We start from the raw sequence: 115343 nt of genomic DNA on the forward strand, positions 1-115343 counted from the left end.
AACCTTTGGAAATACTAAAAAATAATGCAAGAAGAGAATATAGTCGGATCGGGGTAGGTGCCCTCTGCCCACCTATATTTTCTTTTCGAATGTGAAACAGGGATAAGGAGATTCTTAGTCTCAAACTCAGAGATTCGAGCTGCTTCTAATGCCTGCTGATACGCTACGCAACAGCGATCTTAGTACTCAAGCATTCGAGGCAGTGCCTTTGCCTGACTGATCCAGTCCTCTACCATTTTGAGTACGGGCAGGCGACGCACCAGTTTTTTGCTTTCGTTCACCTCTGCCATCTTCTGTGTCAGATTTTCTGCTTTCCGGGTGGCAAGCTCCTTCACAGTGTCTACTCCGGCTGCTTCAAGGAGTTCAGCGTATTCACTTCCTACTCCTTTGATGCGAAAAAGGTCTACCATATTGGCAAACTTGAGGATTTTGGCTTCATCGATACCGCTTTTCTCGGCCAGAGCTTTCCGGTTTGCTTTTGTTTTGCACGCTTGCAGGAGTTGGTCTGTCATGTTGATTCCTGCATCATTCAGTTTACCGGCCATAACGGGACCGATACCTTCTACTTCGATTACTTTGTAGTTTGCCATAGATAAAAGCTTTTTATTAATACTGCATTATACTAACACTCTCTGATTGATCGATTGATTCAATCTTGTTTTGTAAAGATAACAAAGACATTAGAATATTAGTTTTCAAAACAATCTTTTGTTATATTTGATCGATTAACAAATTATAGTCATGAAGCGGGATTTGGACGATTTTATTTTGACCGGGAAAAACGAAAAGGCTGTATTTTCCTTGAAAGTCTATAGAGGAGACGGCATGGTTCTTTTGGCTATGAATTGGAAAAAGGGGCGTCCTCCTCGGGATTTTGTCGGTTTTTCCATAGAGTACAAGGAGCCGGATGGCGATCGCTACTATGCTTTGAAGAACAGGCTTTCTTTCCTCAATCAGGATGGAACCGTGTGTAAAGCGGCTAAGTCTTCCCTTTTGTCTCCTTTCCAAATGTTTCGCTGGGTACACTTCCCTCGCAATGCAGATAAAAACGGAGCTTTCGTCTATGTGGTAAAACCCGTTTTTATGAACTATTATGATGAATTGAGTTATGGAGAGGAGCAGCGAGTGGAGGTAGTATTGCATCGTGAGACCTATCCGGACTGCCTCGATGTGGCATTCACTCGCGGATTCATTTCATCTCAGGCTTTTGTAGATCGGTTTTCGGATGGAGGTGGTGTGGCTGCATTGCTGCCGAAAGATTCCAAGTCGGGTATCGACTTTGTGCCTACTCATCCGAAGGCTTCTGCTGCACTCTCTTGGATGGGTTTCGAGGCTGTAGAGGCTCTGCTCCGTCTCTTGGACGACGCGATAGCTGATCAAACGGCCGAAGTAAGGGTGGTAGCATTCGATCTCAATCTTCCCGCGATTGTGGAGCGGTTTGTACAATTAGGCGAAAGGCTGTCCATTATCATTGACGATAGTGCAGAACACAAAGAACATGATTCGGCTGAAAGCATCGCCTTTGAAAAGCTGCTTTCCTCGACCATGGGTAAGGCAAAGCGACAGCACATGGGGCAATTGCAGCACAATAAAACAATCGTAGTGAACGGCTCTAAGGTAAAAGCTGCAGTCTGTGGATCTACTAATTTCACTTGGCGAGGCCTGTACGTGCAGTCCAATAATGTCGTTGTCGTTCGAGGAGAGGAGGCTATAAAGCCGTTTTGGGATGCTTTTGATCATTATTGGAATTGTTCGGTACCCAAATTCGGCAAGACAAGCTCTGCTCTCTGGAATAATCTCAATCTTCCGAAGATAGATGCTCAGGTATCTTTTTCTCCACACTCCAAAGACAATGCTTTGTTGGATACTATTGCTGCTGATGTAGCCGGTACGGAGTCGAGCCTCTTTTATTCACTCGCTTTCCTGTCGCAAACCACCGGTTCGCTGAAAGAAGAAATAGTACGTGTGCTGGAGAAGGACGATGTGTTCGTCTATGGTATCTCGGATAAAAGAATGGGAGGGCTCAATTTGCAAAAGCCCAACGGCAATCTTATGCCTGTGTATCCGCAGGCCATCAATAAAAACATGCCGGAGCCATTCAAGTCAGAGCCGACCGGAGGAGGTGGCACGCGTATGCATCATAAGTTTATAGTGATTGACTTTGATAAGCCTACTGCCCGTGTTTATCTGGGGTCATACAATTTTTCTACGACTGCAGATCGCAAGAACGGTGAGAATCTCCTGTTTGTCAAGGATCGAAAAGTAGCTATATCCTATATGATCGAGGCTTTGCGAATCTTTGATCATTATCACTTCAGGGTCAATCTGGCACAGGCCGAAGAGTGTAATATACGATTGTTCCTGACGAAACCTCCCCGCAAGCAAGATGAGAAAGCATGGTGGGAAAAGTTCTACACCGATCCCAAGAAAATCAAGGATCGTGAAATGTTTGGCAAAGAGTGAAGCCCGTATAGCTTCATAAGTTGTCCGCTTTTTGAACATCCATAATAGAGAAAGGCATCGCAACCGAGTTGCGATGCCTTTCTTTCTAAGCGAATAGATTAGGGGATATTAGTCGAGGATTGTTACCCAACCATGAGTGTCGGGCTTGTCACCGTACTGGATGGCACGAAGTTCGTGATAGAGCTTTTCGCACCACGGACCCGGTTTGCCGTCCTTGCTGATGACGTACTGTTTGTTGTTCTCCAAGTCGTCGATCTCGGAGATAGGACTGATCACGGCTGCCGTACCACAAGCACCTGCTTCTTCGAAAGTAGCAAGCTCTTCTTCTGCTACCGGACGACGCTCTACCTTCAGACCCAGATCCTGAGCCACCTGCATCAGACTCTTATTTGTGATAGAGGGCAGGATAGAGCTGGATTCGGGAGTGATATAAGTATTGTTCTTGATGGCGAAGAAGTTGGCCGGACCGGCTTCGTCTATGTACCTCTTTTCTTTGGCATCCAAGAAGATAGCTGCAGAGTAGCCCATTTCGTGAGCTTTCACCGTGGGGATCATACCTGCTGCATAGTTACCGCCTACTTTGATCGTACCCGTACCCAGAGGAGCTGCACGGTCATACTCGCGGAAGATGGCCATCTTGGTCGGTTTGAATCCTTCTTTGAAATACGGCCCTACGGGCGTTACAAAGACGATGAAGAGATACTCGGGAGCCGGCTTCACACCCACTTGTGCACCCAGTCCGATAACAAGCGGACGGATGTAAAGAGAAGCTCCGCTTTCGTAGGGAGGAACGAAACGCTCGTTCATCTTTACGGCCTTGATTACAGCTGCTTCGAAGATTTCCTGCGGCAACTCGGCCATTACCACACCTTGGCATGATCTGTTCATGCGCTTGGCATTCTCGTCCATGCGGAAGAGGCGGATCTTGCCGTCTTTGCCACGGAAAGCCTTCATCCCTTCGAATGCTTCCTGCCCATAGTGGAGGCATGTGGCAGCCATGTGCATCGTAATCGTTTCCTCTGAGGATACTTCAAGCTCTCCCCATTTGCCATTGCGATAGTAACAACGCACGTTGTAGTCGGTCTTCATATAACCGAATGAGAGCGATGACCAATCGATATTTTCCATAATCCTAATTAGAATAAGATTGTTTATGATTAAGATGATAATTGCAAATGTCTTTCATTCAGCAACTCTGCAAAGGTAGCAAATAATCAGTCTGTTATTTGGTTTTGGTTCGATAAATGAAAGCAGGTATGCGAATGTCTACTTCGGACGATACCAATCCACTAACATTCGCACTCCTGTGGTTATGTCGATTCGGTGCTTCCAGCCTAAGGCATGGAGTTTGCTTACATCCGTTAGTTTGCGCATCGTGCCGTCCGGTTTGGAGGAGTCGAACTCGATAAGGCCTTCGTAACCGATGGTCTTTGCTATCAGCGAAGCCAAATCGCGAATGGAGATTTCCTCCCCAGTGCCGATGTTGATATGGCAGTTGCGGATCTCTTGGGTCCCGTGGGAGTACATATCGGAGAAGTCGCGGTGCTCCATGAGGAATACGCAGGCATCGGCCATCTCCTCGCTCCATAGAAATTCGCGCATCGGACGACCTGTTCCCCATAGGCTTACCCTTTCAGCTGTGATGCCGTACCGCTTGAGCAAGGAGAGAATATCATCGAAAGAAGAAGACCCGTCGATGCCTTCGACGCGACGTGCAGATAAATCTGCTCTAACTGCTTCCTCATCGTGGCGAAGCAGGCAATCGGCCAAATAAATCTTCCTGATCATGGCCGGAAGCACATGGCTTCGCTCCAAATCGAAATTGTCGTTGGGTCCGTACAGGTTGGTCGGCATCACAGCTATATAATTGGTACCGTATTGGAGGTTGAAGCTCTCGCACATCTTCAGTCCTGCGATTTTGGCTATGGCATACGGCTCGTTGGTGTATTCCAGCGGAGCTGTCAGCAGTTCTTCCTCACGCATCGGCTGATGGGCATCGCGCGGATAGATACAGGTACTGCCGAGAAACATCAGCTTGCTGACACGGTGCCTGTAGCTTTCTCCGATGATATTCTGCTGGATACCCAGATTGCGATAGATGAAGTCGGCACGGAAACGATTGTTCGCCATGATGCCTCCCACATAGGCAGCTGCGAGAAATACGTATTGAGGCTCTTCCTTGTCGAAAAACTCTCTGACGGCTACGGCATCGAGCAAGTCCAGCTCCTGATGAGTTCGCCCGACAAGGTTGGTATAACCCTTCCGGCGGAGATCGTTCCAAATGGCTGATCCGACCAAACCGCGATGACCGGCCACATAGATTTTGGCATCTTTATTCATCGTAGGAATTGTCTATTTCGGCTCTTATATGCAGCTTTTGGACAAATCTCATGTCTGCTTCGACCATGATTCGTACCAGCTCTTCGAAAGAGGTCTTTGTCGGATTCCATCCCAGTAGCGTCTTGGCTTTGGTAGGGTCGCCCAATAGCTGATCCACTTCGCAGGGACGGAAGTATTTCCGATCCACCTCTACCAAAACCCGTCCCGTGGCGGTGTCTATGCCTTGCTCTTCCACTCCGCAGCCTTTCCACTCCAGTGCTATGCCGACTTCACGAAATGCCAGAGTAGCGAACTCGCGTACACTGTGCATCTCCCCTGTGGCGATGACGAAGTCTTCCGGCATATCGTGCTGTAGCATCAGCCACATACACTCCACGTAGTCGCGAGCATAGCCCCAGTCGCGACGGGCATCCAGATTGCCGAGGTAGAGCTTGTCCTGAAATCCTTGCTTGATGCGAGCAGCGGCCAGCGTGATCTTTCTGGTGACGAAGGTTTCGCCGCGGCGTTCGCTCTCATGGTTGAAGAGAATGCCATTGACAGCAAACATGCCGTAGCTCTCGCGATAGTTCTTCGTGATCCAGAAAGCATACTGCTTGGCCACTCCGTACGGCGATCGGGGATAAAACGGAGTGCTCTCTCGTTGGGGCACTTCCTGCACCTTGCCGAACAGCTCGGATGTAGAGGCCTGGTAGATCCGTGTTTCTTTTTCCAATCCGAGTATTCGCACCGCTTCCAAGAGGCGAAGCGTGCCCACGGCATCGGCCTCTGCCGTGTACTCCGGAACGTCGAACGAGACCTTGACGTGGCTTTGAGCGGCCAGATTGTATATTTCCGAGGGGCGAGTGGTCTGAATGATGCGTACCAAAGAGGAGCTGTCCGTCATGTCCCCATAGTGCAGATTGATCAGCCGCTCGCGCTTCATATCCCGTACCCATTCGTCCAGATAGAGATGTTCGATTCGTCCCGTATTGAACGAAGACGAACGGCGCAGGATACCATGCACTTCGTACCCCTTTTCTATCAGAAACTCGGCGAGGAAAGAGCCGTCCTGCCCTGTGATTCCCGTGATTAATGCGACTTTCTTTTTCATAATCGGAAAGGCCGGATTCCTAATCTTGACCGGCTCAAGCAAATAACATGATTTCCTGCAAAAGTACTCATTCCTCCCACGATAATGTAGGATAGTTTGTTTTTCCTCTGAATATTTGACAATGGAGGATTTGCCCTTGCTGCGAACTAAGTATCAGGTAGGGCATCCTCCAGAAGCGATCAACCCATTGGAATAGGGAGATATATTGACGTGAAATTTGAAATTCGGGAGTGAGAGACGATAAGGCTTGTAGACTGATACTACTGAATTGATCCCGAGGCTTGACGTTTATAACTTACTGCCTTCATATTTTACGAGCGAGAAATGTTCGGATTGTCGTTCGTGTTTCCTGAAAAAATGGCGTGAGATCTTTTTCGTTTTGGCGCGTAAATTTTTTACTTCTCGCGCCAAAACAAAAAACTTCTCGCGCCACATTTTATCGGATAGCAAACTCGAAAATTCCGGCACGTAAATCGACCGAACGATAATATGGCTCTGCTCTTCTAAGGTGGTTGGTGGTTGGATGGAGCAGATCGTAATAGCCGTCCGGTTATTGATCCTTCGTGGCATAGATAAGTTCTCGTCTTATGTCAGACTCATGCTCCAAATTAAGGTGTGGCAAGACTGCTTTGGCGGTGAACAAAAGGAGGTGTTATTCGGTTAATGGATATAGAAGTAAATAATCATCGGGTTTCGCTGTGTAGGCCCGAATAATAAATTTACAGAACAATGAAAATAAGCGAAAACGTAACAAAAGCGATCAATGACCAAATCAAGGCCGAAATGTGGTCTTCAAACCTCTATCTGTCCATGTCCGTGCATTTTGCGCAGATAGGGTACAACGGCTTTGCCCATTGGCTCAAAAAGCAGAGCCTCGAGGAAATGGAGCACGCCTACGATATGATGGACTACCTCCTGAAGCGTGGCGGTGAGGTGAAGATAGAAGCTATCGATGCCGTGCCCCAGAAGTTCGGCTCTGTATTGGAGGTATTCCAACAGGTGTACGAACACGAATGCAAAGTGACCGAAATGATCGAAGGTGTCGTAAGGGCTGCCTCCGAAGCCAGAGATATGGCATCGCAGGACTTCTTCTGGAAGTATATCCGCGAGCAGGTAGAAGAGGAAGCCACTGCTGCCGAAATCGTCGATACGATCCGTCTCTCTCAGGAGCAGAATCTGATCTTCATCGATCATCAGCTCGCTCAGAGATAAACCCCACCTGCCGTTGGCAAAGGTCGGTACCAAAACAGAGAGGCTTCCTTCTCCGTCCCGAATGGACAAATGAAGGAAGCCTCTCTTATTGTATTTATACCGCTTCTCTATTCGACAGGCTTATACTGTACGAATGCCTCTATGGCTTCATAGGAGGCCAAGCCGAGCTTTTCGTACAGGGTGGCCGTTTGTCTGTTCCGATCCTCTGCCCTCTGCCAGAAGAGCCTTTCGTCATCGCCAAGGAAGGGTGCGGACTCCATTTGGGACTGATGCTTGAGGATGCTGTTTCGTTTGAAGCGGAGTTCGTCCGGACTCATCGGGACAGCCATCTCTATGTAGTCCATTTCCCACTCTGCCCAAGCTCCGCGATACATCCATACGCGACAATCTTCCTTGAACCAAGGCTCCTCTTTCAGCTCGTCTATAGCTGCTAAAACGGCGTTCAGACAAACGCGATGCGTGCCGTGCGGATCGGCCAAATCCCCTGCTACGAATATCTGGTGTGGCTGTATCTCTTCCAGTAGAGCCATGATGATACGCACGTCTTCCTCTCCCAAAGGATTTTTCCTGATCAATCCCGTCTCATAGAAAGGCAGATCGAGGAAATGAACATGATCTTCCCGCAATCCCAAGTATCTGCATGCCGTTCGGGCTTCTTCGCGTCGGATGGTTCCTTTCATAAACCTGATATCCTCCTGCTCGGGATCCCCTTCTATCTTTTTGTGCATGAGATAGTGCCGCACTTCTTCTGCTTTGGCCAGAATGGGGCTGCTCTCTTGCCCGTACCGGCGGCATACATTTCTGAGGTACGACACGTATCGAATCACTTCTTCATCCCCTACGGCTATGTTGCCGGAGGTCTGGTAGGCTACATGTACATCGTGTCCCTGATTGACCAGTTTGTGGAATGTTCCACCCATCGAAATGACGTCATCATCGGGGTGTGGACTGAAGATAACCACCCTCTTGGGATAGGGTAGTGCTCTCTCCGGCCTGCTGCTGTCATCGGCATTGGGCTTTCCGCCCGGCCAGCCGGTGATGGTGTGCTGGATGTCGTTGAAGAGCTTGATGTTTACCTCGTAGGCCGAGCCGTATTTGGCCAGCAATTCACCCAGTCCGTTCTCCGTATAGTCCTTGTTCGTCAGCTTCAGGATGGGCTTGCCGGTCAGTCCGCACAGCCATACTACTGCCCTGCGTATGAGCTGTTTGTTCCAGATACAGCTCGTCACCAGCCAAGGACGATTGATCCTCGTGAGACAAGACGATGCCGACAGATCCAGCACGATGGAAGCATTGCGATGTAGTTGCAAGGACGAAGCCGGAGAGGCCTCGCAAATCTTTCCTTCGATAGCTTGGGCTATTACTTCCGCTTTGCTCTCTCCCCATGCCAGCAGGGTCACCTTGTGAGCTTTCTGGATGGTAGCCAGTCCCATACTGATAGCCGATGGGGGGATGGTGTCGTGGGAGCTGAATATGGTCAGAGCATCGTTGTGCTCCGTATGGCCGAGTACGACAAGGCGCGTGTATGTGTTGGGATGCGTCCCCGGGCTGTTGAAGGCGATACTGCCGGCCGATCCGATGCCGAGGAGCATGTGTCTGATGCCACCCAAGCTGTCTATTTTGGATTCGTAATCCTGACAGGCTTGCAGTAGGTTTTCTTCCGAAGCATATACATCGGGTGCCATAATGTTCTCCGGCAGGATGTCGATATGGTCGAGAAAGTCCTTGCGCAACTTGGCCAGACAGCCCAAGTTCTCGCTCACCGGCGGATAGTATTCGAATACGGTGAAGGCAATCACGTTGCGGAAGCTGAGTCCTTCGTCGCGGTGTTTTTGTATCAGTTTGTCATACACGATGACCGGCGAATTGCCTCCGGACAGAGCCAGTGTGTAGTATTTGTGTTGTGCCTGCGACTCCCGTATATCTTTGGCTATTTCGTTGGCAATGACTTCTGCTGCTTCGTCGTTGGTGCGGTATATATTGGTCGGTATATTCTCGAACCGACGTAGCAGGGTCTCTTCGTAAGTATTCTGCGGACGGTAGTATCGCTCCGGTATTTCGGATAGAGAAATCATGGAGCTTAGGTTCAATCTCATGTTCTTATCGTTTTGTTGTCAATGTTTTGTTTCGATTATCTCTTTTGGGGTAGGACCTCCGTCAAATGGTCTGTCCAAGTATGATTTATAATGGATAAGAGGTGTGCCAGACGTCCGACACACCTCTTACGGCTTTAGGGAACGATATTCATTTCATCCAACAAGCGTTGGCAACCGCCTACTTTGTCTATCACAAGCAGGACATACCGAATATCGACAATGATACTGCGCTGGTAGTCAGCCAAATATTGGATGTCGCCACCGACTCCCTCCCAATTACGGTCGAAGTTGAGACCGATTAGATCGCCATTGGCGTTCATGACCGGACTACCCGAATTGCCACCGGTTGTATGTGTGGTGGCACAGAAGGCTACAGGCATGCGGCCGTTGCGATCGGCATAACGTCCGAAGTCTTTACGCTCGTACACGGCTTTCAACTTGGGATCGACTACGAATTCCCAATTATCGGGATCTTCTTTTTCCATCACGCCATCCAATGTGGTTTGATGTCCGTAGTAAACATTGTCACGGGGTGAATAGCCCTTCACTTGACCATAGGTGAAACGGAGTGTGAGGTTAGCATCAGGGAATTGATCCTGATCGCCATCCATTGCCAAGAGACCTGCAATGTAGGTGCGTTGTGCCCTTAGAATGGGATCGTCATAGGGACGAAGTTCGTTGTAGAGTTTGCGGTATTCGTCGAAAACCGAAGAGGCGAAGAGTACCATGGGATCTTCGGCAAGTTTTTCTGCAGAAGGTGCTGCTGCAAAGGCATTGAACTGCGCTTCGCTACCGAAAACGGAACGAGCGAATATGTCGTCCACATAGGCCTGAACATCTCCGGCAAAGCGATCTTTCACGAGGCGCAAATGGAGAGGCAGATTCTCATAGGGTATTTCTTTGAGGTACTCCGTTAGCATGGCTACGGCCACTTTCTTGTCCACCTCTGCACTGTAGTCCTTGTTGGCAAACTTGCTGTAGCGTGTACGAATCTTTTCGATCGCCTCCTTGCGAGCCGAAGCATCATTGCCTTGCAGAGCTTTCATTTCATCTTCTGTAGGGATAGGAGAACGGGCAAACTCGATCCCACGGATGATGCCCTCTTCTATCATCCAATAACGACGGCGCAGATCCGCACGCTTGGCTACCGTAGCATCGATTTCATGTACGGCTTCTTCATATTGAGGAGTGCCCTGCTTCGCTCCCCATGCGATCAGCCTGTCCTGCATCGCCTGTTTGTTTTGGCGCAGACCGCGTGTCTTGATCGCCCAATTGGCACCTATGGCACGTTTGTAAGCATTCTGTGAGGCGGCATATTTAGCTGAATACATGATTTTGATCTGAGGATCGGCCAGCATTTCCCTAAGCATGACACCCTGACGAATATCACGCATACGGATGCGAATATCGTTGTCGATGCTCTTCCATTCGTCTACTTCCGAAGCCGTGAAATAGCGGTGCGTAGTACCGGGGAAACCCATTATCATGGCGTAGTCGTTCTCTTGTACTCCACCAAGAGAGATGTTGAAGAAACGCTTTGGCTTGAGTGGAACATTGTCTTTGGAGTATGGTGCGGGATTGCCATTCTTGTCCGCATAGATACGGAAGATGGAGAAGTCGCCTGTATGACGAGGCCAGATCCAGTTGTCCGTGTCGGCACCGAATTTGCCTATGCTGCTGGGAGGTGCTCCCACCAGTCGAACATCCGTATAAGTCTTTTTGGTAAACATCAGGTAGAGATTGCCCCCATAGAAGGCTTTGATCTCTACGGAAAGTCCCGGATTCTTGGCAGAGAAGTTCTTGCCGGCCTTTTTGTCAGCCAACTTTTGCAGGTACTTCGGAGAGAGGTAGTCCATGCTGTTGGGATCTTTGATGGCTTTGAGTTCTTTCTTGACGTAGTCCGTAACATCTTCGATCTTGTCGATGAATACCACGGAAATATCCTTGTTCGGTAATTCATCTGCTTCGCTCATCGCCCAAAATCCGTCTTCGAGGTAGTTGTGTTCGAGCGTGCTGTGAGCCTGGATCATATCGTATCCGCAGTGGTGATTGGTCAGTACGAGTCCGCGATCGGAAACGACTTCGCCCGTACATCCTCCATCGAATAGTACTACGGCATCTTTCAGCGATGTGCCGTTGGGGTTGTAAAGGTCGTATTCCTTCATCTTGAGGCCGCGTTCTTTCATCTGCGCATACTTCCGTCCGAGCTGTTGCATCAGCCACATACCCTCGTCAGCATGAGCTATCTGGCTCAGGCAGATAGCTGCAAAGAGGGGGAGCAATAGTCTTTTTTTCATTATTACTTCGTTTTATTTTGTGTGTCGATTGTTCTTTCTTGTGTGTCCTTGTGGATGGCATTCCTCACTTCTGAATGCCGGCAATGAATGAGTTGTAGTACCGCCTGTCTCCCGTTATCTCACTTCCGATCCAATCGGGCAGCTCTATGCTTTCGTCCTCAGTGGCAAGCTCTACTTCGGCTATTACAAGCCCTCTGTGCCGGCCTTCGAATACATCCACTTCCCATACATGGCCTTTGTGAGGGACGCAGTATCGCTGCTTCATGATATAGCCGGGAAGGCATAGGGTAAGCATCTCTTTAGCCTCTTCGAATGGCACGGAATACTCATACTCCGATCTGCTCAATCCCCCTTCATTTGTTTTCCCTTTGATGGTGAGATAGGCTTCATCATTACACAATCGGATGCGGACGGTGCACCGTTCGTCAGCCACGAGATAAGCTTGTGTAATGCTGTGTACGGCCGTAGCCTTGGCTTTGAAATCGTCGTTTAAGACCAGGAATTTTCTTTCTATTTCCATTCGGCAGGAACTGGTACTGTCCATCAATGAATAATCACCATCGTAGCACCGAAACCATATTCTCGGAAGGAGGCATCCTGAAAGCGATGTTGTTTGTAGCGTGTGCGCAGTTCTTTTTCTATTGCCTGACGCAATACGCCTTCACCTTTGCCATGAATGAAAACAATCTTTTGTCCCTTACAGGAGGCATATTGTTTCATGACTTCGTGAAATTTGTCCAGCTGGTACTGCAATATGTCCCCATTCTTCATCCCTGCCGTGGTTTCGAGTAGTTCGCCGGCATGAAGATCGATTTCGATAATCTCCGGTTTTTTCTCCGTAGAAGCCTTTCGGGCCGGTGTGGGCGCAGCCCTGTCGATCTGCTCCTTGGTCTTCATGGCCTGTTCGATAGCTTCCGGATCGAAGACCTTTTCCACAACAGGACGATCATCCTCCATTATGGGATAGACCAGGGCTTTGTCTTCGAAGAAATCATTTTCTCTGAAGCAATGCAGTTTGACGAATTTGATCGTATCGAGTCTCAATTCCACTGACATGGCCGGTTTCAGAAGGAAAGTTTTCCTTTCCTTGTATGCGGTTATTTGCAGACATATCCTTTCCATGTCTTGCAAATCTGCAGCGGTAAACTCCTCGATGAACAGTTTGGTATTCGGGTCTATGCTACCGGCAGCTCGCATCTTCCAACCGGTGGACATTAAGGAGAGGTAGTTGTATTGGAGGCAGTAATTGCTATCGTTGATCAGAAAACATTCATAAGGCTCTGTCCCCAAGCGTTGTTCGTTTATGGGCAGATAGGCCAGATATACATTCAGCTTGTCGTGTCCTGCCAGTTCGGTATGCAGCAAGCGCGGTTTTTCCTCGGACTGTGTTGGCTTTCTGTCGGAAGCAACGGCTGCTTCTTTGTGTCGTTTGTTCCGCTCTTCTTTTTTCGATTCCTCTTCTCGGCGTTTTTCCATGGGCGACTTATAGGCGGGAATAAAGGTGTCATTATCTCCGACTGTCACACATTCCTGGATCGGAGTAGGTATTTCGAATCCGTCTTCTCCTTCCACCCAAGCGATCCTCCCACTGATGCGGCGGACGATCCCTCCTCCCTGTGAATTGAGAAATCGCACACGGCTGCCGATGGTGATATTATTTGTACTCATTGTTCTAAGCAGGTCGTATTCATAGTTTATACTCCACAAAAATACAAAAGAACGAGCGGTGTATCAAAAGGATAAAAAGAGGGTGTGCAAAAATCGCCTGATTGCGATCTCGACACACCCTCTTTGCTTGGATTAAATGTCTTGTCTACCTTGTCGATCGTCCGATCAGCTCAGTTTGTGGATGATCAGACCGGAACGAAGTTTCGGCTCGAACCAAGTAGTCTTGGGAGGCATGATATTGCCCGAATCTGCAATGTCCATCAGCTGCTTCATCGATACCGGATAAAGAGCAAGAGCAACACGCATTTCGCCGCTGTCTACACGCTTTTTCAGTTCTCCCAGTCCGCGAATACCACCCACGAAGTCGATACGCTTGTCGGAGCGGAGGTCCTTGATGCCTAAGATCTCATCCAGAATCAGATTGGAAGAGATCGTAACGTCCAGTACGCCGATAGGATCGTTGTCGTCATAGGTGCCGGCTTTTGCTGTCAGCGAGTACCATTTGCCACCGAGATAGAGAGAGAAGTTGTGCAGCTTGGTAGGACGATATTCTTCCGTCCCTTTGCATTCTACGTCGAAGTGCTGAGACAGTCTCTGCAAGAATTCTTCGTCACTCAAGCCATTCAGATCCTTCACCACGCGGTTATAGTCGATGATCGTGAGTTGATCGGCAGGGAAGCATACAGCCATGAAGTAGTTGTACTCTTCATCGCCGCGATGGTTGGGATTATTCTTGGCTTTTTCGGCACCCACCAGGGCAGCAGCAGCCGAACGATGGTGACCGTCAGCGATATAGAGTGCCGGCATAGCAGCGAATAGCTCCGTGATACGTTTGATGTCGGCTTCTTCGTCGATCACCCAGAAGTGGTGGCCGAAACCATCGAATTCTGCCACAAAATCATATTCGGCCGGACGAGCGGCATATTTCTTGACGATAGCGTCCAGCTCTTTATTTTCGGGATAAGCAAAGAAAACGGGTTCGATGTTGGCATCGTTCACACGAACGTGCTTCATACGATCTTCTTCCTTGTCGCGGCGTGTCAGCTCATGCTTCTTGATCACGCCGTTCATATAATCCTCTACGTATGCACCTACGACAAGGCCGTACTGCGTTTTGCCATTCATGGTCTGGGCATAAACGTAGTAGCTTTCTTTTGCGTCTTGTACGAGCCAGCCTTTTTCTTGGAACATTCTGAAGTTCTCGGCAGCTTTTTCATACACATCCGCATCGTGCTCATCTTTTCCTACAGGGAAATCGATCTCCGGACGGATAATATGATAGAGCGACTTCTCGTTGCCCTTCGCTTCTTCACGAGCTTCTTCTGAGTTGAGAACGTCATAGGGGCGAGATGCCACCTGTTCTACGAGTTCTTTCGGAGGACGTACTCCTTTGAATGGTTTTATGATAGCCATATTGTCTGTCGAAGCAAATTATTTGTTTACACGGAATTTTTCGTTGCCGTTTTTGATGAAGTCAACGATTTGACGAGCTGCAGCCAGACCGGCATTGATGTTGGCTTCTGCTGTCTGAGCACCCATCTTTTTAGGAGTGGTGAAGTAACGACCTTCGAATTTTGCCATTTCGGCATCGTTTGCAGGCTTGATGTCCGTAGCGTATTTGAAGTCGGTGCGCTCAGCCATAAAATTGCAGATACCTTCTTCATCGATTACTTCTTGGCGAGCCGTATTGATCAGGCAGGCACCCTTAGGCATCTTCGACAGGAGTTCGGCATTGATTGATTTTACAGTCTCGGGAGTCTTCGGGATGTGAAGCGAAACTATATCGCAGGTTTCGAACAGAGCATCGCGAGAAGCAACGGCCTTTACTCCGTCTTTCTCAATGTCTGCTGCAGAGATGAATTGGTCGTATGCATAGATTTCCATGCCGAAACCTTTTGCGATACGTGCCACGTTGCGACCTACATTGCCGTATGCGAGGATACCCAGCTTCTTGCCCATGAGCTCAGAACCGGATGCTCCGTTGAAGAGATTGCGATACATGAATACGAGCATACCCATTACCAATTCGGCAACGGCATTTGAGTTTTGTCCCGGTGTATTCATCACGCACACATTGTGGGCAGTAGCAGCAGCCAAGTCTACGTTGTCGTAGCCGGCACCTGCACGTACTACGATTTTGAGTTCTTTCGCTGCATCAAGCACCTCTGCATCGATTTGATCGCTACGGATGATGATAGCGTTAGCATCTTTCACGGCATCGAGGAGCTGTTTTTTGTCGGTATACTTTTCAAGCAGGGCAAATTCAAGACCGGCCTCTTCGATAATTCTTTTGATTCCGTCTACGGCTACCTTGGCAAAAGGCTTTTCAGTAGCCACCAATACTTTTGTCATGACTGATATGTTCGATTAATATGTTTGTTATGAAAAAAGAGATAAGAGATTGCCACAGTGAAGTCGGGCAATCATCTTATCTCTTTTGATTGATTCACGATTAGTGCTTAGCTTCGAATTCCTTCATTACGCTAACCAAAGATTGTACGCTTTCGATAGGCAATGCATTGTAGAGAGAAGCACGGAAACCACCTACAGAGCGGTGTCCCTTGATGCCTACCATGCCGCGTGAAGCTGCAAACGTAGCGAATTCTTTCTCCAGCTCTTTGTACTCATCCTTCATCACGAAGCAAACGTTCATGATAGAGCGATCCTCGGGATTAACTGTACCACGGAAGATCTTGCTGCTGTCGATGGCATCGTAGATAAGGGCTGCCTTGTCCAGATTCATCTTTTCCAACACCTTCACACCACCGAGTTCTTTGTACCACTTCATCGTCTGGAGTGCTACATAAACGGGGAATACAGGAGGCGTGTTGAACATAGAGTCCTTCTTGATATGGATCTGATAGTTCAGCATATCAGGCAGAGGACGATCTACCTGTCCGAGTACGTCCGTTTTTACCAATACGAAAGTAGCTCCGGCCGGTCCGATGTTCTTCTGAGCACCACCGTAGATGAGGTCGTACTTGGAAACGTCTACCGGACGAGAGAAAATGTCGGAAGACATATCTGCTACAAGGCGAGCCTTCGTGTCGAAGTCCTTACGAATTTCAGTACCGTAGATCGTGTTGTTTGTCGTGAAGTGGAAGTAGTCTACGTCCTCAGGAATAATGAAATCTTTGGGGATGTATGAGAAGTTCTTGTCTTCAGATGAAGCCAAAACCTCTACTTCTCCGCCATATACCTGCGTCATGATCTTCGCTTGTTTGATGGCGTTTGTTGCCCATGTACCTGTATTGATAAAGGCTGCTTTCTTCTTTAGCAGGTTCAGGGGTACTTGGTAGAATTGGAGGCTGGCGCCGCCACCGAGGAAAAGTACTTCATAGCCTTCAGGTACATCGAGAAGTTCTTTGAAGAGATTACGAGCTTCGAGCATTACAGCGTCGAACTCTTTGTCGCGGTGAGAAACTTCAAGAACAGAAAGACCCGTTCCTGCAAAATTGAGACATGCTGATGCAGCATCTTTCAAAACTAAGTCATTGAGGATACAGGGTCCTGCGGTGAAATTGTGCTTCTTCATCTGAGAAAAACAATGTTTAAGTGGTTAGTTATTAGTAGTTTTTTCTTGTTCTACAGTCATTAGATGCATAGGTGCATCTTTTACCAGCACAAAGGTACCAAATAAAACATATCGGCAAACTAATTCCTTAGAAAACAGTCGTATTGCCGAATATAGTCACGAGACAATGAGTGACCTGAAATGGTTTTCGGCAATAGAGCCTATCTTCTTAGGTGTAGTTACTTCTTTTTTCTTCTCAGTTTTCTGATCACTTCACACACCCGTACTAAGTCTCTTTCCTGTAGTAGAGTACCGCTTGGCAGACAGAGCCCGTTCTCGAACAGTCTTTCGCTTGTACCGTTGCCATAGAATGGGCAGTCGGCGAATACCGGTTGCATGTGCATTGGTTTCCAAAGGGGGCGGCTCTCTATATTGTCAGCTTCCAAGGCGAGACGTACATCCTCTCTGCTAAAACTTGCCTCTTCCGGATTGATTTCTATACAGGTGAGCCAAAAGTTAGAGTCAAAGTCCTTCGAAGGATTATCCATGACCGTTACACCTTCGATGTCGGCCAATAATTCCATGTATCGCCTATGGTTATTCCTGCGTTTGGCAATATGATGCTCCAATACGTGCATTTGTCCTCGGCCAATTCCTGCACATATATTGCTCATTCGATAGTTGTATCCGACGTGAGTATGTTGGTAGTGAGGAGCGTTGTCCCTGGCCTGTGTAGCATAGAACATCACCCTCTTAGCTGAGTCTTCGTCGGGGCAGATCAAGGCTCCGCCACCTGAGGTCGTTATCATTTTATTGCCATTGAATGAGAGGGCTGAGTATTCAGCAAATGTGCCGCAATATTCTCCCTTGTATTGAGATCCTATAGCCTCGGCTGCATCTTCCAATAATGGAATCTGATACTCTTTAGCGATGGCTGTGATTTCATCCATTTTAGCCGGCATGCCATACAAATGCACGGGGATAATGGCTTTGGGCTTTTTGCCGGTCTTCGCTATTCTGTCCTCGATGGTTTTCCGAAGGGCTTGGGGATCCATATTCCAAGTCTCCGGCTCACTGTCGACAAACACCGGATTTGCACCCTGATAGATGATCGGGTTTGCTGAAGCGGAGAAGGTAAAGCTTTGACAAATGACCTCGTCCCCTCGCTCTACACCCAGCATAACGAGTCCCAAATGTAAAGCAGCCGTGCCGGAACTGAGTGCTACCACTTTTTTCTTCTCTGTTTTTAGATAGGCTTCCAGGTCAGCCTCGAATCCATTAACATTAGGCCCTAAAGGTACCACCCAGTTTGTTTCGAAAGCTTCTTTGATATACTGCAGCTCTTCACCTCCCATCTCAGCCAGCGAGAGCCAAATACGTCCCTTATTCATGTGTTTTCTTAATTTCAATGAGTCTATCACATTTTGAAAATATAAGGCCATTTTGATATTGTAGATATTTGCTAATATCTTTTTCGCCTCGTAGCCAAGCCATATAGCAACTGGTGCCTTTTGCCCCTCCCTCGTGAGAGAATGGATATCCTCCCCCAAACCGGGCGTTTAGCTCTAATACATAGTATTTCCCATCCTTAACTAATACATCACAATCCAAGTTGCCTATATGTTTTAGATTTTCGGCGATTGTGCGACCAATATGTTCAAGCTGTTCGTTTATAACTGTTTCTGCCTTGTCTGTTTCTCCCGCACGCATGCTTAATTTCTTGCGAGCAAAAGTACCTACATAGTTGCCTTCAAAGTCATTAAGGATATCCATTCCGTATTCCTCCCCTTGTATCATTTCTTGATATAGGATCGCTTCGTCTAAAGCATTAGCACTTGCAGTGGAAAGAATCGTGCGATGTAGTTTGATTCGTGAAAGAGTATCTACAAGTTCAAACTCTTTTTCTTCCTGTGGAAATTCTATGCCGATCGAAGCACTTCCCCAACGAGGTTTTATAACAATCGGGAAAGAGATGTTACCATGTTTGTATGCCTCCATGAAAAACTCTTTTTTTGTGAATGTAAGCGGGGTTTCTAAGCCGATAGATTTCAGAAAGCAAGCTGTTTTATTCTTGTCGAAAGTCAAGTCAATTACACGATCATCCGAAATCAACAGTTTACATCCTAATTTTTCAAAATTATTTTTATTGGCAGATAAAATAGGTAATTCCAGATCATTCAAAGAAATGATGGCTTGTATATTATAGGATTTAACGATCTCTATCAGAGTAGGAACATAAGCCTGATCATATACAGATGGAACTATAATTGGAATATCTGCTTCTGCCATACCTGGAGCTGTATAGCTCATGTCTGTTGCAATGATGTTATCATCCCCACAAAAAGACTCTCTAAAATAATGTAGCAAATAATTGCGACGCCCAATACAGGTAAAAAGTATATTCATTTTTTGAAATGATAAATGTATTAATCAAACATTATGATCTTTTTTCATTCGTTCTTCTTTCAAATTTGTTTCCACTTGATTCGTTTCTACAGAAACATTTTTACTTGCCATAACACAATAAAACGACATAAAAAAAATCTTTATATCCAAGCAAAATGAAATGTGTTCAGCATAATAAACATCAAGTTGTAAACGATCGTCCCAGGCTATAGTATTACGTCCCTTAACTTGTGCTAAACCTGTAATGCCAGGTCGTATACTATGGCGTAGTCTTTCTTTTTCATTGTAATAAGGTAAATAAGAAACAAGTAAAGGTCTGGGGCCAATAATTGACATATCTCCTTTTAATACATTCAAAAGCTGAGGTAGCTCATCAATAGATGTTTTTCGAATGAATCTTCCTATTTTAGTCAGCCTTACACTATCTGGCAAAAGATTCCCTTCTGCATCTTTTTCATCAGTCATACTCTTAAACTTGTATAACTTAAAAATTCTCTCTCCCTTACCGGGTCTTTCCTGGATAAAGAAAACGTCTGCTCCATTATTAGCAATGTATAGCCATACAGATACCACCAATATGACGGGAGATAATACTAAGATCGCAACCAAGGCGAGGCAAAAATCGAATATTCGTTTAATTCCGTTCTTGTACATTTTGCTTATAATTGCTATGTAATTAGTCTTTGATATTCTGATAAGATTGCTTCCCAAATGTTTTTTTGCTCATAACGATTTAAGATTAGAGGGCGAGCTTCCTGAGCCATCTTGACCGTAGTAGAAGTATTTTCGATTAATTTTCTCATTGCTTCATACAAAGCTTGGGTATTGTGTGTTGGGACAATATACCCATTTTCTCCTTCTATAATAATTTCATTACATCCATTTATATCTGTTACAACAGATGGAAGAGACATAGCACAAGCCTGAATCACCACATTAGGGAAGCCTTCTCGGTAACTAGGAAAAACTAGGGCATCGGATGCTGCTAACCATGGACGAACGTCAGCCTGCCATCCTATTTCAGATATCGCTTGATTATCTTTGATAATTAAGATCGTTTCTTTCGAAATGGGATCTAGATCTGGTTCTTGTCTGCCAACCAATAGTAGTTTACATTCGGGATGCTCTGATTGAAGATGTTGAAATGCTTCTAAAAGTTCTTTGATGCCTTTGTCTCGGACAATTCTTCCAACAAAAATGAAAATGAATTTCCCTCCAATTTCTTGTCTTATCTGTATCGCCTCTTTTTTTATGGAATCAGTTAATGAAAAATACTCTATATCTATACCATTGATACTTCCATTCAAAATTTTTTTTAAAGGTTTACTTGTTATTCGCTCTCTTTGTAGAGTAGCAGCGACGCCATCTCCTTCTGGAATAACTTTAGTAGCACAAGCACAGGTAATTCGCTCCATCGTGATAAGTAGCCATCGAAAGAAGCCTGTTGCAGTTTCGAACCTCAAACCGGTTACCGTGTAAATGCGATGAGGAACTCGACAAAATTTGGCAGCAAGCATTCCTAAAAATGAGCCTTTAGGTGTATTTGCATGAACGATAAACGGCTTCTCTTCCTTGATAACTCGTATTAGCTCTAATAAAGCTTTGATGTCTTTAGTAGGGTTTATAGGACGCACTAAGTGTTTTATCAGGATAGTTCTAATACCTTCTTTTTCGCCCGTATTCTTTGCTTTATCTTCAGGTTCTCCGGAAACTCCAATTATTTCAAACCCATTTTCTGAAAGGAATCGGAGTTGTCCTATGAGAAGATCGAAAGATACCGAAGATGTGACGATTCTTAAAACCTTTTTCATTGAAGTCTTTTTAGCTGCCTTGAAAGTGAATTTTTTTTTCTATTTTTTTATAACCGTAGTATAAGGACGCTAAGTAAAAATAAAACACAGGCGTCCTTAATCCAAATGTAGAGAAGCCATATAATAATGGACCTGCAGCAATAAGGATTAAATGTAGTGGGAGTCTTTTTAGCATGATTAATAAATGCGAAACAAAAAATACAAATCCTATTAGCCCATAGTAGAAGAGCAATCCCATCCAATTTGAATGTATCTCCTCTGTTCTACTAAATCGGCTAAATCCCCCATGACCGGATCCGAAAAGTAAGTACTCAGGATATTGGAAAAAGAGATTATAGCCTCTTTCATCCAATTGTTGACTTGTATCTGTGCTTTCTGTTCGCTCTAATATAAAAGAAATGGAATCTGATTTCTCCCAAAACCTAGATTCTATAAGTAAATAGGATAAAATTGCGATAAAAGATATAAATGTAATGAAAATAAATAGGTTGAACTTAGAATTGTTTTTTGTCTTAATATTCTTTCTTATATATATAAGGTAGCCAATGAACATTGGAAATAGCCCCAATAAAGCAGATCGAGAAGAAGAACTGATGCAAATCACAAACAGTGAAAAACCTCCTATTATTAACCATTTATTGTTTATCCCCAATAAGCATAGAATAGAAAAGCAACAAAGAGCCCAGTGTGCCATTTGGTTAGGATCATTGAAAAAAGCATTATATCTGGGGAAAAAATCGTATCGACCTATTCCAATAACATAGAAAAAAACAGTGAGGATTAAAGAAATCAGAATAGGCTTCTTGACATATTTCGTAAGTGCTTTCTCTTTTTGTGTGAAAAAAGTAGCTGCCGACAAAAAGATCAAAAAATTGAAAATATTATACAGGATATTGGGTAAGAATGTTTCGTCGGAATATATGAAGATGTATATTGTGTTAATAACAATAGTATATAGAGTGTAAACCGCAAATAAAGTAATTGGTTTTTCGTTTAATGTCTTAAATGTAGGTGTTTTGAGAAACACTGTTAAAATAAATAATAAGGCCAAGACGTGAGCCGGTTGAGGTTGTCCACTTGGGAATATATAAAACTGTAGCGTTAGCAAACATAAGGAAAGCAAAAAGAATATTCTATTTTTCTTTTTGTCTCTTTCCCTTATCGAAGTGTATAAGAAAGCACTATTCATTATTTGATCATTGAGTTATGGTTTCTTGGTTTTCTCACATGAGGCTTATACTTAATGGCTCTTTTAATGAGGAAATATACATATCTCTTTGCAGACAATCCTATGTCATAGATATTCCAAGAAACTCCTTTCATAGCCTCTTGGGCTGCATCTTTTTTATAATTGACAGGTTGCCTACAACTGTTATTGGGAGTACCGATCTCATATATAGATGTGATAGCAGGTGTATAGGCTACACTATATTTTCGTGCCAGTCTGTACCAAAGATCCAGATCCTCGCCCATCGAATAGTTTACATTAAACCCTTGTATCGACAATAAAACCTTTTTTTCAATGCAGACACATGATGTATGTATCACATTTGCTTTGATAGTCGCTTTGAAGTAGTTCCGTACAATCCCCTTTTTTATATCTCTTCTATTGACATAGACTTCTCCATCAGGAAATCTACGCACGAAGTTTGTTACGAAAACGCTGGCTTGTCCAGAGTATTCAGTAATTAAGATATATAATTCCTCAAGATGATTATTTTTCCATTTATCATCTCCATCGAGGAATGCAATGTATTTTCCAAGAGCTCTTTCTACTCCTTTATTACGGGCTGCAGATACTCCTGCGTTTTCTTGATGAACCATTATTATACGTGGATCTTGGATCTTCCCTACAACTGAAGGGCCGTTATCTCTTGACCCATCATTTACTACTATAACTTCAAAGTTATCAAACGTTTGAGATAATACCGAGTGTATGGTTTCAGAAATAGTTTCTTCTTTGTTGTATAGAGGTATCACTACAGAAAAAAAGGGAGACTTCATATTTTGAATTTTATTTTAATAGGAATTCGTATAAGAGAGCGAAAAGCTTCTCTTTGTATCCTGCTTTATGTGAGAGTAGGATCGTTTTTCTATTCAATGGATATGATTTAATTCGGGTTATATACTCTTCGTATTCGCCTGTAGGTATCGTCGATTTTATTGTCCTGAGTGTATGCGTGAATCCTAACAGCCGATGATTGTATATGTAGGTGTTTGGAAATTGCTTGAGGTAATCGAGATTCCGAAAAGCAACACTCATCATATCTCTCGATTTTTTCGCGCTTTTCGCTGCAGTTATAGAACCCTCCCTTTTCAAATAATAATGAACTCCTATCGAAGAAATACCTATTCGGTTTACTGTTTCCGCTAAATCCGGTAGAATGTAGGAGTCTTCGTGTAGCATGCCCAATGGAAATCTTATTTCTTCCCATATAGATGCCTTGTAGATAGCCGATTGCAACAGCAGAAAATGTCTCGACCACAGAAAATCGACAATAGATTCTTTCCCCTCTTTTATACAAGGTTTTAGGTGAGCTTTGAACGGCCTCTGTTTGCCTGTATTATCTTCTTCCAAAGATATCGGAATTACTACCATATCAACCTCCGGGTGATTCTGCAAATACTTGATATTTGCTTCATAAAAGTCAGATGATACGTAATCATCACTATCGATAAAGGACAAAAAAGAGCCTTTAGCAACTTCAATACCAGTGTTACGGGCAGAGCTTAACCCTCCGTTTTCTTTATGTATCACTTTTATACGGTTATCCTTAAGGGCATAGTCATCACAAACAGCGCCGCATCTGTCCGGTGAACCATCATCGACCAAAATTAGCTCGAAGTCTTCAAAATCTTGCCCTATAATGCTTTTTATGCATTTTTCTAAGTAAGGCTCTACCTTATATACAGGGACAATAATGGATAAAATAGGATTTTTATTCATGTATGTAGCTCAGTTTGTTTTTGATTATATGAAATATACGCTGTGAAAAGTCTTTCATGCCTTTGTCTAACAGAAAAGTGATAGCGTACACGAAGAGAAAGAACAAGAGGAAATGTTTCAGCAAAAATATCGCCCATTTGGTGAATGAAAGTCCTGCATGTATATCAGCGGGGCCAAGCAGCCAATGAGTTGTAAAGCCTGATAATAGAATAACTGCACAGTAAAATAGATACTTGAGATAATACTTCCTCACGGGAATCGACAAGCCATTTCTACATAAGAAGTAGGGTTTCCAAATATGGACAATGAGTATTAGGCTGATAAGCACTCCGGATAGGATGCCTGATAGAGAAAAAAAGAGTCCTAATAAAATAGACAATCCCAGATTGAGGGCAGCCTCTGTAATAGGAGCCCATATATCTCTGAAAAGACCATAAGCGGACAAAAAATCATCGCTGATACGCGTAATGCTGGCGAATGTAATGCCAACGATCAGGAAAAATGGGATTTCTTCCAAAAGATATTCAGCACCTACCCACAAAACAATAAAACTATTTCCTCCAATCCATAAACAATAGGTGACGACTCCTGCTATAAGCATACGGCAGGCAAAATATTCTCCGAAAACCTTTAGGATGGATTCTCGTTTCCCTTCCGCGATAAGGTTTCCTAAAGTTGGTATTATGCCACTGAAAATGGCCACCAGAAGAGAGATTAACCCTGATACTATCAGCATATAATTGCCATAGATGGCAACAAGTGTTAGGGTCGTATAAGCATAGATGATCAGAGGTGAGGTCTGATTGAGTACATACCCTGCAACCTTGTGGAAAAACAGTTGTTTGCTCTTCGTAAGTATTACTTCATGCTCCTTATATACGCTTTTTCCGATCCGGAAAGAAGTTTTCAGCCAAGGATAGGTCTTTCGAACGGAATATTCGAGCATGATTGCAATTAGGAAAGCAAATACAAATTCGACAACTAACCAGCCCTGATAGCTCCATGGCGAATAGTATAGCACCAGGATTTGGATAATAAGCTTGAGGAAGGTTAGACCTTTGGTAATATAGGTTATTTTGTATTGCTTTTGATCCGCGGATAGGATAATCTGTCTGTAATTGACGAAGTAACCCGAAAGAGAAGAGGTTAGAAAGACTATATAGGTGGCATAGGCATACCATAACGGCAGATCTGTTTTTTGAAATATCCAGGGAAAAAAAAGCATAAGAATCATTCCCACGATGATGATCAAAATAGCGATATTCCTGTATAGCCATCCCTGAACTGATACGATCTCGGTGATACCCTTTCGATTATTGTCCAGCAGAGGTTTGAACAATGCAAAAGATACGGCAGTACCAATCCCTAATTCTGATAGGTTCAAAAGGCCGAGCAAATTTGTGATTGTTGTATTCAAGCCCAATACCTCGGTTCCAAGGGAATCGATAAAAACTTTACGGGAAAAGAAAGTAGTCACTAGTATAAGAAGAAAATAGCACAGAGAAACTTTTGTGTTCTGTATGCTATTATCTGTGCGACTTTGCTTTTGTGTCTTCATGAAAGTTTATAAACGTACTACAACTTATAGCATTTTTCTCCTTTGGGATGAATGCCTTTCACGTCGTAGATAACAGTATTGGCTGTGCATGATTTTTCGAGATCGATAGCAAAGAACTCTCTATGACCTACAGCAATAACAATAGCATCGAATTTCCCCTCAGGATATTCATTACAAACCTTTATCCCATATACTTGCTCTGCTATAAAAGGATTTGCCCAAGGGTCGTGTACTACAATATTTTTCGTGTATTCTTGGAGGGTACTGTATATGTCTGTTACTTTAGTGTTACGGATATCCGGACAGTTTTCTTTGAATGTGAATCCTAATATAAGAATGTGTGCATCTTTGACCATGATGCCGGCCTTATTCATTTGTTTGATAGTCTGCATGGCCACGTAGGAACCCATGCTGTCATTCAGCCTTCTTGCCGACATTAATATTTGGGGGTAAACACCAAATACTTGTGCTCGCTGGATAAGGTAATATGGATCTACTCCAATACAATGACCACCGACCAAGCCCGGCTGAAAAGGTAGAAAGTTCCATTTTGTGCCTGCAGCCTCTAATACTTCGTGAGTATCAATTCCCATTGCATTGAAAATCTTCGCGATTTCGTTCATAAATGCAATATTTACATCTCGTTGCGCATTTTCTATGATTTTTGAAGCCTCTGCAACTTTTATCGAAGGCGCTTTGTGTGTGCCATTGACTAACACGGTATTATATACTCTATCCACATAGTCCGCTATTTCCGGAGTAGAACCGGAGGTTACTTTTTTTATGTTCTCTACTGTGTGAACTTTATCCCCCGGATTAATTCGTTCGGGGCTGTATCCGGCAAAGAAGTCCACATTGTATTTGAAACCCGAAACTTTCTCGATAATCGGAATACATTCGTCTTCGGTTACACCCGGGTATACTGTGCTTTCGTACACCACCACATCTCCTCGGTCGATTACCTTTCCGATTGTTTCGCTGGCTGCCAAAAGCGGCCTTAGGTCGGGGGTGTGATTGTGATCTATAGGGGTAGGAACTGTTACAATATAGAGGTTACAGTCTCTAATATCCTCAATTTTTGCTGTGCAAAGCAATCCTTTTAGTAGGGCCTCTTGTAATAACCCATCTCCAATTTCCCCTGTGCTGTCATGTCCTGACAATAATTCTTCCACACGGCTTGGATTGATGTCGAAGCCGATTGTGGAAAATTTTGTAGAAAATAGACGAGCTAGTGGGAGACCTACGTATCCCAAACCGATGATAGCAATCCTAATGTTATTCATCTCTTTTGATGGATATTATCAACGTCTCACAGAGTTTCATTATTCCGCGATGAGGATCGTTTTTCTTGTGTATATGGTGCGGTTCCTCATACTTGAAATGTATCAAAATGTTTAATTTCGACATCTAATCTGAGGTGCTGTGCAAAGGTAGAATTTTTAGGAGGAAGGAAAAAGGAAAGGCCTATTAAAAAACATGAAAGGAAGAATAGTGAGAAGGGTGCGCCGGATCTTTCGGATCGACGCACCCTCTTCGTTGGTTGTTAGTCTTGTGGACTATCTATTGGTATCTTGGTGGAAGTAGTTGGGTTAGAGTCCTCCTCCGCCTGATCCCTGCTCGCCACCACCGGTTTGAGGGCTATCACCACCCGTATCGGTGCCGCCTGCATTGGATGAGGCTCCTGTCGGAACCGGCTTGCCGTACTCGGCAAACTTCAGATCCGGAGCGATCAGCGTACAATCCCGTTCGCGAGTGACTGTATTGTACCGACACTCAGCCCTGAAATTGACCCGAACGGAGTTGAACTGGGAGGCTTTCACGTCCTCTTTCTTCTCCACACCCGATCCTTTGGCCTGTGCAATGAGACGGAAACAGCCGATGCCGTCGAGCTTGATCTTCTTGCCCGAAGCCAATTCCCTACGCATGACGATGCCCAAATCGCGCAGGATACCGAATACATCGCCTCGGCTGGCTCCCGAAAGTTCTGAGATTTGTTCTGCGATGTGCAGGGTGGAGGCAGTGCTGCCGTTGATGACTGTCTGCGGATACCAGAGCTTCTTGCCTGTTGCCTTGTGGGCAATACAGGATTGTCTTCTTTTGAAGAATAACATAATAATTGAAAGAATTAAAATTTAATAATGCGTACTTTTTCTGTCCATTGATTTAATAATAGCAATCGAGAGATCGATTCGGCGCCATCCTCTTCTCTCTGTTTGCACTGCAAAGATAAGGGTAAAGAATCCGATCGTCCAAATGTTTTGCGGGAAAAAGTTTTCAACAACGAAGGGTGCTTTACGCTTTATATATAAAACGACTTTTTTCTTTGTTGGCAAAAGGCTTTGAAGCAGTCCCTCGGCTTTCGGAAAGGAGCCTGAAATCCGATTGTTCGGACTTGTCCGAATGATTTATATATAAAGCATTTTCGATTTGTATATAAATTGATTTCTACTTATATATAAATCGTTTTCATTTTATATATAAATCGAAAACGTTTTATATATAGATCGTCAGCCGTTCGATGGGGAAAAGAAAGCGAGGAAACTTTTCTTGAAAGCATAAAAAAGCAAAGCACCCGCTCGGAGTTCGACAGGAACTTTGGCGGGTGCTTTGCTTTTTGTCGTGTGGGAGAGGTTCCCTTTTGTCTTTTATTCTTTTACTCTACCGATGTAGGAACCGTCGCGGGTATCGACTTCGATGATTTCTCCCTCCTGAATGAAGAGGGGTACGCGTACTTCTGCTCCCGTCTCCACGGTAGCGGGCTTCAGCGTGTTGGTGGCGGTGTCGCCTTTGAGTCCGGGCTCAGTGTAGGTCACACGCAGCTTAACGTGCGGAGGCAGTTCGCAGGTGAGTACCGTTTCGCTGGCGGCATGTACCATGGCTTCGACCATATCGCCGTCTTTGAGGAACTGAACGCCGTCGATGCTCGCACCGGGTATGGTGATCTGCTCGAAGGTTTCGGGGTGCATGAAGTTGTATCCCATCTCATCCTGATAGAGGTACTGATAGGGACGTCGTTCTATTCTGACTTCTTCGACCTTGACGCCGCTGTTCCAGGTCTTATCGAGGATACGTCCTGTAGCGACGTTCTTGAGTTTGGTACGGACAAAAGCCGGGCCTTTGCCGGGCTTGACGTGAAGGAATTCGACGATGAAGTAGTACTGTCCCTCTATTTCGAGACACATGCCGTTGCGAAAGTCTGCAGTNTTTTTATTGATGACGAAAGGGGTAGGGGGCGGTTATCGAAATGCTGCCGATCCTTCGGAATGCAGGCTAAGCCCCCCGTTGCAGGTGCAAAAATAAGAAAAATTGTCAGCGTGGCAGGAAATCTATCGGTCTGAAACAGGGCGATTGCATTTGAAAATTTTTAGTCTCTTCCCTATAGAATTTGAATCTCTGACATATGAATTCATGGTTGTTCTGATAATTGAACGTAGCAATCATGTACATTAGTGGTTCAAATGCGATTGCTCTGCGGCCTAAATATAGTGGTAAATTGAAAATAACAAACTGAAAAAATCCTACGAATAAAAGGATAGAAGAATATCTGTGCAGAATACATCTTGAAAGACCACTTTTTCAGCCACCTTTTCGGGCAATTCCAAAGTCTATATCCCCAATTGTAAAGAGTAATAAGTAAATAATTCTTGGCAAATTTGGTATTCTCTGTTATTATGCAATCAACAAGAAGACTAAGCCTTGTCTAGCCGAAAGAGACAGAAAGTCTATAAAGTTTTTCTTGTTAGAGTATTCCCTGATATCTAGGTAATATGTTCGTCTTGATGGAAAAATATTGGAGATGTGTACAACCTATTGTGCAATTTCTACAAGGAATTGGGTAGAGACGATATCAATGTGTGCTCACTTAACTTCAAATGAAACTATAAGGCATTTCTGAGACCTTGGTCGAAGAATCAATTTGAACTAATGAAAACTAACTCTCTGGGAAATCTGGCTTTTAAGGATCTATATATGAAAGAAACTAATCCTTTTCAATCGGATTGTATGGTGTTTCCGATTGAAGAATTTTTCCATCAATCTCAAAATGTAGATTTTGATAACTTTTCTTGATTTCATGCCAAGATTTATCTCTTTCATAAAGGAATTCATAAGGTGTATTCACTCGATATATGGGGTCATAATTTTTTACCAACAAGACTGCCATTATAACAAAAACATACTCATTATTAGAATCTCGAATCTCCATGATTAAGCCAGGTAAGCCTCCAAAGACATATGGCCCCACAGGAATAGGAATATCTTCTGAATACCAAGCCTGATAAATCCGTCCTCTATAAGAGCATGTAGCTTTTTTACATCGATATCCTTTGATATTCTTTTCTTCATTCAGTGAAATTTCCCAGTTAAACTGTGGGGATATTTCTTCATAAGTGAAATATTCACCGAATTCAGTTCCTAATCTTATTGTATTGATGTCCTTTTGGGGATAATTTCTAAATACTTGGTTTCGGAATATAATTTTGGAATATAGAGAGTACTGGAAATTTGTCACCTCACTTTTGGCAAGAGAATGATTCTTTCTTCTTGCTGTTTCATCTCTAAGGGAATCTGTATAATGCTGATAGAAATCAATAAATTTACTCGTTTTTGATCCTATCTGTAGCAGTGTTAATCCTCTATTAGGGATATTTTGTAAGCTGTCCTGCTTAATTTCAATTTGGTAGTATACTCTATAAATGCATTTATCAAGGAAAACTTTATCAAGAGTATCTGTTTTGAAAGCTTCCAAAGTTATTTCCTGAGCAGAAGAGGAATAGATACCAACTGTAGCAAGTAAAATGTAAAATAAAATGCGAAATAGCGTCATTGGATTTTCATATTATGGGGGTTGGGGAGCCTCTAGAGAATAGAGAATATATAGAGGCTCCCTTACAATGATCACTTAATTTTTCTGCTAGGAATGGGATTTGAAGATGCTTTGGACTCTAATGTCTGAGGAGCTTCTGCATTCAAATTTTGACCCACTTTAAAACATGGAAAATTAGAAGCGCAGAATCTCTTTGCTGCTTGCATAACTTGATTCATTACATTGTTGTAATCTGTCTCATCTCCCTGTATTTTCAAGATGAAATCGCAACTCCTGCCGTCCGTGCAAAAAACCATTACATGAGTTTCTCCTCCGTTAGGCGTTGAACAAGTGACTGCAGTAACATCGGCTGCGTTTGCGATAGAAAACGCTCCTGCCAATAAGACTGTCAAAAAGAATTTTCTCATTTTCTTGTTTTTTTGAGATTATACATGTTAAAAAGCTTTCATATGCTAATGTCGTGAATTCTTTTGATATATACAAACATTTTTGGAGTTTAGTTTTTTCTTGATATGTTATTGAGGTCAACTTCAACCCAGATTTGTCGTTAGGCCTTACTTTTCTAATGACGGCCATTAGAGATTTTTCTTAGTAATCTGCTTAATATCTGCTACTTATCTTCTTATAAAAGTCACATTAGCATCCTAATTTCATCTCACCAATCGGATGATGTGAAGTACATGCTTATTCCAGATATAACTCTTTTTCCTTCAAAGGAATAAGTAGAGCCTCGATTCCATACGCTATTCTCTAATGACCAATCTGAGTTCAATTTTCTTGATTGTTTGGATGTAAATTGATCAAAAAAGTAACCCCTTGGCATATATTGTCTAATGAGAACATTCTGATGTGTAGCACACTCGATGGAAAAAACTAGTATTTGAAGTAAGAAAGAGCAATGTAATTCGTTGAATTTGTACGAGTTGTATATTGACTGGATCACCGCTTGGGTAAAGTTATTATTTGTTTGCTGTGATCAGAAGATAGGCAAGGAACCGGCTGGACCGGTCGGTAATGGTGAGGGGAAGGTAGCCGGCACGAAGTCTGCCATCCACGATAAGGGGGGGATAGCTGCGCTGCATCGTTGAATCCCATTCGTGTGCTTCGCCTTCGGTCCGAAAACTCTTAACTTCGAATACACCTCTTCGACCTTTCTCTATCCAGAGGCCGTAAAGCAGGATAGCTGCCACCCCCATTGTGTATCGTACATTGATCTCGATACAGGGGTGCAGAAACAGGCTGTCTCTCTCGGCATATACGGCCATGTCTACTCCGATATAGCCGGTGTACAATGAGGCGAAGCGTTCCCGTAGATAATCTTTCACAGATGCAACAGCCTCTTCATGTGCTTGTGCTCCGACCGCTTCGGTCAGTTCGGTAGTCAAATCGGTTTGCGTGGCGAGCCGATTGCCCTGATAGGCTCCTCGCTTGTTGGTGTCGAAACGAGACCATCCAACGAAGTAAAGCTCGCCTTTTCCATCCGAATAAAACTCGGCTGCCCAGTCCTGACGGACATCCAATACCGGCTCCACGCTGAATGAGCCAGCGCGGAGGAGGGCCTTGGCCAGCAGGTCGATTTCATTGTCGGTAGGGGAGGGACTCAGCCAGATCAGTCCCCGTCCGGATGAGCTGGAAGGTAATTTGGCCAATAGAGCTGAGTCAGGAGGAAAGTAACGATACCTTTCCTTCAGAAAATCATCGATGGATGTAAACCAATGGGCAGCTATTTCGCTGTGTCCGATCGCTTCGAGGCAGCGTGCAGCTTCACGACGGTGACTGCGTTCATACAGCTCATGTGGATAGGGTGGGGATGAGATGGTGGTGAGCCAAGGATAGCGATGCTGAAGAGCGGCCAACCAGACGGGTGACTGTCCCCACATATCCAAGGTATAATCATTCGAGAGGTGGGCCGTGTCGGTGATTTGCAGTAGCCGGGCTTCGGGTTTGAGCGGATGCGTCTGGGGGACAGGGAGGGTTTCCTCAGGACAGAATACAAGGTCCTGCCTGCTCTTCGTCAGCCAAGCCGGCAGGAGTCCCAAATCGCGCATCATCGTTCGTACTACGGGAGGCGGTACGTAGGGTTTCTTCCCTATAACCTCCGGCACCATTTCATGGCCGGGGTTGAAGAGCAAGAGGCGCGGATGCTTTATTTCCGTCCGAAGTCGGCCGGTATCTCCATCCAGTCGACGGTATTCCATTTATATATAGGGTTGGTAATCCGGTGGGTAGAGAGCCAATGCTCTGCACGCTCTATGAGGTCGAAGACCGCTGCATTCTTATCTGTGCGAGCAAGAAGAGTTTTACATTTTTTCTTTCGAACCCAGCCGATAGCCGTCATGCTATCCGAATAGATAGGGTAGTGAGGTCTCTTCATTTTCTCCAAAAGAGCCAAGGCGTGAACAATGGCCAGAAATTCTCCGATATTATTCGTGCCTCCTTCCAGTGGGCCTACGCGAAATACTTCGGCTTTGGATGCTGTCAGTACTCCTCGATACTCCATCGGGCCGGGATTGCCACTACAGGCTGCATCCACGGAAAGGCTCTCCCAGATAGGCCCCGATTGTGCTACAGTATCTGTATCGGGATACTTATCGGCACCGTGCGTCCCGGTGGATCCATAGGCTTTGCGGTAGAACTCTTCTGCCCCGTCTTCATAGGCCCTTAAAGCATCACTTTCGGTAGTGAAGCTCTTGTAGCGAGCTTTATTGAATCCTTCCGTTTGTGCTCGGCATTCATCCCAGTTATCATAGACACCGGGTGTATGCCCTGCCCATACCACATACCACTTCTTTGCCATCAAGGTTAGGTGTTTATCCGCCGGCTACTAATAGAGGTTGCCCTTGTACAGGTCATTGAAATTAACCGCTTCGCTTTCTGCCTCGACTTCCGGCAGCTTGGCACGCCATTCGTCCGCTTCTTTTGTCTGTCCCTGATTCTCCAGTATCTCAACGAGCATCAGTGTCAGATTGCGCTGCTCCGGCATTTCTTCGATGGCTTCGCGCAGGAACTTCTCGGCTTCGGCTGATCGGCCATCTTTGATCATGAGCGAAGCAATACCACGGTGACCCTCTTCGTTGAAGGGATCCAAACTCAGCAATTCCTCATATGCCTGCATGGCATTTTGTGGCTTCCCTTCGAGCATAAAAATACGGGCACGAAGCATGGGCACTTGTTCTTCTTCGGCATCTAATGCTGCTACCAGATCCAGATCTTGTGAAGCTTCGTCGTAACGCTCCAAATCTATGAGCATACGTGCCCGAAGCAATCTGGCCTGAAGAAAGGATTCGTTTTTTTCGATAGCTTGTTTGAGCAGGCAAAGGGCATCTTGAGGGTTCTGCATGTCTTTCATGGCACAGGCTCCATAGTAGAGGAAGAGAGCCTGCTCTTCGACCTCGGATGTGGATTCAATGCCGGCGCGACAGTCTTCGAGAGCACCCGATGGATTGTTTTGTTCGAGTCTCAGCTTCGCACGGTTCAGCAAGGTCGCCGTATGTGAGGGTACCTCCTCAAGGAGTGAGTCCATCTGAGCCAATGCTTCGTTCAGCAGATGACGCCGAACTAATACTTCCGTCAGGTAATAACGGGTCTCAAACTCGGGGCGTAGCTCCAAAGCCTTACGCAAGGCTTCCGTAGCAAAGACCAGTTCTCCCATATTCATGGCTCTGATGGCATCGAACTTGAGCGTGTCGGCTTGGCGTACGGCATGCTCCGGCTCCTCGGCGTGGTGGCTATTTTCGATATTTACCACAGTCGGTTCATTCACATCCGTATCGGAAGATACAGTTGCTTTTTCCTTTTTAGAGTCAGTGCCAAAGAGGCTTTTCAAAAATTTCATTATAGACAATCAAAAACTAAGGAGTATCTTTTTCAGGTGATTCGTCTTTGAACCATGAGGCATACATGCGGTAGTTGTGAGCAATGCGGAAATTCATTTCACGGCTCTGCTCGGGGTCGACTTTCTTGACAAAACGTGCAGGAGCACCGGCATAAATGCTGTTCGGCTCAATCTGCGTTCCCGTAAGCACTACCGAACCGGCAGCAATGATGGCTCCTTCTCCTACGACCACATGATCCAGCACTACGGCACCCATGCCGATAAGGGCATAGTCGCATATCTTGGCTCCGTGGATGACTACATTGTGCCCGACAGATACGTTGTTACCGATTTCGATAGTGGATTTTTGATAGAGCGTATGCAGGACGGAGCCATCCTGGATATTGACATTGTCACCGATCCGAATGGAATTGACATCGCCTCGCAATACGGCATTGAACCATACACTACAGCCTTTGCCCATGACCACATCGCCTACAATAGTGGCATTATCGGCGAGGAATGTATCCTCGCCGATAATAGGGGTAAAGCCCCTAACACTCTGTATTAATGCCATTTTTTGTGGTTAGATAGTACGGGTTTTTTCTTTGAGCCATGCACTTTCCTCGGCTGTCAGTTCGGGAGCGAGTGTGTTGTACACCCACTGCTGGTAGTCATTGTACCACTTCAATTCATCTGCCGTGAGTAAGCTCTTTTCGATGAGTTCGTTGTCGAAGTAGAAAGCCGTCAGCGTTTCGAATCCGAAGAATCGGCCGAATTCTGTCTCTACGTTCAACTTGGTCACTACGAGGTTTTCGATTCGGATACCGTATTTACCTGAACGATAAAGCCCCGGTTCATTGCTCGTAATCATTCCGATTTTCATTTCGGTAGGATTCTCATCCATGCGAATGTTCTGCGGCCCTTCATGGACGTTGAGGAAACAACCCACACCATGTCCCGTGCCATGAGCATAGTTCATTCCATTGTCCCAAAGGGCTTTGCGTGCCAGTACATCGATCTGACTACCGCGCGTACCCTCCAGATACTGTGCCGTGGCAATAGCGATATGCCCTTTCATTACAAGGGTATAATCCCGTTTGAGTTCGGACGATGGTGTGCTCAGAGCGACTGTACGTGTGATGTCTGTAGTGCCGTCTTGATACTGTGCTCCGCTATCGAGGAGGAGTACTCCTTCTCGTTTGACCACGTGGGCAGATTCGGGTGTGGCGCGGTAATGAATGATAGCACCATGATCCTGATAGCCGCATATCGTATCGAAACTATCTCCGAAATAGAGGGGCTGAGCAGCACGGAATGCTGTGAGCTTTTCGCCCAATACCACTTCGTCATGGTTGCGACCGGCTTCCCACTCCTGCTCCAACCACATAAAGAATCGGGTAAGGGCAACGCCATCACGTACCATAGCGGCACGAACTCCGGAAAGCTCTTGCTCGTTCTTGATGGCTTTCAATGCAGTAATTGTGCTGACGCCGTCTATTTTGCGACAAGCAGCAGGAATAAGGTCGTAAAGTGCGCGAGTAATGCGTTTCTTGTCGATAAGCAGCCTTTCTCCGGCAGGCAGTGCAGGGATATATTCATATATGGCTTCGTAGGGCATAATCTTGACTCCGCCTTCTTCCATGGCTGAGCGAACTTCCTTCGTAATCTTCTCCGAGAAAGCAAAGAGGACAGATTCTCGAGCCGATACATAACCGAAAGCAACTCCTACGGGGTTGCACTCCACATCTCTACCACGAAGATTGAATATCCAAGCCAATTCGTCCAACATGGTGATAATCGTGGCATTGGCACCTTGTGCAGCCAGTTCTTTATTGACACGTGCGATCTTGTCTTTCACGCTTTCTCCTGCATACTTCACGGGCTGCACGAAAAGCTCTCCTCGAGGGATTTCGGGACGATCTTGCCATGCTTCATCGAAAAGATCCTTATCGGTCCTTAATTTGATGCCGTATATATCCAAAGCTGATTCGGTTGCAAAGGCAGCACCTGCCGGAAAGCAACGTCCATCTATACCCACTGTTTGGCCGGCTTTCAGCTCGGCGGCAAGAAACTGTTCGATGGAGGGAGTTCCGGGGATACCTTCCTTGTAGAGGTCGATAGAGGTACCTTCGAGCTGTTGGCCTGCTTGTAGGAAGTAGCGTCCGTCCGTCCATAGGCCGGCCTTATCTGCTGTGACCACTACAGTACCGGCCGATCCGGTGAAACCGGAAATCCAACGGCGACCTTTCCAGTGCTCGGGAGTATATTCACTTAGGTGGGCATCCGAACTCGGGATGATATAAGCATCGATATGCTCATGACTCATGACTTTGCGCAAAGACGCGAGACGCTGCAAAATATCGTTTGTCATTGTTGTTTAAAAGGTTTTTGGGGAATTGTTTATTATGGGTTGATTATTTTAGTTCTGACAGGGTTGGTGCTCAGGCCGCAAGAGGTCATTGACCGTCTTGACCGGAGCAAATGTACTGATAGGTACTTCTATGAATATCGTATTCCAGTCGTCCATGGCCCCGTTCCACAGCCCCGGTCGTTCAAGGGCGAGCAGCTTACGCCCGTCTTTGCTCTTTTCGGATATGAAGGCCGTTTTGGGATTAACGAACGATTCGAGGTTGAACGGTTCCCCTTTGTAGTTGCGCAAAGAGCAAACCAAATCCACAGGATTGAAGTAGGAGCCTTGTTCGAACATAGCTCTCTTTTGGGGATCGGACATGTCGATCTGAGTACTTTCCAGTATCTGCAAAGAAGAACTGCCGTCTGCTTCGCGAATGATAAAAGGCCCCCCACCGGGTTCACCCTGATTGCGCACCATACCGCAGACACGTATCGGACGGTCTAATTTGCGACGAAGCAGTTCCAAGAGGTCTTTGTCCTCCATCAGGTCTATATTCGAGATTTCGATGCAGAAATTGTCCCGAAGGAAATCGACGATCTCCATCAGTTGGGCATGAACGACCTTGGGCCTTTCCAGTAGTTGGAGATAGTTGAATATATGCTCTCTGGCCTTTACCAACACGCCGGCGATGAGCTTCTTATATATAATGGTGTCGCACTTGAGAAAGTCGGGGACTACATTGTCGATATTCTTGATGAAAACGATGTCAGCATTTGTCTCCTGAAGATTACGAATGAGTGCTCCGTGGCCACCCGGGCGGAAAAGAAGCTCTCCGTTTTCGAGGCGGAATAGCTCGCCCTCCGGAGTTAGTGCCAATGTATCGGTAGATGAATCTTGTACACTGAACGAAACTTCGTAGCGGATACAGTATTCGTCCTCCAAAAAACGCTGGCGTTTATCTATGTTGTTTTTGAATTCTTCGATGTGCTCGGGCGAAACGGTAAAATGTACCTTGACCTGTCTTGTGCCGCTGCGCTCATAGAGTGCTCCTTCGGCCAAATGCTCTTCGGTGGGAGTTCTGGCTTCTTTTCCATAGTGGTGAAAGAGGAGCAAACCTTTCGGGAGATTGCCATAGTTAAGCCCTTTGGGATAGAGCAGATTCTCCACCACAGTCTTGTATTCTTTGGAAGCTATGAGCTTGGGTACAGTGCGCCAAGCATTGCGCAGGCATGTCTCGTTAAGGGAGTCATAGAACGCAAATCGAGTAAGGTGTGCAAAGAATGCTTTCTCTGCATCCGTAGTCGGCTCATTGTAATCGGCATCGAGGAAGTTGTACAAATCCTTGAACATGCGCGAAGCGGCACCGGATGCCGGTACAAACTTGACAACGTTGCAGTTCGGACTATTCAAATATCTGTCCCATTCCAGTAGATAGGCGGATTTGTCATCCTCATCCAAACGCATGATTCCATTCTCTAATGAAGCAGGTCCAATGATATTAGGATACGGGAATCCATATCTGAGGGCTTCCACCTGACGCATTGCTTCTTCCGGTGTGATGCCTTTAGATTCCAGTTGGTTCAGATCATCGTTGTTGAAGAGGGAAGTAGTCATCAAAATTTGCTTTCTATTTTCTTTACGTGTAAAGGTAGGGATATTCTCGCAAATCTTGAACGTAAAAAAACAGCTCGTATATTTTCGGATAACCGTTCTCAACGTGAGTTCGATCCGAGCGCAGCAGGTCAAAGAGAGCTTATGGACAATTTCGGGATCCGATCCGGACACCTCGCGAGGAGCGATGATTCAGGATACCGGATTCTTGATATGGCAGGGTCAAAACGGAGTGGAATCCTAATGACCGATCGGTTTACGCGCGAAAATTTTCCCGTTTGCTACTCCCCAAAACGTGGCGCGCAAACTTTTTGATTTTGGTGCGGCAAGCAAAAAATTTACGCGCCACAACGAAAAAATTCTCGCGCCACCTGTTTCAGGAAATACAGACCGCAGTTACGGCATTTTTGGAGCGTATTGCTGAGGCTGCGATAGATCGAAGTCGCACGTTCTCGAGCCTCCGGTGTAGCGAAATCATTCGTTTTTATGATTTGCATTGCTGTTTATTGCCCGAATGGATACGACTCAATGTTGCCAATGAAGTCCATGTCAGTCAAATCCCAATATCAGTATTTTCACAAGTAGAAGAAGCAAATCGGGGAATCGGCAAGGCTCTCTAAATCGGATAAGATGGTTTTCTGTACCGAAAGATTGGGATAAGTACCTAACTGGCTTTAGACCTCTAAATCGGATAAGATGGTTTTCTGTACTGACAAATCGCGATTATTCATGACTTGCGAATATGCTTTTCAGTACTTTTGTTCCGTTAATCAAAATAATCTCAAAATATTATGATCAAATTAGCGTCTGCAGCCTTGAAGGCAGATCTCCGAATACGCCAAGAGCGCGTACGTATAGCAATGGAAGAAGAAGGATATGATGCTTTGCTGGTGACAAGTAATGTCAATTTGCTTTATCTCTCCGGATCCATATATGGAGGAGCAGCCTATTTGCCGGCAGAGGGAGAACCGATCTTTTTCGTTCGTCGTCCACAAGTAATTGAGGAGGGAAATATTTGTCCCATACGTAAACTCGAAGACATTCCCGCGTTAATTCAGCATAGAGGAGGCGTTTTGCCTCGACGTATCATGCTTGAAAACGATGAATCTTCCTATAGCGATATCAAGCGCCAACGCAGTATCTTTCCGGATGCCGAATACGGTAATGCTACGGCTTTGTTGCGCCGTTTACGAATGATCAAGACACCGGGTGAAATAGAACTGTTTCGTCGGACTGCAGCCGTGCATGGTGAAGTTTATACACGTATTCCCTCTCTTTATAAGCCGGGTATGACCGATAAAGAGTTTCAGATCGCAATCGAACATTTGATGCGTTGTTATGGTTCCGAAGGTATATTCAGAACATATGGTTCTGCAATGGAAATCTATATGGGCAATGTGATCGTAGGAGATAATGCCGAGTCGCCGTCTCCTTATGATTTCGCGATGGGTGGAGGTGGCACAGATGCTTTGCCGTTGGGCGCAAACGGATCGCCCATGGAGGAAGGTATGTGCGTTATGGTGGATATGGCCGGTAACTATTCCGCATATATATCCGATATGACTCGCAGCTACGCTATCGGAAAAGTATCGGACGAAGCCCTGCGATTGCATGACCTTAGTCGGGAAATTCAGGCGAAGGTAATGGAGAGTGCCGAACCCGGGATGTCGTGTGCCGATCTATACAATCGCTCTGTGGAGATGGTGGAAGCGGCGGGAGCTTCCGATAAATTCATGGGGACGAAGCAACAAGCTAAATTTGTGGGACATGGCATAGGTCTACAGATCAATGAAATGCCTGTGCTAATGGCTCGTAGCAAAGAGGTGCTAACGCCGGGGATGGTAATAGCGTTCGAACCCAAATTCGTTCTTCCCGGTATTGGGGCCGTAGGTAATGAGAATAGTTTTCTGGTTACGGAATCCGGCGTAGAGAAACTAACGATTTGTTCTGAAGAGCTGATAGATCTATCAGCTGTCGTGAAATAATAGAACATTAGATCAATCATTTAACAGATTAACAAACAATGAAACGAATCAAACAAACTCTTAGTACGATTCTTCTTTTTATTATCGTACTCTCTCCGGCTCTATATGCCGGTCAGCCACGAGAAGTCAAGACTGTTCGGAACGTCATTCTGATGATTCCCGATGGTACTTCTCTCTCAGCAGTTTCTCTGGCTCGTTGGTATCAGCGATACCTGAATCCCGAACGCCAGCACTTGGCTATTGATCCGTATATATGCGGCACTGTGCTGACCTATTCGTCCGATGCTCCTATTGGAGACTCTGCTCCTACTACTTCGTGCTATATGACGGGTATGCCATCTAATACGGGTTTTGTATCGACTTATCCTGTCAGTTCGGGTGATGCTGATCTGATTCCGGTGGATAAGGCTCGTGCTTATTCGCCCTTGGCTACTTTTCTGGAGGCAGCTAAAATTATGAAGGGAAAGAAAACGGGTCTTGTGGTAACTTGTCACTTCCCTCATGCTACTCCTGCCGATTGCTCTGCGCATTCTTATTCTCGTAAGAAATACGATTGGATTGCAGCGCAGATGGTACACCAAAACCTGGATGTCGTGCTCGGAGGTGGAACGCGTTTCCTCCATCCGGAGCTACAATCCGTGCTCAATAGCCGTGGCTATGGACTCTTCTTGGATGATATAAAAGGCATGCGAAGTTTCCAAGGTGATAGGATGTGGGCTTTATTCGGAGAGCGTGAGATGCCCTACGATTTGGATCGGGATACGGCCAAAATCCCTTCATTGGAAGAAATGACTCGTTTGGCTATCGACAAGCTGAACAAATCTGAAGAAGGCTTTTTCCTTATGGTGGAGGGTAGTAAAGTGGATTGGGCTGCACATGCCAACGATCCTGTGGGGATCGCTACCGAATACCTTGCTTTCGATCGCGCTTGTGCTGCAGCATTCGACTTTGCACGTCGAGATGGTGAAACAGCCGTTATCATCGTGTCGGATCATGGCAATAGTGGCGTAAGTATAGGCAAACAAAGTGTCAAAGACTATGATAAGCGTACGGCAAAAGATCTTTTCGATCAGCTCTGTCGTTTCCGTATGACAGCCGACGGACTTGCAGACCGCTTGATGAATACTCCTGTGGACAAGGTCCAGAGTCTGGTGAAGGAGGTTTGTGGTTTCGAGCTGAATGCCCAAGAGCTGGAAGCTCTTTACAACTGTCCTGACTACATCCATAGCCCTATACCCGAAGAACAGCGAAAACTGACTACGGAGTCGCTCTACAGCGGTTCGCTCAGTACTTTTATCGCATCGCTTTACACTGAACATACTTCTATCGGTTTCACCACTCGTGGACATACCGGCGAAGAAGTGCTACTGGCAGCATATCATCCCCAGGATACACGTCCGATGGGAATGGTCATAAACTATGAACTGAATGACTACCTATGCCGTCTGTTTGATTTAGGAGGCCAATTGCCCGTCCTTACTGATAAGATATTTGCTCCCCATACGGAGGTGTTCCAAGGTATGAGCTACAGTATCAAAGGCGGAGAGAAGGAAGGGGAACTACCTGTTCTTGAAGTGAAAAAAGGCAGCCGTCGCTTACTGGTAGCACCTTTCTCCAATACAGTTATTTTCAATAAGAAAGCTGTTGATCTGTCTTCCGTAGTAGTCTATGTAGACAAGACCAATACTTTCTATTTGCCTCGTGAATTGCGTTCTTTATTCGGAGAGTAAGCCCGCTTGATGTGTGTCGGAAACGCATCGAAAGATCAGATCCGATTGTACACATCCCATGAGATGTTGTAGATGGATCCGAATGTTTTTCTCTGATAGAGATAACAAGAATAACTAAAGCGTAGATAGCCCCGAAAGTTTTTGTACAACTTTCGGGGTTTTATTTTCTTATTCGTGTCCGAGGGAAAGTGTATTCTCGCTCATGTCTATTGTCTTTTTGATCTGCAATAATGATAAGACAAGGATTCAGTCCTTATTGTAAACGCTCTTGTCTGTTACTAATACGTCAAACTGACGTTACATATTGTTATCAACGACAAGGGTGAAGTCATCAACTATCAAATCACACCGGGCAATTGTGATGACAGAGAACCTCTGAAAGACGGAACATTCACCAAGAATCTTTTTGGCAAACTCATTGCCGATAGAGGCTACATTTCCCAAAACCTTTGACGAAGCGAGAGCGGTCAAGGAGTGTTGCCCCATCGGGCAGAAGCGTCTTCTCTTCATTTAGCTCTTCATAGCCACCAAGGGTAGAGATGCCGAGGTAGGTAAAGATATTCTTCCCTCTGTCTGAGAGGATAGGTTGCATATAACCCACTTGTAAGAGCATATCACGCATCGGCACTTGATACGAGCGATAAGGCAAGCTCTGCTCTTCGTAGTCTGCCGAAAGGAAGGCATAGTTCTCTCGCTTGAGATACTTGGTGAGCGAAACGCTCACCCCAAATTGACCATTTGTAAAGAGCCTTTCGCCCTTGATAAGTGGTACGGATGCCGTGACCTCAATGCCTTTTTGTTTCGGGATGAATCGTTGTACCTCTGCGGAGATGAGTCCACAGAGGGCACAAGCGATGAGTAAACAAAACTTCTTCATAGGATTTACCATTTGAGTTTGAGGTTGTCAATCTTCTTAGTCATTAAGAGGTCTTCCTGCTCGAGGTAGAAAGAGAGCATACGTCCTCCGTTTCTTTCGTAGAGGGTAACTTCGAGTTGCTTATCCTCTGAGAGAGCGAGTTGCTCAAGAGCAAAGACGGTACGTTCACTATCTTCGGCACGCACCTGCATCACTTGATGGTATGCTCGCAAGGGTTGCAGAACTCGCTCCTGAATAGCAGTACACTTGGCAACCTTCTTATCCATCACCTTGAAAGAGAGGTCTATAGGTCAAATTGCAGGCTGTTATTTTAGGTGTAGGTTGGGCTATCATCGTCTGGCGGTCTTCCGATTGTGATAACTTTCCTTCCGATTAGACTCGGTGGCGGCAGAAGTTTTTCCTTCCGTTTGTAACAAATGAGTGCTTTTTGCATCTTCATATATACAAGGGCATTCCTGCGGATGCCTGCCTTTACACAAGAGAACGGACTGAGTACGACGTGAATACTATCGCTTTCAAGGAGATTTTTCTTCCGATTCGCCCCTCCATTCGGGCTGTTTGCCACGCGTTTTTGCGCGACGAGGAGGAGGCTGAGGATGCCACCCAAGAGGTCTATCTGCGTTTGTGGGAAGCACGAATGCGGCTGGACGGACTGGACAATCCGAGGGCGTATGCCATCCGAATAGCTCGGAACTACTGCCTGAGCCTGATCCGAAAGGCAAGCAACAGCCCTTATCCGACTTCCTTGGAGGCTGCCGAGGTGCAGGAAGTGTCCGAGGCTCACGGTGGTGAGGCCGATCTACTGCTCTCGGAGCAAATCGGGAGGCTACGGCAGTGGTTGAGAAGTGTGTCCGAATTGCATCGGACGGTCTTTGCCATGAGCCACTTCCGGCGGCTTTCGAATGGCGAGATTGCCGAGCGATTGGGACAGACGGAGGGCAATGTGAGGGTGATACTGTGCAGACTGCGTAGAGAAGCCAAGGAGGTGATGAAAGATGACGCGTGAAGAGAGAAATAAAATCGACCGGCTACTGGAAAGTTTTTATGCCGGTACCACTTCTCCGGAAGAGGAATTAGAGCTGTATTGCTTGCTGGAAGGATTGCCCGATCCGGCTCCCTACGATTCGGACTTGCAGCTTTTGCGAGCTTTGATCGGTCTTCCTGAGCGTGAGACGGCCATGGAGGATGATTCGGATAAGGCTCTCTTGGAAAAGATAGCGAGTTGGGAGGATCGTGTCCGGCATCCTTCAAGGCGGTTATCGCTTCGGTGGGTACGCTACGGGGCTGTAGCCTGTGTGGCTTTGGCACTGGCCATAGGTGTGGCAGTGGAGCTGAATACGGTGTGGCAGCTTTCGTCCAACAGGAACGGGATCGCTCTCGATCGGGACGAAGCCGTTCGCGAAACGGCCTACGCCATGGAGCTATTGGAGTATTGTCTCGATCGCGGAGCTGATGCGGAAGGGGAGTTTGTGGAGATGCTCGGATGGGAAGAGGAAGCCTTGTACACGGAGACAGCTATGTCCGAAGAGGAATATGATAGAAACACAATAGAATAAAAAAGGAGAATAGAGATGAAAGCAAAAATGATCGTAGCCCTGATCGTGGCTGTATGCATGCTGTCCCCGATAGCCAATGCCCAGCGTATAAAAGTGGAAGAACTCAGGAAAGATAACGGCATCGAATCCGTCTATCTCTCCAAGTCGATGCTCAAAATGGCTTCGAAGTACCTGAAACGGAAGACGGATATTAGCATCAATATGTCGTTGCTGGATGGGATGTACATTTTTTCGACCGATATGAATCGCTCTTCGTCCGCGGCTCTGATTCGCAGGACCTTTTCACCGATTATGAGTGGAAGCCGTAAGGACTATGAGGAGCTGATGTCTGTACAGGATGGCAGCGAGCGAATCGGTCTCTATGCCGAGAAGAGCAAGAAGAATACGTTCCGGACACTTGTCCTGTACACGGAGGACACGGAGGAAATACGTGCGCTCGTCATGGAAGGGACATTCACGCGAGAGCAGCTCAATCAAATGATTTATCCCAATGGCCGTTCGCGTTATTTCCGCAAGGAGTGGAACGTTTTGAAGCCTGACAACTCGGAGGCTATGCGAAAATATCGCAAGCAAAAGGAGAAATACTACCAAGAGTATCTCAAGGCTCAGAAAAAGCAAAATCAAGAATGGCGCAAGGAGCGGGAAAAGTTCCGCCAAGAGATGGAGAAAGCTCGCAAACAATACCGCGAAGAAATGAAAAAGGCCCGGGAAGAACTCCGAAAGGCAGGAGCAGAATCCTATCTGATTTTTCCCGATTCTACCTGGAAGATAGATATGGCCGATCTGAATTGAGCTTTTTCGTTTCAGGAGAACAAGCATCGGTGTCGGATAAATGCGTACTTTTGCCTACGGTTACAGCAGCCTGCTGAGAGCTGCAATGCCGCTTGTATCAAACTATATTAGTAAACGACCTATGAGAATAATCCTGCACTCCGACTCCCAACCTGTCCTCCATCCAAGGACTATGACTAACTATGGCCATATCTTTTGTTTATACCTGTGTCATATACCGGATTGAATGAGATATGCAGCTATGGAATGAGGCGGAATAAAGAATAGATACCGTCCAAAATATAAGGCACCCACACGGTTCGGCTACGAATCATGTGGGTGCCTCTGTTTTATAGCCCAGTGAAAAGGCCTTTTTCGGCCTTCGATTTATATAGAAATGAGTTTCGATCTATATATAAATTGAAAACGATTTATATACAAATCGAAAATGATCTATATATTTATCGAAAACGGTTTGTATATAGATCGTTATCCTATCTCTCAAAAGCCCTGTTTCGATCCGAAAAAGTCCACCTCCACACCTTTTGGCCTTCAAAATCCGCTTCTTATTAACCTCTTATTTGGAATCATTCCAAACTCATCTTGGTTGTTGAAAACTTTTTTGGCGCGTGTTTTTAGTGCAAGTGTTACGCTAAGGAGAAGGTAGTTTCTTTATTTATCATCAGAGTCGAGAACAGGCTATTCGGCTACTTGGATTTCTCTTTTTTATCATCGGTGCCATATTTTGCCCTTTTTAGGCCGAATATCCCCTTCAAGGCTATTGAGGTAGTGAGAGGTCATCGAAAATTTTTAGAAGCCTTCTGAGCCATGTTTTTTAAGCCACTTAATTTGTTGATACCGCCATTTTGTCAGTTTAGAGGATCCATCTTTATTGCGTTACATTTGTGCAGTCACAAATGGGGATAAATTACACTTCGAAACTCGTTTTCAGTTTACAATCTTGACTCGGTCAGGATGTAATCAAATTGAACCGATCTTAATATACATGTGTATTGCAGCGATTTACACTTGAAAACAAACCGAGCAATACAGCTTTATACACCTTTATATTAAATGTATAATACAATAGTTATCAGGTTATTATATTATATTATATGAAGTATTTGTATCGAAATAGAGTGGGGGAGTGGCGTTGTTGATTCGTAATGGCCTTATAAGTTCTAATGTGATATATTATATTACTTATAACCAATATATTATAGGATAAATCTAAACTGATGGTAGATGTTGATAACTCCAAGCTTATTGACAATCCAAGTGTAATCGCACAAATGTGTGATACATTTGTAATTAGTTTGGGTTGTACATTGCTGTTGTCCCGTTTGTGGATGTAAATTCGAATTTGTAAATTTGCTTCTGTGGATATGATTTGCTCAAAAAGGTGACAAAAAGACAGTATTATGATCGATGCAGATGCAATTAAGATGCGTATTCTTTCCATGATGGAGCAGTTGGGAATGACTCCTTCTGCTTTCGCTGATCAAGCCGGAATTTCCCGTTCCGCTCTGACGCACATTACCTCCGGCAGAAATAAAGTGACCTTGGACATGATCAACAAGATCGTGCAGGGATTCGATGAATGGAGTGCGGAGTGGATTATCTTTGGCAAAGGGCCTCAACAATCGGATAAAATGCCTTTTGAGAATGATCTTTTCTCTTATTCTTCCATGCCGGAGCAGGAGTTGCATACAAGGACTAAAGATAATTCCGGCATACAGAGCTCATCGGGCAGACCGGAGCCGGAAATCAAGATCGTTCAAATGCCTGCGAAGCAAATCGAGAGAATTACGGTTTTCTATTCGGATGGCAGCTATCAAGAGTTTCGCTCAAACAAAGAGTAAGCCTCTCTTTTTTCGTAATTTTGCACTCGAATACTGCAACTCGGTTTCTCGATGAAATACAACCATAAACTGCGTGTAGCAGCCAATACGAAGCTAAACGACAGCTATTTCCTTCTTACACTTGTACCGGAGCATAATGAAGCCCGATTATCTCTGCCGGAAATAAAGCCCGGACAGTTTGTTCAGGTACTGACTGATGCCCAAGGGGCTTTTTTGCGTCGGCCTATCTCTGTTTGTGATGTCGATTACGAACGGCAGGAACTATTGCTTCTGGTTCAAAAAGCAGGCAAGGGCACACATGCTTTAGCTTTATTGCAAGTATCCGATTCGTTGGATCTTTTATATCCGCTTGGACAGGGCTTTACGCTTAACGATCAGCCGGATGGAGAGTACCGTCCTCTTCTCGTGGGTGGCGGTGTAGGCACGGCTCCTATGCTCTATTTGGCCCGTTGTATCAGAGAGATGGGGATCGTGCCGGATGTTCTGCTTGGTGCGCGTTCTGCCGATCTGATCGTTATGCAGGACAGATTTTCCCGCTTTGCCAACCTGCATTGCACCACAGAGGACGGTTCGTTGGGGGTGAAGGGCTTTGTCACGAGCCACCCGACCCTTCGGGATGCTGATTTTTCTCATATATATGTGTGTGGCCCGAAAGCCATGATGGTGGCGGTGGCATCCCTGGCACGCCAACGAAATATCCCTTGCGAAGTCTCTCTGGAAAATACGATGGCTTGTGGTATCGGGGCATGTTTGTGTTGTGTGGAAAATACAAAAGAAGGCAATCTTTGCGTCTGTACGGAAGGACCGGTCTTCAATACAGATAGATTACAATGGTTCGAACAGAAGTAGAAATCGGTAGGGGATTAACTATTAAAAATCCCGTAATGACTGCCAGTGGCACCTATGGCTATGGTACCGAATACAAAGATTTTATCGATATAGACCGGTTAGGTGCCATAGTTGTCAAAGGAACCACGCTCCATCATCGGGAAGGGAATGCGTATCCACGCATGGCCGAGACTCCATCGGGGATGCTGAATGCCGTGGGCTTGCAAAATAAGGGTGTTCACTACTTTGTAGAGCATATATATCCGGTTATCAAGGATTATCGGACGGAGATGATCGTCAATGTAAGTGGCTCCACCTTGGACGATTATGCAGAGACTTCCCGAATAATAAATGAGCTGGAGCATATCCGGGCTATAGAATTGAATATATCTTGTCCCAATGTCAAGCAGGGAGGTATGGCTTATGGCGTTACCTGCGAGGGGGCGGCGTCCGTCGTTAAAGCTGTGCGCCGGGCTTATGACAAGACATTGATCGTAAAACTTTCTCCCAATGTGACTGACATCACAGAGATAGCTCGTGCGGTAGAGGCTGAGGGTGCCGATGCCATTTCGATGGTCAATACGTTTCTTGGTATGGCTATTGATGCGGAAAAACGCCGTCCCATCCTTTCGACCATTACAGGAGGCCTTTCCGGGCCATGTATCAAGCCCATTGCTCTACGTATGGTATGGCAAACCGCCAAGGTGGTACAAGTGCCTATAATCGGTATGGGAGGGATCGCATCTGCGGCTGATGCCATCGAGTTTTTATTGGCCGGAGCCACGGCTGTGCAGGTGGGCTGCTACAACTTCGTAGATCCTGCTGCAGCTTCTCATATAGTCGATGGCATAGAGGATTATCTCCGAAGGCATGGAATCAGTGATGTAAAAGAGCTGATCGGCTCACTCGTAATTGAACATAATTAGAAGGCGTGCAAGGCAATCAATAAAAAACGATAATCTGTATTATGTTTACTTGTATGTATGCTTATCCTTTGAATGAACTCTTTATGAAACAGCTAATCCCCGACTAATGCTTAGCCATAAGCCTCGGCTCTACTGTTATTTTTGCAACTCCCAAATTGGCACTATCTTTGGTGCGCAATTATATCAACCGAAATAAGTTGATACATACAGATTTGTCACGAAAAGAGAAGGAAATAGAATTCTCAACAAAATAAAAAACAGAAAAAACCATGAATAAAGCGATTTCGGCTGAAAAGTTGTCCGTCTTGTTTAAGGACGGTATGACTATCATGGTGGGTGGCTTTTTAGCGAATGGTACCCCCGAAAGGATTATCGACGAACTAGTAAAGAGCGGTGTCAAGGATCTCACCCTTATTGCCAACGACACGTCCTATCCGGATCGTGGTTGTGGTCGGCTCATTGCAAACCATCAGGTGAAGAAGTTGATAGCTTCTCACATCGGTACGAACCCCATGACCGGTGATCAAATGAATACAGGCGAGTTGATAATCGAATTTAGTCCTCAGGGCACTCTTGCAGAGAGAGTACGAGCAGGAGGAGCCGGCTTGGGAGGAGTATTGACTCCTACAGGGCTTGGGACTGTAATCGAAGAAGGCAAACAGAAGATCGAGATTGATGGCGAGGTTTTTTTGCTCGAAAAACCTATCCGTGCTGACTTTGCCTTTATTAAAGGAAGCGTTGGCGATGAATTCGGGAATCTCATCTATAAAGGTACAACACAGAACTTCCAGCCGCTGATGGCTATGGCAGCAGACTGTGTAGTAGCAGAAATCGAAGAAATCCGCCCTACCGGACAGATCCCCATGGAACAAATCCACACCAGTGGCATATTCGTGGATTATATCCTTCAATAAGCAGTAATCTCTGCTCACAGACCAATCAACTACTCACAATAACTCCAATACGACTATGACAAAGACATCAATGATCCGTCTTCGGATGAGTGCACATGATGCTCATTACGGAGGTAACTTAGTAGATGGGGCTCGCATGCTCCAACTCTTCGGAGACGTTGCCACAGAACTCCTTATCATGCAAGACGGTGATGAAGGCCTCTTCTGTGCTTATGACAATGTGGAATTTTTGGCTCCGGTATTTGCCGGAGACTATATAGAGGCTGTAGGCGAAATCACTCATGTGGGAAATACCAGTCGAAAGATGAAATTCGAAGCTCGTAAGGTGATTCGTCCTCGTACGGATATTTCGGAGTCGGCAGCCGATGTGCTTGACGAACCTATTGTTGTTTGCCGTGCTACCGGCACTTGTGTGGTACCGGCTAATTGCCAGCGCAACAAATAAGTAAAACCATTATACCGACTGTAGTTATGGAAAAATTGATCATTACGGCAGCCATCTGCGGTGCAGAGGTTCTGAAAGAGCATAATCCGGCCGTTCCCTATACGGTAGAAGAGTGTGTACGTGAAGCCAAATCGGCCTATGATGCAGGTGCCAGCATCATTCATCTCCATGTGAGATACGATGATGGTACCCCTACTCAAGATAAAAATCGCTTCAAAGAAGTCATGGATGCCATCAAGGCAGTATGTCCCGATGTAATCATCCAGCCTTCGACGGGAGGTGCTGTGGGCATGACGAATGATGAACGTCTGCAACCGACAGAGCTTTCTCCCGAAATGGCCACTTTGGATTGTGGCACCCTTAACTTCGGTGGTGATGAAGTGTTCACCAATACGGAAAACACGATCAAATATTTCGGGGAGAAAATGATCGAGCGTGGTATCAAACCCGAACTCGAAGTCTTCGACAAGAGTATGATCGACATGGCTCTTCGTCTTCACCGCAAAGGTTATATCCAATCCCCTATGCACTTCGACTTCGTAATGGGTGTAAATGGCGGTATCAGCGGAGAAATGCGTGATTTCGTTTTCCTTCGCGAAAGTATCCCCGCAGATGCCACATATACTGTAGCAGGTGTGGGACGCTATGAATTTCCCCTCGCAGCACTGGCTATCATTGATGGAGGACATGTGCGTGTAGGTTTCGAAGACAATGTATATATATCCAAAGGAGTTTTAGCTCGCTCTAATGGAGAATTGGTAGAAAAAGTGGTACGTATGGCCAAGGAAATGGGTCGTGAGATAGCCACTCCGGCAGAAGCCCGTCGGATATTGGGGCTTAGCAAATAAAGGCTCTAAAACTCACAAAATTCACTCAATACGTTTCGACAATGCAAAAGAAAGGAAACAAATACGGCACACACCGTGTATTAGCCCCTCAGGGCGTTCTACCTCAGCCCGCTGAAAAAGTGGACAACAACATGGATGAAATCTACGACAATGAGATTCTCATCGATGTTAAGACTTTGAATATAGACTCTGCAAGTTTCACGCAGATCCATGAACAGGCCGGTGGAGATAAGGCCAAAATCGCCGAAATCATGCTTGGCATTGTAGCCAAACAAGGTAAACATCGCAACCCTGTAACAGGCTCAGGCGGGATGCTTCTCGGTGTAGTTGAAAAGATCGGTGATGCTCTCAAAGACAAAATCGACTTGAAGGTAGGCGATAAGATTGCCACGCTCGTGTCGCTTTCTCTAACGCCGCTCCGCATCGACAAAATCAAGGAAATTCGTCCGGATGTAGATCAAGTGGACATCGAAGGAAAGGCTATTCTCTTCGAAAGCGGTATCTATGCGAAGATTCCTAACGATTTGCCTGAAAAGTTGGCTCTGTCGGCTCTTGATGTGGCAGGTGCTCCTGCTCAGACAGCCAAATTGGTGAAGCCGGGAGATACGGTACTTATTATCGGCGCAGGTGGCAAGAGCGGTATGCTCTGCTGCTACGAAGCCAAGAAACGTGCCGGTGTAACCGGTAAGGTAATCGGTCTTTGCCACTCACAGAAGAGTACGGATCGCTTGAAAGCTCTCGGTTTCTGTGATCATGTATTCTCTGCCGATGCAACGAAGCCGGTACCCGTAATGGAAGAGATCGAAAAGCTTACGAACGGAGAGATGTGTGATGTTACGATCAACAACGTAAACATCACCGATACGGAAATGACGAGCATCCTCTGTACGAAGAATGATGGTATCGTCTATTTCTTCTCTATGGCTACAAGCTTCACCAAAGCCGCTTTGGGGGCTGAGGGCGTAGGCAGTGACGTGACTATGATCGTTGGTAATGGCTATACTAAGGGTCATGCCGAAATCACACTGCAGGAGCTTCGGGAATGTGAGGCTTTGCGTAAAGTTTTCACAGAATTGTACGCTTAATTCGTAAGAAATAAGCTGCTACGGAGAGATGATAAGCCGGTTCGGAATCATTGTCTCCGTAGTATTCTTTTTTAGATAATCAGCCAAAGCTCACAATAACCATGGCAGAAAGTCGTAGAAAGTATTATTTCCCTGATGTCACCGATGAGCAATGGAACGACTGGCATTGGCAGGTCCTCAATCGAATTGAGACGCTCGACCAGCTGAAAAAGTACGTTACACTCACCGCTGAAGAAGAAGAGGGAGTAAAAGAATCGCTCAAAGTGCTCCGAATGGCTATCACACCTTATTATTTGAGTTTGATAGACCCCGAGAATCCTAATTGTCCGATTCGTAAACAAGCTATTCCTACTCATCAGGAATTGGTACGTGCTCCTGAAGATCAGGTAGACCCACTTAGTGAAGATGAAGATTCGCCCGTACCCGGACTGACTCATCGTTATCCGGATCGTGTATTGTTCCTTATCACGGACAAATGCTCGATGTACTGTCGTCATTGTACTCGCCGTCGCTTCGCAGGACAGAAAGATGCTTCTTCTCCTTCTGAGCGTATCGATCGATGCATTGACTATATAGCCAATACACCGACAGTCCGCGATGTTTTGCTCTCGGGAGGCGATGCCCTCCTTGTCAGTGACGATCGCTTGGAATACATATTGAAGCGTCTGCGCGAAATACCTCATGTGGAGATCGTTCGTATAGGAAGCCGTACGCCGGTAGTCCTTCCTCAGCGCATAACGCCTCAATTGGTGGATATGCTCAAAAAGTATCATCCCGTGTGGCTGAACACCCACTTCAACCACCCGAATGAGATTACGGAAGAAGCTGTAGAGGCCTGTGAAAGAATGGCCAATGCAGGTATTCCGTTGGGTAACCAAACGGTTTTATTGCGTGGAATCAATGATTGTACGCATGTGATGAAGAGATTGGTGCATTTGCTTGTAAAGATGCGTGTGCGTCCTTACTATATCTATGTATGCGATCTCTCGCTTGGTATAGGTCATTTCCGCACACCGGTATCCAAAGGCATCGAGATTATCGAGAACCTGCGTGGACACACCTCGGGCTATGCTGTCCCCACCTTTGTGGTAGACGCTCCGGGGGGTGGTGGTAAGATACCTGTAATGCCGAACTATGTTGTATCTCAGTCCCCACGACATGTGGTTCTTCGCAACTATGAAGGTGTTATCACGACCTATACGGAACCGGAGAATTATCATGAGGAGTGTGATTGTGAGGACTGTCGAGCCGGTAAGCATAAAGAGGGTGTAGCCGCACTTTCCGGAGGCCAGCAGTTGGCTATCGAGCCTTCCGACTTAGCTCGCAAAAAACGCAAGTTCGATAAGAACTAATTGATTGAAAATAAGCTCCCTCCCCTTTGCAAAGCCATTGGGGAGAGAGCTTGCTTAAAGAGAGAAAGAGAGAAAAAAATTGCCTTTTGTAGAAAAGATCATGCAGAGCCGGAGCATATCCATTTTCGGAATGGAGAAGAACACCGGCAAAACGGAAACGCTCAACTATATCATCAGGCGACTCGATGCCTATCGGCATAGGGTTGCCCTTACTTCTATAGGCATAGATGGAGAAAAGAGTGACCAGGTAACTCAGACGGCCAAGCCGGAAATAGTGGTGCCTAAAGGGATGATATTCGTTACCTCCGAGTTGCATTATCTACAGAAAGAAGTGATTGCAGAGATTATTGATGTCAGCGAAGATCGGACTGCATTGGGACGGCTCATCACGGCCTGCTCTTTGGAACCCGGTAAGATATTGCTCTCAGGGCCTTCCACGACGGGTGGGTTAAGAAAAATGATAACTACCCTATCGAATTCCGGAGTGCAAACGACTATTGTAGATGGAGCTCTTTCTCGCAAGTGTCTGGCATCTCCTGTCGTTACCGATGCTATGATTTTAGCTACCGGAGCTGCTTTGTCCATCAATATACCTCAGTTGGTCCGTAAAACGGCTGCCGTGTATCGATTGATCTCTTTACCTACAGTGGAAGCCGAATTGGCAGAGAGATTAGACCCCATCGAACAAGGCATATGGGGGATAGATGAATCGGGCAACGTTCACGACTTGGGGATTCGTTCGGCACTGATGCTGAATGCATCTAACAGAAATGACCTGACTCGCTTCGGCAACAGAATTTATGTATCCGGAGCCGTTAGTGATAACTTATTGGAACAGCTTCGCCTCTCTGATGATAAAATCTGTCTCATTATCAGAGATTTTACACGTATGTTTGCTTTGCCGGAAGCAGTAGATCGTTTTCTACAGAGCAAACATGAGATCGAATCTCTGTATGGAGGTAAGCTATTGGCCGTGACAATCAATCCGGTAGCACCCAGCGGGTACAAGCTGAAATCCGAAGTGCTGCGCAGAGAAATGGAAAAAGCCCTCGGCATTCCGGTCTACGATGTAAGAGGGCTAAACTCGTTTGAATGTTGATGAAACTACGGGAACAGATCAATAGCATTAGCGGCCTTCGCTATGTAATAGATGAGTTGTGCATACATTCATCTGTGGGGCGGCGTTGTCTGTTGGAGCAAGAGTTTCTGACCGAGGCTTCCGATATTGAAGAGCTTCTTTCTCGTGTAGAAATAGCCATCTCATACCAAGCAGACCAACGAAAAGAAAGAGGTCTGGATGAGATCGCACACAAATTAATGCAGCTGCGTGACATCCAAGGAACGATATATTCTCTTTCACACCACGTAGTTTGCACGGATATTGATTTTTTCGAGATCAAATTCTTGGCAATTTTAAGTGAAGATATTCGGGATTTGATCCGTTTTTACAAGTTAGATGATCTCACCTCTCCCCTACCCGATTTGTCGCATATTGTTTCCGTTTTGGATCCGGAGGAAAAGAAAATTCCTCATTTCTATATATATGATGCATATTCGGAGACATTGAGAGAGTTGAGAGACAAGCTCAAAAAGGAAACAAACGAAGACGCCAAGATCGAAATTCGCAATGAAAGTTTGCAAGAAGAAGACATCGTCCGAAAGCAACTTTCTCGCCAGCTGTCTCCTTATGCTGCTGGATTGGCTACAGCTCTGGAATTGTTGGGAGCGATAGACCTGTTATTAGCAAAGGTCAAGCTATTCCTTCAGCTTGGATGGAGCAAACCGGTTTCCGGTCATAGTGTTACGAACTATACGGGACTGGTACATCCACATGTTCTTAGCCTCCTGGAAGAAAAAGGAGAAAAATTCCAGCCGGTAGATATAGCCCTACCCTCTCTGCCAACCTTAATTACCGGTGCTAACATGGCAGGAAAAAGTGTGCTGCTGCAAGGAGTCGCATTAGCTCAGATCCTCTATCAATATGGCTTTTATGTGCCGGCACAAAAGGCAGAGATATGCCCTGTGGAAAAAGTGATGCTTTCGCTTGGAGATGCGCAAGATATTAGACAGGGGCTTTCCTCTTTCGGGGCGGAAATGATGTGTCTTTCGTCCATTGCCGATGAGGCCGGACAGGGAAAGCAACTACTCGTTTTAGTCGATGAACCTGCAAGGACAACGAATCCTGTAGAAGGACAAGCCATTGTCAGTGGGTTATTGGCTATATTGAGCAGGTATAAGATCCGATCTCTCGTCACTACACATTATGGCAGTATAGACATTCCATGTCGCCGCTTGAAAGTGCGTGGTTTTAGAGAAGACAAAGTGAACCTGCCTCTACAAGTAAACTCCCTCACCAAATGTGTGGACTATACGCTCGAAGAAGTGAGCGGAAACGATGTCCCACACGAAGCAATACGCATAGCAGAGATCCTTGGGGTTAATGAGGCTCTCATGACAGAATGTAAACAGTTTTTGAACAACACGAAATAGCATAAAGCAAGAATACATATCATAAGTATGCAAAAAAGTAAAGTCGGAATTGATTTCTCCAAGGTAGAATATGCCAGAAGCATTGCCGGAGAAATAGCCGGTAACGTACAGACATTCGTCGAACAATACACGACTGTAGCCGTGGAACGCACCCTCTGTCGCCTAATCGGGGTTGATGGAGTGGATGGCAATGCTGTTCCACTACCCAATGTATTGGTCGACCATCTGAAAGACCGGAATGTTTTGGGGCATGGTGCTCTGTTCTTTTTAGCAAATGGAATAGTTGCTACAGGGAAATCTCCTCAGGAAATTGCCGAAGGTGTGGCTGTCGGCGAAATAGATCTTACCTCTTATCCCTTCTGTCCTGCCAACGTCATTGCAGACACATTGGCACCGCTCATAACAGCAGGGATGCAAAAAATAGCTGCCAACAGAAAGAGAAGAGAGGACTATATCGAGACTCTCGGAGAAGGGCCAAGACCTTATCTATACGTTATTGTTGCTACCGGCAATATATATGAAGACGTCGTTCAAGCACAAGCAGCTGCTCGCCAAGGAGCCGATATTATTGCCGTAATACGTACTACGGGACAGAGTTTGCTCGACTATGTCCCTTACGGAGCTACGACAGAAGGATTCGGGGGAACTTTTGCTACACAGGAAAACTTCCGTATCATGCGAAAAGCCTTGGATGAGGTTGGAGAAGAGGTCGGTCGGTACATCAGGCTCTGCAACTATTGTTCGGGTCTTTGCATGCCGGAAATAGCCGTAATGGGAGCACTCGAAGGCTTGGACGTAATGCTCAATGATGCTCTCTATGGAATTCTTTTCCGAGACATCAATATGCAACGTACTCTGGTGGATCAGTACATGAGTCGTGTCATCAACGGATTTGCCGGTGTTATCATCAATACTGGCGAGGATAACTATCTGACCACAGCTGATGCCGTAGAAGAAGCACATACCGTACTTGCCTCGGATTTGATCAATGAGCAGCTGGCTCTTACAGCCGGATTGCCTTCAGAACAGATGGGGCTTGGACATGCATTTGAAATGGATCCCATGCTCGAAAATGGATTCCTTTTCGAGTTGGCCCAAGCACAAATGACCAGAGAAATTTTCCCCAAAGCTCCGCTTAAATACATGCCTCCTACGAAGTTCATGACCGGCAACATTTTCCGTGGTCATTTGCAGGATGCCCTTTTCAATATAATCGGTGTGTGGACCTCTCAGGGTATCCAGCTGCTCGGTATGCCTACCGAAGCCATCCATACTCCTTTTATGAGCGACCGCTATCTTTCGATCGAAAATGCCAAATATATTTTCTCCAATATGAAGAATATCGGATCGGAGGTTGAGTTCAAGGAGGGTGGTATCGTACAGAGCCGAGCACGTGAAGTGCTTGACAAGACCGTCAATTTGCTTGAAAGATTGAAGGAAGAAGGTCTCTTCTCTGCTTTGGAAAAAGGTATTTTTGGTGATGTAAAACGCCCGATGAACGGAGGAAAGGGTTTAAGCGGTGTTGCCAAGAAAGAAGCACACTACTACAACCCGACAATCGAGCTGATGAAAAACTTTAATATGAGTGGTAAGTTATGAGCGGTGGACTATATTCGACAGAAGGAAGAGATTTCGATCAGACATTAGATCTATCGCGCATCAAGCCCTATGGCGATACGATGAATGACGGTAAAGTGCAGCTTAGTTTTACCTTACCTGTTCCGGCCGGAGATGAAGCCATCGAAGCAGCCAAGCAGCTCATCAAGAAAATGGGGATGCAGAATCCTCAAGTAGTATTCTTCCGCGAACTGACAGAAGGTTTTACTTTTTTCAACTGTTATGGAAGCTGCGAACATACAGTAGACTATAGCTCTATCTATGTTCCGAAAGTAGAATCTACGAAATGGGATATGGCTGAAACAGACGACTTTATCCGTGAGAATATCGGCCGAAAGATAGTAGTGGTTGGAGCCAGTACAGGCACTGATGCCCATACGGTAGGCATTGATGCCATCATGAATATGAAAGGCTTTGCCGGTCATTATGGTTTGGAACGCTACGAAATGATCGAAGCATACAATCTTGGCAGTCAGGTTCCGAATGAAGAGTTTATTGCCAAGGGAATCGAGCTCAATGCTGATGCTCTTTTGGTATCTCAAACAGTAACACAGAAAGATGTGCATATCAAGAATCTGATAGAGCTGGTCGAACTCATGGAGGCAGAAGGTCTGAGAGATAAGATGATCTTGGCCTGTGGAGGGCCTCGTATCACTTATGAATTGGCCAAAGAGCTTGGCTATGATGCAGGATTCGGTGCCAATACATATGCGGATGATGTTGCTTCATTCATCGCTCAGGAGTTTCATAAGAGAATGAATAACAAATAGAAATCGATAAAATATTTTTCATCATGGAAAAAGATCAAATCAGAGAAGTGATCGCCAAGCGCGTTGCCCTCGAATTGAAAGATGGTGATGTGGTCAACCTCGGTATAGGTCTGCCGACGATGGTGCCCAATTACCTAAAACCCGGAGTACAAGTATATTTGCAGTCTGAAAATGGCATGATTGGGATGGGCCCTGCTCCGGAAACAGGCAAAGAAGATCCTTATCTGATCAATGCCGGGGGAGGTTCCATTACGGCTATTCCGGGTGCTGCCTCATTTGACAGTGCTACCTCATTTGCCATCATTCGTGGTGGACATGTGGATGTCAGTGTACTCGGAGCATTGCAAGTAGACGAAAATGGGGACTTGGCCAACTGGCTTATTCCCGGCAAGAAAGCACCCGGTATGGGAGGAGCCATGGATTTGCTGGTAGGAACTCGCAAGGTAATTTTGGCCATGGAGCATACAGCCAAGGGTAGCCCCAAAATCATGAAGAAATGCTCTTTGCCGCTTACGGCAAAAGGACAAGTAAACCTGATTATCACAGAAATGTGTGTGATCGAAGTGTGCCCCGAAAAAGGCCTTGTCGTAACAGAAATACATCCAGATTTTACAGCAGAACAAGTACAAGCTGCGACTGAAGCTTCATTGACTTTTGCTTCTGAGATCATCCCGATGCAACAATAAAAAGAGTTTTTAGTATCACTACAAACCAAATAAACTTCAAGAATTATGAACTTTTCTCAGACACCCCAAGAACAATTGTTTCTTGAGATGATCCGCAGTTTCGCCGAGAAAGAAGTAAAACCTCTGGCGGCAGAAATTGACGAGCAGGAACGTTTCCCCATCGAAACAGTAAAGAAGATGGGCGAAATCGGACTGATGGGCATCCCTTTCCCCGTTGAGTACGGTGGTGCCGGCGGTACAAACGTAATGTATTCGATGGCAGTGGAGGAACTAAGCCGTGTATGTGCTACCACTGGCGTGGTTCTTTCTGCACACACATCTTTGTGCGCAGCTCCCATCTACGAAAATGGAACAGAAGAACAAAAGATGAAGTATTTGCCGAAACTCTGTTCCGGCGAATGGATCGGTGCATTTGGACTTACCGAACCCAATGCAGGTACGGATGCTGCTGCTCAGCAAACTTTTGCTGAAGAGAAGGAAGATCATTTCATACTTAACGGTAACAAGATTTTTATCACCAATGCCGAATATGCTCACGTATATGTGGTATTTGCCATGACAGACAAGAGCCAGGGCACACGTGGTATCACAGCATTCATTGTTGAAAAAGGAACTCCCGGCTTCTCTATAGGAAAGAAAGAGCTGAAGATGGGTATCCGTGGTTCGGCTACATGCGAACTTATTTTTGAAAACTGCATCGTCCCCAAAGAGAATCTTCTCGGTCGCGTAGGCGGTGGCTTCAAAATCGCCATGAAAACCCTTGATGGCGGACGTATCGGTATCGCATCTCAGGCCCTCGGTATTGCACAGGGAGCCATGGACGAGACGGTGAAGTACACCAAAGAGCGTAAGCAATTCGGTCGCAGCATCGCTCAATTCCAGAACACACAATTCCAACTTGCCGACCTGCAATGCCGCATTCAGGCATCTCGTTTGTTGGTTCGTTTGGCAAGCTGGAAGAAGGATATGAAGATGCCTTATACGATGGAATCGGCTCAGGCCAAACTCTACTGCGCAGAAACGGCTATGGATATGACTACGAAAGCGGTTCAGTTCCACGGAGGATATGGCTATACTCGTGAGTATCCGGTAGAGCGTATGATGCGCGATGCTAAGATCACTGAGATTTACGAAGGTACCAGCGAAGTTCAACGCTTGGTAATCGCATCCAACTTATTAAAATAATCAAGCATTAGACTATGAATATCGTTGTTTGTATCAAACAGGTACCCGATACTACCGAAATCAAATTGGATCCTGTAAAAGGCACGCTCATTCGTGACGGTGTGCCCAGTATCATGAACCCCGATGACAAGGGAGCTTTGGAACAAGCTCTTCGCTTCAAGGACACCCACAATGCACACGTAACTGTGATCACGATGGGACCGCCACAGGCAGAAGCTATCCTGCGCGAAGCATATGCCATGGGTGCAGATCATGCCATCCTTGTCAGCGATCGTAAGTTCGGTGGAGCCGACACATTGGCCACGAGCTACACCCTCTCTCAAGCGTTGCGAAAGATAGATCATGACCTGATTATCGCTGGCCGTCAAGCTATCGACGGTGATACGGCTCAGGTAGGACCTCAGATTGCCGAGCAGCTTGATCTCCCACAGATCACATACGTGGAAGAAGCCACATTCGATGGCAAGCAAACTCTGACTGTTCGCAAGAGCACGGAAGAAGGACATGAGATTTTGGAAGTAGAGCTTCCTTGTATGCTTACCTTGTTGGCTACGGCTAATAAGCCTCGCTACATGCGCGTTCGTGGCATTATGGAAACCTTCGACAGACCCATTGAATGCTGGGGAGCAAGCGACATTGATGTCGATCCGGAAAGAATCGGTTTGGCCGGTTCTCCCACGAGCGTGAAGAAGTCATTCACCAAGGGAGCCAAGGCCATGGGAGCACTGCATGAAGATATCACTCCCGAAGAAGCTGCTGACATTATCTTCAACAAACTGAAAGAGAAATTCATCATCTGAACAACAAGCAACTATGGATAAGGAATTATATAAAGGTGTTTTCGTCTTCGCAGAGCAACGCGAAGGAGTGATTCAGAACGTAGCCTTCGAACTCATCGGAAAGGCTCGTGAACTGGCAGACACCATCGGAGAAAAAGTAACGGCAATTCTTTGCGGCTACAAGGTTGCTGACTTGCCTAAGGAACTTATCGCTGCCGGTGCCGATACGGTGCTTGTCGTAGACGATGAGAAGCTCGAGAACTACCTTACCGAGCCTTACGCTCAGGCCATTACCCAGATTCTTCAGGACAAGAAGCCTGAGATCGTACTCCTCGGTGCTACGACTATCGGTCGCGACCTCGGCCCCCGTCTTTCTTCTCGCTTGCGTACAGGTCTTACAGCAGACTGCACATCGCTTGAGATCGGTGACGAGCGCAATCTGCTGATGACACGTCCGGCTTTCGGTGGTAACCTTATGGCTACGATTATCAGTAAGGTACATCGTCCTCAGATGTCTACGGTTCGTCCCGGCGTTATGCGTCGTAAGGCTATGGACTACAATCGTCAAGGTACGGTTGAAAACGTAACTATCACGTTTGACACAGCCAAGTTCCGTGTTCGCCTGATCAAGAAAGAGCGTGAAGACAAGAATATGGTGGACATCACGGAAGCTCACATCCTTGTCAGTGGTGGTCGTGGCGTTGGTTCACAAGATGGCTTCAGCAAGCTGGCCGAACTGGCCCAGCAGATCCATGCAGAAGTTTCTTCTTCTCGTGCTATGGTCGATGCCGGTCTTATCGGTCACGAACGTCAGGTAGGACAAACGGGTAAGACCGTTCGCCCCGATATCTATATGGCCATTGGTATCTCAGGTGCTATCCAGCACTTGGCCGGTATGGAGGAGAGCGATTATATCATTGCCATCAACAAGGACAAATTCGCTCCCATCTTCCAGGTAGCCGATCTCGGTGTAGTCGGCGACTTGCACAAGATTGTACCCATTCTGACGGCCAAGCTACGTTCTGCCATGCAGGACAAGTAAGAGTCTGAGAGAATCTTAGTATAACAAACCTTGCAAAGGAGCCGATGAGGCGAAGGGCTTTTGTAGCTCGTCGCATTCATTCGGCTCCTTTTTCATTCATCGAAGAGAGTTATGGAATTTCACAATCTGATTATCCAGTCGCAAGATGGCATCACGACGCTGACCATCAACAAACCGGAGACACTGAACGCCCTCTCCTCTGAAGTCCTTTCCGAATTGAAATCGGCCATTGCCGTTATCGCTACAGAAAAGCCTCGAGTGCTGATCATTACCGGAAGTGGCAAAGCATTTGTCGCAGGAGCAGACATAGCCGAGATGCAACATCTGAGTGCAGCCGAGGGAAAAGCCTTTGGAGGGCTTGGAGCAGAAGTATTCCGAAGTATAGAAGAATTGCCTTTCCCCGTTATTGCAGCCATCAATGGCTTTGCATTGGGAGGTGGATGCGAATTGGCCATGGCTTGTGACATCCGCATAGCTTCGGCTAAAGCCAAGTTTGGTCAGCCCGAAGTCGGATTGGGCATCACCCCCGGATTCTCCGGCACACAGCGATTGCCACGCCTTGTCGCTCCGGGTATAGCCAAAGAACTCATCTACACGGGTCGTATCATCGATGCAGAAGAAGCACTTCGTATCGGTCTTGTCAATCGAGTAATAACTCCGGAGGAATTATTACCTGCCACGATGGAAACGGCTCAACTCATTGCATCGCGTTCGGCTTCTGCCGTATCAGCGTCCAAGGAGGCTATCAATCGTGGTACGCAGATGCATATTGCCGAAGGTATTGCCTTGGAACAGAACCTCTTCGGTCTGTGCTTTGCCACAGCCGACCAGAAGGAAGGCATGGCAGCTTTCCTCGAAAAACGTAAACCGGCTTTCAGCTGAGAGCCAAAAAGAACAGTTATTCACATACACTTTTAATCTCCAACAAAATGAAAATAGCAGTAGTAGGTACCGGAGCCATGGGCAGTGGTATCGTTCAATGTATCGCCCAAAACGGTCTGGATGTCCTGATGAAAGGGCGAAGCGAGACTTCTATCAACAAATCGCTCAAAGGAATCGAAAAAAATCTCAACCGTCTGGTTGAAAAGGGCAAGATGTCTGCCGATGAGCAGCAAGCCATTGTGGCTCGCATCCGTACGACGATGGACTTCAATGACCTGAAAGATGCCGATGTCGTGATCGAAGCGATTGCCGAAGAGATGGAAATAAAGAAACAGGCCCTCAGTGCTGTGGCGGAAGTGGTAAGCGAGCAATGTATCATCGCGACCAATACATCTTCATTGAGCATCACAGCTTTGGCAACCGAACTCCCTACCCCATCTCGTGTGATCGGAATGCACTTCTTCAACCCCGTTCCCGTGATGAAACTGGTAGAAGTTATCAGTGCCCAGCAAACTTCGGACGAAGTGATGAAGCAGGTACTGGACTTGTGTGAAAAGCTCAAGAAAACAGCTGTACGCGTGAACGAAGCTCCGGGTTTCGTCGTAAACCGTCTTCTCATACCGATGATCAACGAAGGTATCGGAGCCTATGCCGACGGTGTGGCCAGCATAGAGGAAATAGATCAGGCCATGATGCTCGGTGCCAATCACCCGATGGGGCCTTTGGCTTTGGGCGATTTTATCGGTTTGGATGTCTGTCTGGCTATCATGGAGGTGCTGTTCACCGAATTCGGTGATGCCAAATATCGTCCTCATCCTTTGCTTCGCAAGATGGTACGTGCAGGACAACTCGGCCGCAAGACCGGCAAAGGCTTCTACGACTACAGCAAATAAGTCGTTTTTCTCGCCTATCGGATTTGTCCGAAAATAATCGAGGGTGTGCTGAATTTGCTTTTTCAGCACACCTTCATTGTTTTTTTGTCCTTCTCTTCGAGGGCCTTTTCCTTGACTCTTTCATCAAAAAGTTTGGAGAAATCATCCACGATACAAAAAACATCAACTATTATGGCAACTACCGACTCAAAAATCATGCGCCAAAAAAGTTTTCAACAACGAAGACGAGTTTGGAATGATTCCAAATAAGCAGGTGAAAGGAAGTGGATCTTGAAGTCGAAAAGTTGAGGAAGCGGACTTTCTCAAGTCGAAATATGATTTTTGGAAGAGAAGATAACGATCTATATATAAATTGTTTACAATAAATATATAGATCGTTTTCGTTTTATATATAAATCGTTTTCAATTTATATACAGATCGAAAGTCATTTCTATATAAATCGCAGGCTGAAAAAGGCCTTTTCAAGAGGCTATAAAACAGAGGCACCCGCACGATTCGTAGCAGAACCATGCGGGTGCCTTGTATTTTGGTGAAACGGTAGTAAAGTGCTATTCCACTCCTGTCCTCATTGCTGCATGCTTTCCTTTAGTCCGATAGGGGTATAAACAGGATACGGGCGTAGGAGTCATACACCCCGTAGTACAGCATATAGGTCGGGAATCGTAGTACAGGATTATTCTCATCAGATAGTTTAATAACGCGGTTTTATACAAGCAGTAATATCTCTAATACACAGTGGTTTATCCCTATTTGGGATTCTTTGTGAGCAGGCAAATATAGCAAAAAGGAGCAATTCGGATGAATCGTAATCCACACAACCCAAAGCATCGAGCAAACACCTGCCCACAGGAAAGAAAAAGATTTGCCCACTATTCTTTTTGCTAATTACTCGGTATATTTTCTCAATAAATCAAGTATATTTACGCTCTTAACCCAAGGAAGAAACTCTATCATTTCAGGGGTAGTAAACAACAATAGACCACCGTATGAAAATTAAAACTCACAATATCGACAATACAAAAGTAGCTGAAATTATAACAGACAAAATAATCTTAAGATCTACAGAAGACGGATTAGAATTGTTGGGGAATTTGTATTATCAAGGATTTGATAAAATCATTATTCATGAAAAGAATATCACACCTGATTTTTTTGACTTAAAAACTAAAATAGCAGGGGATATACTTCAAAAATTCTCACAATACCAAATGTCGTTGATAATTATTGGCGATTTTTCCAAATATAAGAGCAAGAGCCTGAACGACCTTATTTTTGAATGCAACAAAGGTAAACAAATCAATTTTTTCAAAGATTTAAGCGATGTATTGTAAAGCATGTAAACATAGAATTTTATGCTAACAATGAACTCAGAACAGAGAAACTTCCCGATTATCTGATAAAGGTATGGGAGGGGCTGTTCGAGCAACTCATCATTTTCTGACGGAGCAAAATATTCGACATCTTATTCCTCATGGTCGTAGAGCACTGAAATTGGTTGATTTATTCATTGTAAATGACGACAAACGCCCTATCGCATTTAGGGATATTGCGGAAGACAAGACAGATTACCCCTTCTATGCAAACCATAGAGATATGGTGCAAATCTCCCTCATTTCCATTTACTTACCTTCAATCCTCTTCCTAATACCCTTTCCTCTAATAGTTGCAAGTATCCTTTTCGTAATCCGCACTTCGTTTCACGGGGTTTTCTGCTATGATATTACTACCTTTGCGACACTGAAAAATATCTGAATATACTATCATTGAAAAAATGGCAAAAGAACTGAAAGAGCTGACATCGCGGAGCGAAAGCTATTCGCAGTGGTATCAAGACTTGGTTATCAAAGCCGATCTGGCAGAAAATTCGGCCGTACGTGGCTGTATGGTTATCAAGCCTTATGGCTATGCTATATGGGAGAAAATGCAAAGGCAGTTGGACGATATGTTCAAGGAAACGGGACACGTCAATGCCTACTTCCCACTTTTCATCCCGAAGAGCTTCCTGAGCCGTGAAGCAGAACATGTGGAAGGCTTTGCCAAGGAATGCGCCGTGGTAACTCACTATCGACTCAAAGCCAATCCCGATGGAGACGGCGTAGTAGTGGATCCGCAGGCCAAGTTGGAAGAGGAGCTGATCGTTCGTCCGACATCGGAGACCATCATTTGGAATACATATAAGAACTGGATACAAAGCCACCGCGATCTGCCCATCCTCTGCAATCAGTGGGCCAATGTGGTTCGATGGGAAATGCGTACACGCCTTTTCCTCCGGACTGCCGAATTCCTTTGGCAGGAAGGTCATACGGCTCATGCTACAAAAGAGGAAGCCGAAGAAGAAGCCAGACGGATGCTGGAAGTTTATGCCACTTTTGCCGAAGAATACATGGCCATGCCCGTAGTCAAGGGTGTGAAATCCGCCAACGAACGCTTTGCCGGTGCTGTGGACACCTATACGATAGAGGCGTTGATGCAGGATGGCAAGGCATTGCAGAGTGGTACATCCCACTTCCTCGGGCAGAATTTTGCCAAGGCTTTCAATGTGACTTTTGCCGATAAGGATGGCAATCGCGATTTCGTCTGGGCTACGTCATGGGGCGTATCTACCCGTCTGATGGGTGCTCTTATCATGTCCCATTCGGACGACAACGGTTTGGTACTTCCTCCGAAATTGGCACCTTATCAGGTGGTTATCGTACCGATATACCGCAATGAGGAGCAGTTGGCTCAGATCGATGAGAAAGCCAATCAGATTATTCAGGCTCTGCGAGCCAAAGGCATATCGGTGAAATACGACAACAGCGACAATAAGAAGCCGGGGTGGAAGTTTGCCGAATACGAGCTGAAAGGCGTACCCGTTCGCTTGGCTATGGGGGCACGCGACTTGGAAAACAACACGATCGAAATAGCCCGTCGCGATACTCTGACGAAGGAGACAGTCGGACTGGATGGTATAGAAGAAACAGTCGCTACCCTACTCGATGATATTCAGAAAAATATCTTCCAAAAGGCTCTGAACTATCGCAAAGAAAATACAATCACGGTGGACAGCTACGAAGAGTTCAAAGAAAAGATCGAAGATGGCGGATTTATCCTTGCTCACTGGGATGGGACCTCCGAAACGGAAGAACGAATCAAAGCCGAAACGAAAGCTACCATTCGCTGCATCCCGATGGATGGGGACATGACTCCGGGCAAATGTATGGTGACGGGTAAGCCCTCGCCCCAACGTGTGCTCTTCGCCCGTGCCTATTGATCCGTCAGGGGCCGGACATCAGTAAACAAAGAATCCACTAAAATACAGAAATACCTATGGCAGAAGAAATCCAAATGTACGACGATGCGGCATCCGTGGCTTTTATTCGCAATTTCATTCCACAGGAATTGAAAGAGAAACTGACCGATGACGACATTGTTTACATCGTCGATCTGATTTACGATTTCTACGAGAGTCGCGGTTTCATGGATATGACCGAGGACAGCGAGGAAACAGTGGAGGTGGACGAAGACGAACTCGTGGAGTACGTTGTCAAGAATGCCGCACGGGATGAGGTAGGCCACTTCTCTGCCGATGAGATACGCTTTGTCGTACAGGGCGAACTCGAATACTGCGAGAGTATCAATCTCTTCGAAGAGGACTGATACTCTACATTGGGCATGAGTAAGAACAAGCTGGCCAAATTTGCCGACATGGAGACGTTCCCTCACGTCTTCCAGTATCCTTTTGCCGTCTTGCAGCAACAGGAGGGTGGTTTTCCGCTAAAAGGGCGTTGGCACACGGATTTTTTCCACAACGATCACCCTATTGTCTTGGAGCTGGGCTGCGGTAGAGGAGAATATACGGTAGGTCTGGGCAAACGGTATGCGGAGAAAAACTTTATCGGCATCGACATCAAAGGTGCCCGCATGTGGGCCGGTGCCAAAGAGTCTCTTCAAGAAGGGATGCCCAACGTAGCTTTCCTTCGGACGGATATAGAGCTTTTGGATCGCTTCTTTGCCGAGGAAGAGGTGGCCGAAATATGGATCACCTTCCCTGATCCGCAGATGAAGAAAGTAGGCAAGCGACTGACCGGAACGCGGTTCCTCTCGCTCTATGACAAGGTACTCGAAAAGGGGGGGCGTATCCATCTGAAAACGGATAGTCCTTTCCTCTATACCTATACGAAGGCGTTGGTAGAGCTCAACGACCTGCCCGTACACGAGATAACGGATGATCTGTACGGCAAAGGATGCGTAGAGAATGAAATCCTCGGTATCCGAACTTATTACGAACAACAGTGGCTGGAACGAGGTCTGACGATCAAGTACATCAGCTTTGGCTTGGGAGAGCCTCTCTGCGAGTATCGGGAACCCGATATTGAAATCGAACCTGACAGCTACCGCAGCTACAATCGCTCCAGAAGAAGTCAGGCAGTTCCTTCCGAATAAATAAACCTATTCAGAATATGGCATATGTAACATTATATCCCAATCTTATCCTCGAAGCCCTTGGCAAAGTTCGCTATCCGGGGACAGGAAAAGATTTGGTTTCGGCCGGAATGGTGGAGGACGATATAAGGATCGATGGCAATAAGGTATCGTTTTCGCTCATATTCGACAAAGCGAATGATCCATTCATCAAATCCGTGGTCAAAGCAGCTGAGTCAGCCATCCTGACGTATATCAGCGAAGACATCGACATCAAAGGCAATATCTCTGTCAAGAGCAAACAGGCAATACCTGCACCTCCTGCCAAACTTTTGCCGGGCGTGAAGAATATCATTGCCGTATTTTCGGGCAAAGGCGGTGTCGGAAAGAGTACCGTTACGGCTAATCTGGCCGTCTCTCTGGCCAAAGCCGGCTATCGGGTAGGACTTTTGGATGCCGACATATTCGGCCCGTCTATGCCTAAGATGTTCCATTGCGAAGAGGCACGTCCCGTACTCGAAGAAGTGGATGGGCGCGAATTGATCGTTCCCGAAGAGGTGATGGGCGTGAAGATCCTCTCTATCGGATTCTTCGTGGATCCGAACGATGCTGTTCTCTGGCGCGGAAGTATGGCAGGCAATGCCCTGACGCAGCTTATCCGCGACGCTAATTGGGGTGAATTGGACTACTTCCTCATTGACATGCCCCCGGGGACGAGCGACATACACCTGACACTGGTGCAGACACTGGCTATTACCGGAGCCGTTGTCGTGACGACACCGCAGGACGTAGCCTTGGCAGATGCTCGGAAAGGAATCAGTATGTTTGTGGGAGAGAAGATCAATGTGCCGGTACTCGGTTTGGTGGAAAACATGTCGTGGTTCACACCGGCCGAACTGCCACAGAACAGATACTACATCTTCGGGCGTGATGGCGGTAAGAATTTGGCTGAGGAGCTGAACATTCCTTTGCTCGGACAGATTCCGCTGGTGCAGGGTATATGCCAAAGTGGAGACGAAGGTATACCCGTTGCTGTTCGGGACGATTCGATGACGGGAATCGCTTTCCGCGAATTGGCTGCCCGAGTGGTGGAGCAAGTGCACTATCGCAATGAACATCTCGATCCGACTAAGGTCGTAGAGGTGGCACACAGATAAGATATAGAAGACGAAAGAAAAGATAAGCAGCAGATCGGTCTGTCGCTCACTCTTTCGAGAGTGGGAGGAACGTCCGGGCAACGCAGAGCACCGTCCTTCCTAACAGGAAGCTACTCGTGAGGGTAGAGGTACGTAGAAGAGAATGACCGCCATCTTTCTGCTATCGGTTTGTGCTTCGGCACCGACTGGGCAGAGAGGGTAAGGGTGAGAAGGTTGGGGTAAGAGCCCACCGGGTGCAGCGGTGACGCTGCATGCCGTACGTCTGACGGGTTGTAAGATCATGTATACCGGCGCATGTAGGGTAGCTCGCCCGATGCCGGGGGGTAGATCGCTGGAGCCGTGCGGTGACGCACGGCCAAGATAAATGACAGACGCTCCGGCTACGTGTGGCCGTGAGTACAGAACCCGGCTTACAGATCTGCTGCTTTTTCTCTCTCTTCCAAGCCGGCACCGAATCGGAAGATTCGGCCTACCAGTATGGATTTACCAAGAATGGATTCAACCCGTTATTTATTATGAAAGAGAGCATTGACGAAAAAGAGAAAAAGAACGATAAGGGATTTTTCAAGCGGTGGTCTATCCGGATAAACCGAATGATTCTTTTTGTCACCAGAGATATGTGGCGCATTACGGACGAAGAGGTATCGGGGCCAAGTCGCTTGATGATCAATTCTTTCAAATCCGTTTTCCTCACAGTTCGTTACTTTATCCAGAATGATCTGGCTACACAGGCGTCTGCTCTCACCTATCGTACGATTCTTTCTATCGTCCCGATGCTTGCTGTCCTGATCGGTATTGCCAAGGGTTTTGGCATTCAGCAGGTAGTACATGATTGGCTCAAAGAATATCTGCCCGGTCATGGACAGGAATTGGATCAGGCTTTGGGTTATGTGGACAACTATCTGGCGCAAGTGCAAGGTGGCGTCTTCGTCGGTATAGGTCTTATCGTGCTGCTCTACACCGTCTTTTCATTGATAGCCACAGTGGAAGATACCTTTACCGATATTTGGCAAACCAATAAAAGACGTACATGGAAGCGAAGGGTAATCGATTATATGGGAGCTTTTTTCCTGTTGCCAATCCTGATCACGGCATCCAGTGGTCTTACTCTAATGATGACTACAATCAAGGGAACATACTTCAGCGAATACATCCTATTCGGCCCTATGCTGGAGTTGATCCTGAATTTGATACCTTACGTGATTATCGTTCTACTTTTTACCGGTACGTATATCGTATTACCCACAGTGAACGTCCGGTTTTGGCCGGCATTTATTTCGGGAGTGCTGGCCGGTATCGTTTTCCAGATATTCCAAGCTCTTTATATCAGCGGTATCCTTTGGATCTCGAAGTATAATGCCATATACGGTAGCTTCGCAGCAGTACCTCTTTTGCTTCTTTGGATACAGCTCTCTTGGACCATTGTTTTGTTTGGTGCACAGCTCAGCTTCTCTATTCAGAATGTTCGGAAATTTGCTTTTGAGCGGGATACGACCAATGTTTCACGCCGCTACATCGACTTCCTGACTATCGTCGTAGCTACACTGATCGTGAAGCGATTCTTGTCGGACGAGCGCCGCCCGCATACTGCGGACTCGCTTGCAGATGAGAGCAAGGCCCCGATTCGGCTTGTATCCGAAGCCATACACCGCTTGCTCTCCATCGGAGCTATAATGGAGGTGAATTATATGCACGACCCCAAGGCGGAGTTCTTTAGTCCGGCGGTGGATCCGGAAAAGATAACTGTGGGCTTCATCCTCGATCGTATAGATCGCCATGGGAGCGAACACTTCAAGGTAGACAATAAGGTTCGGTTCGCGCCCGAATGGCAAGCGGTAGAAGATTCCCGTCAGAGCCTGCACATCCCCCCTGCGGACACGCTACTAAAGAATTTGTAGGAGCTTATTCTCTGAGTACTCAGAGTATTCTGATTACTCAGAGTACTCGGATTGCTCGGACTCGAAGAGAGCTGAGATCCGGCCGTAGTCGGCTTGTATTTGTTGGCGAAGAGCTTCCAGGCTATCGAGCTTCATATCTCCTCTGATGAAGGTCACGAACTCCACTCGAATCTGGGAGCCGTAGATGGTTTTATCAAAGTCGAAGAGATTGACTTCGATCGTTCGCTGGTCGCCGTTGTTTAGCGTAGGCCTGCGGCCTATATACAGCATACCATTGTATCGCTCACCGCTTACAATGGCTCTGACGGCATAGACCCCATCGCAGGGGATCAGCTTGTGGCTGTCGCTTACGGTCAGATTAGCCGTCGGAAAGCCCAGTTCGCGCCCGATCCTAAAGCCATGCTCCACTTTCCCTGTCAGTATGTAGTCATATCCCAATAGCTGATTGGCCAAAGCAAGATTATTGTCCATCAGGGATTGGCGCACGGCACTCGAACTGGCCGGCACTCCACCTATCTGGGCCTGTGAAGCCTTCTTTACCGTAATGCCCAATGGTGTAGCTATCCGCTTGTATTCTTCCAGACCGGATATGCGTCCATGTCCGAATCGGTGGTCATAGCCGACGAGCAGGGCTTTTACATGGAGTCGTTTGTGCAGGACAGTTGTAATGAAAGTGTCGGCTGTCATCGCCACTAATTCGGGTGTAAAAGGCAGTACCACCGTATAGTCTACTCCTTCCGCTTCGAGTCTGAGGAGTTTTTCGCCTATTGTCGTCAGCTTCTGGTAGGGAGTTCCCGGGCGAACCACTGATATGGGGGGGACATCGAAGGTTATTACCATAGTAGGCAGATGCTTCTCTGTCGCCATCTTTTTGAGCTGATCGAGAAGAAAGCGATGCCCGAAGTGTACACCATCGAATGTGCCGATCGTAGCAGCTACTTTCGGGATCCAAGGAAGATCTCGGAATGGGGCATTATAGTCGTTGGGAATAGCTATCGTAACCATAGTCTTGGGTTTTGTTTGCTGCGTTCTTTCCAGATTTCGAAGTGGATAATAGTCTGGTTGTTGGAGGGATCTGTATAGGCACGTCCGAGAGCCTGACCCGTTTTTACGCGAGTGCCGGCACTTACGTATACCTTACTCAGATTGGCATAAACCGTGATATAGTTACCATGACGTACCATTACTGCCGAATTATAACCGGGTATCACGAATACGCTGGATACCACACCATCGAATACGCTGGTGGCATCGGATCCTGTTGCTACAGCGATGTCAATACCGCCGTTATTAACCTGAACTTTTTTCAGTTCGCTGTGCTGATGCACTCCGAAGTCGCTTACGATTCGGTATTTACCGCGAACGGGGCCGGGCAGGCGACCTTTGTTCTGAGCAAAGCTGCCTGAGAGCGCGCGTTCGGAGGCATCCATGGCATAGCCGCCTTTGGTTTCAGCCTTTCGTTCCGGTTCGGCTGGAACTGGCTTACCCTTGGCTTTGGCTTCGCGAGCCAATCGCTCACGCTCCTCACGTGCACGGCGTTCGGCAGCTTCTATCTCCTTAGCAATCTGTTTCTCGATCTTCCTGTTCAGAGCTTCAGCCTGCTTCTTTTGCTTTCTTAGCCGGGATTCCAAATCTTTTTGTTTGGCACCCAAGGCCTGCACCTGCCGGCGTTGCTCTGCTTGCTGTCCTTCGAGCTTCTTTTTTTCCTCTTCTCTGATCACCAAGAGACGTCCTTTTTCCTTCTTGGCCTCTTCTACGGTCGCACGTTCGGACTCCAGCTTGCTGCGTGTATCGCGAAGACGGACAGAGGCTTGCTTGTATGCGGAAGCGTATTGCTCCAGAAAACGCATTCGTCGCATTCCCTCATCGAAGCTTTTGGCAGATGAGATGAAAAGAATACGATCCAACGAGCGTTTCCGCTTTTGCATAGACTGTAGAGCATGGGCATATTCATCGGATCGGGCCTTCTCCTCCACGGAAAGCCGATGGCATACACCTGTCATAGAGTCTATATCCGACTGTAGCCCTTTTACCTCGCTATCCAAGAGTTGCACTACCTGCTTGCGCTGCGCAACCTGTTTGTTCAGGAGGTTAAGGTGTTTTTGTTTGTCTTGCTTGTCTTTCTTGGTCGTTTGCAGTTCGCGATCGGTTTTTTCGATGGCTTTCAGTGTTTCTTTTCGTTGTTTTTCAAGTTGCTGTACCTGCTTGGATTTCTGTCCGAAAACAGGCAAGAGAAATGCACTGAAGAGAAAGGTGCTACAGAGAAAAAAGCGGATTGAAGACTTCATGTGTAAATGGATTAGAAAAGCTCGGACAGATCTTCCAGCGTCATCCTGCCATAAGTGGATGTGTTGACGCGAGGGATTACATCTGTTTCATCGATATCTGTGAATCTCATTTTAGGCAGGTCGAGAGCAAGAGAGCCTTTGACCTGTCCCAAATGAAGCACTTGCAAAAGGAGTTTTGCAGGCAGGTTCTTCTCGGCACCATACTCTCGGAAAGATGAATAGGTAGTAATAAGTCGGTAGAGGGTGGACGGGTCGTATATACTCATGGAGAGGGGGCGTCCGTTGCTGCCGATCTCGGATATGTATTCCATCCGTCGATGGTCTTGATAGGAGAGCAATTGCCCTTTTTGAGCACCGGTCGAAAGCAAAAGATCGGATGCCACTACGGATGTGCCATCAGCCTTGAAGAGCTGTGCGAGGAAAAGCGATTCGAAGGCACGATAAGAAAGCTCTATACCGGTAAGTTCGCTAAGCTGCGAATAGGAGGCCGTCACGTAACGTTTGTTAATGGCATCCGTTACGGTCAGTCCTTCGGGCGTGATCCACGCTCGTCCGGCTACAACCAACGGAAAAGGCATAGCGACAAGGCGGATACCGCGATTGCGAACGAGAGTAAACTCGATACGTGTATTCACCTCCTTTTGATCGAATCGGAGAACAGCTTTACCCGTCGCACTGAATCTGTCCTGTCGAGGATAGTGCTCTTGTATGTTAGCAAAAAGAGCGGCAGGACTACTGACTTCCATATCGCTGCCGGCACCGGATATAGAGCCGAATGTGTGGGCGGAACTGCACCCTGCGACAAGCAACGACACAAAAAAGACAACAACGATAAATGCAAGCCCAACGGGGCCAAACTTCTTCCTGAGCATCATTTCTTCTTTTCAGGGATATATATTCCTTGTTCTATTTTCTTGTCCAGCATAGGACTGCCTCCTCCACCGATCTCTTTAGCCCGCTTCCATTCCTGCAAAGCTTCCTCCTTCTCTCCGAGCATATAGAGGACATCGCCATGGTGCTCTACGACATCGGCATCGGGGTTGTCTGCGGTCAGTCCTAAGGCTTTTTCTATGTAGAGTTTGGCCAACGTATAATTTTCTCTTAGAAAGAATACCCAACCGTAAGTGTCGAGTGAGACCGCATTGTCCGGCACCAGCTTGACGCATTGGGCTGCCATTCTTTCGGCTTTAGCCAGATCACCGCCTTCTTTGGCCAAGAAATACGCATAGTTATTGAGTACTCCCACATTGCGTGGGTTCAACTCCAACGCTTTTTCGTAGTTTGCAAAGGCTTCTTCGGGCTTTTTTTCTTCATAGGCCAGATCGCCTAATTGGCTATAAATATCCGATAGACCGTTGGGATCCTTCTCTGCATCGATATGCTCCAGTGCTTCTTGCAGTATGCGCTTGGCTTCCGAACTTTTTTTCTCTATATAGTAGGAAATGGCATCGTAGAGGTAAAATAGCGACACACCCGGCAAATACTGTCGCGCTTGTTCGGATATGCTGTGGACTTCGGTATGGTTCTGGCCGGTAACAGCTCTGCCCAGCATGAATTTCCATGTCCGTTCTTCTTTAGGAGCAAATTCCGTGATAGGTCGGCAAACCTCCATGGCATGGATAGAATCGCCCTGCATTTCCAAGAGTTCGGCATAGAAAAGGCGTGCATCCACTTCTGTGGGATGGCTGGCAAGTATCTTTTCGAGCAGGATATTGTACTCTTTTTTCGGTGCATCCTCTTCGTCTGTGTCAGTGCCGATAAAACGCAGGATGATCGGTAGCTTCTGCTCCGGTGCCACATCCTTGTCTGCGGCTACTTTGATCATTTCGTTGATGGCTGCTTCTTTTTCGTTTGTTCCCAAGTAATAGCTGGCCATAGCAAAATGATACAAGCCACTTGTCGAATCCGTCCGAGCTATCAGTTGCAGTTGCTCGTAGGCTTCGTCGTACTTCTCACTGTCGAGCAGAGTACCGGCATACTTCAGTCTAAACTCATTTACTTCCGGAAAGCGATTGCATAGACGGCGAAGTTCGTTCAGAGCCTTGTTGGTCTGACCGGTCATCAGGTAGAGACGTGCCCGAATCTCAGCATAGTTGGAGGCATCTGCTGCACTGACAGCATTTTGCTCCTCCATACGGTTGTATATGGATATGGCCTTGTCTATCTCTCCGGCTTGTACATACATATTGGCCAGTTTGAACCGAAGTTCATCTTCGGAAGGGAATTGTTCGGACATCTCCTCGTAAAGCCTGACGGCATCATCGGCACGTCCTTGGCGTTCGTATACGGCACCCAATATATTGCCGTAGTTCTTGTTGTCGGGATAGAGTTGATAGGCTTGCTCCAAATAACGCGTTCCTTCCTCCTGACGCCCGATGGCAAAATAGAGTTTTCCCAACTCCGATAACAGAGCTGCATCGTTGGGATTCAACCGATGACAATAACGAAAGATGTCGAAGGCTGCAGCATAATTCTCCTGTTCTCGTAGCCGGATACCCTCATAGAAATATCGGTCTAATTTAGATGCCGTACTGTCTGCAGTGGATGTGCTTCCGGCTACAGGAGAAATAGCCAAAAGAAACAGTAGGAGGATGATAGAATGGATCCGCATCTGTGGTAGTTGAAGGGGGAGATTGATAATTATTCTTTACCTGTATGACCAAAGCCACCTGCGCCTCGTTCCGTATCGGCCAATTCGTCTGTAAGTACCCATTCGGCCTGTTCATGTCTGGCGATAACAAGCTGGCAAATCCGTTCGCCATCTGCTATGGTAAAAGGAGTATTCGAGAGATTGATCATAATGATCCCTATCTCGCCACGATAATCGGCATCGATGGTACCGGGGCTATTGACCAGCGTAATACCGTGTCGGAGAGCCAGTCCGCTTCGAGGGCGGATCTGTGCTTCATAGCCTATCGGGAGTTCGATGAAGAGACCCGTTGGGATGAGACGGCGTTCCAGTGGCAACAGCGTAATAGGTTCTTCGATGGATGCACGCAGATCCATACCGGCAGATGCCGAAGTCGCGTATGCCGGCAGGGGATGATGCGAGCGATTGATGATTTTGATTTTCATTGCTTGGGTCTCTTGAGAGGAAAGTGATCGACTGAGAAAAATAGTCCTTCCCAAAAACTAACGCTCTTTCCAGTCTCCGTTTTCTTTGATGAGTTCGATAAGCTGTTGTACGGCCTGCTCCTGAGGAATACCACGACGAACGCACATCTTCTGCTTGTACAGATCGATTCGTCCCGGGCCTGCCCCTACATAGCCATAGTCGGCATCCGCCATTTCACCCGGCCCATTGACGATACAGCCCATAATGCCGATCTTCAATTCTTTCAAATGAGCTGTTGCAGCTTTTATTCGGGCTACGGTTTCTTGCAAATTGTACAATGTACGGCCACAGCCCGGGCAGCTGATGTATTCCGTCCGACTCATGCGTAGCCTTGTAGCCTGCAAAATCCCGAAAGCCAGGCGATCCACAGCGGCCGAAGGCAGCTTGTCGGCAGTAATCATAATCCCATTGCCTCGCCCTTCGAGGAGTATGGTCCCCATATCGGCCGATGCTTGAATCTGGAGATCTTCCAAGTCGGTGCAGTCATACCTGCGGTGCAGGATAACGGGGCATCGACATCCTGCCAGCTCCAAACGATGAAGCATTGCACGCCATTCGGCTACGGGATTGATACCTACGGATTCAAGCAAGATAACTGTATCAGGATTTGCGTCAATGGTTTGTACACATTCGTCCGTCATATCATCCGGCCGGATGGAACGAAAAACGATATTTTCCGGCAACATATCCCCACGATAATACCGGCCATCGGCTCGGAGTACGATGTCAGGCAAGAGTTCGGTATCGAAATGATCATCTCCATGCCTGCGGTCCGATATGACAATCGGAATATGCTTACTCCCGATAAAGCCCCCGACTGCATGTGTTTCTTGGCGTCGAAGTTTGTCCCGATCGTAACGATCCGGTTGAGAAACGGCTATCGACGGGTGGCCGTTACGCTTCTCTATATAGGCAACCAGTTTGCGAGCTACCGGAATCTCACACTCCGGATCTTCACTCAGTGACACACGAATGGTATCGCCTATGCCATCAGCCAAAAGCGAACCTATGCCGACGGCACTCTTGATCCGCCCATCCTCACCATCACCTGCCTCGGTGACACCGATGTGAAGCGGATAGTGCATACCTGCGGTATCCATTCGTTCCACAAGAAGGCGTACAGCCGCTGTCATAACCAAAGTATTCGATGCTTTCATCGAGATCACCACATCGTCGAACTCATGTTCGCGGCATACATCGAGGTACTCCATGCAGCTTTGTACCATGCCTTCGGCTGTATCGCCATAGCGCGTAAGCATACGTTCGGACAGAGAGCCGTGATTGACTCCGATGCGGATAGCTCGCCCTAATCGTTTGGCATCTTCCACGAAAGAACCGAAACGTTCTCTCACAGCCTTATGTCCCAGATCGAAAGCTTCCTCTTCGGTCAGATTGCTCCCGGACTTCATCTCCACGAAATTGCCCGGATTGATGCGCACCTTCTCCACATGCAGCAGAGCTTCTTCCGCGGCTTTAGGATTAAAGTGAATATCTGCCACCAATGGTGTGTGATAGCCCAAACGGCATAGCCCGGCATGGATATGCCGAAGATTGGCCGCTTCGCGTACACCCTGAGCCGTAAAGCGGACATAATCAGCCCCTGCATCTATGATTCGGGCAGCCTGATCGACAGATGCCTGCGTGTCCATGGTGGACACATTGGCCATGGACTGTATGCGAATGGGAAAATCTCCACCGAGAGGCGTATCACCTATTCGGGCTACGGAGGTCTTGCGTCTTTTATATCCGAACAGATCGGGCATAGTCTTGCTATATTCTTGGGGTTGTCGATTCGATCGGGAACGACACCCCTACTTCGAAAAGATGATAGAGAAAAAAGAAAGGCAGACTACAGCCGATAGCGGCTCATAAATAAGCCACGGCTATAGACTGCCGATCTCTTTTTTGTGTCGAAGACCGACGGGGCAGGACAGGGCTTTAATTCGTTTTGAAGTTGTACTTCACCTCTGCCAGCTCGCGATTGGCCTTTACGACTTTTTCTTTGAGCGACTCCTTATAGGCCTCCAGTCGGGCATAGAGAGCTTCATCGCCGGTAGCCATCATCTGGACGGCCAGAAGAGCTGCATTCTGGGCGGCATTGATCCCCACTGTAGCAACGGGGATGCCCGGAGGCATCTGAACGATAGCCAACAGAGCATCCATTCCATCGAGAGTGGCATTGATGGGCACACCTATTACCGGAATAGACGTCATGGAAGCAATCACGCCACACAAATGAGCAGCCATGCCGGCAGCAGCGATAATTACCTTGATACCGCGAGCCTTGGCTCCGTGAGCGAAAGCCTCTACTTCAGCCGGAGTGCGATGGGCCGAAAGTGCCAACATCTCGAATGGAATCTGCATTTCATTGAGCATTTTGGCGGCTTTCTCCATAATGGGCAGATCGGAAGTACTGCCCATGATGATGCTTACCAAAGGCTGCATTTATTGAGCTATCAGCTTTTCGTATTCGGCAGCACTCAGAAGGTTGTCGAAGTCGGCAGCATTGGCAGCCTTGACCTTGATAATCCAACCGGCACCGTAGGGATCGCTGTTTACGAGTTCGGGTTGCTCTTCCAGATCAGGGTTCACTTCCAATACCTCGCCGGCGATAGGCATCATCAGGTCGGAAACAGTCTTCACAGCTTCGATCGATCCGAAAACCTCATCAGCCTCGAGCGTTTCGCCTTCGGTAGTAACGTCCACATAGACGATTTCGCCCAATTCGCCCTGAGCATAGTCGGTGATACCGATGAAGACAACGTCGCCTTCTTGGCGAGCCCACTCATGATCCTTAGAATACTTCAGTTCTGCAGGAGTTTTCATTTCTAATTTTCTTGTTGATTATGTTTTGAAAAAATGCTTTTGCAAAGTTAGTCAAAGTTTACGTTCGTACAGCGAACTGCGGTTCGTAGTTTTTGCAACTTTTGGTTCGAGAAAAATTCTTCGGTTTTATCGGTTCGATGTTATCGAATTACTACGGGAAAAAGCGAAGCTCTCAAAGCCTCAGTCGGATGTAGAGAAGTTTTCGCATCGGAAGCCTCGGCTTCTTCCACAACCTTGATTTTGTAACCGATCTTTTCGAGTTTGGCAGCCAATTTTTCGAGGGAGGTTTTGTCCTGATCGAATACCAACAGGATGACATTCTTCTCGATGTCGAATCGGATGTCTTTCATTCCCTTTTCGAATTGTAGGGCTTTGCGGATTTTCTTTTCGCACGATTCGCAGTGCATGCGAGGTGTGGGAGATACGTAAACGCTGACTACGTCTTTGGCCAATGCCGCTCCTGCATATGCAAGGAAAAGCAGGAGAGTGAAAACAAAGTGTCTCATACTGATTGAATTTTTATGTGTGAATACTGATAGTCCGAGATTAGTCATCAAAGAGATCGAACCGAATACCCATATATACCATGACCCCCTCGGTCGGCCCCCATATCATGGTAGAGTCAAACTCTTTGCTCCATGGATTGTGGGCACTGATAATAGGGTTGGGTTGGCGGTAGTCGGTCAGATTCTCACCACCGAGATATATCGACCATCGGGGAAAGAATCGTGTGATCTGTGCGCTGAGCATCGGGTAGGATGGGAAAGTTTTGTCCCAAGAAAGCGTCCCATCGGCAAGAGTGTACGGATCGGGCATGCGTCCGTCTCCGTTGAGGGAAAGAGTGACATCGCCCTGCCAAAGTCGCAGAGGAGTCTTGTAGGATGCAGTAAGCAGTCCTTTGTAACGTGAGGTAAGCGGCTCCGTAACCAATTTGTCCCCGATGGTATTCCGCACATCCGTGTATCTGAAAGCAGCCATCAGATCCAATCCACGCAACAGCGTGTATGAAGCGTCGAACTGAAATGTATGGGAGAAAGAGCGTCCGGAGAGCGGATAAAAATGGAGTTCGTGGGGATGCCTGTCCATATCTATGACTACACGCTTGTCGAAATCCGTATAGTAGTATTCGGCATTCAGCTCCAATTTCTTGCCATCGGAGATCGGAATATCGAATCCGGCACTGAGACCGTAGTTCCACGACTCCTCCTGCAGATTGTCGGTTTCGGGGTGAATGAGCATCTTCCTTCCTGAAGCGAGGAGGTGGTTGTTCTCCGTGAGGATGCCATGAGTGCGATAGCCTTTGCCTGCGGACAAACGTATGGAAACAGCCGACACGAGACTGTAACGGATATGGAAGCGCGGTGTCACAAAAAAACCATGCATACTGCTGTAATCGGCTCTGACACCACCCATCAGCACCAGTTTATCGACGGGTGTATAGGTGTACTGCACATAAGTACCGGGGACGGATTCGAAATGCCTGTCTTGGGTCGGTATCATGTTCGGAAGCTGCTCCGTTTGGGAAGAAAGGCGATAACGATCGTATTGCCAGCTCAGCCCCGATGAAAAGGTGTGTCGAGGATCGAATTGCGTTTCGAACAGGAGCGAGGCATACAGATTGTCCTGCCTTACATCGAGTATCTTCAGACCATAGTTTGCGTCCAACTGTTGCCCTGAGGCATTCATGATCAGAGCAACGTTGGTACCATGCTCCCGCTCCAATATATAAGCCACCTTGCCGAATGCTTCTCCTCGGTGCGTCTTGATCCCTATCCGATAGGGATAGGAGAGGGCATCGGCATGGTGTCCGTACTGGCCTGAGCGTCGATTCTCGTACAAATAGAGGAGTCCGCTTTGGATGATAAGCCGATCGGACTTGTAAGTCCATCGGTTCATGAAGTTGTACTGCCGCTGCTTCGGCATGTCGATGAACGAATCACCATTGCCATCGTGAGCCAGGGAGCGGTCTTCCACATGGGCAAGAAGAGCCGTACTCCAACGATCTCCTATATGAGAGTTCGCCAAGAGGTTCAGCTCACCTCGCAATCCCTGATCCAGATAGGCATTACCCTCGAAGTAGCGATCCGTGTTCGGTTTCTTGTACTCCACGTTGATCTGGCCGGTCATGGACTCAAACCCGTTCTTCACCGAGGCTGCACCTTTGGACACCTGTATGCTTTCTATCCATGTACCCGGTATATAACCCAAAGAGAAAGGTGCGGATATACCTCGAAAGTTGGGATAGTTCTCCGTCTGCATCTGTACGTATTTGCCACTCAGTCCGAGAAGTCTGATTTGTTTCGTGCCGGTGGCTGCATCCGTTGTGGAGACATCCACGGACGGATTGGTGGTAAAACTTTCCCCCAAATTGCAGCAGGCCGCACGGATCAGTTCGCCGGCATTGATCTGTTCTTTGTTCTCTATGCTGAGTCGGGGTCTGGATCGTCCTTTCCGATAGCCCAATACTTTGACGTCATCCATGACTATGGATCGGAGCATCACTGCCACCTCTTTTGCTTCGGGAGCAATGTCCAAAGTATCCGGCACGAAGCCGACACAGCTCACGACCAGACGGTTGGAGAGCTTGGAGCGATGAATGGAAAATCCGCCATCGTCCCCCGTGGCAGTATGTGTATCCGTTCCTAACCAAAAGACAGAGGCAAATGTGACGGGTTCGTTCATATCGTCCACTACTCGTCCGGTGAGTTTGGAATTCTCCTGTGCTCCTACTCCGATAGCAAAGAGGAGCAAAAGAGGAAGGAAGAAAAAGAATCTTCTGATATACTTTTTGTTCATTGAGATTGATTTCGTTTGGGAGACCACTTACATAATTGCAATGATAATATGGTAGTCTCGGTGTTAGAAAAACTGTATGTCGCGTTTGACCTGTTTTAGACGTTTTTTCGAAAGGGCTGAAATTTGATTCAACAGCTACGGTGTTCGGCAGCAATCGGATATGGTAGTGCGGGCGCAACCGTATAGCAGCGTGCGATCGATCTGCCTGTCGTGACCTTGGCAATACGTCCCAAAAATTCTGTGATTGCGGTCTGAGTTTCCTGAAACAAGTGGAGCCGGAATTTTTTCGTTGTGGCGCGTAAATTTTTTGCTTCTCGCGCCAAAACAAAAAAGTTCTCACGCCACGTTTTTGGGAGTAGCAAACAGGAAAATTCCGGCGCACAAACAGAGCGGTCATTAGGATTCTATCCCATTTGCCTCCTTGTCACATATAAGAGTCCGGCGTCAGGAACTAATGGCTGTCCATTCCGGATACACTCTTTGTGTGAAAGCAAAGGGGTATGACAAGATCTGTCCGGCAGCCGAAAGAGCCGGATGGAAATCAAATAATAAGAATGCAGGAGTTCCCTAACGTAGCACGCCCGTCTTTGGCCGGAAGCGGTGGCGAACAGCCTGATAGCAACGGAGCAGAGGTTGCTTCGATCGGAACAGGGAGAAAGGAGCACAAGGCTGAAATAGAATATGTGGCCACGAATACCGGTGGGAGACTATGCCGCACAGCCGGTGTGTATCGGTCTAAACAGTGGTGGACGATCGTGGGAGTGCAGCCGCCCTCGGACTCGGACTTATCAGCATGGGAATCGCAGCATTCACATGCCGTCCGGCAGCAATCCGATGCGGATTCGGACTCCGTATGCTCCATGCATCCCTGATCGGACAAATATATGGTCGGCACTTGACAAAAAGACCTGCAGCAGGCTTCTATCGTTTCGAAGCCCGCCCCGAAAAGAACTATAAGCATGGATAAGAAAGATGCTACAATTCTTCGGCCTGATCTCATGTGCAGCATACGCATAACTGCCGGAAAATCATTTAATCCCTACAAATATATAAAACTAATGTGCAATACGTCTGTTACGGTTTTCCGGATTCGTATCGGTAGGATATTGGCAAAAGGAAAAAGGTCTTAATCCCCGACCGCAGGATCAATGGAAGATGAAATGGAGTAGCTCCCGAAGCAAATCGCCGCTACCGGCAAACGTGGCGGTCGTATCCACCCCCTTGCTGCGAGCATCTGTCATCCGAATCTCGTGTATAATGTCGAAAACCTTCCTCGTCGAATACATCTTCAGCCCTGTCATATAGTCGCGCACTTGGAAATTGCGTATCGACAATGCTTTCATGACGGCATCGGGATTTTTCTGTGGCAGGTAGCAAGCGATCATCAGGTTGCTGAAATAGTTGAAGAGTACGGGCAGAGTGGCCTGTATGGGGTGTTCCTTTTCATTCCGGGCAAAGTAGTGGGCGATACGAAAGGCTTTGCTCGTTTCGCGATTGACTATGGCACGAAGCAGTTCGAAGTTGTTGAAGGATTTGCTCACTCCGATATGCTGCTCCACGATCTCGGGCGTGACCACTCCCCTACTGTCTTGTGTTATGAGAACGAGCTTGTCCAACTCATTCATCAGCTTCTCCAGATCATTGCCGAGGTAATCGGCCAGCATATGTGCCACTTCGGGCGATACGGTCAGCTTCTTGCCGGCAGCAGCCGACAGGATGAAGTCCGGCATCTTATAGTCCGGTATGGTCTCGGAGACGAATACTTGGCCGGACTTCTCGGCTTTGGAGTAGAAAGCCTTTCGCTTATCCGGTTTCTTCTTATAGGCGATGACCAGAACCGTAGTATCGGGGAAGGTGCCATAATGCGCTTCGAGCGAGTCGATATTGTCCACTAACTGCGCCTCCCGGACGACGATCAACTGCCTCTGTCCCATCATCGGGAAACGGCGCGCTTCGTTGGCTATATCGGCTACGGAAGTTTTGTCGCCGTAGAGGATAACCCTGTTGAAGTCCCACTCATCGGCCGGCACCACATACGTCTCCAGCAGAGTGGTCAGCTCGTCTATATAGAAGGGTTCTTCGCCGGCCAGCAGATAGAGGGGCGAGAAGTGACGCTTGCGTACGGAATCGACAATATCGGAATAGGAGGCCATGGAGAGGAAGGGGGAAGTGTTACCAGTTGAAGCGAATATGCTTGATGGAAGATTTGTTCTCCCGAATGATTTCGAGAGCATCGATACCGAGCATCAGATGCTCTTCGGCGAAGTTGTCCGTCACGAGCCGATCGCTCTCTTCCGTCTTGACACCTTCGGGAAACATAGGTCTGTCGGAAATCAGAAGCAAGGCTCCCATCGGAATCTTGTTGGCAAATCCTACGGTCATGAGCGTAGCCGTCTCCATATCCACGCCGCTTGCATGCGTACTGCGCAGATAGTCCTTGAACTTCTCATCGTGCTCCCACACCCGCCGGTTCGTGGTATAGACCGTACCTGTCCAGTAGTCCTTGCCTTTGTTCTGAATGGCTGACGAAATGGCTCGCAGTACGGAAAAGGATGGCAGAGAGGGCACCTCCTCGGGCAAATAGTCGTTGGACGTACCCTCGCCGCGTATGGCGGCTATGGGCAGGAGGTAATCGCCCAAAGCATTTTCCAGTTTCAGGCCTCCGCATTTGCCGAGAAAAATCACAGCCTTGGGGTGTATAGCCCAGAGCAAGTCCATGATGGTAGCCGCATTGGCACTGCCCATGCCGAAGTTGATGAGGGTGACACCTTCGGCCGAAGCATTCGGCATGGAGGTATGTTCTCCGACGATAGGTACCCCGTAGTGCTCGGCGAAGACATGCAGATAGTGCGAAAAGTTCGTCAGCAGGATGTACGGTTCGAAATCGGCGAGCTGCCTCTGCGTATATCGCGGCAACCAGTTCTCAACTATCTCTTGCTTCGTTTTCATAAAAACAGACCTATATTTGTAACGCTCGTTCCGAAAATTCTAAGATTCCCGAGCGAAACAAAGATAGGATGATTCAGCTAAACCTCCCCCCTTACGAACATCGTATTCGCCAAGAAGATGAGTCCATGCTCATTTTCGACAGTATTCGGCGTCGCTATGTGGCTCTGACGCCGGAGGAGTGGGTGCGCCAGCACTTCGTCCACTATCTGACCGATGTGCTGGGATACCCGGCCGATCTGATCCGCAACGAAGCACAGCTACGAATAGACCGGCGGAGGAAACGCTGCGATACGGTCATCTACGATACGAATCTGCGGCCGATCGTTCTCTGCGAATACAAGGCTCCGATGGTGTCGCTGACTCAGAAGACGATGGATCAAATCCTCTGTTACAACTTCATCTTCCGCGTACCGCTCTTGCTGCTGAGCAACGGATTGCAGCATGCAGCCTGTCTGGTGGATTACGAACAGAGCGGCTACGTATTCCTGCCCGAAATTCCCTCATATGAAGAACTGACAACTATCATTCAATCAAACCAATAATTATGCCATTTTTAGAAGCCAATCATATTCGCAAGCGGTATGCAGCCCATACTGCGCTGGACGATGTGAGCATAAGCGTCCGGAAGGGGCGCGTCTTCGGTCTGCTCGGCCCTAACGGTGCCGGCAAGACCAGTCTGATACGTATCATCAACCGCATCACCGCTCCCGACGAGGGCGAAGTGATCTTCGACGGCCGTCCCATGCAGGCGGAGGATGTTCGCCGCATCGGCTATCTGCCCGAAGAGCGAGGGCTGTACCCCAAGATGAAAGTGGGCGAGCAGGCCATCTATCTGGCGCAACTCAAAGGAGTGAACAAGCACGAAGCGCGCAAGCGACTCACCGACTGGTTCGAGAAGTTCGACATCATGCCCTGGTGGAACAAAAAAGTGGAAGAGCTGTCCAAGGGGATGCAGCAAAAGGTGCAGTTCGTGTGCACCGTCATTCACGAACCGGAACTGCTCATATTCGACGAACCGTTCAGCGGATTCGACCCGGTCAATGCCGACCTGCTGAAGCGTGAGATACTGGAGCTGGCCAGCAAGGAGCGCACGGTCATCTTCTCGACGCACAACATGCAGTCGGTGGAAGAAGTATGCGACGACTTCGCACTGATCAACAAATCGCGCGTAGTGCTCCACGGAGCCGTGCGCGAGGTGCGCAGGGAGAACAGCCTCGGCATCATCCGCATGGTAGTCGAAGGCGAACTGCCGGCAGACTACCTCGGCCGGATCCAAATACTGGAGAAAACGGAGCTGCCGGGTTCCATGACGGAGCTGAGAGTGCGCAAGGAAACCTCGGCGCACAACCGCGATCTCGTGCGCGACCTGCCCGAGTCGGTACGGCTCGTGTCCTTCTACGAAGAGATCCCGAGCATGCACGACATATTCATTAAGACCGTAGGCCACGGCATAGAGGAAGAGAATCCGATCCAAGCACAACAAGAAACCGATACACACTGACATTATGAACAACATTAGCACTATCATACAACGCGAATACATGATTCGCGTCCGGAAGAAATCCTTCCTCGTGATGACGATCCTGATGCCCATCCTGTTCGTGGGTATGGTGTCTCTGCCGATCGTATTGGCACAGCTCGGAGGCGACATGAAGACCATCGCCATCGCCGACCGCACGGGGGAATACGAGCAGCTATTCAAGGACAACGACGAATTCCGATTCATCCGTGCCGAGAAGACTGCCGAGGAATACAGGAAAATGGGAGCCGACGAATCGGGCATCGACGCCGTCCTCGAAATCCGTCAGGATTTGCTCGAGGATCCCAAGGCCGTGGCCATATACGGCTACAAGCAACTGCCGGCATCCGTAAGTAATCATATCTCAGGGATCCTGTCCGACTATCTCTCCGACAAAAAGATAGCATCCTACAACATCCCCAACATCAAACAGATCCTCGCCGACAGCAAGATAGAGCTATCGGTGCATACCTATAAATGGGGCGAAGACGGCACCAACGAACGCACATCGGGCGAATTGGCTTCGGGCATCAGCATGATGATGATGTTCGTCATCTTCTTCCTGATCATGACTTTGGCGGCTATGGTGCAGGCCGGCGTGTTGGAAGAGAAGAAGAACCGGATCATGGAAGTGATGGTGTCCTCTACACGGCCGTTCGACCTGATGATGGGCAAAATCATCGGCATCGGTCTCGTAGGCCTCACGCAGCTCATCTGCTGGGGAGTGCTCACGGCACTGCTGCTGACCGTAGCACAGTTTGCCTTCCTCGGCAATCTGTACAGCCCCGAGGCACTGAGTCAGATGCAGGCTTCCGACATAACGGGTATGGCTTCGTCCATGAACGCAGAGGACTTCGCCGAGATGAAGGAAGTGATGAACATCATCGGCGGCATCAACTTCGGAGAGCTGTTCGTCATGTTCCTCATCTTCTTCATCGGCGGCTACCTGCTCTACTCCTCCATTTTCGCCGTTATCGGCTCGATGGTATCGAATGACGAAGACACCAGCCAGTTCATGATGCCCGTGATGATCCTCCTGATGTTCGGCTTCTATGCCGCCTACGGCAGTATGAACAATCCCGAAGGATCGCTCGCATTCTGGTGTTCGCTGATCCCCTTCACCTCCCCCCTCGTGATGATGGTGCGGTTGCCCTACGACGTTCCGCTGTGGCAGGAGTTGCTAAGCATCGGCCTGCTGTACGGATGCTTCGTATTGATGACGTGGATCGGGGCAAAGATCTACCGCGTGGGCGTGCTCATGTACGGCAAGAAACCATCGATCAAAGAGATCATCCGCTGGATAAACTACAAATAAGGCTCTGCCAATAGGAAGGGGGAAAGGGATTCCTCCTGTAACAGAGAACCGAGTATAAACATCGAACCCCAAACGGCCGCCCGAAAGGTCGTTTGGGGTTTGTTCTTGTATGAATCCGGCCAAAGGCGCAAAAAGGAGAGATACGAACGATGGTTTCGGCCGCGGAAATGCCATTGTTCGGTGGGGAATCTGCATCTCGGCCATGGAAATGCAGATTCCCCATCGGACAAACTGCATCTCGGACACGAAATTTGCCCCCGCAAGTTGCGGGATGACAAATTCGCACCGAAATAGCTTGCCGCAACTTGCGGGGCGACATCGTTGCACCAAAAAAGCTTGCCGCAACTTGCGGGACGACATTGTCGTGCCAAAAAGGCTTCCCGCAAGTTGCGGCGGGGTTTTCCGGTGACGAGATGCAGATTTCCCGCCGAACAGCCCTTTCCCCACTCGACAAACAACCATTTTCATTTGCGATCGGGAGTGAAAATCCGAATGAAAGCTCCCGGAGGTCGGTTCCTGATCCTACGGTTCCGCTCGGCCATCGTCCGCAAACGCAAGCAATCGTGCTAAAGAAAAAGTACATTTGTCTCCGATTATCGCATACTGCTTTTCGCGTCATACGAGTCAAGAAAAACTTTTTACACAACACCTATGAATATGCCCACCGAGGAAACCCACAAGGCTACCCTCTCCTCCTCCTCGCATCGGGGACTGTCCGATGCCGAAGTCTTACACAGCCGAGCCACCCACGGCACGAACGAACTGACTCCCCCCGAGCGCGAATCGCTCTGGAGCAAGTTTTTCGAGAAGTTCAAAGATCCCATCATCATCATCCTGCTCGTGGCCATGGTGCTTTCGTTTGCCGTGGCTTGTTACCACTACTTCACGGGCGGAGAGGGCGTCTCCGTCTTTTTGGAGCCGGCAGGGGTGTTGCTCGCCGTCGTATTGGCCACGGGAGTTGCCTTTTTCTTCGAGATGAAATCCGAAAAAGAGTTCGAGATCCTGAATCAGGTCAATGAAGACATATTATATAAGGTATATCGCAACGGCATGATCTGTCAGGTGCTCAAAAAAGAAATCGTCGTAGGCGATCTGGTCGTTCTGGAAACGGGAGAGCAAATCCCGGCCGATGGGCAACTCATCGAAGCCATCTCCCTACAGATCGACGAATCCAGCCTGACGGGCGAACCCGTCGTAAATAAAACCACCGACCGGCAGGACTTCGACACGGAAGCCACCTACCCCTCCGATTACATCTGCCGAGGCACGACCATTCTGGACGGCCACTGCACTTTCAGGGTGGAAAAGGTGGGCGACTCCACGGAATACGGACGGGTATTCGAGGGTGCCCAACTGGACGACAGCGTACAGACGCCTCTGAACAGACAGCTCGACCATTTGGCCGGCCTGATCACGAAGGTCAGCTACAGCATAGCAGCCTTGGTGCTCATCGGCAGCATCGTCATGTACGCTGCCAACGGCGGATTCAGCCCCTTCGACTGGGCGTATGCCCTCTCCTTCTTCCTCAATAAGATCATGATAGCCGTCACGGTCATCGTCGTAGCCGTTCCCGAAGGACTGCCCATGAGCGTGACGCTGAGTCTGGCCTACAGCATGCGCAGTATGATGAAGACCAACAATCTGGTACGAAAGATGCATGCCTGCGAGACCATGGGGGCTGCTACCGTCATCTGCACGGACAAGACGGGAACCCTGACGCAAAACCGCATGACCGTGGCAGACACATACTTCGATCCGGAGCATGAGGCCGACTCTTCGCTCTTGGCCGAAGCCATGGCCGCCAACTCCACAGCCTATCTGGACTGCTCGGACGAAAAGGCGATACGTCCCCTCGGCAACCCCACCGAAGGAGCCTTGCTACTATGGCTCCGAGAGAAGGGAATAAACTATCTGACCGTTCGCGAGGCCTGCCCCGTGCTCCTGCAACTGACCTTCTCTACCGAACGCAAATACATGGCCACGGTAGTCCGATCGGCTTCCCTCGGCAAGCCCGTGCTCTGGGTCAAAGGTGCGCCGGAGATCGTGCTCGGCTTCTGCTCCTTGCCCGATAGAGAAAAAGCCGACTCTTATGCCCGAAAGCTCGCCGAATATCAGAGCAAGGCGATGCGTACCATCGGATTTGCATACAAGGAGCTGTCTTCCGACGAGGAGCAGGTATTTGCCAATGGGCGTCTCCACGTGCATGACCTCCGCTTCATGGGTATAGTCGGCATAGCCGATCCCATTCGCTCCGACGTTCCCGAAGCGATCAGCGACTGTATGAAGGCCGGCATTCAGGTGAAAATAGTAACGGGCGACACACCGGGTACCGCCTGGGAGATCGGTCGCCAAATAGGACTGTGGGACGAAAGCTGTACGGAGCGGAATATGATCATCGGTTCGGATTTCGCAGCCCTCACCGACGAGGAACTACGCCCCCAGATAGGCGAACTGCGCGTCATGTCCCGCGCCCGTCCGATGGATAAGGAGAGGCTCGTACGCCTGCTACAGGAAGCCGGCGAAGTGGTGGCCGTGACGGGCGACGGTACGAACGATGCTCCTGCACTCAACCGCGCACAGGTGGGTCTCTCGATGGGCGATGGCACTGCCGTGGCCAAAGAGGCGAGCGACATCACCATTCTGGACAATTCCTTCAGCAGCATCGCCAAGGCCGTTATGTGGGGACGATCGCTCTACCGGAATATCCGCCGTTTCATCCTCTTTCAGATGACCATCAACGTAGTGGCCTGTATCATCGTTCTGATCGGTGCATTTCTGGGTACGGAGTCGCCCCTGACCGTAACGCAAATGCTGTGGGTCAATCTCATCATGGATACTTTCGCCGCCTTGGCCTTGGCTTCGCTCCCTCCCGATAAGGGGGTGATGAAGGAGCAACCTCGCCGGCAGGATGATGCCATTATCAACCCGCCGATGGCTCGACGAATATTCGGACTCGGCGGAGGATTCGTCCTGCTGCTATTCAGCCTGATCCAATACTTCAAACATGCCGAACTCAATAGCATGACGGACTTCCATCTCGGTGCGTGGGCTGCTGCCCTCTTCGACTTCCGGTCTGTGGAGAATGCCCTTTCCGACTTCGAGCTGAGTGCATTCTTCTCCATATTCGTTTTCCTCCAGTTCTGGAATATGTTCAACGCCAAAGCATTTATGACAGGACGGAGTGCCCTGCACCGACTGTGGAAATGTCGCAACTTCGTTCTCATCGCCCTGCTGATTCTTATAGGACAAATCATCATCACGACTTTTGGCGGAGGCATGTTCCGCGTAGTGCCCCTTGCTCCGATGGACTGGATTCTCATCATCCTCGCGACGAGTCTGATCCTCTGGTTTCGCGAATTGGAACGATTCTTATTCCGCCGATGATCCGACACCATCTTCTTCTCTCCGGGAAGTCTTTTCCCGGAGTGGCTCAACCCGTCTTTTCGTTTGGGCATATTGCCTACTTTTGCAAATCATCTCATTCATAATCCACTAATAATGAAAAAAGCTATTCTTTCCGGAGCTGCCTTGCTCCTCGGCCTGTGTGCCAACGCGCAAAACGTACAGTTGCACTACGATTTCGGTCATTCCATCTACGACGAACTGGATGGACGTCCTAAACTGACTACCACAGTGGAAAACTTCACACCCGACAAATGGGGAAGCACCTTCTTCTTCATTGACATGGATTACACGGGCAAGGGTATCCAGTCGGCCTATTGGGAGATTTCGCGCGAACTGAAGTTTTGGCAAGCTCCCGTCTCCATTCATTTGGAGTATAACGGAGGCCTCTCCTCAAGCTTTACTTTCGGACACGATGCACTGATCGGTGCCACCTACACTTACAACAATCCCTCCTTTACACGTGGATTTACGATCACACCCATGTACAAGCATCTGGGTGCGCACGACTTCCATACCTATCAGATCACCGGCACTTGGTATATGCACTTTCTGGATGGTCTGCTTACCTTCAACGGCTTCCTCGATCTCTGGGGCTTCCCCCAAAGGGAACTGATCGGAGGCCCTGTCCTCAAAGAAGGAGATAAGTTCGTATTCCTGTCCGAACCGCAGTTCTGGCTCAACCTCAATCGCATCAAAGGCATTGACAAGGATTTCAACCTCAGCATAGGAACAGAGATGGAAATCAGCAGGAATTTCGCTCGCATGGACAAATTCGCCTGCATCCCTACCCTTGCCGTGAAATGGACTTTCAACTGAACGGAACACTTCAGTAAAAGATGAAAACATGGCAATCCATTCTCGGGTTCAATCCCGAGAAAAACTCCGTCCGAACGGAGTTTATTGCAGGGGTGACCACTTTCCTGACCATGAGCTACATCTTGGCAGTGAACCCCGATATTCTTGCCGCAGCCGGGATGGACAAAGGTGCCGTATTCACAGCCACGGCACTTTCTTCGGCTGTGGCTACGCTGCTGATTGCGTTCTTGGCCAAGCTGCCCTTCGCTCAAGCTCCGAGCATGGGGATCAACGCGTTCTTCGCTTTCACTTTGGTTCAAGGCATGGGCTATTCTTGGCAGACTGCACTGGCCGCCGTCTTTGTGGAGGGGATCGTCTTCATCCTGCTGACGGCATTCAATATACGCGAGAAGATCGTCAATTGTATTCCCTATAATCTGCGCTATGCCATCTCGGCAGGTATCGGCATGTTTATCGCTTTCATCGGACTGAAGAACGCCGGTATTATCGTAGCCCATTCGGCTACACTGGTCGCTCTCGGACCTTTCACTCCGATATTCCTGCTGGCCGTCCTCGGTATCATCCTCAGCGCAGCTCTGGTCGTTCGTAAGGTGCGAGGAGCTTTGTTCTACAGTATCGCCATTTGTACGATCGTCGGTATTCCGTTGGGAGTGACGGCCATTCCCGAAGGATTTGCCCCTATCTCCTCTCCGCAGAGCCTGAGCCCCACTTTCCTGCAAATGGATTTCGCCCCTCTCCTTTCGTTCGATATGGCTATGACGATATTCGCTCTCGTATTCATGGATATTTTCAATACGATCGGCACACTGATCGGAGCAGCTGCCAAGACCGAAATGATGGACGAAAAAGGCAATGTCAAGAATATCAAGCAGGCCATGATGGCCGATGCCATCGGTACAAGCCTCGGTGCCATATTAGGCACCTCCACGGTAACTACCTATGTGGAGAGCGGATCGGGCATTGCCGAAGGAGGGCGGACGGGTTTGACGGCATTAGTTACGGGTAGCCTTTTCCTGTTGGCACTTTTTCTGTCGCCCCTGTTTCTCCTTGTCCCGGGGGCAGCCACGACCGGTGCTCTTGTGATGGTAGGAGTATTTATGCTCGGATCCATTTCGATGATCGACTTGTCCGACTTGTCCGAGACTTTCCCTGTCTTCATCACACTGCTGACAATGGTACTCACCTACTCTATCGCTGAAGGAATGGCCTTGGGAATGCTGGCATTCGTCTTTGTCAAACTCTTGTCCGGACAATACCGTAGCATATCCCTGCCTCTTTACATTCTGGCTGTTCTTTTCATCCTGCGTTATGCCTTTGCATGACGAATAATCGATTTCAAATAGTCGAGCCATGATCGTTTTTCCCAATGCCAAAATCAACCTCGGCTTGCAGGTTGTAGCCAAGCGAGCGGACGGGTACCACAATATCGAGACAGTCTTCTATCCGATCCCGCTGACCGATGCCTTGGAAATCGAAGCACGAGAGGATACATGCGACTGCCTTTCCGTCCATGGCGTTCCTATCGACGCCGTAGCGGAGGACAATTTGGTCATGAAAGCGGTCATGGCTCTTCGCCAAAAATTCGATTTTCCCCCACTGACTATCGAGCTTATCAAGCACATTCCATCAGGAGCGGGCTTGGGGGGAGGCTCTTCGGATGCGTCTTTCATGCTCAAGCTCGTAAGGGACTATTTCTCTCTGCCGATCGATAATGAAGAGTTGGCGGCAATAGCACTGACGATCGGTGCCGATTGTCCTTTTTTCATAGGAAATCGGCCGGTATTGGCCACTGACCTCGGCCAAGTCTTTACGCCACTGCCCGGTTTCTCTCTGTCCGGTCTCCATATCGCTATAGTAAAACCACCCATCCATATCAGCACAGCAGCCGCATACAAAGGGCTCAAGCATGTAGGAAAACGAGAGACAATGCCGGATGAGATTGTTCACATGCCCGTAGAAGAATGGAGGGGGAAATTGGTGAATGATTTCGAAGAAAGCCTTTTCCCTGCACAACCTCGACTTGCCGAACTAAAAGAAATGCTCTATCGGTCGGGGGCTGTGTACGCTGCAATGTCCGGTTCCGGATCAGCACTGTTCGGTCTTTTCCGGGAAAAGCCTCAGCTCGATAAGGCTGCTATCACCGACTGCTTCCAATGGCAAAGCATCATACCCTGACAGATTGGTTACCCACCTCCAAAAAAGAAATGGAGGCCAGAGGATGGGATGAAGCAGATGTCATTCTCTTTAGCGGAGATGCCTATGTGGATCACCCGTCCTTCGGTGCTGCCGTAGTCGGAAGGATTTTAGAAGCCGAAGGGCTTCGTGTGGCTATCGTTCCCCAACCGAACTGGCGCGACGATCTTCGAGACTTCCGCAAACTGGGGCGTCCTCGCTTGTTTTTCGGAGTTTCGGCCGGAGCGATGGATTCGATGGTGAATAAATACACAGCCAATCGCCGTCTTCGCAGCGAAGACGCTTACACACCGGACAGACGTTCGGATATGCGTCCCGACTACCCGACCATCGTTTACACTCGCATCCTGAAAGAGCTATTTCCGGATGTACCGGTCATTGTCGGAGGGATCGAGGCTTCCCTCCGCCGGCTGACGCATTACGACTATTGGCAGGACAAATTGCTCCCCGGTATACTCTACCAATCAGGAGCCGACCTCCTGATCTACGGCATGGGAGAACTTCCTTTGCACGAGATAGCACAGCGATTGATAGCCGGCGAACCGTTCGATAGTTTGAAGAACATTCGGCAGATAGCCTATCTTGTCCCGAAAGGAAAGACACCTGCGCCCTGCGAAAACGATCGGCACCTCTTTTCCCATGAAGAATGTTTGTCGGACAAGCGCAAGCAGGCACAAAACTTCCGGGAGATAGAGATACAGAGCAATCGCTACGAAGCAGACCGCATACTTCAGGCCGTCGGAGGTTCTACCATCGTGGTCAATCCCCCTTTCCCTCCCATGAGTACGGCACAAATAGATCAGTCATTCGACCTACCCTACACGCGCCTGCCTCATCCCCGTTATAAGGGGAAGATTATTTCGGCCTATGAGATGATCAAGCACTCGGTCAATGTTCATCGTGGCTGTTTCGGTGGTTGTGCCTTCTGTACCATTTCGGCCCATCAAGGAAAATTTATAGCCTCGCGCAGCGAAGCATCCGTACTCCGCGAAGTGAAAGAGATCACTGAAATGGAGGATTTCAAGGGGTATCTGAGCGATGTCGGAGGCCCTTCGGCCAATATGTACAAGATGCAGGGCTATGACCTCTCGATCTGCAAACGCTGCAAAAAGCCGAGCTGCATTCATCCGGATGTGTGTCCCAATCTGAATGCGGATCACCGTCCCCTGCTGGATTTATTGAGAAGGATCGATAAGAATCCCAAGATCAAGAAGAGCTTTATCGGCAGTGGTGTAAGAATGGATCTCCTCCTTCATGATTATAAAGACAAGGCTCTGAAGAAAGCTGCGGACGAATATACGGAAGACCTCATCGTAAAGCATGTATCGGGACGCCTGAAAGTAGCTCCCGAACACAGTTCGGATCGCGTCCTCAACCTGATGCGCAAGCCCCCTTTCCGGCAGTTTGCCGAATTCACCAAACGTTTCCAACATATCAACGAAGCGCACGGGCTGCGTCAGCAGCTCATCCCCTATTTTATATCCAGCCACCCGGGTTGCACCGAAGAGGATATGGCCGAACTGGCTATACTGACAAAAAAGCTCGACTTCAAGCTGGAGCAGATACAGGACTTCACTCCCACACCTATGACATTAGCGACGGAAATGTACTACACCGGCTACCATCCCTATACGCTCCAACCCGTATATACAGCCATCAAGAAAGAAGAAAAGATGCGCCAGCACATGTTTTTCTTTTGGTACAAACGGGAAGAAGCCGACAAGATCCGTCGCGAGCTACACCGAATCGGACGACCGGATCTCATTGCCAAGCTATTCGACCGCCCTACTCCCTCTCGCAACGATCGCCATACATCTCCATCCGCGCAGTCTCGCAAAGGCAAAAGCAAAAAACGCCATTCTTAACGAAAAAGATTGCTCCTAAAGCCGGAAAATCTTGACGAAAGGCGAAGAGCTTTTGCGTGGTAAAGGTAGAGACGAAACGAAAGCAATCCTCGAATTTCCCAATCGGAGAAAAACTGCTTTTCCCAAGCCTTACAACATGAGAAAGAAAGAGGCTGTGCCAATGGTCGGCGCAGCCTCTTTGATTTGGTTGGTAATAGATCGAAGTGCAGAGACTATGCTTCGTCCTTGGTCTGCTCTTCGTATTCTTTCAGCAGACGCTCCTGTACATCGGCAGGAACCAATTCATAGGAGGCAAACTTCATCGTGAAGGATGCACGTCCGCCGGTGATGGAGCTGAGCGAAGTGGAATAGTTGGAAAGCTCTTTCAGAGGCACTTTCGCCAAAAGCTGCTCATACCCCTTGCGGCTGTTCATACCCATGATGATGGCACGACGTCCCTGCATATCGCTCATGACATCGCCCAGATAATCGGCAGGAACCGATACTTCCACATCATAGACAGGCTCCAGAATCTTCGGGCCGGCTTCTTTGAAAGCCGTGCTGAAAGCATTCCGACCGGCCAGCATAAACGATACTTCGTTGCTGTCCACCGGGTGCATCTTACCATCGTAGACCACTACGCGAACGTCGCGGGCATACGAACCGGTCAGCGGGCCCTGCTCCATGCGCGACATGATACCTTTCAGGATGGCAGGCATGAAGCGCGTATCGATGGCACCACCCACTACGCTATTGACGAAGACGAGCTTACCGCCCCATTCCAATTCCACTACCTGCGTATCGCGCGGAGTGATGCGGAATTCCTGTCCACCGAATTTGAACGATTCAGGCAGCGGTTTGTCGTCGCTGTACGGCTCCACGATCAGGTGTACCTCGCCGAACTGGCCGGCACCGCCCGACTGCTTTTTGTGACGATAGTCCGCACGAGCAGCCTTCGTAATGGTCTCGCGATAGGGGATACGAGGCTCTATATATTCTATCTCGATCTTTTCGTTGTGTTCCAATCGCCATTTGAGTGTACGCAGGTGGAATTCCCCCTGTCCGCTGACGATGGTCTGACGCAGCTCTTTGCTCTGCTCCACGATCCATGTCGGATCCTCTTCGCGCATCTCATTCAGAGCTGCATTCATCTTTTCCGTATCGGATTCGTTGGCAGCCTTGATGGCACGACGGTACTTGGGTTCGGGGAATTTGACCAGATCGAAACGATGCTCCACGCCCTTTTCGTTCAGCGTATTGCCACGGCGTACCTCTTTGAGCTTCACGGTAGCTCCTATATCGCCGGCACACATCTGATCCACCTTGATGCGTTGCTGTCCGGCCGGCACGAATATCTGACTGATGCGCTCCTTGGAGCCTCGGTCAGCATTGAGCAGGTCTACACCCTCGGTGAGGGTACCGCTCATTACTTTGAAATATGATACTTCACCAATATGCGGTTCTATCGTAGTCTTGAAGAAATGGACGCAAAGGGGAGCCGAAGCATCGGGCTTCACTTCCTCTCCGCTCACTGCCACAGGAGCCGGCAACTTGTTTACACCGGGAACCACGTTGCCGAGGAACTCCAGCGTACGGCGCACGCACATATCCTTCTCCGCACTGACGCAGAACACAGGGTACATACCCTGCAAGATCAGACCGGCACGGATACCATCGCGCATCTCCTCTTCAGAGAGACTTCCCTGATCGAAGAATTTTTCCATCAGGCTCTCATCGTTTTCGGCCGCAGCCTCTACCAAAGCCTGGTGCATTTCTTTCGCTTTGTCTTGCTCCTCGGCCGGAATCTCCAGCACCTCGGGCGCACCTCCTTCAGGTTTCCAGCGATACATTTTCATCTTCAGCACATCGACCACGGCATTGAACCCTGCTCCCGCATTTACGGGATACTGTACGGGCACGATCTTGGAGCCATATCGCTCCCGAAGCTGTGATACAGCAGAGTCGAAGTCGGCCTTGTCCTGATCCAACTGGTTGATGATGAAGATGGCGGGCTTGTGCAACTGCTCCACATAACGGAATTGATTGATAAGCCCTACTTCCACGCCATACTGCGCATTCACGACTACGAGGGCACAGTCCGTGACGTTCAGAGCCGAGACGGTACCGCCGATAAAGTCGTCCGCTCCCGGGCAGTCGATGAAATTCAGCTTTTTATCCTGCCACTCTACAGAGAAAACCGTAGAGAATACAGAATATCCATACTCCTTCTCTACGGGGAAATAGTCGCAGACCGTATTGCCTGCATCTATGCTTCCTCTACGTTTTATCACTCCACCCTCGAAGAGCATCGCTTCTGCAAGGGTGGTTTTTCCGGCGCCGGAGCTACCCAAAATGGAGATGTTTTTCACCTCATTTGTCTTGTACACTTTCATGGTGAAGTCGTTGTTATTAGTGTTTTTAACAATCCGGATTAGAATCGCCGCTTCGAGAGGCTGTACAGACCTCAGGAAGCGGTGCCAATCATCTTTGCCCGCAATGTAGAAATAATATCCGAAAAAAGCAATAAGAGCCTCGAGCGGATGTGAAAAAGCGACAAAAAATACACTGAAAAGGTGATACGATCAGGGCGTACCCCGCCTGTGCACAGGTCGTATGATGAAGGGAAGGCAGGGTTGCTTATTTGAGGCCTTTGGCACGAAGGGCAGGAGTGAGAGCGGCTGTAAGGCGGAGGAGGAGGTCGAAAAAAATCATCCGACCGCTTCCGTTCTGACGAATATGGCGGATAGCCAGCTCCACCTCCTCCATCACCGGACGGATATTCTGTCCCGTAATGCCTCCGCTGAGCATATTGGCGAAGGACTCCTCCTCGGGAGAGATATAGTTCAGCTTTGCAACGCCTACTCTGCTTATATACAGCTCACGAAAGAGTCGCAAACAATAAGTAAGGAACCCGATCTGACTGACGCGTCCGAGAGCGGCCAACTCATCTGCCACGGGACGCATCTTGGAGGGATCCCCCTTGATGATACTACCCATCATTCGCCCCATAAGCACAAAGTTGTCGCGATCCGCCCATTCGCCCCGATAGAGATCCATGGCTTGCCGATAGTTGCCCTCTGCCAAATGCGCTATGCGGATGATGTCGGCCGTATTTCCCTTATTGTTACGAGACAGGGCCTCCACTATTTCGATTTCGTGCAGCAGGCGCACATTGATCAGCTGCGTACGGCTCCTGATCGTACCCAACACCTTGTCCGCCTCGCTGCTGATCATAAAGAAAAGCGTATGCTCGGGTGGCTCCTCTATCAGCTTCAGCAGTTTGTTTGCCATGGCTTCGTTCATCCGCTCCGGTTGCCAAATCATCACTACACGATACGCAGCTTCATAGATGCGGAAGCTGAGTTTCTGCTCCACGGCTTCGGCTTCCTTGCTGTAGATGATAGGTTGGCTGTTGCCGGCCTTGATGTATTCGAGCCAGTCGGCAGGGGTAAAATACGTTTCCGATCCGAGCATCTCGCGCCACTGACGGATGTAGTCATCGCTCGGTGTAGGCGAAGAGGAGGCATTTACAACAGGATAGACGAAAAACAGGTCGGGGTGTGCCAGTGCATCGTATTTCAGACACGATGGGCAATGGCCACAAGCATCCGTATCGGTCGGCGTCTGACAGTTGAGATAGCGTGCGTAGGCCAGAGCCAGAGGGAAAGCCCCTCCGCCTTCTTCTCCGGCGAAGAGCTGGGCATGGGCTATCTGCCCCGTCTGAGCTGTTCGCCTCAGATAGGTTTTCAGGTCTTCAAGTCCGGCAACGTCGCGAAAATACATGGGTCGATGACTGTGTGCTGATTGCCCTGCAAATATACGCAGAAGGGGAGACAAGGGAGTTTCCCTACGCAGTTTTTTCGATCCATAAAGGCTGACTCGGTGCGCAGTCCGTCCGTTCTCGCCGAATACTTGTGGCTATCCGGGCTGTCGCCAAGCATAAAAGCAGTTCGAATCAATCTTTTCTTCACGAAGCAATATGGTATTACCTGCCTGCTTTTTGTAGGAATAAGAAAAGAGAGTTACAAGAAACACATTTGTGATTCTATAAAACTTCCCGTGAGATTCTAAAGAATTGCCATATAGATTCCGGCAATAAGTATTATCTTTGTATCTTAATCAACAGGACTCAAAGCTCTGTTTTTCTTATGTTTCGCCCTTAGGTCAGTGCAAAAATCGGCACTGCTCCGGGGTGCTGAGGACAGACAGATGCTGACAAGCCTGTATCGAAAACGGAACCACCCTACCCTATCTCGCTTATGTCGATCCTGTATAATTTCCGCAAGATGCCACGACGTCCCGACCAAAATGAATCCGAAGAGGCGGAGGAACGGCTATTTGCCCAAGCTATCATCCGACAGCAGTGCACCACTGAGGACCTTTGCCGGGACATCTCGGACAGGTCGTCCTTCAGTGCCGGCGACATCATGGGACTGATGACAGCCATGGAGGAATTGATATTCAAATATCTGGCTTCGGGCTATAGCTTCCGGCTGGGCAATATCGGCACGTTTTCGGCCAAAGTGAAGTCCCGTGCCGTAAGTGACAAAAAGGAAATCCGATCCGGTTCCGTCCAAGCCGTGGACATCAATTTCCGCTCCACACCGCAAGCCAAACGACGAATGCGCAGCATGAGTGTGAAGCGCGGTCCGAGCTTCGGCCAATCCCGCCCCAAAGCGGAGGAGGAAGAACGCTATCGCTTGGCTGTAGGACATATCCGCCATAGAGGATACATCCGGATAGCCGAGTACAGCGTACTCTCCGGTCTGCTCAAACATAGTGCCACAAGGGAACTGAACCGCTGGGTACAAGAAGGCAAATTGGCGACGCGCGGACTCCGCTCGCACAAAGTCTACGTCCTGCCGGAAGCCACATCACAGAACGGCGAATCAATAGATTAGGAAGATAATGGCCCAAGGAAAGCAGCAAAGGCGGAGACAGCCGGAGGGGGAAAAGAGGCCGAACCGTAAGCGAATGATCTGGGGGGCAATCGTTTTCCTTTTCAACTGCTTCCTCCTCTTTCGTCTGTGTAGTGGCAGCAAAGAAGCGGACAGCGGAACGAAAACGGCCAAAGAGCAGTATTGGCTCAACTACGATCCCAATCGTCCTGTAACGGACATCCTCAACTACGACTACGACAATCGTATGATCATCTATCGCGACACAGGCCGATTTCCCGACACCCCCTCCCCCATACCGTATAAAGGCGAGAAAAAAGCGGATCAGGACGATGAGCGCGAACCGCTCAATGACTACGAGGACTACTACGAAGAGCTGTACGACTACTTTCACGATTGAAGCCTTGCAAAACTGTACGTTTATTTTTAGCTTCGCGAAAACAAGAAAACGATGATCCCACGAACGATAACCGATAAGCTTTCGGACATGAGCCGGAAGTATCCGATCGTAACCCTTACCGGTCCCCGACAGTCGGGCAAATCCACGCTTCTCAGGACAGTATTCTCAGACTATCGCTACGTTTCGCTCGAAGAGCTAGACATGCGTCTGTTCGCTACAGAAGATCCCCGTGGATTCCTATCCACCTACCCCGATCGTACGATCATCGACGAAGTGCAGCGCGTGCCCACGCTATTCTCCTATCTGCAGTCTCATGTGGACAAGGAAAACCGGGAAGGCATGTATCTCCTGGCCGGCTCGCACAACTTCCTGTTGATGGAAAACATCACACAGACACTGGCCGGACGCACAGCTGTCCTCCGACTGCTACCCTTTGCACAAGACGAGATGCGTGCTGGCAATATCCTGCCCCATTCGACAGACGAAGCTATCTTCCGTGGCGCATATCCGAGGTTGTACGACAAGGGCATCTCACCCGTGGATTATTACCCGTATTATATCCAGACCTATGTCGAACGCGATGTCAGACAACTTCGGAATATAGGCGAACTGAGCAAATTCGTTCTCTTCCTAAAGCTTTGTGCCGGTCGGATAAGTCAGTTGCTCAGCCTCCAATCATTGGCCAACGAATGTGGCATATCGCAGACAACTGCCTCGGCATGGCTATCGCTCCTGGAAGCAAGTTATATAGCCTATCGCATCCAACCCGATCACAATAATTACACCAAACGTTTGGTCAAGACCCCGAAACTATACTTTTACGATACGGGGCTGGCTTGTTCCCTCTTGGGTATACAAACCGTGGAGCAGCTTCCCACTCATTTCCTGCGAGGTGGTTTGTTCGAGAATCTTGTGATCAATGAGTTTGTAAAACATTCCTACAACAAGGGCGAGCAGCCCAATCTGACTTTCTGGAGAGATACAGCCGGAAATGAAATCGATCTGATACAGACCCTCGGATCGGACCAATACGCCTATGAGATCAAATCGGGAGCCACCTACTCGTCCGATTATTTCAAAGGCTTGATCAAATGGGCGGAGCTGTCCGGCGTCCCGACCGATCGGTGCTTTGCTATTTACAATGGCGAAGAACTCCTGAAGACCTCACACGGCACCGTTGTTCCCTGGAGGAAAAACGAACATCTCTTCGGCCGATAAGACACAACAGCGGGAAAGTCATCATTCGCCTGCAACATTAAACCTGCCACTTCCGTTATACCCTATACTAACATAGAGAAGAACATAATTATGGAGAAAAACATGAGACCGTATACCGTACTATGGGCCGATGATGAGATCGACCTGCTCAAACCGCACATTCTATTTCTCGAACAGAAAGGATATCAGGTAACACCCGTACTTAGTGGCAACGATGCCATAGAAGCCTTGCAAAATAACGACTTCGACATCGTATTTCTCGATGAGAATATGCCCGGCATCGGCGGACTGGATGCTTTGCAGAAGATCAAAGAACTAAAACCCTACACACCCGTCGTCATGATAACGAAAAGCGAAGAGGAGCATATCATGACACAAGCCATCGGGGGCAAGATAGCGGACTACCTCATCAAACCGGTGAATCCGAATCAGCTCCTCCTGTCGCTGAAGAAAAACCTGCAGCAGCACAGTATCATCAGCGAAACCACGAACATGAACTACCGGCAAGAGTTCGTTCAGCTTGGCGCGCAGATGAGCGGCAAGCTCTCCTTCGAAGAATGGAAAGAACTGTACCGCCGGATCGTATTCTGGGAGATAGAGCTGGAACAAGCCGACAGGCAGATGGGCGAACTCCTCGAAATGCAGAAACAGGAAGCCAACCGTCTCTTTGCCCGATTCGTCACACAGAACTATCGGGAATGGATCGCCAAGCCGGATACACGTCCAACGATGAGTCCGGATCTTTTCAAACAGAAGGTATTCCCCCTACTCGACAATGGCGAAAAGGTATTCTTCATCCTCATAGACAACTTTCGGCAGGATCAGTGGGAAAGCGTGAAATCCATGCTCAGCGAGTTTTACACCTTCGAAGAAGATATGTACCTGTCCATCCTGCCGACAGCGACCCAATATGCACGCAATGCCATCTTCTCCGGCCTGATGCCGTTGCAGATAGAAAAGATGTTTCCCGACCTCTGGGTGGACGAAGAGAGCGAAGAGGGTAAGAACCTGAACGAAGAACCTATGATCCGGACGCTGATCGAACGCTACCGCAAGCACTACAGCTTCTCCTACAATAAGGTATATGAGACCAAATTCGGCGAACGGCTGCTGGGACAAATCCGGTCACTGTCGCAGAATCAGCTCAATGTGATAGTCCTGAACTTCGTGGACATGATGTCCCATGCCCGTACGGACAGCAAGATGATCCGAGAGCTGGCATCCAACGAAGCGGCCTATCGCTCGCTGACGAAGAGCTGGTTCAAGCATTCGACCACCTACAACCTCTTCCGCAGTATTGCCGAAATGGGTTATAAAGTGGTATTGACCACCGACCATGGAACTATTCAGGTGAAGACTCCCGTCAAAGTAGTCGGAGACAGAAGTACCAATACCAACCTCAGATACAAAATAGGCAAGAACCTCGACTACAACCCGAAAGAAGTATTCGAGATCAAAGATCCTGCAAGTGTAGGGCTGCCCCATAACAACCTCTCGGACAAATTCATCTTCACGAAAGAGGATGATTTCTTCGCCTACCCGAATAACTACAACTACTACGTACAATACTATCGCAATACGTTCCAGCACGGAGGCATATCGCTCGAAGAGATGCTTGTACCCGTAATCACGATGCAACCCAAGTAAATGCTTTATACATGAATACGATCACTATCGACAGTACGTCCGACCTCGGCCGCGCAGCACGCGACTTCATTGCCCTGATGGGCGACAATACCGTTTTTGCCTTTTACGCCCCGATGGGTACGGGCAAGACCACTTTCATCAAAGCCGTATGCGAGGAGCTGGGCGTATCGGACGTTATCAATAGCCCCACCTTTTCGATTATCAACGAGTACCGCTCGGATCAGACGGGCGAACTGATCTATCACTTCGACTGCTACCGGCTCAACAAGATAGAAGACGCCCTGAATCTGGGTGTAGAAGACTATTTCGATAGCGGTAGTCTCTGCTTCATCGAATGGCCGGAGCTTCTGGAGCCGATACTGCCGAACGATACGGTTCATGTCCGAATCGAAGAGCTGGAAGACGGCAAGCGCAGGCTTACATTCTAATGCCTGCTCCGATGTCGTTCGTCATTCGGGACTTCTATCTCATCCTCTTTGCCTTAGTCGGCCTGGTTTCGCTGCTGACTGCACTGCTTTGTCCGGATTGGCTACTGAGCAGCCGAGGAGCACGCATATGGATCAATGCCTTCGGCAAGCGAGGCGCACGTATCTTCTATATTATAATAGGAGTGGCTCTGCTGAGTGCCGCGGCTTTCGGACTGATCAAGCTCTGAAAAGTATCTTGCAGTAGAATCGTCATCATAAAAAAGCACCCCCCTGCTCAGTCTCATTTTCGTATATTCCTTATAACCTCTTCAAGGGGAAACCTCTACCTTTACGGTCGGAATCAAATTCAGACCGATGGATTACGAAATAGAGAACAACCATGCCGACAATATTCGCAGGGGAAGTATCGAAGTGATATGCGGCTCCATGTTCAGTGGTAAGACGGAAGAGCTGCTACGCCGTCTGCGGAGGGCTAAGATAGCGCGCCAGACAGTGGAGATATTCAAGCCGACCATCGACATGCGCTACGACGAAACGGATGTCGTTTCGCACGACAGGAATGCTATTGCCTCTACTCCCGTGGACAATTCGGCCAATATACTGCTGCTATCCTCCCAAGTGGATGTGGTGGGGATAGACGAAGCCCAGTTCTTTGATGAGGGTCTTGTGGAAGTAGCCCAACGATTGGCCGATCAGGGTGTTCGCGTTGTGATCGCCGGATTGGATATGGACTTTCGGCGTCAGCCTTTCGGGCCTATGCCGGGCTTATGTGCCATAGCAGACTCCGTAACCAAAGTTCATGCCGTGTGTGTGGAATGTGGCCGTCTGGCCAGCTATTCTTTCCGTCGTGTCCAAGGCGATCAGCAAGTGATGCTGGGCGAACTGAACGAATACAGCCCCCTGTGCAGAACCTGCTATCGGAAATGCAGTTCTCTCCCTCAAACAGAAGAAATCCATTCGACAATATGAACAGCAGACATCTGACAGTCACAATCATTGCCGGCCTCTCCCTCTTTGTACTGACATTGGGCAGCTGCTCTGTAACCAAACAGGATCCGCAGTGGACTCTCGGCGGAAAGCTCTTTACTTCGGCCTGGATACAACGTTCGGCCGAATATCAAGCTCTCTGCATTCAGGCATACAACATCGCCACAGAAAGAGTGGACGCTCTACCGGCAGAACGCAAACAAGGGGCCAAACCTTATGCCATCGTAACGGACATAGACGAGACCGTTTTGGACAACACGCCTAACTCCGTGTATCAGGCTCTCAGGGGCAAAGATTATGATGAAGAGACTTGGGGAGAATGGTGTGTACAGGCCGATGCCGACACGCTGGCAGGAGCTTTGTCTTTCTTCCTCCATGCAGCGAACAAGGGGATCGAGGTCTTTTACGTCACCAACCGCAGAGACAATCTGCGCGAAGCAACTCTTCAGAACCTTCAGCACTACGGATTTCCCTTTGCCGATGAAGAGCATCTGCTTACGACCCATGGGCCATCCGACAAAGAACCTCGTCGGCTGAAAATACAGGAACGGTATGAAATAGTATTGCTCATAGGCGACAACCTGGGCGACTTCCACCACTTCTTCAATACCAAAGAAGAGTCCGGACGCAAACAGGCTCTGGGCCTGACAGCCGGGGAGTTTGGCCGGCGATTCATCATGCTGCCCAATCCCAACTACGGATCTTGGGAACCGGCATGGTACGGCCGAAAGTATCCGCCGCTACCCGAAAGAGACAAAGCACTCAAACGACTGCGCTCACAGAGCAGCAGATAGCCTCATAAGCAAACACATCGAATAGACAGACTCACACTATGGACAACAAACGACTAAGCAAAATAGAAAGACTGCTTCAGAAAGAACTCAGCGAAATTTTCCTGCGAGATGCCAAATCCCTGCCGGGCGTAATAGTTTCGGTAACGAACGTGCGTGTAAGTCCCGACCTCAGCATCGCGCGTATACACTTGAGTATATTCCCATCCGAGAAGAGCAGCGAGATTCTTGAGAGCATCAAACACAATACAAAGACGATCCGTTATGACCTCGGGCAGCAGGTTCGTACCCAACTGCGCAAGATACCGGATTTGACATTCTACATAGATGACTCGCTGGACTATCTGGAGAATATAGACCGTCTGCTGAATAAATAAGAAACGGTCGCCCGATCAAAGACGCTGTGCACTTTCCTTTTTTCATAGCCCGCCGCTACCTGTTCTCCCGCAAAAGATTCAGTGCGGTGAATGTGGTTTCGCTCGTTTCGGCGATAGCTGTCTGCGTGGTCTCTTCGGCCTTGGTTTGTATCCTCTCTATTTTCAATGGGTACGAAGCTTTGATTATGACGCATTCGGCTGTAACGGATCCCCCTCTTATGATTCGTTCGGCAGACAATTCGCTGATAAAGGCAGATGATAAAACTTTGCTCACAGCTCTCGAAACGGAAGGGATCGGTTCGTACAGCTTTATCCTCACCGGAGAAGGTCTTGTAAAGACGAAGTATCGACAGCAGGCCGTTTCTCTCATGGGTGTGGACGATCGCTACGCCCAAACCGTCAGGATAGACTCCATCATCTTTGCAGGCACATTCGCTACGAATACGTTATCCGGAGCTACAGCTCTGAATATCGGCGCAGCCATCGCAACAGAAATGCAGCTCGGCGCAGGCTTTGTAGACGACGTAGAGATAATTGTTCCCCGTCGTATCGGGCTGATCAATCCGCTTGTTCCGGCCGGTGCATTCAAGGTGCTCCAAGGACGAGTAGCCTCGGTATTTGCATCCGGCCTGCAACTCGAGGACAATTCCATCATCCTCTCCATAGACAGTCTGCGCAAACTCCTCGATTATTCGGAGCATGAAGCAGAAGCCGTGGCCATACAGCTACAAATGGGTAGCGATGCAGTGCAAACGGCTCTCCGCCTAAAAGAGACACTTGGGGACGGCTACCAAGTACTCGATTTGGCGGGACAGCATCCCGAAATCACTCATTTGGTAGCGATGGAGAAGTGGATGAGCTACCTGATCCTCCTGTTTATCCTTGTGCTTGCTACGTTTAATATCGTCAGCAGCCTCTCCATGCTCCTTATAGAAAAGAAGGAAGACATCTATACGCTCCACTCGATGGGAGCAACATCTCAAACTATCTCTCGTATCTTTCGGATAGAAGGGCTGCTCGTCTCCATGACGGGAGCAGCCATCGGCATTCTGATCGGCATAGGCTTGTGTGTGCTACAGCAGCAGTATGGTCTGATCACCCTGCAAATGGGCTTGGGATCGGTGGCATATCCGGTCAGAATGGATGCAGTGGATCTGGTCATCATATTCCTGACTATATTCACACTCAGCTACTTAGCTGCCTATTATCCTGTCCACTATTTCATCAATCGCAGGCTGAAAAACAGCTGACGAAAGGCCTCATTCGGGAACGAGGACAATGTGCAAAAGCTTTGGAATAAGGTGTTTGCGTATATCAAAGTTCGTATCTTTGTGGCAAAGGAGTGCCGGCTATGCCGATTAGATGTTCAGCAAACGAACTCGGAGAAAGTACACGATGACAGACAGTATAGTTATTATCCCTACCTACAATGAGCGGGAGAACGTGGCCAAAATGATAGAAACGGTCTTCGCTCTACCCAAAACTTTCGATATTCTGATAATCGACGACGGATCGCCCGACGGAACGGCTGCGATCGTCAAAGAGAAACAGGTCATCTATCCTGAAAGACTTCATCTGATCGAGAGACAAGGCAAATTGGGTTTGGGTACGGCCTATATAGCCGGATTCAAATGGAGCATCGCACGAGGGTATGACTATATATTCGAGATGGACTGTGATTTCAGCCATCCGGTAGACAAGCTGATCGGTCTATACAATGCCTGTGCCGGAGGAGAAGCCGATGTAGCGATCGGCTCGCGCTATGTATCGGGCGGAGGCGTCAAGGACTGGCCTAAAAGTCGTGTATGGATGAGCTACTACGCATCCGTATATGTGCGTCTCGTAACCCTGATGAATATATGCGACACGACTGCCGGATTTGTTTGCTACCGGCGCGAAGTTCTCGAAGCCATCGATCTTGATTCGGTACATTTCAAGGGCTACGCTTTCCAAATCGAGATGAAATACACGGCCCACTGTCTCGGATTTCGTCTGAAAGAGATTCCCATCACCTTCGTCAATCGTGTTTTGGGAACGTCGAAAATGAACTCCTCCATTTTCGGTGAAGCTTTCACAGGCGTGATCAAGCTACGCTACTGGCACTTATTCAAAGGATTTCCCAAAAGAAAATAGTACGAAAGAGATGAAAATTCTTCTTCGCAACGCACTTATCACCAACGAGGGAAGGACCTTCCTCGGTTCAGTGATGATCGATGGCGCATTTATCTCCCGTATTATCGAAGGAGAGCTACCTGCGGATGACAATCTCTCTGCCGATGAAGTCATAGACTGTAGCGGTCTGAGGCTATTCCCCGGATGTATAGACGACCAAGTTCATTTCCGCGAGCCGGGACTGACGCACAAAGCTACCATCGCCTCTGAAAGCCGGGCAGCAGTAGCAGGGGGAGTCACTTCGTTTATGGATATGCCCAATACGAATCCTCCTACCACCACGTGGGAGCGACTGTTGGAGAAAAGGCAGATCGGTGCAGATACGGCATGGGCCAACTACGGCTTTTTCTTCGGTGGCACGAATGACAACATCGATGAGATCAAACGGGTGGACAAACATTTGGTACCCGGTCTGAAGCTATTCCTCGGTTCATCTACCGGCAATATGCTTGTGGACAATAAGGATACGCTGGAGAAAATATTCGGAGAATGCGACCTGCTCATGGCCACGCACTGCGAAAAAGAGGAAATCATCCGAGCCAACAAAGAGCACTACAAAGCCAAATACGGGAATGATTTGGACATACATTTCCACCCCCTCATCCGTAGCGAAGAGGCTTGTTACCGCTCATCGGCAGAAGCGGTGGAGCTGGCCGATAGGATGAATGCCCGTCTACACATCCTGCATCTTTCGACAGAGAAAGAACTGAGTCTCTTCCGCAACGATATACCCACAGCACAAAAGCGAATCACGTCGGAAGTCTGCGTACACCATTTGTGGTTCAGCGATGCCGACTACAACAGACTTGGCAACAAGATCAAATGGAATCCGGCCATCAAAAAAGAATCGGACAGGGAGGCTCTTCGTGCAGCCGTACGCAATGGAGGCATCGATATTATAGCTACGGATCATGCCCCGCATCTGCTAAGAGAAAAAGAAGGCAGTTGCTTGCAGGCTGCATCCGGCGGACCACTCGTGCAGCACTCCTTGCTCGCCTTGCTCGAACTCTGCCATCAAGGCATATTCAGCATCGAAGAAATAGTAAGCAAGACTTCTCACATACCGGCCACTCTCTTCGCCATAGAGAAGAGGGGCTACATTCGTCCGGGCTACTATGCCGATCTGGTACTTGTGGATCCGTCATCTCCTCTCACCGTATCTGCCGATAATATACTTAGCCTCTGCGGATGGTCTCCTTTCGAGGGCTTCACCTTCAGTCACAGCGTCGCATACACTTTTGTCAATGGATGCTTGGCTTATGCAAAAGGGTGCTTGGCCGAAAGCCGGCCCACGGTACATCCGCTACTCTTCAACAGATAGAAGAATCGTATTCTTCTCTTGTCGTACCGTTTTGTCTTGCATATTGTCTAATCTTTGCCTATCATTGCTCACGCCGGACAGTTGATGTATCGAATATGGCGATCAAGTCCATAAGCATCTTCTAAACAGGTTACGGCTACAGTATAACATTCGCCCCTCAATCCTCATGGAAGAAGAAAGACAGCAATCACCGCTCGAAGGCCTGTCGGAAGAAGCTCTCAAACACGTCCATCAGCTTGATGAGCCTATACCGATAGAATTGCAAGCCTCTTATTTCCGTTTGTCGGCAGAGATGCGCAGACGTGGCATACAGCTTAGCGAGAACGAAGTCCAAGATGCAGAGCAGCTATTGTTCGATCCTATACTTTCGGACGACATCAAGAAAATGACTCTGCTCCGCCTTGCCATCACAGGCAATATCACAGTATTCAGGATTATCGAACGCTATCTCGAATCCGCTCCCGATTCGATGAGGCCTTGGGCTTTGATGGCCCAGCTGGAAGCTCGCATAGGTATCCTGTCCGATCTGGTAGATGAGAAGCAACTGGTCATAACCAGTGGTCTGGGCGGCCATGATGGCATGATGCGCTTCATGGCCTTTCTCCATACGGACAAATTGCAAGACTTCGAACGCTATCAGGAAGAACTGATAGAGAAGGAGTTGCTATACCGTATCGGCAAAGCATCCGGAGAAGTGGAACGACTGGAGATGCACAGCAACTATCTGCTCCTGACCTTCCTTGTCCCGATCAACTATGATCTGAGAAACTTCTTCTCATCCTTCATCGCCGAGTGCAATCAGTTCGGCCACTTTCTGTCCACCACATTTATCATCACCAATACCCAACTGCTTACCCCACAGGGTGCCCAAGTAGCTCTGAAGAAATATGCCGAAGAAAACGACCTTCCTGCAACTAATTAAATATGGTATCGTAGGCGTATCCAATACGCTCATTTCCATGATTGTAATCTTCCTGCTACTCAAAATCGCCGGTATGAAAGACGGTCCGGCCAATCTGATCGGTTATATAGCAGGACTCATCAATAGCTTCATTTGGAATCGTAAATGGACATTCCGGAGCCGGACCTCTTGGAGGCAGACATTCGTACCATTCATCCTGATGTTCGTAATATGCTATGCACTCCAATACGGACTTTTGATGTGGCTCAACGAATACTCCACCTCCTACGACAAGTATTACAACCACCTGATAGGAATGGCCTTTTTCACCATTATCAATTTCCTTGCCAATAAGTTTATCACATTCGGCAAAGAACGGTAGTGCGATATTTGGTCAATAGAGAAAACTCCTTATCTTTGCAGCGCAATAAACCAATGGGGTATTAGCTCATCTGGCTAGAGCGCGACACTGGCAGTGTCGAGGTGAGCGGTTCGAGTCCGCTATACTCCACCAAAAAAGAAGGTGCAAACCGGCAGTCAATGCAGTTTGCACCTTTTTCTTTTGTCCTCATCGGATATTTTTCCTCCTGTCCCTATCCCGACAATCCTCCCAAAGAAAAGCCGAGAGCCAATAATCCCTATCAGCATAATTACGAAAGACAGAAGTGATTCTGTTAGAAGTGTTTAGGAAGAAATTGCATTGTTTCCCCGACTCCCTTTTGGACATTGCCACAGAGGCTGAAAACCGTGGCCAAACCAAAGTATATAGTTTGGCTTTATCAAAGTATATAGTTTAGTTTGACCAAACTATATAGTTTGTTTCAGGAGTATTTTGAGCTTTCTTTGATCAATACACAAAGTACTATGAATCAACCACTTATTTCATATTTCCTGTAGGAAGTCATTTTTGACTGCGACATACATTTTTGCCTTCTGCCATCTTCCCGCAAAAGAAATCGTACCGGAGGGTGATTTTTCCCGGAAACTCTATAAATTCGCAATGCGTATCTCCAATACGCTCTCCATTAGCCTCTTCTGGCTTTTCGTAAATGCTAAATCTTCCTGGAATATTACATGCTCTACCAACAGGACGAGAACGATGTTTAAGCTTATGACGACAATGCTTATAGAGGCAGCCTTTGTTGTCCTTATCTGCACGAATCTACTTGTATATCATTTCGTGAGAGAGCCTTTTACCCTCTAGATTGAAGAATCCTGAGATTTGCATAGGAGACCATTGCTTCTCCTTTAGAAGGGTTAGAGTCCTCCTCTTCAGGTGCTCCGGGACACGCTTCTTGTGGTGCACTTGGTCTTTGTGCCCATCGGCTAGCTCTTGGGCAAAGCATGGATTGTAGACTTTGTGAGATGCTGTTCTGTTACGCTTAATCTCTCGAGTAATGGTACTGACTGACAAGCTCAATTCGCGTGCGTACATATTCAGGTATCAAGTACAATATACCTTTGATGCTAAATACTTGGATCTGAAATTTAGGATGCATGGTTCTGGATTGATCGAATGATTATCTTTGCCACATCAATGTCTGCATAGTCTTTTTAGCTTTTTCATCCATAAAATATCACAGATAATGAGTAACTATTTTTACTTACAGCTTCAGTTAGATGTCAATAAGCCTGAGTTTGTCGCTCAACTTGAGGAATATGCGACTACCAACAAGGCTCTGATATATGTGCTGGATAGACCCTTGGCGGAACAAAAGAAATATGATAATTATCCAAAGGGGATGGCCTTAATTGTTCTCAGGCCCAAGCATCGCATTGCGATTCTCAAGATTCCTGAAGCAGAGTCAGAGCAATTCAATGAGCATGTGGAAGATATTATCGAGGATATCGGATATATTTCAGATAGATACGATTATAAGGAGGCTTTGGGAAGGCCCAGAGTTTGGAAGTATCGTCTAATTTCTGTACATGAAGCCCCTATAACGGATGTGATTCAATTTTGGGATGACCTTTCTTTGAATGATCCATCTGATATAAAAGATGTTGACCTCCTGATTTCTCTTTTGATCGGTAGTATCAATGATATTGAAAGAGTTAAAAGTAATGTACCTGAGACAACCTTAGACAAGGTTAAACAAAAGATACAATTATTTGATGCAGATCAAACGAGATTCATATATGAAACTCCAATGAAAAAAACGATTCGGATACAAGGATTATCAGGGACGGGAAAAACAGAATTGCTTCTTCACAAACTAAAAGAACTTTATACCGAAGACGAGAATGCTAAAATTTGTTTCACATGCCATAACAAGATTCTTGCAACAGAAATAAGTACAAGGATTCCTCAGTTTTTCAACTTCATGAAGGTTGAGCAACAGATAGAGTGGGGGAAGCGGCTATGGTGTGTCAATGCTTGGGGGAGTGCTCGTGATGAAAACTCGGGAGCATATCGATACATATGTGAATTTTATGGCCTTCCATTTTATTCGCTTAGATCAATGTCTTTTGAGAGTGCTTGTAAATTGGCGAAAGAACAAATCACACAAAAAGAGGAGCAGCTTTATGCCTTTACTTACATGTTTGTAGATGAGAGTCAAGATTTTCCCTCTCAGTTCATAGAACTTTGTGAGACCGTTACAGAGAAGACCGTGTATGTGGCAGGAGATATATTTCAAAGCATATTCGATGAAAATATATCAAGAGATATTACTCCAGACTTCTTACTTGGAAAGTGCTATCGAACAGACCCTAAAACTCTAATGTTTGCCCATGCATTAGGAATGGGATTGTTTGAGCAACACAAGCTTAGATGGTTAGAAAAGAAAGAATGGGAGGATTGTGGCTATGAAGTCTCTGTAGTTAATGGTGAGTATCGTCTTACAAGAGAGCCGATTAGGAGGTTCGAAGATTTGGATGATTCTTTTGAGAGTGTCCGTATGAAACAAGTGGACAGAGATTTTTCTTCAGCTATTGTGGATATTATTAAAGAGATTAAAGGAGAACACCCAACAGTACTTCCAGAAGACATAGGGATAATATTTCTTGATACAGAGCAGTATATCTATGGACTGGCATCTTCTATAGAAGCCGAAGTTTATGACACCTTTGGATGGAAGGTAAATAAGGCTTATGAGTCCAAACAAAGAGAGCCTCACAAACTTTTGATAAGTAATCGAAATAATGTTAAGGGGTTAGAATTCCCTTTTGTCATCTGCGTTACTAGGGAAATAAGAAATAGCATTATTTATCGTAATGCCTTATATACGATGCTTACTAGATCATTTATTCAATCTTATCTCATCACCCAGACAACACTCTGCTCAGAGATGAAGGATGGATGGGATCAAATACATCTCCATAAAGAGATGGTCATCAAAGAGCCAAGTAGTGCAGAGAAGGAGCAAATACAGACTCGATTTAAAGATAGTATCCGTCGTCTATCTTTGTATGATAGACTAAAAAACATATTTGAAGCTCATCGAATCCCGATTTCTGCACAAGAAAGTTTGAGAAAGATGCTTGGTGAACTTAGAGGAGTCGAGAAGTGGGAAGACAGTAAGATCGATGAATGGGTTGATGCCAATAAAAAGTATGTGTGATGAAGTCTTTCAGCAGTAGGATTCCTGGTTATATGAAAGAGAGGCTATTAGAAAGGTCTATTCGCTCTCAAATAGACTACATTCATTTAATCGTTGAAGCGACGGAATGTCTGTTAGGAAGGAATCCTTGTATTCAGGACCCACCATGTGTGCGTGTGGTTATTGACAAAATGGTTCGTCTTTTCGTATTTTATAGTTCCAATAAATATACAAGCATTTTCTATCCCTTCTGTATTGAGGAGGGAGAAGAAGGGTCTATTTCAATTTATAGTAGAAATGGGCAAGAAATAAGTTATAGAGAGCTCTCAGCAGTGAGAGAAGTCCTTAATGGTGTATCAATTGACCAAAACAAATGGATATCGTTCGGAGACTTATGGTATGACTATATAACGGAGGAAAAACCTTATCCAAGCAGTGAGCAACAAAAAATAGGTATAGCTTTAATAGAAGAGCTCCTTCAGTATGAGCCAGCATATGTGCGCTATGATCATGATCCCCAAAATGAAAATGGGAATCTACACCCTAAGTATCATATTGACATAAACTATTCTCAAGGAGGAACATTTAAACTTGGGCTACAAAG

106 protein-coding genes, 1 tRNA gene, 1 other RNA gene and 3 pseudogenes (1 of these 111 cut by a window edge) are annotated in these 115343 nt (G+C 47.5%); 62 read left to right on the forward strand and 49 right to left on the reverse strand.

Going from position 1 to position 115343, the window contains the following annotated elements:
* Nucleotides 1–179: 179 nt before the first annotated feature.
* Nucleotides 180–590 (reverse strand): DUF4332 domain-containing protein, encoded by a 411-nt coding sequence (locus tag HQ50_RS04070; RefSeq protein WP_039421818.1) that lies wholly within the window; start codon nt 588–590, stop codon nt 180–182.
* Between the two features lie 151 nt (nt 591–741).
* Here HQ50_RS04070 and HQ50_RS04075 point away from each other — a divergent pair, with 151 nt between their 5' ends.
* On the forward strand, nt 742–2463 hold the full coding sequence (locus HQ50_RS04075; RefSeq protein WP_039428433.1) for a phospholipase D-like domain-containing protein: 1722 nt from the start codon (nt 742–744) through the stop codon (nt 2461–2463).
* A gap of 108 nt (nt 2464–2571) precedes the next feature.
* On the opposite strand, the gene HQ50_RS04080 is transcribed toward HQ50_RS04075, so the two are convergent.
* From HQ50_RS04080 to HQ50_RS11830, 4 genes are all read right to left on the reverse strand, one after another.
* On the reverse strand, nt 2572–3591 hold the full coding sequence (locus HQ50_RS04080; RefSeq protein WP_039421814.1) for a branched-chain amino acid aminotransferase: 1020 nt from the start codon (nt 3589–3591) through the stop codon (nt 2572–2574).
* Between the two features lie 138 nt (nt 3592–3729).
* Nucleotides 3730–4803, reverse strand: a complete 1074-nt coding sequence (locus HQ50_RS04085) for a GDP-L-fucose synthase (protein ID WP_039428435.1) — start codon at nt 4801–4803, stop codon at nt 3730–3732.
* Nucleotides 4796–5893 carry a GDP-mannose 4,6-dehydratase gene (gmd, locus tag HQ50_RS04090; protein WP_018964871.1) on the reverse strand — a complete coding sequence of 366 codons (1098 nt, stop codon included), beginning with the start codon at nt 5891–5893 and terminating at the stop codon, nt 4796–4798. The genes HQ50_RS04085 and gmd overlap by 8 nt, the downstream gene beginning before the upstream one ends.
* 288 nt (nt 5894–6181) lie before the next feature.
* Nucleotides 6182–6304, reverse strand: a complete 123-nt coding sequence (locus HQ50_RS11830) for a DUF1661 domain-containing protein (protein WP_235314701.1) — start codon at nt 6302–6304, stop codon at nt 6182–6184.
* Here HQ50_RS11830 and HQ50_RS12080 point away from each other — a divergent pair.
* A complete protein-coding gene (locus HQ50_RS12080) occupies nt 6273–6365 on the forward strand; it encodes a DUF1661 domain-containing protein (protein ID WP_235314702.1) in 93 nt (30 codons plus the stop codon). The genes HQ50_RS11830 and HQ50_RS12080 overlap by 32 nt on opposite strands.
* Nucleotides 6366–6622: 257 nt before the next feature.
* A complete protein-coding gene (locus HQ50_RS04095; protein WP_039417831.1) occupies nt 6623–7105 on the forward strand; it encodes a ferritin in 483 nt (160 codons plus the stop codon).
* Nucleotides 7106–7212: 107 nt separating this feature from the next.
* Here HQ50_RS04095 and HQ50_RS04100 read toward each other — a convergent pair whose 3' ends face one another.
* The 27 genes from HQ50_RS04100 to HQ50_RS12085 form a co-directional block, all read right to left on the reverse strand.
* Complete coding sequence (locus HQ50_RS04100; protein ID WP_039423050.1) at nt 7213–9201, reverse strand: glucosamine-6-phosphate deaminase; 1989 nt, start codon at nt 9199–9201, stop codon at nt 7213–7215.
* 134 nt (nt 9202–9335) lie between these two features.
* Entirely contained in the window at nt 9336–11498 is a 2163-nt protein-coding gene (locus tag HQ50_RS04105) for a S46 family peptidase (RefSeq protein WP_039428437.1), read from the reverse strand.
* 64 nt (nt 11499–11562) lie between these two features.
* Entirely contained in the window at nt 11563–12018 is a 456-nt protein-coding gene (locus HQ50_RS04110; protein ID WP_039428651.1) for a CYTH domain-containing protein, read from the reverse strand.
* Nucleotides 12019–12041: 23 nt separating this feature from the next.
* A complete protein-coding gene (locus HQ50_RS04115; protein ID WP_039428440.1) occupies nt 12042–13166 on the reverse strand; it encodes a DUF2027 domain-containing protein in 1125 nt (374 codons plus the stop codon).
* 165 nt (nt 13167–13331) lie between these two features.
* On the reverse strand, nt 13332–14579 hold the full coding sequence (locus HQ50_RS04120) for a DUF1015 domain-containing protein (protein WP_039428442.1): 1248 nt from the start codon (nt 14577–14579) through the stop codon (nt 13332–13334).
* Between the two features lie 18 nt (nt 14580–14597).
* On the reverse strand, nt 14598–15518 hold the full coding sequence (locus HQ50_RS04125; protein ID WP_039417838.1) for a 3-phosphoglycerate dehydrogenase: 921 nt from the start codon (nt 15516–15518) through the stop codon (nt 14598–14600).
* A 100-nt stretch (nt 15519–15618) separates the two neighbouring features.
* Nucleotides 15619–16701 (reverse strand): phosphoserine transaminase, encoded by a 1083-nt coding sequence (gene serC, locus HQ50_RS04130; protein ID WP_039428444.1) that lies wholly within the window; start codon nt 16699–16701, stop codon nt 15619–15621.
* 218 nt (nt 16702–16919) lie between these two features.
* Nucleotides 16920–18071, reverse strand: a complete 1152-nt coding sequence (locus tag HQ50_RS04135) for a DegT/DnrJ/EryC1/StrS aminotransferase family protein (protein WP_039417842.1) — start codon at nt 18069–18071, stop codon at nt 16920–16922.
* Nucleotides 18064–19086 (reverse strand): ATP-grasp domain-containing protein, encoded by a 1023-nt coding sequence (locus tag HQ50_RS04140; RefSeq protein ID WP_039417844.1) that lies wholly within the window; start codon nt 19084–19086, stop codon nt 18064–18066. Before HQ50_RS04140 ends, HQ50_RS04135 begins: the two co-directional genes overlap by 8 nt.
* A 24-nt stretch (nt 19087–19110) precedes the next feature.
* Entirely contained in the window at nt 19111–19740 is a 630-nt protein-coding gene (locus tag HQ50_RS04145; protein ID WP_039428448.1) for a sugar transferase, read from the reverse strand.
* Nucleotides 19741–19754: 14 nt separating this feature from the next.
* Nucleotides 19755–20897, reverse strand: coding sequence for a glycosyltransferase family 4 protein (locus tag HQ50_RS04150; protein WP_018966075.1), 1143 nt, complete (start codon nt 20895–20897; stop codon nt 19755–19757).
* Between the two features lie 10 nt (nt 20898–20907).
* Nucleotides 20908–22086, reverse strand: a complete 1179-nt coding sequence (locus tag HQ50_RS04155; RefSeq protein ID WP_039417846.1) for a hypothetical protein — start codon at nt 22084–22086, stop codon at nt 20908–20910.
* A complete protein-coding gene (locus HQ50_RS04160; RefSeq protein WP_039417847.1) occupies nt 22086–22901 on the reverse strand; it encodes a glycosyltransferase family 2 protein in 816 nt (271 codons plus the stop codon). Before HQ50_RS04160 ends, HQ50_RS04155 begins: the two co-directional genes overlap by 1 nt.
* Before the next feature lie 10 nt (nt 22902–22911).
* On the reverse strand, nt 22912–23844 hold the full coding sequence (locus HQ50_RS04165) for a glycosyltransferase family A protein (protein WP_052074889.1): 933 nt from the start codon (nt 23842–23844) through the stop codon (nt 22912–22914).
* Complete coding sequence (locus HQ50_RS04170) at nt 23837–25321, reverse strand: lipopolysaccharide biosynthesis protein (RefSeq protein ID WP_235285227.1); 1485 nt, start codon at nt 25319–25321, stop codon at nt 23837–23839. The genes HQ50_RS04165 and HQ50_RS04170 overlap by 8 nt, the downstream gene beginning before the upstream one ends.
* 98 nt (nt 25322–25419) lie before the next feature.
* On the reverse strand, nt 25420–26685 hold the full coding sequence (locus HQ50_RS04175) for a nucleotide sugar dehydrogenase (RefSeq protein ID WP_018966141.1): 1266 nt from the start codon (nt 26683–26685) through the stop codon (nt 25420–25422).
* Between the two features lie 306 nt (nt 26686–26991).
* Nucleotides 26992–27513: an HU family DNA-binding protein gene (locus tag HQ50_RS04180; protein WP_039428453.1), complete on the reverse strand. Its 522-nt coding sequence runs from the start codon at nt 27511–27513 to the stop codon at nt 26992–26994.
* Between the two features lie 534 nt (nt 27514–28047).
* Nucleotides 28048–28617 carry an elongation factor P gene (efp, locus tag HQ50_RS04190; protein ID WP_255327686.1) on the reverse strand — a complete coding sequence of 190 codons (570 nt, stop codon included), beginning with the start codon at nt 28615–28617 and terminating at the stop codon, nt 28048–28050.
* A gap of 764 nt (nt 28618–29381) precedes the next feature.
* Nucleotides 29382–30227, reverse strand: coding sequence for a GLPGLI family protein (locus HQ50_RS04195; RefSeq protein WP_039428462.1), 846 nt, complete (start codon nt 30225–30227; stop codon nt 29382–29384).
* Between the two features lie 71 nt (nt 30228–30298).
* The gene (locus HQ50_RS04200; protein WP_039417854.1) at nt 30299–30634 is read right to left on the reverse strand and encodes a hypothetical protein; all 336 of its coding nucleotides are present in this window, start codon (nt 30632–30634) and stop codon (nt 30299–30301) included.
* Between the two features lie 552 nt (nt 30635–31186).
* A complete protein-coding gene (locus HQ50_RS04205; protein ID WP_235317927.1) occupies nt 31187–32425 on the reverse strand; it encodes a hypothetical protein in 1239 nt (412 codons plus the stop codon).
* A complete protein-coding gene (locus HQ50_RS04210) occupies nt 32374–33024 on the reverse strand; it encodes a viroplasmin family protein (RefSeq protein ID WP_039428466.1) in 651 nt (216 codons plus the stop codon). Before HQ50_RS04210 ends, HQ50_RS04205 begins: the two co-directional genes overlap by 52 nt.
* Before the next feature lie 27 nt (nt 33025–33051).
* Nucleotides 33052–34062 (reverse strand): tetratricopeptide repeat protein, encoded by a 1011-nt coding sequence (locus HQ50_RS04215; protein ID WP_235317928.1) that lies wholly within the window; start codon nt 34060–34062, stop codon nt 33052–33054.
* 16 nt (nt 34063–34078) lie between these two features.
* On the reverse strand, nt 34079–34618 hold the full coding sequence (locus HQ50_RS04220; RefSeq protein ID WP_039417857.1) for a gamma carbonic anhydrase family protein: 540 nt from the start codon (nt 34616–34618) through the stop codon (nt 34079–34081).
* Nucleotides 34619–34627: 9 nt separating this feature from the next.
* On the reverse strand, nt 34628–36415 hold the full coding sequence (locus HQ50_RS04225) for an aminopeptidase P family protein (protein WP_039417858.1): 1788 nt from the start codon (nt 36413–36415) through the stop codon (nt 34628–34630).
* A 48-nt stretch (nt 36416–36463) separates the two neighbouring features.
* Nucleotides 36464–38011: a DUF4301 family protein gene (locus HQ50_RS04230; protein ID WP_039428469.1), complete on the reverse strand. Its 1548-nt coding sequence runs from the start codon at nt 38009–38011 to the stop codon at nt 36464–36466.
* Between the two features lie 253 nt (nt 38012–38264).
* The gene (locus tag HQ50_RS12085) at nt 38265–38357 is read right to left on the reverse strand and encodes a DUF1661 domain-containing protein (RefSeq protein ID WP_230623878.1); all 93 of its coding nucleotides are present in this window, start codon (nt 38355–38357) and stop codon (nt 38265–38267) included.
* Here HQ50_RS12085 and HQ50_RS12090 point away from each other — a divergent pair.
* The 4 genes and pseudogenes from HQ50_RS12090 to HQ50_RS10655 all read left to right on the forward strand — a co-directional run.
* Complete coding sequence (locus HQ50_RS12090; protein ID WP_235314693.1) at nt 38329–38628, forward strand: DUF1661 domain-containing protein; 300 nt, start codon at nt 38329–38331, stop codon at nt 38626–38628. The two genes, HQ50_RS12085 and HQ50_RS12090, sit on opposite strands and share 29 nt — an antisense overlap.
* Nucleotides 38629–38799: 171 nt before the next feature.
* Nucleotides 38800–39993 carry a Xaa-Pro peptidase family protein gene (locus HQ50_RS04240; protein WP_039428471.1) on the forward strand — a complete coding sequence of 398 codons (1194 nt, stop codon included), beginning with the start codon at nt 38800–38802 and terminating at the stop codon, nt 39991–39993.
* Between the two features lie 38 nt (nt 39994–40031).
* Nucleotides 40032–41723, forward strand: coding sequence for an alkaline phosphatase (locus HQ50_RS04245; protein ID WP_080939679.1), 1692 nt, complete (start codon nt 40032–40034; stop codon nt 41721–41723).
* A 297-nt stretch (nt 41724–42020) separates the two neighbouring features.
* Nucleotides 42021–42173 (forward strand): annotated as a pseudogene (locus tag HQ50_RS10655) (transposase); the annotation flags it as partial.
* Here the strand turns inward: HQ50_RS10655 and HQ50_RS04250 are convergent.
* A pseudogene (locus HQ50_RS04250) lies at nt 42169–42600 on the reverse strand (conjugal transfer protein TraO); the annotation flags it as partial. The pseudogenes HQ50_RS10655 and HQ50_RS04250 sit on opposite strands and share 5 nt — an antisense overlap.
* Nucleotides 42601–42605: 5 nt before the next feature.
* Nucleotides 42606–42881 (reverse strand): annotated as a pseudogene (locus tag HQ50_RS04255) (DUF4138 domain-containing protein); the annotation flags it as partial.
* 146 nt (nt 42882–43027) lie between these two features.
* On the opposite strand from HQ50_RS04255, the gene HQ50_RS04260 reads away from it, so the two are divergent.
* The 28 genes from HQ50_RS04260 (at nt 43028) to HQ50_RS04395 (ending at nt 70991) form a co-directional block, all read left to right on the forward strand.
* Entirely contained in the window at nt 43028–43606 is a 579-nt protein-coding gene (locus HQ50_RS04260) for an RNA polymerase sigma factor (protein ID WP_235314688.1), read from the forward strand.
* Entirely contained in the window at nt 43596–44156 is a 561-nt protein-coding gene (locus tag HQ50_RS04265; protein ID WP_039428476.1) for a hypothetical protein, read from the forward strand. Before HQ50_RS04260 ends, HQ50_RS04265 begins: the two co-directional genes overlap by 11 nt.
* 15 nt (nt 44157–44171) lie before the next feature.
* Nucleotides 44172–44948, forward strand: a complete 777-nt coding sequence (locus tag HQ50_RS04270; protein WP_039421912.1) for a DUF4252 domain-containing protein — start codon at nt 44172–44174, stop codon at nt 44946–44948.
* Nucleotides 44949–46348: 1400 nt separating this feature from the next.
* Complete coding sequence (locus tag HQ50_RS04275) at nt 46349–46789, forward strand: helix-turn-helix transcriptional regulator (RefSeq protein ID WP_018964636.1); 441 nt, start codon at nt 46349–46351, stop codon at nt 46787–46789.
* Nucleotides 46790–46840: 51 nt separating this feature from the next.
* On the forward strand, nt 46841–47638 hold the full coding sequence (locus HQ50_RS04280) for a dihydroorotate dehydrogenase electron transfer subunit (RefSeq protein WP_039428478.1): 798 nt from the start codon (nt 46841–46843) through the stop codon (nt 47636–47638).
* Nucleotides 47620–48543 carry a dihydroorotate dehydrogenase gene (locus HQ50_RS04285; protein WP_039425162.1) on the forward strand — a complete coding sequence of 308 codons (924 nt, stop codon included), beginning with the start codon at nt 47620–47622 and terminating at the stop codon, nt 48541–48543. Before HQ50_RS04280 ends, HQ50_RS04285 begins: the two co-directional genes overlap by 19 nt.
* A gap of 269 nt (nt 48544–48812) precedes the next feature.
* The gene (locus HQ50_RS04290; protein ID WP_039428480.1) at nt 48813–49457 is read left to right on the forward strand and encodes a CoA transferase subunit A; all 645 of its coding nucleotides are present in this window, start codon (nt 48813–48815) and stop codon (nt 49455–49457) included.
* Between the two features lie 55 nt (nt 49458–49512).
* Nucleotides 49513–49902: a hotdog fold domain-containing protein gene (locus HQ50_RS04295; RefSeq protein ID WP_010956200.1), complete on the forward strand. Its 390-nt coding sequence runs from the start codon at nt 49513–49515 to the stop codon at nt 49900–49902.
* A 26-nt stretch (nt 49903–49928) separates the two neighbouring features.
* Entirely contained in the window at nt 49929–50750 is an 822-nt protein-coding gene (locus HQ50_RS04300; protein WP_039417867.1) for a 3-keto-5-aminohexanoate cleavage protein, read from the forward strand.
* Nucleotides 50751–50791: 41 nt separating this feature from the next.
* Nucleotides 50792–51835, forward strand: coding sequence for a zinc-binding dehydrogenase (locus HQ50_RS04305; protein WP_004584457.1), 1044 nt, complete (start codon nt 50792–50794; stop codon nt 51833–51835).
* A gap of 101 nt (nt 51836–51936) precedes the next feature.
* Nucleotides 51937–53187, forward strand: coding sequence for a lysine 2,3-aminomutase (ablA, locus tag HQ50_RS04310; RefSeq protein WP_018964630.1), 1251 nt, complete (start codon nt 51937–51939; stop codon nt 53185–53187).
* Nucleotides 53188–53317: 130 nt separating this feature from the next.
* Complete coding sequence (locus HQ50_RS04315; RefSeq protein ID WP_039428668.1) at nt 53318–54286, forward strand: hypothetical protein; 969 nt, start codon at nt 53318–53320, stop codon at nt 54284–54286.
* Complete coding sequence (locus HQ50_RS04320) at nt 54280–55677, forward strand: DNA mismatch repair protein MutS (RefSeq protein WP_052074890.1); 1398 nt, start codon at nt 54280–54282, stop codon at nt 55675–55677. The genes HQ50_RS04315 and HQ50_RS04320 overlap by 7 nt, the downstream gene beginning before the upstream one ends.
* Before the next feature lie 27 nt (nt 55678–55704).
* On the forward strand, nt 55705–57276 hold the full coding sequence (locus HQ50_RS04325) for a lysine 5,6-aminomutase subunit alpha (RefSeq protein WP_018964627.1): 1572 nt from the start codon (nt 55705–55707) through the stop codon (nt 57274–57276).
* Complete coding sequence (locus tag HQ50_RS04330; RefSeq protein WP_004584452.1) at nt 57273–58064, forward strand: OAM dimerization domain-containing protein; 792 nt, start codon at nt 57273–57275, stop codon at nt 58062–58064. The genes HQ50_RS04325 and HQ50_RS04330 overlap by 4 nt, the downstream gene beginning before the upstream one ends.
* Nucleotides 58065–58087: 23 nt before the next feature.
* Complete coding sequence (locus HQ50_RS04335) at nt 58088–58750, forward strand: 3-oxoacid CoA-transferase subunit B (RefSeq protein ID WP_018964626.1); 663 nt, start codon at nt 58088–58090, stop codon at nt 58748–58750.
* 45 nt (nt 58751–58795) lie between these two features.
* Nucleotides 58796–59935 (forward strand): acyl-CoA dehydrogenase, encoded by a 1140-nt coding sequence (locus HQ50_RS04340; protein WP_026292115.1) that lies wholly within the window; start codon nt 58796–58798, stop codon nt 59933–59935.
* 14 nt (nt 59936–59949) lie between these two features.
* Nucleotides 59950–60735: an electron transfer flavoprotein subunit beta/FixA family protein gene (locus tag HQ50_RS04345; protein WP_018964624.1), complete on the forward strand. Its 786-nt coding sequence runs from the start codon at nt 59950–59952 to the stop codon at nt 60733–60735.
* Nucleotides 60736–60748: 13 nt separating this feature from the next.
* Complete coding sequence (locus HQ50_RS04350; protein WP_018964623.1) at nt 60749–61756, forward strand: electron transfer flavoprotein subunit alpha/FixB family protein; 1008 nt, start codon at nt 60749–60751, stop codon at nt 61754–61756.
* A gap of 111 nt (nt 61757–61867) precedes the next feature.
* Nucleotides 61868–62638, forward strand: coding sequence for an enoyl-CoA hydratase-related protein (locus tag HQ50_RS04355; RefSeq protein ID WP_039428483.1), 771 nt, complete (start codon nt 61868–61870; stop codon nt 62636–62638).
* Nucleotides 62639–62685: 47 nt separating this feature from the next.
* A complete protein-coding gene (locus HQ50_RS04360; RefSeq protein ID WP_018964621.1) occupies nt 62686–63531 on the forward strand; it encodes a 3-hydroxybutyryl-CoA dehydrogenase in 846 nt (281 codons plus the stop codon).
* Between the two features lie 987 nt (nt 63532–64518).
* The gene (locus HQ50_RS04365) at nt 64519–64863 is read left to right on the forward strand and encodes a DUF4180 domain-containing protein (protein WP_039425175.1); all 345 of its coding nucleotides are present in this window, start codon (nt 64519–64521) and stop codon (nt 64861–64863) included.
* A 440-nt stretch (nt 64864–65303) separates the two neighbouring features.
* A complete protein-coding gene (proS, locus tag HQ50_RS04375) occupies nt 65304–66785 on the forward strand; it encodes a proline--tRNA ligase (protein WP_039428485.1) in 1482 nt (493 codons plus the stop codon).
* Between the two features lie 56 nt (nt 66786–66841).
* Nucleotides 66842–67171 (forward strand): hypothetical protein, encoded by a 330-nt coding sequence (locus HQ50_RS04380; RefSeq protein WP_039428488.1) that lies wholly within the window; start codon nt 66842–66844, stop codon nt 67169–67171.
* A gap of 15 nt (nt 67172–67186) precedes the next feature.
* Entirely contained in the window at nt 67187–67957 is a 771-nt protein-coding gene (gene trmB, locus HQ50_RS04385; protein ID WP_039417875.1) for a tRNA (guanosine(46)-N7)-methyltransferase TrmB, read from the forward strand.
* Nucleotides 67958–67974: 17 nt separating this feature from the next.
* Entirely contained in the window at nt 67975–69093 is a 1119-nt protein-coding gene (locus tag HQ50_RS04390) for an Mrp/NBP35 family ATP-binding protein (RefSeq protein WP_039428491.1), read from the forward strand.
* A 26-nt stretch (nt 69094–69119) separates the two neighbouring features.
* Nucleotides 69120–69522, forward strand: an RNA gene (gene rnpB, locus HQ50_RS10365) — RNase P RNA component class A.
* A gap of 86 nt (nt 69523–69608) precedes the next feature.
* The gene (locus tag HQ50_RS04395) at nt 69609–70991 is read left to right on the forward strand and encodes a YihY/virulence factor BrkB family protein (RefSeq protein ID WP_039428673.1); all 1383 of its coding nucleotides are present in this window, start codon (nt 69609–69611) and stop codon (nt 70989–70991) included.
* Nucleotides 70992–71024: 33 nt separating this feature from the next.
* Here HQ50_RS04395 and ribF read toward each other — a convergent pair whose 3' ends face one another.
* The 11 genes from ribF to HQ50_RS10665 form a co-directional block, all read right to left on the reverse strand.
* On the reverse strand, nt 71025–71996 hold the full coding sequence (ribF, locus tag HQ50_RS04400) for a riboflavin biosynthesis protein RibF (RefSeq protein WP_052074892.1): 972 nt from the start codon (nt 71994–71996) through the stop codon (nt 71025–71027).
* Nucleotides 71984–73279: a murein hydrolase activator EnvC gene (locus HQ50_RS04405; protein ID WP_039417877.1), complete on the reverse strand. Its 1296-nt coding sequence runs from the start codon at nt 73277–73279 to the stop codon at nt 71984–71986. The genes ribF and HQ50_RS04405 overlap by 13 nt, the downstream gene beginning before the upstream one ends.
* Nucleotides 73280–73290: 11 nt before the next feature.
* Nucleotides 73291–74154 carry a DUF4292 domain-containing protein gene (locus HQ50_RS04410; protein WP_230587286.1) on the reverse strand — a complete coding sequence of 288 codons (864 nt, stop codon included), beginning with the start codon at nt 74152–74154 and terminating at the stop codon, nt 73291–73293.
* Nucleotides 74151–75890: a tetratricopeptide repeat protein gene (locus HQ50_RS04415; RefSeq protein ID WP_039428493.1), complete on the reverse strand. Its 1740-nt coding sequence runs from the start codon at nt 75888–75890 to the stop codon at nt 74151–74153. Before HQ50_RS04415 ends, HQ50_RS04410 begins: the two co-directional genes overlap by 4 nt.
* Before the next feature lie 29 nt (nt 75891–75919).
* Nucleotides 75920–76354, reverse strand: coding sequence for a dUTP diphosphatase (gene dut / locus HQ50_RS04420; protein ID WP_039425186.1), 435 nt, complete (start codon nt 76352–76354; stop codon nt 75920–75922).
* A gap of 57 nt (nt 76355–76411) precedes the next feature.
* Nucleotides 76412–78157 (reverse strand): (E)-4-hydroxy-3-methylbut-2-enyl-diphosphate synthase, encoded by a 1746-nt coding sequence (gene ispG / locus HQ50_RS04425; RefSeq protein WP_039428496.1) that lies wholly within the window; start codon nt 78155–78157, stop codon nt 76412–76414.
* A 175-nt stretch (nt 78158–78332) separates the two neighbouring features.
* On the reverse strand, nt 78333–78839 hold the full coding sequence (gene purE, locus HQ50_RS04430; RefSeq protein ID WP_039428499.1) for a 5-(carboxyamino)imidazole ribonucleotide mutase: 507 nt from the start codon (nt 78837–78839) through the stop codon (nt 78333–78335).
* Nucleotides 78840–79220 carry a glycine cleavage system protein GcvH gene (gene gcvH, locus HQ50_RS04435; protein ID WP_004584176.1) on the reverse strand — a complete coding sequence of 127 codons (381 nt, stop codon included), beginning with the start codon at nt 79218–79220 and terminating at the stop codon, nt 78840–78842. It abuts the gene before it with no gap.
* Between the two features lie 140 nt (nt 79221–79360).
* On the reverse strand, nt 79361–79726 hold the full coding sequence (locus tag HQ50_RS04440; RefSeq protein ID WP_052074893.1) for a heavy-metal-associated domain-containing protein: 366 nt from the start codon (nt 79724–79726) through the stop codon (nt 79361–79363).
* Between the two features lie 40 nt (nt 79727–79766).
* Nucleotides 79767–82016, reverse strand: a complete 2250-nt coding sequence (locus tag HQ50_RS04445) for a TonB-dependent receptor domain-containing protein (RefSeq protein ID WP_081960044.1) — start codon at nt 82014–82016, stop codon at nt 79767–79769.
* Between the two features lie 128 nt (nt 82017–82144).
* Nucleotides 82145–82378: a DUF1661 domain-containing protein gene (locus HQ50_RS10665; RefSeq protein WP_081960045.1), complete on the reverse strand. Its 234-nt coding sequence runs from the start codon at nt 82376–82378 to the stop codon at nt 82145–82147.
* On the opposite strand from HQ50_RS10665, the gene HQ50_RS12095 reads away from it, so the two are divergent.
* Together HQ50_RS12095 and HQ50_RS04450 are read left to right on the forward strand one after the other, a co-directional pair.
* Nucleotides 82308–82520 (forward strand): DUF1661 domain-containing protein, encoded by a 213-nt coding sequence (locus HQ50_RS12095; RefSeq protein ID WP_152566862.1) that lies wholly within the window; start codon nt 82308–82310, stop codon nt 82518–82520. The two genes, HQ50_RS10665 and HQ50_RS12095, sit on opposite strands and share 71 nt — an antisense overlap.
* The gene (locus tag HQ50_RS04450; RefSeq protein ID WP_039428502.1) at nt 82517–82888 is read left to right on the forward strand and encodes a hypothetical protein; all 372 of its coding nucleotides are present in this window, start codon (nt 82517–82519) and stop codon (nt 82886–82888) included. The genes HQ50_RS12095 and HQ50_RS04450 overlap by 4 nt, the downstream gene beginning before the upstream one ends.
* A gap of 273 nt (nt 82889–83161) precedes the next feature.
* Here the strand turns inward: HQ50_RS04450 and holA are convergent, their stop codons facing one another.
* Both holA and HQ50_RS04460 read right to left on the reverse strand, forming a co-directional pair.
* A complete protein-coding gene (holA, locus tag HQ50_RS04455) occupies nt 83162–84169 on the reverse strand; it encodes a DNA polymerase III subunit delta (protein WP_039428506.1) in 1008 nt (335 codons plus the stop codon).
* A 19-nt stretch (nt 84170–84188) separates the two neighbouring features.
* The gene (locus HQ50_RS04460) at nt 84189–84965 is read right to left on the reverse strand and encodes an AMP nucleosidase (RefSeq protein ID WP_018964601.1); all 777 of its coding nucleotides are present in this window, start codon (nt 84963–84965) and stop codon (nt 84189–84191) included.
* Nucleotides 84966–85033: 68 nt separating this feature from the next.
* On the opposite strand from HQ50_RS04460, the gene HQ50_RS04465 reads away from it, so the two are divergent.
* The 8 genes from HQ50_RS04465 to HQ50_RS04500 all read left to right on the forward strand — a co-directional run bounded on the left by HQ50_RS04465 (nt 85034) and on the right by HQ50_RS04500 (nt 96078).
* A complete protein-coding gene (locus tag HQ50_RS04465) occupies nt 85034–85507 on the forward strand; it encodes a type I restriction enzyme HsdR N-terminal domain-containing protein (protein WP_018964600.1) in 474 nt (157 codons plus the stop codon).
* 2 nt (nt 85508–85509) lie between these two features.
* Entirely contained in the window at nt 85510–86466 is a 957-nt protein-coding gene (locus HQ50_RS04470; protein WP_039428508.1) for an ABC transporter ATP-binding protein, read from the forward strand.
* Between the two features lie 4 nt (nt 86467–86470).
* Entirely contained in the window at nt 86471–87799 is a 1329-nt protein-coding gene (locus HQ50_RS04475; protein ID WP_039428512.1) for an ABC transporter permease, read from the forward strand.
* 651 nt (nt 87800–88450) lie between these two features.
* Complete coding sequence (locus HQ50_RS04480; protein WP_039428515.1) at nt 88451–91183, forward strand: calcium-translocating P-type ATPase, PMCA-type; 2733 nt, start codon at nt 88451–88453, stop codon at nt 91181–91183.
* Between the two features lie 114 nt (nt 91184–91297).
* A complete protein-coding gene (locus tag HQ50_RS04485) occupies nt 91298–92020 on the forward strand; it encodes a DUF5020 family protein (protein WP_039428518.1) in 723 nt (240 codons plus the stop codon).
* 20 nt (nt 92021–92040) lie between these two features.
* Entirely contained in the window at nt 92041–93342 is a 1302-nt protein-coding gene (locus HQ50_RS04490) for an NCS2 family permease (protein ID WP_039428520.1), read from the forward strand.
* 28 nt (nt 93343–93370) lie between these two features.
* On the forward strand, nt 93371–94195 hold the full coding sequence (gene ispE, locus HQ50_RS04495; RefSeq protein ID WP_039428524.1) for a 4-(cytidine 5'-diphospho)-2-C-methyl-D-erythritol kinase: 825 nt from the start codon (nt 93371–93373) through the stop codon (nt 94193–94195).
* The gene (locus HQ50_RS04500; RefSeq protein WP_018964592.1) at nt 94174–96078 is read left to right on the forward strand and encodes a YgiQ family radical SAM protein; all 1905 of its coding nucleotides are present in this window, start codon (nt 94174–94176) and stop codon (nt 96076–96078) included. Before ispE ends, HQ50_RS04500 begins: the two co-directional genes overlap by 22 nt.
* 212 nt (nt 96079–96290) lie before the next feature.
* On the opposite strand, the gene HQ50_RS04505 is transcribed toward HQ50_RS04500, so the two are convergent.
* Together HQ50_RS04505 and holB are read right to left on the reverse strand one after the other, a co-directional pair.
* Nucleotides 96291–98450, reverse strand: coding sequence for a translation factor GTPase family protein (locus tag HQ50_RS04505; RefSeq protein WP_039428527.1), 2160 nt, complete (start codon nt 98448–98450; stop codon nt 96291–96293).
* A gap of 244 nt (nt 98451–98694) precedes the next feature.
* Nucleotides 98695–99840, reverse strand: a complete 1146-nt coding sequence (holB, locus tag HQ50_RS04510; protein ID WP_039428529.1) for a DNA polymerase III subunit delta' — start codon at nt 99838–99840, stop codon at nt 98695–98697.
* A gap of 476 nt (nt 99841–100316) precedes the next feature.
* Between holB and HQ50_RS04515 the strand changes: the two genes are divergently transcribed.
* The 17 genes from HQ50_RS04515 to HQ50_RS04600 all read left to right on the forward strand — a co-directional run.
* Nucleotides 100317–100958 carry an HU family DNA-binding protein gene (locus HQ50_RS04515; protein WP_039428531.1) on the forward strand — a complete coding sequence of 214 codons (642 nt, stop codon included), beginning with the start codon at nt 100317–100319 and terminating at the stop codon, nt 100956–100958.
* Nucleotides 100959–100965: 7 nt separating this feature from the next.
* On the forward strand, nt 100966–101355 hold the full coding sequence (locus HQ50_RS04520; protein WP_039417902.1) for a hypothetical protein: 390 nt from the start codon (nt 100966–100968) through the stop codon (nt 101353–101355).
* 51 nt (nt 101356–101406) lie between these two features.
* Nucleotides 101407–102573 carry an ATP-binding protein gene (locus tag HQ50_RS04525; RefSeq protein WP_039428533.1) on the forward strand — a complete coding sequence of 389 codons (1167 nt, stop codon included), beginning with the start codon at nt 101407–101409 and terminating at the stop codon, nt 102571–102573.
* Nucleotides 102574–102663: 90 nt separating this feature from the next.
* The gene (locus HQ50_RS04530; RefSeq protein WP_039428536.1) at nt 102664–104220 is read left to right on the forward strand and encodes a PglZ domain-containing protein; all 1557 of its coding nucleotides are present in this window, start codon (nt 102664–102666) and stop codon (nt 104218–104220) included.
* 11 nt (nt 104221–104231) lie between these two features.
* The gene (tsaE, locus tag HQ50_RS04535) at nt 104232–104648 is read left to right on the forward strand and encodes a tRNA (adenosine(37)-N6)-threonylcarbamoyltransferase complex ATPase subunit type 1 TsaE (protein WP_004584158.1); all 417 of its coding nucleotides are present in this window, start codon (nt 104232–104234) and stop codon (nt 104646–104648) included.
* On the forward strand, nt 104648–104875 hold the full coding sequence (locus HQ50_RS04540; RefSeq protein WP_018964585.1) for an immunity 17 family protein: 228 nt from the start codon (nt 104648–104650) through the stop codon (nt 104873–104875). Before tsaE ends, HQ50_RS04540 begins: the two co-directional genes overlap by 1 nt.
* Before the next feature lie 127 nt (nt 104876–105002).
* Entirely contained in the window at nt 105003–105617 is a 615-nt protein-coding gene (locus HQ50_RS04545) for a thymidine kinase (RefSeq protein WP_018964584.1), read from the forward strand.
* The gene (locus tag HQ50_RS04550) at nt 105614–106429 is read left to right on the forward strand and encodes a 5'-nucleotidase, lipoprotein e(P4) family (protein WP_039428539.1); all 816 of its coding nucleotides are present in this window, start codon (nt 105614–105616) and stop codon (nt 106427–106429) included. The genes HQ50_RS04545 and HQ50_RS04550 overlap by 4 nt, the downstream gene beginning before the upstream one ends.
* Before the next feature lie 38 nt (nt 106430–106467).
* The gene (gene rbfA / locus HQ50_RS04555; protein ID WP_018964582.1) at nt 106468–106803 is read left to right on the forward strand and encodes a 30S ribosome-binding factor RbfA; all 336 of its coding nucleotides are present in this window, start codon (nt 106468–106470) and stop codon (nt 106801–106803) included.
* A gap of 26 nt (nt 106804–106829) precedes the next feature.
* A complete protein-coding gene (locus HQ50_RS04560; protein WP_039428542.1) occupies nt 106830–108053 on the forward strand; it encodes an FtsX-like permease family protein in 1224 nt (407 codons plus the stop codon).
* A gap of 145 nt (nt 108054–108198) precedes the next feature.
* Nucleotides 108199–108936 carry a polyprenol monophosphomannose synthase gene (locus HQ50_RS04565; protein ID WP_039428684.1) on the forward strand — a complete coding sequence of 246 codons (738 nt, stop codon included), beginning with the start codon at nt 108199–108201 and terminating at the stop codon, nt 108934–108936.
* Between the two features lie 10 nt (nt 108937–108946).
* On the forward strand, nt 108947–110296 hold the full coding sequence (locus HQ50_RS04570) for a dihydroorotase (RefSeq protein ID WP_039428544.1): 1350 nt from the start codon (nt 108947–108949) through the stop codon (nt 110294–110296).
* Nucleotides 110297–110462: 166 nt separating this feature from the next.
* A complete protein-coding gene (locus tag HQ50_RS04575) occupies nt 110463–111218 on the forward strand; it encodes a hypothetical protein (protein ID WP_039428547.1) in 756 nt (251 codons plus the stop codon).
* Nucleotides 111184–111579 (forward strand): GtrA family protein, encoded by a 396-nt coding sequence (locus HQ50_RS04580; protein ID WP_005875177.1) that lies wholly within the window; start codon nt 111184–111186, stop codon nt 111577–111579. Before HQ50_RS04575 ends, HQ50_RS04580 begins: the two co-directional genes overlap by 35 nt.
* 55 nt (nt 111580–111634) lie before the next feature.
* A tRNA-Ala gene (locus HQ50_RS04585) sits at nt 111635–111711 on the forward strand.
* Nucleotides 111712–112783: 1072 nt separating this feature from the next.
* Entirely contained in the window at nt 112784–114760 is a 1977-nt protein-coding gene (locus HQ50_RS04595; protein WP_039417912.1) for an ATP-binding domain-containing protein, read from the forward strand.
* Nucleotides 114760–115343, forward strand: the 5' portion of a protein-coding gene (locus HQ50_RS04600) for a hypothetical protein (protein ID WP_152566863.1). 70 nt of this gene lie beyond the right edge of the window; only the first 584 of its 654 coding nucleotides appear in the window; the start codon lies at nt 114760–114762; the stop codon falls past the right edge of the window. The genes HQ50_RS04595 and HQ50_RS04600 overlap by 1 nt, the downstream gene beginning before the upstream one ends.

It is taken from the genome of Porphyromonas sp. COT-052 OH4946, from assembly GCF_000765965.1.
Classification (GTDB): domain Bacteria; phylum Bacteroidota; class Bacteroidia; order Bacteroidales; family Porphyromonadaceae; genus Porphyromonas; species Porphyromonas gulae.

What these genes read in the sequence shown, in the direction of transcription:
- HQ50_RS04070 (WP_039421818.1), bottom strand. Translation starts at nt 590, where the DNA reads ATGGCAAACTACAAAGTAATCGAAGTAGAAGGTATCGGTCCCGTTATG.
- HQ50_RS04075 (WP_039428433.1), top strand. Translation starts at nt 742, where the DNA reads ATGAAGCGGGATTTGGACGATTTTATTTTGACCGGGAAAAACGAAAAG.
- HQ50_RS04080 (WP_039421814.1), bottom strand. Translation starts at nt 3,591, where the DNA reads ATGGAAAATATCGATTGGTCATCGCTCTCATTCGGTTATATGAAGACC.
- HQ50_RS04085 (WP_039428435.1), bottom strand. Translation starts at nt 4,803, where the DNA reads ATGAATAAAGATGCCAAAATCTATGTGGCCGGTCATCGCGGTTTGGTC.
- gmd (WP_018964871.1), bottom strand. Translation starts at nt 5,893, where the DNA reads ATGAAAAAGAAAGTCGCATTAATCACGGGAATCACAGGGCAGGACGGC.
- HQ50_RS04095 (WP_039417831.1), top strand. Translation starts at nt 6,623, where the DNA reads ATGAAAATAAGCGAAAACGTAACAAAAGCGATCAATGACCAAATCAAG.
- HQ50_RS04100 (WP_039423050.1), bottom strand. Translation starts at nt 9,201, where the DNA reads ATGAGATTGAACCTAAGCTCCATGATTTCTCTATCCGAAATACCGGAG.
- HQ50_RS04105 (WP_039428437.1), bottom strand. Translation starts at nt 11,498, where the DNA reads ATGAAAAAAAGACTATTGCTCCCCCTCTTTGCAGCTATCTGCCTGAGC.
- HQ50_RS04110 (WP_039428651.1), bottom strand. Translation starts at nt 12,018, where the DNA reads ATGGAAATAGAAAGAAAATTCCTGGTCTTAAACGACGATTTCAAAGCC.
- HQ50_RS04115 (WP_039428440.1), bottom strand. Translation starts at nt 13,166, where the DNA reads ATGAGTACAAATAATATCACCATCGGCAGCCGTGTGCGATTTCTCAAT.
- HQ50_RS04120 (WP_039428442.1), bottom strand. Translation starts at nt 14,579, where the DNA reads ATGGCTATCATAAAACCATTCAAAGGAGTACGTCCTCCGAAAGAACTC.
- HQ50_RS04125 (WP_039417838.1), bottom strand. Translation starts at nt 15,518, where the DNA reads ATGACAAAAGTATTGGTGGCTACTGAAAAGCCTTTTGCCAAGGTAGCC.
- serC (WP_039428444.1), bottom strand. Translation starts at nt 16,701, where the DNA reads ATGAAGAAGCACAATTTCACCGCAGGACCCTGTATCCTCAATGACTTA.
- HQ50_RS04135 (WP_039417842.1), bottom strand. Translation starts at nt 18,071, where the DNA reads ATGAATAAGGGACGTATTTGGCTCTCGCTGGCTGAGATGGGAGGTGAA.
- HQ50_RS04140 (WP_039417844.1), bottom strand. Translation starts at nt 19,086, where the DNA reads ATGAATATACTTTTTACCTGTATTGGGCGTCGCAATTATTTGCTACAT.
- HQ50_RS04145 (WP_039428448.1), bottom strand. Translation starts at nt 19,740, where the DNA reads ATGTACAAGAACGGAATTAAACGAATATTCGATTTTTGCCTCGCCTTG.
- HQ50_RS04150 (WP_018966075.1), bottom strand. Translation starts at nt 20,897, where the DNA reads ATGAAAAAGGTTTTAAGAATCGTCACATCTTCGGTATCTTTCGATCTT.
- HQ50_RS04155 (WP_039417846.1), bottom strand. Translation starts at nt 22,086, where the DNA reads ATGAATAGTGCTTTCTTATACACTTCGATAAGGGAAAGAGACAAAAAG.
- HQ50_RS04160 (WP_039417847.1), bottom strand. Translation starts at nt 22,901, where the DNA reads ATGAAGTCTCCCTTTTTTTCTGTAGTGATACCTCTATACAACAAAGAA.
- HQ50_RS04165 (WP_052074889.1), bottom strand. Translation starts at nt 23,844, where the DNA reads ATGAATAAAAATCCTATTTTATCCATTATTGTCCCTGTATATAAGGTA.
- HQ50_RS04175 (WP_018966141.1), bottom strand. Translation starts at nt 26,685, where the DNA reads ATGAATAACATTAGGATTGCTATCATCGGTTTGGGATACGTAGGTCTC.
- HQ50_RS04180 (WP_039428453.1), bottom strand. Translation starts at nt 27,513, where the DNA reads ATGTTATTCTTCAAAAGAAGACAATCCTGTATTGCCCACAAGGCAACA.
- HQ50_RS04195 (WP_039428462.1), bottom strand. Translation starts at nt 30,227, where the DNA reads ATGACGCTATTTCGCATTTTATTTTACATTTTACTTGCTACAGTTGGT.
- HQ50_RS04200 (WP_039417854.1), bottom strand. Translation starts at nt 30,634, where the DNA reads ATGAGAAAATTCTTTTTGACAGTCTTATTGGCAGGAGCGTTTTCTATC.
- HQ50_RS04205 (WP_235317927.1), bottom strand. Translation starts at nt 32,425, where the DNA reads ATGGAATACCGTCGACTGGATGGAGATACCGGCCGACTTCGGACGGAA.
- HQ50_RS04210 (WP_039428466.1), bottom strand. Translation starts at nt 33,024, where the DNA reads ATGGCAAAGAAGTGGTATGTGGTATGGGCAGGGCATACACCCGGTGTC.
- HQ50_RS04215 (WP_235317928.1), bottom strand. Translation starts at nt 34,062, where the DNA reads ATGAAATTTTTGAAAAGCCTCTTTGGCACTGACTCTAAAAAGGAAAAA.
- HQ50_RS04220 (WP_039417857.1), bottom strand. Translation starts at nt 34,618, where the DNA reads ATGGCATTAATACAGAGTGTTAGGGGCTTTACCCCTATTATCGGCGAG.
- HQ50_RS04225 (WP_039417858.1), bottom strand. Translation starts at nt 36,415, where the DNA reads ATGACAAACGATATTTTGCAGCGTCTCGCGTCTTTGCGCAAAGTCATG.
- HQ50_RS04230 (WP_039428469.1), bottom strand. Translation starts at nt 38,011, where the DNA reads ATGACTACTTCCCTCTTCAACAACGATGATCTGAACCAACTGGAATCT.
- HQ50_RS04240 (WP_039428471.1), top strand. Translation starts at nt 38,800, where the DNA reads ATGATCAAATTAGCGTCTGCAGCCTTGAAGGCAGATCTCCGAATACGC.
- HQ50_RS04245 (WP_080939679.1), top strand. Translation starts at nt 40,032, where the DNA reads ATGAAACGAATCAAACAAACTCTTAGTACGATTCTTCTTTTTATTATC.
- HQ50_RS04265 (WP_039428476.1), top strand. Translation starts at nt 43,596, where the DNA reads ATGACGCGTGAAGAGAGAAATAAAATCGACCGGCTACTGGAAAGTTTT.
- HQ50_RS04270 (WP_039421912.1), top strand. Translation starts at nt 44,172, where the DNA reads ATGAAAGCAAAAATGATCGTAGCCCTGATCGTGGCTGTATGCATGCTG.
- HQ50_RS04275 (WP_018964636.1), top strand. Translation starts at nt 46,349, where the DNA reads ATGATCGATGCAGATGCAATTAAGATGCGTATTCTTTCCATGATGGAG.
- HQ50_RS04280 (WP_039428478.1), top strand. Translation starts at nt 46,841, where the DNA reads ATGAAATACAACCATAAACTGCGTGTAGCAGCCAATACGAAGCTAAAC.
- HQ50_RS04285 (WP_039425162.1), top strand. Translation starts at nt 47,620, where the DNA reads ATGGTTCGAACAGAAGTAGAAATCGGTAGGGGATTAACTATTAAAAAT.
- HQ50_RS04290 (WP_039428480.1), top strand. Translation starts at nt 48,813, where the DNA reads ATGAATAAAGCGATTTCGGCTGAAAAGTTGTCCGTCTTGTTTAAGGAC.
- HQ50_RS04295 (WP_010956200.1), top strand. Translation starts at nt 49,513, where the DNA reads ATGACAAAGACATCAATGATCCGTCTTCGGATGAGTGCACATGATGCT.
- HQ50_RS04300 (WP_039417867.1), top strand. Translation starts at nt 49,929, where the DNA reads ATGGAAAAATTGATCATTACGGCAGCCATCTGCGGTGCAGAGGTTCTG.
- HQ50_RS04305 (WP_004584457.1), top strand. Translation starts at nt 50,792, where the DNA reads ATGCAAAAGAAAGGAAACAAATACGGCACACACCGTGTATTAGCCCCT.
- ablA (WP_018964630.1), top strand. Translation starts at nt 51,937, where the DNA reads ATGGCAGAAAGTCGTAGAAAGTATTATTTCCCTGATGTCACCGATGAG.
- HQ50_RS04315 (WP_039428668.1), top strand. Translation starts at nt 53,318, where the DNA reads ATGGAGAAGAACACCGGCAAAACGGAAACGCTCAACTATATCATCAGG.
- HQ50_RS04320 (WP_052074890.1), top strand. Translation starts at nt 54,280, where the DNA reads ATGTTGATGAAACTACGGGAACAGATCAATAGCATTAGCGGCCTTCGC.
- HQ50_RS04325 (WP_018964627.1), top strand. Translation starts at nt 55,705, where the DNA reads ATGCAAAAAAGTAAAGTCGGAATTGATTTCTCCAAGGTAGAATATGCC.
- HQ50_RS04330 (WP_004584452.1), top strand. Translation starts at nt 57,273, where the DNA reads ATGAGCGGTGGACTATATTCGACAGAAGGAAGAGATTTCGATCAGACA.
- HQ50_RS04335 (WP_018964626.1), top strand. Translation starts at nt 58,088, where the DNA reads ATGGAAAAAGATCAAATCAGAGAAGTGATCGCCAAGCGCGTTGCCCTC.
- HQ50_RS04340 (WP_026292115.1), top strand. Translation starts at nt 58,796, where the DNA reads ATGAACTTTTCTCAGACACCCCAAGAACAATTGTTTCTTGAGATGATC.
- HQ50_RS04345 (WP_018964624.1), top strand. Translation starts at nt 59,950, where the DNA reads ATGAATATCGTTGTTTGTATCAAACAGGTACCCGATACTACCGAAATC.
- HQ50_RS04350 (WP_018964623.1), top strand. Translation starts at nt 60,749, where the DNA reads ATGGATAAGGAATTATATAAAGGTGTTTTCGTCTTCGCAGAGCAACGC.
- HQ50_RS04355 (WP_039428483.1), top strand. Translation starts at nt 61,868, where the DNA reads ATGGAATTTCACAATCTGATTATCCAGTCGCAAGATGGCATCACGACG.
- HQ50_RS04360 (WP_018964621.1), top strand. Translation starts at nt 62,686, where the DNA reads ATGAAAATAGCAGTAGTAGGTACCGGAGCCATGGGCAGTGGTATCGTT.
- HQ50_RS04365 (WP_039425175.1), top strand. Translation starts at nt 64,519, where the DNA reads ATGAAAATTAAAACTCACAATATCGACAATACAAAAGTAGCTGAAATT.
- proS (WP_039428485.1), top strand. Translation starts at nt 65,304, where the DNA reads ATGGCAAAAGAACTGAAAGAGCTGACATCGCGGAGCGAAAGCTATTCG.
- HQ50_RS04380 (WP_039428488.1), top strand. Translation starts at nt 66,842, where the DNA reads ATGGCAGAAGAAATCCAAATGTACGACGATGCGGCATCCGTGGCTTTT.
- trmB (WP_039417875.1), top strand. Translation starts at nt 67,187, where the DNA reads ATGAGTAAGAACAAGCTGGCCAAATTTGCCGACATGGAGACGTTCCCT.
- HQ50_RS04390 (WP_039428491.1), top strand. Translation starts at nt 67,975, where the DNA reads ATGGCATATGTAACATTATATCCCAATCTTATCCTCGAAGCCCTTGGC.
- HQ50_RS04395 (WP_039428673.1), top strand. Translation starts at nt 69,609, where the DNA reads ATGAAAGAGAGCATTGACGAAAAAGAGAAAAAGAACGATAAGGGATTT.
- ribF (WP_052074892.1), bottom strand. Translation starts at nt 71,996, where the DNA reads ATGGTTACGATAGCTATTCCCAACGACTATAATGCCCCATTCCGAGAT.
- HQ50_RS04405 (WP_039417877.1), bottom strand. Translation starts at nt 73,279, where the DNA reads ATGAAGTCTTCAATCCGCTTTTTTCTCTGTAGCACCTTTCTCTTCAGT.
- HQ50_RS04410 (WP_230587286.1), bottom strand. Translation starts at nt 74,154, where the DNA reads ATGATGCTCAGGAAGAAGTTTGGCCCCGTTGGGCTTGCATTTATCGTT.
- HQ50_RS04415 (WP_039428493.1), bottom strand. Translation starts at nt 75,890, where the DNA reads ATGCGGATCCATTCTATCATCCTCCTACTGTTTCTTTTGGCTATTTCT.
- dut (WP_039425186.1), bottom strand. Translation starts at nt 76,354, where the DNA reads ATGAAAATCAAAATCATCAATCGCTCGCATCATCCCCTGCCGGCATAC.
- ispG (WP_039428496.1), bottom strand. Translation starts at nt 78,157, where the DNA reads ATGCCCGATCTGTTCGGATATAAAAGACGCAAGACCTCCGTAGCCCGA.
- purE (WP_039428499.1), bottom strand. Translation starts at nt 78,839, where the DNA reads ATGCAGCCTTTGGTAAGCATCATCATGGGCAGTACTTCCGATCTGCCC.
- gcvH (WP_004584176.1), bottom strand. Translation starts at nt 79,220, where the DNA reads ATGAAAACTCCTGCAGAACTGAAGTATTCTAAGGATCATGAGTGGGCT.
- HQ50_RS04440 (WP_052074893.1), bottom strand. Translation starts at nt 79,726, where the DNA reads ATGAGACACTTTGTTTTCACTCTCCTGCTTTTCCTTGCATATGCAGGA.
- HQ50_RS04445 (WP_081960044.1), bottom strand. Translation starts at nt 82,016, where the DNA reads ATGAACAAAAAGTATATCAGAAGATTCTTTTTCTTCCTTCCTCTTTTG.
- HQ50_RS04450 (WP_039428502.1), top strand. Translation starts at nt 82,517, where the DNA reads ATGACAAGATCTGTCCGGCAGCCGAAAGAGCCGGATGGAAATCAAATA.
- holA (WP_039428506.1), bottom strand. Translation starts at nt 84,169, where the DNA reads ATGGCCTCCTATTCCGATATTGTCGATTCCGTACGCAAGCGTCACTTC.
- HQ50_RS04460 (WP_018964601.1), bottom strand. Translation starts at nt 84,965, where the DNA reads ATGAAAACGAAGCAAGAGATAGTTGAGAACTGGTTGCCGCGATATACG.
- HQ50_RS04465 (WP_018964600.1), top strand. Translation starts at nt 85,034, where the DNA reads ATGATTCAGCTAAACCTCCCCCCTTACGAACATCGTATTCGCCAAGAA.
- HQ50_RS04470 (WP_039428508.1), top strand. Translation starts at nt 85,510, where the DNA reads ATGCCATTTTTAGAAGCCAATCATATTCGCAAGCGGTATGCAGCCCAT.
- HQ50_RS04475 (WP_039428512.1), top strand. Translation starts at nt 86,471, where the DNA reads ATGAACAACATTAGCACTATCATACAACGCGAATACATGATTCGCGTC.
- HQ50_RS04480 (WP_039428515.1), top strand. Translation starts at nt 88,451, where the DNA reads ATGAATATGCCCACCGAGGAAACCCACAAGGCTACCCTCTCCTCCTCC.
- HQ50_RS04485 (WP_039428518.1), top strand. Translation starts at nt 91,298, where the DNA reads ATGAAAAAAGCTATTCTTTCCGGAGCTGCCTTGCTCCTCGGCCTGTGT.
- HQ50_RS04490 (WP_039428520.1), top strand. Translation starts at nt 92,041, where the DNA reads ATGAAAACATGGCAATCCATTCTCGGGTTCAATCCCGAGAAAAACTCC.
- ispE (WP_039428524.1), top strand. Translation starts at nt 93,371, where the DNA reads ATGATCGTTTTTCCCAATGCCAAAATCAACCTCGGCTTGCAGGTTGTA.
- HQ50_RS04500 (WP_018964592.1), top strand. Translation starts at nt 94,174, where the DNA reads ATGGCAAAGCATCATACCCTGACAGATTGGTTACCCACCTCCAAAAAA.
- HQ50_RS04505 (WP_039428527.1), bottom strand. Translation starts at nt 98,450, where the DNA reads ATGAAAGTGTACAAGACAAATGAGGTGAAAAACATCTCCATTTTGGGT.
- holB (WP_039428529.1), bottom strand. Translation starts at nt 99,840, where the DNA reads ATGTATTTTCGCGACGTTGCCGGACTTGAAGACCTGAAAACCTATCTG.
- HQ50_RS04515 (WP_039428531.1), top strand. Translation starts at nt 100,317, where the DNA reads ATGTCGATCCTGTATAATTTCCGCAAGATGCCACGACGTCCCGACCAA.
- HQ50_RS04520 (WP_039417902.1), top strand. Translation starts at nt 100,966, where the DNA reads ATGGCCCAAGGAAAGCAGCAAAGGCGGAGACAGCCGGAGGGGGAAAAG.
- HQ50_RS04525 (WP_039428533.1), top strand. Translation starts at nt 101,407, where the DNA reads ATGATCCCACGAACGATAACCGATAAGCTTTCGGACATGAGCCGGAAG.
- HQ50_RS04530 (WP_039428536.1), top strand. Translation starts at nt 102,664, where the DNA reads ATGGAGAAAAACATGAGACCGTATACCGTACTATGGGCCGATGATGAG.
- tsaE (WP_004584158.1), top strand. Translation starts at nt 104,232, where the DNA reads ATGAATACGATCACTATCGACAGTACGTCCGACCTCGGCCGCGCAGCA.
- HQ50_RS04540 (WP_018964585.1), top strand. Translation starts at nt 104,648, where the DNA reads ATGCCTGCTCCGATGTCGTTCGTCATTCGGGACTTCTATCTCATCCTC.
- HQ50_RS04545 (WP_018964584.1), top strand. Translation starts at nt 105,003, where the DNA reads ATGGATTACGAAATAGAGAACAACCATGCCGACAATATTCGCAGGGGA.
- HQ50_RS04550 (WP_039428539.1), top strand. Translation starts at nt 105,614, where the DNA reads ATGAACAGCAGACATCTGACAGTCACAATCATTGCCGGCCTCTCCCTC.
- rbfA (WP_018964582.1), top strand. Translation starts at nt 106,468, where the DNA reads ATGGACAACAAACGACTAAGCAAAATAGAAAGACTGCTTCAGAAAGAA.
- HQ50_RS04565 (WP_039428684.1), top strand. Translation starts at nt 108,199, where the DNA reads ATGACAGACAGTATAGTTATTATCCCTACCTACAATGAGCGGGAGAAC.
- HQ50_RS04570 (WP_039428544.1), top strand. Translation starts at nt 108,947, where the DNA reads ATGAAAATTCTTCTTCGCAACGCACTTATCACCAACGAGGGAAGGACC.
- HQ50_RS04575 (WP_039428547.1), top strand. Translation starts at nt 110,463, where the DNA reads ATGGAAGAAGAAAGACAGCAATCACCGCTCGAAGGCCTGTCGGAAGAA.
- HQ50_RS04580 (WP_005875177.1), top strand. Translation starts at nt 111,184, where the DNA reads ATGCCGAAGAAAACGACCTTCCTGCAACTAATTAAATATGGTATCGTA.
- HQ50_RS04595 (WP_039417912.1), top strand. Translation starts at nt 112,784, where the DNA reads ATGAGTAACTATTTTTACTTACAGCTTCAGTTAGATGTCAATAAGCCT.